94 protein-coding genes (1 of these 94 running past the window's edge) are annotated in these 115,343 nt (G+C 59.7%); 43 read left to right on the forward strand and 51 right to left on the reverse strand.

The window, feature by feature from the left end; all coding sequences use genetic code 11:
* The first annotated feature begins 261 nt into the window (after positions 1–261).
* A complete protein-coding gene (locus CQ009_RS01670; RefSeq protein WP_003229628.1) occupies positions 262–666 on the forward strand; it encodes an acyl-CoA thioesterase in 405 nt (134 codons plus the stop codon).
* 58 nt (positions 667–724) lie between these two features.
* Positions 725–1,624, forward strand: a complete 900-nt coding sequence (locus CQ009_RS01675; protein WP_105704694.1) for a D-hexose-6-phosphate mutarotase — start codon at positions 725–727, stop codon at positions 1,622–1,624.
* Between the two features lie 83 nt (positions 1,625–1,707).
* Here the strand turns inward: CQ009_RS01675 and CQ009_RS01680 are convergent, their stop codons facing one another.
* The 5 genes from CQ009_RS01680 to CQ009_RS01700 all read right to left on the reverse strand — a co-directional run bounded on the left by CQ009_RS01680 (position 1,708) and on the right by CQ009_RS01700 (position 5,516).
* Positions 1,708–2,244 (reverse strand): DUF3299 domain-containing protein, encoded by a 537-nt coding sequence (locus tag CQ009_RS01680; RefSeq protein ID WP_007920225.1) that lies wholly within the window; start codon positions 2,242–2,244, stop codon positions 1,708–1,710.
* A 93-nt stretch (positions 2,245–2,337) separates the two neighbouring features.
* A complete protein-coding gene (locus tag CQ009_RS01685) occupies positions 2,338–2,583 on the reverse strand; it encodes a GlsB/YeaQ/YmgE family stress response membrane protein (protein WP_007920223.1) in 246 nt (81 codons plus the stop codon).
* A gap of 109 nt (positions 2,584–2,692) precedes the next feature.
* Entirely contained in the window at positions 2,693–3,775 is a 1,083-nt protein-coding gene (locus CQ009_RS01690; protein WP_064389609.1) for a 5-(carboxyamino)imidazole ribonucleotide synthase, read from the reverse strand.
* Between the two features lie 10 nt (positions 3,776–3,785).
* On the reverse strand, positions 3,786–4,277 hold the full coding sequence (gene purE / locus CQ009_RS01695; protein WP_007954291.1) for a 5-(carboxyamino)imidazole ribonucleotide mutase: 492 nt from the start codon (positions 4,275–4,277) through the stop codon (positions 3,786–3,788).
* A 330-nt stretch (positions 4,278–4,607) separates the two neighbouring features.
* Entirely contained in the window at positions 4,608–5,516 is a 909-nt protein-coding gene (locus CQ009_RS01700) for a LysR substrate-binding domain-containing protein (protein ID WP_064116481.1), read from the reverse strand.
* A gap of 180 nt (positions 5,517–5,696) precedes the next feature.
* Here CQ009_RS01700 and CQ009_RS01705 point away from each other — a divergent pair, with 180 nt between their 5' ends.
* The 9 genes from CQ009_RS01705 to CQ009_RS01745 all read left to right on the forward strand — a co-directional run bounded on the left by CQ009_RS01705 (position 5,697) and on the right by CQ009_RS01745 (position 27,929).
* A complete protein-coding gene (locus CQ009_RS01705) occupies positions 5,697–7,121 on the forward strand; it encodes an aspartate ammonia-lyase (protein ID WP_105704695.1) in 1,425 nt (474 codons plus the stop codon).
* A gap of 531 nt (positions 7,122–7,652) precedes the next feature.
* Entirely contained in the window at positions 7,653–9,101 is a 1,449-nt protein-coding gene (locus tag CQ009_RS01710) for a sodium:alanine symporter family protein (protein WP_064389611.1), read from the forward strand.
* A 170-nt stretch (positions 9,102–9,271) separates the two neighbouring features.
* Entirely contained in the window at positions 9,272–10,276 is a 1,005-nt protein-coding gene (locus tag CQ009_RS01715; RefSeq protein ID WP_105704696.1) for an asparaginase, read from the forward strand.
* Positions 10,277–10,407: 131 nt separating this feature from the next.
* Positions 10,408–15,048, forward strand: coding sequence for a hypothetical protein (locus CQ009_RS01720; protein ID WP_105704697.1), 4,641 nt, complete (start codon positions 10,408–10,410; stop codon positions 15,046–15,048).
* 95 nt (positions 15,049–15,143) lie between these two features.
* Positions 15,144–16,136 carry an AraC family transcriptional regulator gene (locus tag CQ009_RS01725; RefSeq protein WP_064389613.1) on the forward strand — a complete coding sequence of 331 codons (993 nt, stop codon included), beginning with the start codon at positions 15,144–15,146 and terminating at the stop codon, positions 16,134–16,136.
* A gap of 205 nt (positions 16,137–16,341) precedes the next feature.
* Positions 16,342–17,367 carry a histone deacetylase family protein gene (locus tag CQ009_RS01730; RefSeq protein WP_064389614.1) on the forward strand — a complete coding sequence of 342 codons (1,026 nt, stop codon included), beginning with the start codon at positions 16,342–16,344 and terminating at the stop codon, positions 17,365–17,367.
* Entirely contained in the window at positions 17,364–18,464 is a 1,101-nt protein-coding gene (locus tag CQ009_RS01735) for a polyamine ABC transporter substrate-binding protein (protein ID WP_105704698.1), read from the forward strand. Before CQ009_RS01730 ends, CQ009_RS01735 begins: the two co-directional genes overlap by 4 nt.
* Positions 18,465–18,613: 149 nt before the next feature.
* A complete protein-coding gene (locus CQ009_RS01740) occupies positions 18,614–23,185 on the forward strand; it encodes a dermonecrotic toxin domain-containing protein (protein WP_105704699.1) in 4,572 nt (1,523 codons plus the stop codon).
* Between the two features lie 145 nt (positions 23,186–23,330).
* Complete coding sequence (locus tag CQ009_RS01745) at positions 23,331–27,929, forward strand: dermonecrotic toxin domain-containing protein (RefSeq protein ID WP_105704700.1); 4,599 nt, start codon at positions 23,331–23,333, stop codon at positions 27,927–27,929.
* A gap of 13 nt (positions 27,930–27,942) precedes the next feature.
* On the opposite strand, the gene CQ009_RS01750 is transcribed toward CQ009_RS01745, so the two are convergent.
* Positions 27,943–29,496 (reverse strand): PLP-dependent aminotransferase family protein, encoded by a 1,554-nt coding sequence (locus CQ009_RS01750; RefSeq protein WP_105704701.1) that lies wholly within the window; start codon positions 29,494–29,496, stop codon positions 27,943–27,945.
* Between the two features lie 92 nt (positions 29,497–29,588).
* Here CQ009_RS01750 and CQ009_RS01755 point away from each other — a divergent pair, with 92 nt between their 5' ends.
* Genes CQ009_RS01755 through CQ009_RS01765 form a run of 3 tightly spaced genes read left to right on the forward strand, consistent with a single transcriptional unit; the run spans position 29,589 to position 31,353 of the window.
* Positions 29,589–30,212 (forward strand): FMN-binding negative transcriptional regulator, encoded by a 624-nt coding sequence (locus tag CQ009_RS01755; protein WP_105704702.1) that lies wholly within the window; start codon positions 29,589–29,591, stop codon positions 30,210–30,212.
* 10 nt (positions 30,213–30,222) lie between these two features.
* Positions 30,223–30,669, forward strand: coding sequence for a GNAT family N-acetyltransferase (locus CQ009_RS01760; protein WP_105704703.1), 447 nt, complete (start codon positions 30,223–30,225; stop codon positions 30,667–30,669).
* A 12-nt stretch (positions 30,670–30,681) separates the two neighbouring features.
* Complete coding sequence (locus CQ009_RS01765) at positions 30,682–31,353, forward strand: GNAT family N-acetyltransferase (RefSeq protein WP_064389621.1); 672 nt, start codon at positions 30,682–30,684, stop codon at positions 31,351–31,353.
* Between the two features lie 113 nt (positions 31,354–31,466).
* Here the strand turns inward: CQ009_RS01765 and CQ009_RS01770 are convergent, their stop codons facing one another.
* Positions 31,467–32,366 (reverse strand): homocysteine S-methyltransferase family protein, encoded by a 900-nt coding sequence (locus tag CQ009_RS01770; protein WP_105704704.1) that lies wholly within the window; start codon positions 32,364–32,366, stop codon positions 31,467–31,469.
* Between the two features lie 113 nt (positions 32,367–32,479).
* On the opposite strand from CQ009_RS01770, the gene CQ009_RS01775 reads away from it, so the two are divergent.
* A complete protein-coding gene (locus CQ009_RS01775) occupies positions 32,480–33,301 on the forward strand; it encodes an ABC transporter substrate-binding protein (protein WP_064389623.1) in 822 nt (273 codons plus the stop codon).
* The gene (locus CQ009_RS01780) at positions 33,298–34,134 is read left to right on the forward strand and encodes an amino acid ABC transporter permease (RefSeq protein WP_105704705.1); all 837 of its coding nucleotides are present in this window, start codon (positions 33,298–33,300) and stop codon (positions 34,132–34,134) included. Before CQ009_RS01775 ends, CQ009_RS01780 begins: the two co-directional genes overlap by 4 nt.
* A gap of 32 nt (positions 34,135–34,166) precedes the next feature.
* Here CQ009_RS01780 and CQ009_RS01785 read toward each other — a convergent pair whose 3' ends face one another.
* Positions 34,167–34,445, reverse strand: coding sequence for a helix-turn-helix transcriptional regulator (locus CQ009_RS01785; protein ID WP_105704706.1), 279 nt, complete (start codon positions 34,443–34,445; stop codon positions 34,167–34,169).
* 263 nt (positions 34,446–34,708) lie between these two features.
* Between CQ009_RS01785 and CQ009_RS01790 the strand changes: the two genes are divergently transcribed.
* On the forward strand, positions 34,709–37,666 hold the full coding sequence (locus CQ009_RS01790; protein ID WP_105704707.1) for an autotransporter domain-containing protein: 2,958 nt from the start codon (positions 34,709–34,711) through the stop codon (positions 37,664–37,666).
* 486 nt (positions 37,667–38,152) lie between these two features.
* Positions 38,153–39,325 carry an autotransporter domain-containing protein gene (locus CQ009_RS01795; RefSeq protein ID WP_371920121.1) on the forward strand — a complete coding sequence of 391 codons (1,173 nt, stop codon included), beginning with the start codon at positions 38,153–38,155 and terminating at the stop codon, positions 39,323–39,325.
* Between the two features lie 183 nt (positions 39,326–39,508).
* On the opposite strand, the gene oadA is transcribed toward CQ009_RS01795, so the two are convergent.
* Positions 39,509–41,317: a sodium-extruding oxaloacetate decarboxylase subunit alpha gene (oadA, locus tag CQ009_RS01800; RefSeq protein WP_105704709.1), complete on the reverse strand. Its 1,809-nt coding sequence runs from the start codon at positions 41,315–41,317 to the stop codon at positions 39,509–39,511.
* 11 nt (positions 41,318–41,328) lie between these two features.
* The gene (locus CQ009_RS01805) at positions 41,329–42,744 is read right to left on the reverse strand and encodes an acetyl-CoA carboxylase biotin carboxylase subunit (RefSeq protein WP_025112637.1); all 1,416 of its coding nucleotides are present in this window, start codon (positions 42,742–42,744) and stop codon (positions 41,329–41,331) included.
* 190 nt (positions 42,745–42,934) lie between these two features.
* Between CQ009_RS01805 and CQ009_RS01810 the strand changes: the two genes are divergently transcribed.
* On the forward strand, positions 42,935–43,897 hold the full coding sequence (locus tag CQ009_RS01810; RefSeq protein ID WP_016984010.1) for a LysR family transcriptional regulator: 963 nt from the start codon (positions 42,935–42,937) through the stop codon (positions 43,895–43,897).
* Here CQ009_RS01810 and CQ009_RS01815 read toward each other — a convergent pair.
* The 3 genes from CQ009_RS01815 to CQ009_RS01825 all read right to left on the reverse strand — a co-directional run bounded on the left by CQ009_RS01815 (position 43,839) and on the right by CQ009_RS01825 (position 48,061).
* Complete coding sequence (locus CQ009_RS01815) at positions 43,839–44,042, reverse strand: PA3496 family putative envelope integrity protein (RefSeq protein WP_077575111.1); 204 nt, start codon at positions 44,040–44,042, stop codon at positions 43,839–43,841. The genes CQ009_RS01810 and CQ009_RS01815 overlap by 59 nt on opposite strands.
* A gap of 154 nt (positions 44,043–44,196) precedes the next feature.
* Positions 44,197–45,063, reverse strand: coding sequence for a transcriptional regulator HexR (gene hexR / locus CQ009_RS01820; protein ID WP_008078846.1), 867 nt, complete (start codon positions 45,061–45,063; stop codon positions 44,197–44,199).
* Between the two features lie 127 nt (positions 45,064–45,190).
* On the reverse strand, positions 45,191–48,061 hold the full coding sequence (locus CQ009_RS01825) for a bifunctional diguanylate cyclase/phosphodiesterase (protein WP_064389630.1): 2,871 nt from the start codon (positions 48,059–48,061) through the stop codon (positions 45,191–45,193).
* A 257-nt stretch (positions 48,062–48,318) separates the two neighbouring features.
* Between CQ009_RS01825 and uvrD the strand changes: the two genes are divergently transcribed.
* The 3 genes from uvrD (at position 48,319) to CQ009_RS01840 (ending at position 52,224) form a co-directional block, all read left to right on the forward strand.
* A complete protein-coding gene (uvrD, locus tag CQ009_RS01830; protein WP_064389631.1) occupies positions 48,319–50,502 on the forward strand; it encodes a DNA helicase II in 2,184 nt (727 codons plus the stop codon).
* A gap of 299 nt (positions 50,503–50,801) precedes the next feature.
* Positions 50,802–51,677 (forward strand): Tim44 domain-containing protein, encoded by an 876-nt coding sequence (locus CQ009_RS01835; RefSeq protein WP_064389632.1) that lies wholly within the window; start codon positions 50,802–50,804, stop codon positions 51,675–51,677.
* Positions 51,678–51,816: 139 nt separating this feature from the next.
* Positions 51,817–52,224 (forward strand): SMI1/KNR4 family protein, encoded by a 408-nt coding sequence (locus tag CQ009_RS01840; protein WP_008078852.1) that lies wholly within the window; start codon positions 51,817–51,819, stop codon positions 52,222–52,224.
* Between the two features lie 21 nt (positions 52,225–52,245).
* On the opposite strand, the gene CQ009_RS01845 is transcribed toward CQ009_RS01840, so the two are convergent.
* On the reverse strand, positions 52,246–54,009 hold the full coding sequence (locus tag CQ009_RS01845) for a cation:proton antiporter (RefSeq protein WP_105704710.1): 1,764 nt from the start codon (positions 54,007–54,009) through the stop codon (positions 52,246–52,248).
* A 279-nt stretch (positions 54,010–54,288) separates the two neighbouring features.
* Here CQ009_RS01845 and CQ009_RS01850 point away from each other — a divergent pair, with 279 nt between their 5' ends.
* The gene (locus tag CQ009_RS01850) at positions 54,289–54,771 is read left to right on the forward strand and encodes an acyl-CoA thioesterase (RefSeq protein ID WP_041073853.1); all 483 of its coding nucleotides are present in this window, start codon (positions 54,289–54,291) and stop codon (positions 54,769–54,771) included.
* A gap of 104 nt (positions 54,772–54,875) precedes the next feature.
* On the opposite strand, the gene pdxY is transcribed toward CQ009_RS01850, so the two are convergent.
* Positions 54,876–55,748, reverse strand: a complete 873-nt coding sequence (gene pdxY, locus CQ009_RS01855; protein ID WP_064389634.1) for a pyridoxal kinase PdxY — start codon at positions 55,746–55,748, stop codon at positions 54,876–54,878.
* A 117-nt stretch (positions 55,749–55,865) separates the two neighbouring features.
* On the opposite strand from pdxY, the gene CQ009_RS01860 reads away from it, so the two are divergent.
* Positions 55,866–56,279 (forward strand): DUF3301 domain-containing protein, encoded by a 414-nt coding sequence (locus CQ009_RS01860; protein ID WP_064389782.1) that lies wholly within the window; start codon positions 55,866–55,868, stop codon positions 56,277–56,279.
* A gap of 34 nt (positions 56,280–56,313) precedes the next feature.
* Here CQ009_RS01860 and CQ009_RS01865 read toward each other — a convergent pair whose 3' ends face one another.
* Positions 56,314–57,279, reverse strand: coding sequence for a GTP-binding protein (locus CQ009_RS01865; RefSeq protein WP_105704711.1), 966 nt, complete (start codon positions 57,277–57,279; stop codon positions 56,314–56,316).
* 29 nt (positions 57,280–57,308) lie between these two features.
* On the opposite strand from CQ009_RS01865, the gene CQ009_RS01870 reads away from it, so the two are divergent.
* Positions 57,309–57,665: a hypothetical protein gene (locus CQ009_RS01870; RefSeq protein WP_064389636.1), complete on the forward strand. Its 357-nt coding sequence runs from the start codon at positions 57,309–57,311 to the stop codon at positions 57,663–57,665.
* Positions 57,666–57,669: 4 nt separating this feature from the next.
* Here the strand turns inward: CQ009_RS01870 and CQ009_RS01875 are convergent, their stop codons facing one another.
* Both CQ009_RS01875 and zigA read right to left on the reverse strand, forming a co-directional pair.
* On the reverse strand, positions 57,670–58,314 hold the full coding sequence (locus CQ009_RS01875; RefSeq protein ID WP_105704712.1) for a DUF1826 domain-containing protein: 645 nt from the start codon (positions 58,312–58,314) through the stop codon (positions 57,670–57,672).
* Complete coding sequence (zigA, locus tag CQ009_RS01880) at positions 58,314–59,519, reverse strand: zinc metallochaperone GTPase ZigA (protein ID WP_105704713.1); 1,206 nt, start codon at positions 59,517–59,519, stop codon at positions 58,314–58,316. Before zigA ends, CQ009_RS01875 begins: the two co-directional genes overlap by 1 nt.
* Before the next feature lie 220 nt (positions 59,520–59,739).
* On the opposite strand from zigA, the gene CQ009_RS01885 reads away from it, so the two are divergent.
* Positions 59,740–60,117 carry a glutamine synthetase gene (locus CQ009_RS01885; RefSeq protein ID WP_105704714.1) on the forward strand — a complete coding sequence of 126 codons (378 nt, stop codon included), beginning with the start codon at positions 59,740–59,742 and terminating at the stop codon, positions 60,115–60,117.
* On the opposite strand, the gene CQ009_RS01890 is transcribed toward CQ009_RS01885, so the two are convergent.
* Positions 60,114–61,316, reverse strand: coding sequence for an N-acetylmuramoyl-L-alanine amidase (locus CQ009_RS01890; protein WP_105704715.1), 1,203 nt, complete (start codon positions 61,314–61,316; stop codon positions 60,114–60,116). The genes CQ009_RS01885 and CQ009_RS01890 overlap by 4 nt on opposite strands.
* A gap of 84 nt (positions 61,317–61,400) precedes the next feature.
* Between CQ009_RS01890 and folE2 the strand changes: the two genes are divergently transcribed.
* The 6 genes from folE2 to CQ009_RS01920 are packed head-to-tail and all read left to right on the forward strand — an operon-like array spanning position 61,401 to position 66,607.
* Positions 61,401–62,297: a GTP cyclohydrolase FolE2 gene (folE2, locus tag CQ009_RS01895; RefSeq protein ID WP_105704716.1), complete on the forward strand. Its 897-nt coding sequence runs from the start codon at positions 61,401–61,403 to the stop codon at positions 62,295–62,297.
* On the forward strand, positions 62,294–62,962 hold the full coding sequence (locus CQ009_RS01900) for a metal ABC transporter ATP-binding protein (protein WP_105704717.1): 669 nt from the start codon (positions 62,294–62,296) through the stop codon (positions 62,960–62,962). Before folE2 ends, CQ009_RS01900 begins: the two co-directional genes overlap by 4 nt.
* Complete coding sequence (locus CQ009_RS01905; protein ID WP_064389643.1) at positions 62,962–63,828, forward strand: metal ABC transporter permease; 867 nt, start codon at positions 62,962–62,964, stop codon at positions 63,826–63,828. The genes CQ009_RS01900 and CQ009_RS01905 overlap by 1 nt, the downstream gene beginning before the upstream one ends.
* A gap of 11 nt (positions 63,829–63,839) precedes the next feature.
* The gene (locus tag CQ009_RS01910) at positions 63,840–64,715 is read left to right on the forward strand and encodes a metal ABC transporter substrate-binding protein (protein WP_064389644.1); all 876 of its coding nucleotides are present in this window, start codon (positions 63,840–63,842) and stop codon (positions 64,713–64,715) included.
* Entirely contained in the window at positions 64,712–65,272 is a 561-nt protein-coding gene (locus CQ009_RS01915; protein ID WP_105704718.1) for a DapH/DapD/GlmU-related protein, read from the forward strand. The genes CQ009_RS01910 and CQ009_RS01915 overlap by 4 nt, the downstream gene beginning before the upstream one ends.
* A 3-nt stretch (positions 65,273–65,275) precedes the next feature.
* Complete coding sequence (locus tag CQ009_RS01920) at positions 65,276–66,607, forward strand: dihydroorotase (RefSeq protein WP_105704719.1); 1,332 nt, start codon at positions 65,276–65,278, stop codon at positions 66,605–66,607.
* A gap of 112 nt (positions 66,608–66,719) precedes the next feature.
* On the opposite strand, the gene CQ009_RS01925 is transcribed toward CQ009_RS01920, so the two are convergent.
* On the reverse strand, positions 66,720–67,238 hold the full coding sequence (locus CQ009_RS01925; protein ID WP_034152149.1) for a DUF3617 domain-containing protein: 519 nt from the start codon (positions 67,236–67,238) through the stop codon (positions 66,720–66,722).
* A 131-nt stretch (positions 67,239–67,369) separates the two neighbouring features.
* On the opposite strand from CQ009_RS01925, the gene cls reads away from it, so the two are divergent.
* Positions 67,370–68,809: a cardiolipin synthase gene (cls, locus tag CQ009_RS01930; RefSeq protein ID WP_105704720.1), complete on the forward strand. Its 1,440-nt coding sequence runs from the start codon at positions 67,370–67,372 to the stop codon at positions 68,807–68,809.
* A gap of 31 nt (positions 68,810–68,840) precedes the next feature.
* Here cls and cfaB read toward each other — a convergent pair whose 3' ends face one another.
* From cfaB to hflK (CQ009_RS01955), 5 genes are all read right to left on the reverse strand, one after another.
* Positions 68,841–70,028, reverse strand: coding sequence for a C17 cyclopropane fatty acid synthase CfaB (cfaB, locus tag CQ009_RS01935; protein ID WP_105704721.1), 1,188 nt, complete (start codon positions 70,026–70,028; stop codon positions 68,841–68,843).
* Between the two features lie 224 nt (positions 70,029–70,252).
* Complete coding sequence (locus CQ009_RS01940) at positions 70,253–72,163, reverse strand: heavy metal translocating P-type ATPase (RefSeq protein ID WP_105704722.1); 1,911 nt, start codon at positions 72,161–72,163, stop codon at positions 70,253–70,255.
* On the reverse strand, positions 72,160–73,209 hold the full coding sequence (hflK, locus tag CQ009_RS01945) for a protease modulator HflK (RefSeq protein WP_105704723.1): 1,050 nt from the start codon (positions 73,207–73,209) through the stop codon (positions 72,160–72,162). The genes CQ009_RS01940 and hflK (CQ009_RS01945) overlap by 4 nt, the downstream gene beginning before the upstream one ends.
* Complete coding sequence (gene hflC, locus CQ009_RS01950) at positions 73,206–74,246, reverse strand: protease modulator HflC (protein ID WP_105704724.1); 1,041 nt, start codon at positions 74,244–74,246, stop codon at positions 73,206–73,208. The genes hflK (CQ009_RS01945) and hflC overlap by 4 nt, the downstream gene beginning before the upstream one ends.
* Positions 74,243–76,204, reverse strand: a complete 1,962-nt coding sequence (gene hflK / locus CQ009_RS01955; RefSeq protein WP_105704725.1) for a protease modulator HflK — start codon at positions 76,202–76,204, stop codon at positions 74,243–74,245. The genes hflC and hflK (CQ009_RS01955) overlap by 4 nt, the downstream gene beginning before the upstream one ends.
* A 211-nt stretch (positions 76,205–76,415) precedes the next feature.
* On the opposite strand from hflK (CQ009_RS01955), the gene lpdA reads away from it, so the two are divergent.
* Positions 76,416–77,816: a dihydrolipoyl dehydrogenase gene (gene lpdA, locus CQ009_RS01960; RefSeq protein WP_064389652.1), complete on the forward strand. Its 1,401-nt coding sequence runs from the start codon at positions 76,416–76,418 to the stop codon at positions 77,814–77,816.
* Between the two features lie 85 nt (positions 77,817–77,901).
* Here the strand turns inward: lpdA and CQ009_RS01965 are convergent, their stop codons facing one another.
* Complete coding sequence (locus CQ009_RS01965) at positions 77,902–78,375, reverse strand: Lrp/AsnC family transcriptional regulator (protein WP_053125245.1); 474 nt, start codon at positions 78,373–78,375, stop codon at positions 77,902–77,904.
* 143 nt (positions 78,376–78,518) lie between these two features.
* Here CQ009_RS01965 and CQ009_RS01970 point away from each other — a divergent pair, with 143 nt between their 5' ends.
* Complete coding sequence (locus CQ009_RS01970) at positions 78,519–79,148, forward strand: LysE family translocator (RefSeq protein ID WP_105704726.1); 630 nt, start codon at positions 78,519–78,521, stop codon at positions 79,146–79,148.
* Here CQ009_RS01970 and CQ009_RS01975 read toward each other — a convergent pair.
* From CQ009_RS01975 to CQ009_RS02000, 6 genes are all read right to left on the reverse strand, one after another.
* Positions 79,145–81,283, reverse strand: a complete 2,139-nt coding sequence (locus CQ009_RS01975; protein WP_105704727.1) for a hypothetical protein — start codon at positions 81,281–81,283, stop codon at positions 79,145–79,147. The genes CQ009_RS01970 and CQ009_RS01975 overlap by 4 nt on opposite strands.
* The gene (locus CQ009_RS01980) at positions 81,270–82,454 is read right to left on the reverse strand and encodes a DUF3142 domain-containing protein (RefSeq protein WP_105704728.1); all 1,185 of its coding nucleotides are present in this window, start codon (positions 82,452–82,454) and stop codon (positions 81,270–81,272) included. The genes CQ009_RS01975 and CQ009_RS01980 overlap by 14 nt, the downstream gene beginning before the upstream one ends.
* Positions 82,455–82,589: 135 nt before the next feature.
* Positions 82,590–83,426, reverse strand: a complete 837-nt coding sequence (locus CQ009_RS01985) for a class I SAM-dependent methyltransferase (RefSeq protein ID WP_064389656.1) — start codon at positions 83,424–83,426, stop codon at positions 82,590–82,592.
* Positions 83,420–84,574, reverse strand: coding sequence for an acyltransferase (locus CQ009_RS01990; protein WP_105704729.1), 1,155 nt, complete (start codon positions 84,572–84,574; stop codon positions 83,420–83,422). Before CQ009_RS01990 ends, CQ009_RS01985 begins: the two co-directional genes overlap by 7 nt.
* Complete coding sequence (locus tag CQ009_RS01995; RefSeq protein ID WP_105704730.1) at positions 84,571–85,872, reverse strand: glycosyltransferase; 1,302 nt, start codon at positions 85,870–85,872, stop codon at positions 84,571–84,573. The genes CQ009_RS01990 and CQ009_RS01995 overlap by 4 nt, the downstream gene beginning before the upstream one ends.
* Entirely contained in the window at positions 85,866–87,443 is a 1,578-nt protein-coding gene (locus tag CQ009_RS02000; RefSeq protein ID WP_064389659.1) for a glycosyltransferase, read from the reverse strand. The genes CQ009_RS01995 and CQ009_RS02000 overlap by 7 nt, the downstream gene beginning before the upstream one ends.
* A 426-nt stretch (positions 87,444–87,869) precedes the next feature.
* On the opposite strand from CQ009_RS02000, the gene CQ009_RS02005 reads away from it, so the two are divergent.
* The 8 genes from CQ009_RS02005 to CQ009_RS02040 are packed head-to-tail and all read left to right on the forward strand — an operon-like array spanning position 87,870 to position 96,858.
* Positions 87,870–88,784, forward strand: coding sequence for a GDP-mannose 4,6-dehydratase (locus CQ009_RS02005; protein ID WP_105704731.1), 915 nt, complete (start codon positions 87,870–87,872; stop codon positions 88,782–88,784).
* Complete coding sequence (gmd, locus tag CQ009_RS02010; RefSeq protein ID WP_105704732.1) at positions 88,781–89,752, forward strand: GDP-mannose 4,6-dehydratase; 972 nt, start codon at positions 88,781–88,783, stop codon at positions 89,750–89,752. Before CQ009_RS02005 ends, gmd begins: the two co-directional genes overlap by 4 nt.
* A 3-nt stretch (positions 89,753–89,755) precedes the next feature.
* The gene (locus CQ009_RS02015; protein WP_064389662.1) at positions 89,756–91,198 is read left to right on the forward strand and encodes a mannose-1-phosphate guanylyltransferase/mannose-6-phosphate isomerase; all 1,443 of its coding nucleotides are present in this window, start codon (positions 89,756–89,758) and stop codon (positions 91,196–91,198) included.
* Positions 91,199–91,996 (forward strand): ABC transporter permease, encoded by a 798-nt coding sequence (locus tag CQ009_RS02020; RefSeq protein ID WP_105704733.1) that lies wholly within the window; start codon positions 91,199–91,201, stop codon positions 91,994–91,996.
* Complete coding sequence (locus CQ009_RS02025) at positions 91,996–93,249, forward strand: ABC transporter ATP-binding protein (protein ID WP_105704734.1); 1,254 nt, start codon at positions 91,996–91,998, stop codon at positions 93,247–93,249. Before CQ009_RS02020 ends, CQ009_RS02025 begins: the two co-directional genes overlap by 1 nt.
* On the forward strand, positions 93,246–94,613 hold the full coding sequence (locus CQ009_RS02030) for a glycosyltransferase family 1 protein (protein ID WP_105704735.1): 1,368 nt from the start codon (positions 93,246–93,248) through the stop codon (positions 94,611–94,613). Before CQ009_RS02025 ends, CQ009_RS02030 begins: the two co-directional genes overlap by 4 nt.
* Positions 94,597–95,727 carry a glycosyltransferase family 1 protein gene (locus CQ009_RS02035; RefSeq protein ID WP_105704736.1) on the forward strand — a complete coding sequence of 377 codons (1,131 nt, stop codon included), beginning with the start codon at positions 94,597–94,599 and terminating at the stop codon, positions 95,725–95,727. Before CQ009_RS02030 ends, CQ009_RS02035 begins: the two co-directional genes overlap by 17 nt.
* Complete coding sequence (locus CQ009_RS02040) at positions 95,728–96,858, forward strand: glycosyltransferase family 4 protein (RefSeq protein WP_105704737.1); 1,131 nt, start codon at positions 95,728–95,730, stop codon at positions 96,856–96,858.
* A gap of 126 nt (positions 96,859–96,984) precedes the next feature.
* Here the strand turns inward: CQ009_RS02040 and CQ009_RS02045 are convergent, their stop codons facing one another.
* The 19 genes from CQ009_RS02045 to mnmG all read right to left on the reverse strand — a co-directional run.
* On the reverse strand, positions 96,985–99,015 hold the full coding sequence (locus tag CQ009_RS02045; protein WP_105704738.1) for a pyridoxamine 5'-phosphate oxidase family protein: 2,031 nt from the start codon (positions 99,013–99,015) through the stop codon (positions 96,985–96,987).
* A gap of 45 nt (positions 99,016–99,060) precedes the next feature.
* A complete protein-coding gene (locus CQ009_RS02050) occupies positions 99,061–99,687 on the reverse strand; it encodes a glutathione S-transferase family protein (protein WP_105704739.1) in 627 nt (208 codons plus the stop codon).
* 105 nt (positions 99,688–99,792) lie between these two features.
* Complete coding sequence (locus CQ009_RS02055; protein ID WP_105704740.1) at positions 99,793–100,719, reverse strand: LysR family transcriptional regulator; 927 nt, start codon at positions 100,717–100,719, stop codon at positions 99,793–99,795.
* 126 nt (positions 100,720–100,845) lie between these two features.
* Entirely contained in the window at positions 100,846–102,678 is a 1,833-nt protein-coding gene (gene glmS / locus CQ009_RS02060) for a glutamine--fructose-6-phosphate transaminase (isomerizing) (RefSeq protein WP_105704741.1), read from the reverse strand.
* Between the two features lie 2 nt (positions 102,679–102,680).
* Positions 102,681–103,457: a DeoR/GlpR family DNA-binding transcription regulator gene (locus tag CQ009_RS02065; RefSeq protein WP_064389672.1), complete on the reverse strand. Its 777-nt coding sequence runs from the start codon at positions 103,455–103,457 to the stop codon at positions 102,681–102,683.
* 229 nt (positions 103,458–103,686) lie between these two features.
* Positions 103,687–105,054 carry a bifunctional UDP-N-acetylglucosamine diphosphorylase/glucosamine-1-phosphate N-acetyltransferase GlmU gene (gene glmU, locus CQ009_RS02070; RefSeq protein ID WP_105704742.1) on the reverse strand — a complete coding sequence of 456 codons (1,368 nt, stop codon included), beginning with the start codon at positions 105,052–105,054 and terminating at the stop codon, positions 103,687–103,689.
* Between the two features lie 118 nt (positions 105,055–105,172).
* Positions 105,173–105,598, reverse strand: coding sequence for a F0F1 ATP synthase subunit epsilon (locus tag CQ009_RS02075; protein ID WP_007954164.1), 426 nt, complete (start codon positions 105,596–105,598; stop codon positions 105,173–105,175).
* A 45-nt stretch (positions 105,599–105,643) separates the two neighbouring features.
* On the reverse strand, positions 105,644–107,023 hold the full coding sequence (gene atpD / locus CQ009_RS02080) for a F0F1 ATP synthase subunit beta (protein WP_016984062.1): 1,380 nt from the start codon (positions 107,021–107,023) through the stop codon (positions 105,644–105,646).
* A gap of 27 nt (positions 107,024–107,050) precedes the next feature.
* A complete protein-coding gene (atpG, locus tag CQ009_RS02085) occupies positions 107,051–107,911 on the reverse strand; it encodes a F0F1 ATP synthase subunit gamma (RefSeq protein ID WP_007911960.1) in 861 nt (286 codons plus the stop codon).
* Positions 107,912–107,961: 50 nt separating this feature from the next.
* Positions 107,962–109,506: a F0F1 ATP synthase subunit alpha gene (gene atpA / locus CQ009_RS02090; RefSeq protein ID WP_016984064.1), complete on the reverse strand. Its 1,545-nt coding sequence runs from the start codon at positions 109,504–109,506 to the stop codon at positions 107,962–107,964.
* 21 nt (positions 109,507–109,527) lie between these two features.
* Positions 109,528–110,064, reverse strand: a complete 537-nt coding sequence (locus CQ009_RS02095; protein WP_007911956.1) for a F0F1 ATP synthase subunit delta — start codon at positions 110,062–110,064, stop codon at positions 109,528–109,530.
* 12 nt (positions 110,065–110,076) lie between these two features.
* Positions 110,077–110,547 carry a F0F1 ATP synthase subunit B gene (locus tag CQ009_RS02100; RefSeq protein ID WP_003229781.1) on the reverse strand — a complete coding sequence of 157 codons (471 nt, stop codon included), beginning with the start codon at positions 110,545–110,547 and terminating at the stop codon, positions 110,077–110,079.
* Positions 110,548–110,605: 58 nt separating this feature from the next.
* A complete protein-coding gene (gene atpE / locus CQ009_RS02105) occupies positions 110,606–110,863 on the reverse strand; it encodes a F0F1 ATP synthase subunit C (protein WP_003097235.1) in 258 nt (85 codons plus the stop codon).
* A 133-nt stretch (positions 110,864–110,996) separates the two neighbouring features.
* Complete coding sequence (gene atpB / locus CQ009_RS02110; RefSeq protein WP_008084413.1) at positions 110,997–111,866, reverse strand: F0F1 ATP synthase subunit A; 870 nt, start codon at positions 111,864–111,866, stop codon at positions 110,997–110,999.
* A 16-nt stretch (positions 111,867–111,882) separates the two neighbouring features.
* Positions 111,883–112,290, reverse strand: a complete 408-nt coding sequence (locus tag CQ009_RS02115) for a F0F1 ATP synthase subunit I (protein ID WP_008084411.1) — start codon at positions 112,288–112,290, stop codon at positions 111,883–111,885.
* A 148-nt stretch (positions 112,291–112,438) separates the two neighbouring features.
* Positions 112,439–113,311, reverse strand: a complete 873-nt coding sequence (locus CQ009_RS02120; protein ID WP_034152184.1) for a ParB/RepB/Spo0J family partition protein — start codon at positions 113,309–113,311, stop codon at positions 112,439–112,441.
* 9 nt (positions 113,312–113,320) lie between these two features.
* Positions 113,321–114,118: a ParA family protein gene (locus tag CQ009_RS02125; protein ID WP_064389674.1), complete on the reverse strand. Its 798-nt coding sequence runs from the start codon at positions 114,116–114,118 to the stop codon at positions 113,321–113,323.
* An 18-nt stretch (positions 114,119–114,136) separates the two neighbouring features.
* Positions 114,137–114,781 carry a 16S rRNA (guanine(527)-N(7))-methyltransferase RsmG gene (gene rsmG, locus CQ009_RS02130; protein WP_105704743.1) on the reverse strand — a complete coding sequence of 215 codons (645 nt, stop codon included), beginning with the start codon at positions 114,779–114,781 and terminating at the stop codon, positions 114,137–114,139.
* Positions 114,778–115,343: the 3' end of a tRNA uridine-5-carboxymethylaminomethyl(34) synthesis enzyme MnmG gene (gene mnmG, locus CQ009_RS02135; RefSeq protein ID WP_053125290.1), read on the reverse strand. The gene runs 1,333 nt beyond the window's last position; only the last 566 of its 1,899 coding nucleotides appear in the window; its start codon lies off the right edge, out of view; it ends in the stop codon at positions 114,778–114,780. Before mnmG ends, rsmG begins: the two co-directional genes overlap by 4 nt.

Genomic DNA, 115,343 nt, shown 5'->3' on the forward strand with positions numbered 1-115,343 from the left:
GGTCGAAATGAGAACCGGATGGTCGTCGCGGAGTCTACCGACCGATATACTCGCAACCTGCTCCGGTTTGTAAGGGGTTGCTGTGCGAAAACGTCGTTGGCCCGGCCTTTGCTCGGGATTAGCCGGTTTCGCAGAGTTTCTCCTTCAGGCGCCTTATGGAAAACGTGACGAACGTAGTATGTTCGGTGCTGAATCGTTTTTCCTGAAGACGGCTACCACCAGCAATACCAACAAGAGTCACGGGTCAGAGGCACCCCCGGCATGATAGAGCTCGAACAAGAAGATCCGATCCCGCAAGGCGACCTGGCCTTGCAAATCACCGCACTCCCGCGCGAAACCAACGGCTTTGGCGATATTTTCGGCGGCTGGCTGGTAGCGCAGATGGATTTGGCCGGCACCGCAATGGCCAGCCGTGTCGCCGGTGGCCGCGTCGCCACCGTGGCCATCGATCGCATGGCGTTCCTTGTGCCTGTGGCAGTCGGCGCGCAATTGTCCTTTTATACCCAGACCCTGGAAATCGGCCGCAGCTCGATCCAGATGATGGTCGAAGTGTGGAGCGACGACCCGCTGTCCAGCGAGTGGCGTAAAGTGACCGAAGCCGTGTTTGTCTTCGTCGCCATCGACGGCAGCGGCCGCACTCGCTCGGTTCCGCCACGCGCGCGTTAAACCTGGCGGCCGTTTTACGGTCGATAATCGTCCCAAGTGTCTGATCGAGAGCTGTCCCATGAACACGCCCAACGTTGAAGCGGTGAAACTGGATGAACTGAACTGCTGGCGCATCCGCCACGGTCAGGCCGAAGTGCTGGTGGCCCAGCAAGGCGCGCACATCCTCAGTTATCAGATCGATGGGCAACCACCGATCATCTGGCTCAACGACAAGGCCGACTTCAAGACTGGCAAAAGCATTCGCGCCGGTGTGCCGGTGTGCTGGCCGTGGTTCGGCAAGTTCGAACGCAACCCGCAGAGCGTGCAGGCCATGTACACCGGTGCGCAACCGGCGCCCGCGCACGGTCTGGTGCGGGCGATGGATTGGCAACTGGGCGGCATCGAATCAGAGGCTGACGGCATCAAGGTCGAGTTCAAACTGCCCTACCCCGAGGGTGGCCTGCCGGGCTGGCCGCATCAGGTCGATCTGACCCTGACCCTGCATTTGTCCGAGCAACTGAGCTTCAGCCTCACCAGCCACAACCGCGGCAGTGAAACCGTCAGCCTGAGTCAGGCGCTGCACACTTATTTCGCGGTCAGTGATGTGCGCCATGTGCACGTCGACGGTGTCGATGGTTTGAATTACATCGAAACGCTGGATGACTGGAAAACCAACAGTCAGCAAGGCGATCTGCATTTTGCCGGTGAGACCGACCGCATCTACCTCGATGCGCCGCCACAGCTGAGCATTGTCGATCCAACGTGGGAACGACGCATTGTGCTGACGGCTACCGGCTCACGCACGGCGGTGATCTGGAACCCGTGGATCGATCGCGCGGCGGCATTGGCCGACATGGACAACGATGGCTGGCAGCGCATGTTGTGCATCGAGACGGCGAACGTGATGGATGACATCGTCACGCTCGCACCAGGGGCGAGCCATACCATGGGTGTTAGCGTCGGCAGCAAAGCGCTTTAAGATCAAAAGATCGCAGCCTGCGGCAGCTCCTGCATTGGAATGCATTTCCCTGTAGGAGCTGCCGCAGGCTGCGATCTTTTGCTTTAGAGATCAGACTCCTGCACCACCCGCACTTTATCCGCTTCCAGCGCATACGCCGCGTCCGCCAGGTCATTGCTGACCTTCTCGACTTTCAGCGTGCCGGTCACCCACAGCGGCGTGTAGATGTCGTCCAGTTTCAAACCCTTCGGATACCGCACCAGCACCAGTTGATTTGGCGGCGGTGGCGGCACGTGGATGCACGCGCCCGGATACGGCACGAGGAAGAACAGCGTGCTGCGGCCCTTGGCGTCGGATTCCAGCGGCACCGGATAACCACCAATGCGGATGTGTTTGTCGTTCATCGACGCCACGGTTTTGGTCGAATACATCACCGCCGGCAGACCTTTGGCCTGTTTCATCCCGCCCTTCTCGGTGAAGGTGCCGGTCGCTTCCGGGGAGTTGTGGTCGATTTCAGGCATGGCCTCGAGGGCCTTTTGGTCCGACTTGGGCATCAGTTCGAGCCAGTCGGTTTCCGGCAGTTCGCCGGCGTGGGCCAAACCGCTGCCCAGGAAGAGGAGAGTCAACAGAAGACGGCGCATGAAAGTGCTCGGTATAGAAAGGAAGGAACAGTGAATCGCCGAGCATTCTAGCCCTCCCGGCCACTTTGGCAGAGAGGGCTTTGTCGCTTTGGATCAGTTCTTTTTGATCAAGCCGTAGATCACCAGCAACACGATTGCGCCAACCAGTGCGCCGATGAAACCTGCGCCCTCGCCCGCGTGGTAGATGCCCAGAGCCTGGCCGCCGTAAGTGGCCGCCAGCGAACCGCCGATACCGAGCAGGATGGTCATGATCCAGCCCATGCTGTCATCGCCCGGTTTCAGGAACCGTGCCAGCAGGCCGACGATCAAGCCGATAAAGATGGTTCCGATAATTCCCATGGCAATTCCCTCTCAAAGATAGATATGCGAAGCCTAGTCAGACTTTGGCATCCTGCCATGAGAGAACGGCGGCCCCTGAATGGTTCCGCCGCTGCCACATGAAACTGTTTTACTCGGCGATCAGCGCTTCGACCTTGACGATCTGCGCCTGCAGCGTGGCCATGTCGGCGCAGCGCAGATTGGCGTGACCGACCTTGCGCCCGGCCTTGAAGGCTTTGCCGTAGTGATGCAGGTGGCAATCGTCGATGGCGATGACCTTCTCAACCGGCGGAACGACGCCGATGAAGTTGAGCATTGCGCTCTCGCCAACCTTGGCCGTCGAACCCAACGGCAGGCCGGCAACGGCGCGCAGGTGGTTTTCGAACTGGCTGCACTCGGCGCCTTCGGTGGTCCAGTGCCCGGAGTTGTGCACACGTGGGGCGATTTCGTTGGCCTTGAGGCCACCGTCGACTTCAAAGAACTCGAACGCCATGACGCCGACGTAGTCGAGTTGCTTGAGCACACGGCTCGAGTAGTCTTCGGCCAACGCCTGCAACGGGTGATCGGTGCTGGCCACCGACAGCTTGAGGATGCCGCTGTCGTGGGTGTTGTGTACCAACGGATAGAACCTGGTTTCGCCATCGCGGGCACGCACGGCGATCAGCGAGACCTCACCGGTGAACGGCACAAAGCCTTCCAGCAGGCAGGACACGCTGCCCAGTTCGGCGAAAGTACCTACCACGTCTTCCGGCTTGCGCAGGACTTTCTGGCCCTTGCCGTCATAACCCAGGGTGCGGGTTTTCAGCACAGCCGGCAGACCGATCGAAGCCACGGCAGCATCCAGATCGGCTTGCGATTGAATGTCGGCGAAGGCCGGGGTCGGGATGCCCAGATCCTTGAACATGCTCTTTTCGAACCAGCGATCACGAGCGATGCGCAGGGCTTCGGCGCTCGGGTAGACCGGGACGAATTGCGAAAGAAATGCCACGGTTTCGGCCGGGACGCTTTCGAACTCGAAGGTCACCAGATCGACTTCATCGGCCAGTTGGCGCAAATGATCCTGATCGCCGTAATCGGCCCGCAGGTGTTCGCCCAGCGCGGCCGCACAGGCGTCCGGCGCAGGGTCGAGGAAAGCGAAGTTCATGCCCAGCGGAGTGCCCGCCAGGGCCAACATGCGACCCAACTGGCCGCCACCGATTACACCGATCTTCATCTCAACAACCTCAGGCAATACGTGGGTCTGGATTGTCCAGGACGCTGTCTGTCTGCTCGGCACGGAAGGTTTTCAGTACCGCGTGGAACTGCGGATGCTTGGCGCCGAGGATGCTCGCCGAGAGCAGCGCGGCGTTGATCGCACCGGCCTTGCCGATGGCCAGGGTGGCGACCGGAATGCCCGCTGGCATCTGCACGATCGACAGCAGCGAGTCGACGCCCGAGAGCATGGCCGACTGCACTGGCACGCCCAGCACCGGCAGGTGGGTCTTGGCCGCACACATGCCTGGCAAGTGGGCTGCGCCACCGGCACCGGCGATAATCACCTCGATGCCGCGGCCTTCAGCCTCTTCGGCGTACTGGAACAGCAGATCCGGGGTGCGATGGGCAGAGACCACCTTGACCTCGTACGGGATGCCGAGCTTTTCCAGCATATCGGCGGTGTGGCTAAGGGTGGACCAATCGGACTTGGAGCCCATGATCACGCCAACCAGTGCACTCATCGTCGCGCCTCTTCTCTCTGGAGCGCCCGCAGGCGCGTCATAAAACAACAAGCCACGCAGGTTGCGTGGCTTGATTGTACGAAAAATGGCCGGACGTGCCGGCCGAAGGCCGCGCAGTATACCGCAAAGAAAGCAATAAACAGCCCCCGAAACGACCATCTGTCAAATGAGCGAAAGGCCCGGTTTTATTGACCTGAAGGTCAGCGCCGCAACACAACAAATCCCTGTAGGAGTGAGCCTGCTCGCGATGGCGGTGTGTCAGTCACATCATCGTTGAATGTGAAGACGCTATCGCGAGCAGGCTCACTCCTACAAGGGGTCCGCGTAGGGTCAGGAAGCTTGCGCGGCGCCGCCTTCAAGCTTGCGCCACAACAATCGCACGTTGGCTTTGCGTACCAAGGCGCAGCGGTAGAGGCGAATCTCCAGCGGCACATGCCATTGCGGGCCGCCGCAGACCACCAGTTCGCCACGCGCCAGCTCGGCCCGCACGCTCAGTTGCGGCACCCAGGCAATGCCGAGTCCTTCCAGCGCCATGCTCTTCAAGCTGTCAGCCATCGCGGTTTCGTAAATAGTGGTGAAGCGCAACTGACGCTGACGCAGCAAGCCATTCACCGAACGCCCGAGAAACGCCCCGGCGCTATAAGCCAGCAACGGCACGCTCGCTTCTCCTTCCAGATCGAACAGCGGCTTGCCCTCCGCATCCGCCGCACACACCGGCAGCATCTCGGTCTGGCCCAAATGCAGCGAGGGGAAAATCTCCGGGTCCATCTGCATCGCCGCGTCCGGGTCATAGAACGCCAGCATCAGATCGCAGCCGCCTTCACGCAACGCATGCACCGCGTCACCCACGTTAGTTGCGACCAGCCGAGTGGCGATGTTCAAGCCTTCATTACGCAGTTGCGCGATCCAGCGCGGGAAGAAACCCAGCGCCAGCGAGTGAGCGGCAGCGACTTGCATCACTTCGCCCTGCCCGCCTTCCAGATGATGCAAATGACGCAGCACTTCACCGAGCTGTTCGACCACGGTGCGTGCGGTCACCAGAAACAGCTGCCCCGCCGCCGTCAGCTCGATCGGCGTGCGCGAGCGGTTGACCAGGGTCAGCCCCAATGCGGCTTCCAGACTGCGGATCCGCCGACTGAACGCCGGCTGAGTCACGAAGCGCCGTTCGGCTGCCTGCGAGAAGCTGCGGGTGGCGGCCAGAGCACTGAAGTCCTCGAGCCATTTGCTTTCCAGATTCATCACGTCCTCCCGGACACGCACCAAAACAGGTCACACGTCTGCCGCGCAGGCGGCGTCACATGGGCATTATGCCGAATGTGCATAGGGCAGTGCTTAACAGCATTGGCCCAAAATTTCCCACAAGCCTAGCATTCGCAGCGTTCCGGCACAGACCGGGTCCATATCGAGATGATTTCTATCATGTCCTCCGCTGCATCTTTCCGCACAGAAAACGACCTGCTTGGCGCCCTCGAAGTACCGGCTCAAGCGTATTACGGCATCCAGACCCTGCGAGCGGTGAACAACTTCCGCCTCTCTGGCGTTCCGATTTCGCATTACCCGAAACTGGTTGTCGGCCTGGCAATGGTCAAACAGGCCGCTGCTGACGCCAACCGCGAGTTGGGTCACCTGAGCGAAGCCAAGCACGCTGCCATCAGCGAAGCCTGTGCCCGATTGATCCGCGGTGATTTCCACGAAGAGTTCGTGGTCGACATGATTCAAGGTGGCGCCGGTACTTCCACCAACATGAACGCCAACGAAGTGATCGCCAACGTTGCTCTGGAAGCAATGGGTCATCAGAAAGGCGAGTACCAGTACCTGCACCCGAACGACGACGTCAACATGGCGCAGTCGACCAACGACGCTTACCCGACGGCAATCCGCCTGGGTCTGTTGCTCGGTCACGACACCTTGCTGGCCAGTCTCGACAGCCTGATTCAGGCATTCGCGGCCAAGGGCAAAGAATTCGATCACGTCCTGAAAATGGGCCGTACCCAGCTGCAAGACGCCGTGCCGATGACCCTCGGCCAGGAATTCCGTGCCTTCGCCACCACCATGGGCGAAGACTTGGCCCGTCTGAAGACGCTGGCTCCGGAACTGCTGACTGAAGTGAACCTGGGCGGCACCGCGATCGGTACCGGCATCAACGCCGACCCGCGTTATCAAGCGCTGGCGGTACAGCGTCTGGCCCTGATCAGCGGTCAACCGCTGGTACCGGCGGCCGACCTGATCGAAGCGACTTCCGACATGGGCGCCTTCGTGCTGTTCTCCGGCATGCTCAAGCGTACTGCGGTGAAGCTGTCGAAGATCTGCAACGACTTGCGCCTGCTGTCCAGCGGCCCACGCACCGGCATCAACGAAATCAACCTGCCAGCGCGTCAGCCAGGCAGCTCGATCATGCCTGGCAAGGTCAACCCGGTCATCCCGGAAGCCGTTAACCAAGTAGCGTTCCAAGTGATCGGTAACGATCTGGCGCTGACCATGGCAGCCGAAGGCGGCCAACTGCAACTGAACGTGATGGAACCGCTGATCGCTTTCAAGATCTTCGACTCGATCCGCCTGCTGCAACGCGCCATGGACATGCTGCGCGAGCACTGCATCGTCGGCATCACCGCCAACGAAGCGCGCTGCCGCGAACTGGTCGAGCACTCGATCGGTCTGGTCACCGCACTGAACCCGTACATCGGCTACAAAAACGCCACCCGTATCGCCGGCCTCGCCCTTGAAAGCGGCCGCGGCGTGCTGGAACTGGTGCGCGAAGAAGGTCTGCTCGACGAAGCCATGCTCGCCGACATCCTGCGCCCGGAAAACATGATTGCTCCGCGTCTGGTTCCGCTCAAAGGCTGAACCGACACGTTACTTGTAGCACCGCTCACCAGGTCGAGGGACTAGACACCTCTCACCTTTTGAGGGCTTGGGGATTTAGTCCCCAAGCCCTTTTTTTTAACTTTCTGACCCTGAGACCCGTATGTCTGGGGATTGCTTTATGTGGGAGCGAGCCTGCTCGCGAAGACGGCGGCACATTCAAAAACGATGTGTCTGCAATACCGCTTTCGCGAGCAGGCTCGCTCCCACACAGAGCAGTTCCTGCACAAGCCCGGCGCCGGTAACGCCGGGTGTTTCAAAGCTTCGTTTCGTCGCTTGCACCACTACCGTGCAGACGGGCGCGCCACTGATCGGTATAGTGCCGCCCCTCTTCGCGTGAGCGGTCGTCGGTAACGAGGCCATAACCCATGCGAAACCCGAACTAATAACAAACCCGCGAAATGGACCGGGACGAAACCTTCGCCTCACCCGTCGTGCCGCGCGCACACCGGTGTAACACGATGTTTCTTCCATCCAGCATTTGCTTACACAATAAACAGCGAGGAAAAATCCATGCTCGAAGTCATTAACGACTTCCTCTCAGGGAAAGTACTGATCGTGCTCATTGTCGGGCTCGGTAGCTACTTCACGATTCGCTCGCGTTTCGTTCAATTGCGTCATTTCTTCCACATGTTCGCGGTGTTCCGCGACAGCCTCAAAGGCAGCGCCGGGCAACTCAGCTCGTTCCAGGCCCTGATGCTCAGCCTTGCCGGCCGTGTCGGTGCAGGCAACATCGCCGGTGTCGGCATCGCCGTGACCCTCGGTGGTCCAGGTGCAGTGTTCTGGATGTGGGTGACCGCTCTGGTCGGCATGTCTAGCAGCTTCTTTGAGTGCACCCTGGCCCAAGTCTACAAGCGCGCCGATGGCGACGGCTTGTACCGTGGCGGCCCGGCCTACTACATCCAGCACGGCCTGAAGCTAAAAGGCATGGCTGTAGTGTTCTCCGTCCTGCTGCTGGTCACCTACGGCTTCGCCTTCATTGGCCTGCAGTCCTACACCGTGACCCACTCGCTGCAGAACGCCTTTGAGTTCAACCCACAACACACCGGTATCGTTCTGGCAGTGCTGCTGGCCATCACCTTCATCGGCGGCATCAAGCGTATCGCCTCGGTGTCCGACCTGCTGGTACCGGTCAAGACCCTGGCCTATATCGGCGTGACCTTGTACGTGATCGGTACTCAGATCGAACACGTGCCGGCCATGCTGGAAACCATCTTCAAGAGCGCCTTCGGCCTCGACCCGGCCTTTGGTGGCCTGCTCGGCAGCGCCATCGTCATGGGCGTGAAGCGTGGCGTGTTCGCCAACGAAGCGGGTCTGGGCAGTGCGCCGAACGTCGCCGCCGTGGCCGCTGTGAAGCACCCGGGCGCGCAAGGCGTGGTTCAGGCCTTCAGCGTGTTCCTCGATACCTTCGTGATCTGCACCTGCACCGCGCTGCTGATCCTGTTGTCGGGCTTCTACACCCCGGGCTTCGAAGGTGACGGCATCGTCCTCACCCAGAACTCGCTGGCCGCTGTGGTTGGTGACTGGGGCCGTATGTTCGTCAGCGTCGCGCTGTCGCTGTTCGTCTTCACCTGCATCCTCTACAACTACTACCTGGGCGAAAACAGCCTGCAGTTCCTTACCCGCAATCGCGCTGCGCTGATGATTTTCCGCGGTCTGGTGCTGGCGCTGGTGGTATGGGGTTCGATGCAGGACCTGTCGACCGTGTTCGCCTTCGCCGACATCACCATGACCTGCCTGGCCTTCGTCAACCTGGTGGCCCTGGCCATGCTGTTCAAGGTCGGCATGCGCGTGATGCGCGACTACGACGCGCAGCGCCGCGCCGGCGTCAAACAGCCGGTGTTCGACTCGAGCAAATTTGCCGATCTGGATCTGGACCTGAAGGCCTGGCCGACCAACCCGTCTGCCGCTGCCGGCCAGACCGATGCCGAGCCGCAAGGCGTGCCTGCAGCGCAACGCTGACAGGTAAATGACGGGCGCATCCCCTGCGCCCGTCAGTTATTGTGATGCAATAACCTGTAGGAGTGAGCCTGCTCGCGATAGCGGTTCATCATTCAACATTTATGTTGGCTGAAAGACCGCTATCGCGAGCAGGCTCACTCCTACAGGAACTCATCGTTTCGGAGAATCCTATGAACCCTTCGACTTATCCCGCCGCCCAACACGTCATGGTGCTCTACACCGGTGGCACCATCGGCATGCAGGCCAGCGCCAACGGTCTGGCCCCGGCGTCCGGTTTCGAGGCGCGGATGCGCGACTACCTGCACAGCCAGCCTGAACTCGTCGTGCCGCAGTGGCGCTTCCGTGAGATGTCGCCGCTGATTGACAGCGCCAACATGACTCCGGCCTATTGGCAGCAACTGCGTGAAGCGGTGGTCGATGCCGTTGACGTGCAAGGCTGCGACAGCGTGCTGATCCTGCATGGCACCGACACGCTGGCGTATAGCGCCGCAGCCATGAGTTTCCAGTTGCTCGGTCTGCACGCGCGCGTATGCTTCACCGGCTCCATGCTGCCGGCTGGCGTGACCGATAGTGATGCCTGGGAAAACCTCGGCGGCGCACTGGTCGCGCTCGGTCAAGGCCTGGCGCCAGGCGTGCATCTGTACTTCCATGGTGAACTGCTGGACCCGACCCGTTGCGCGAAAGTGCGCAGCTTTGGCCGTCATCCGTTCAAGCGGCTGGAGCGTCAGGGCGGCGGCGTGAAAGCCACCTCGATTCCTGCGTCATTGAACTACAACCAGCCGAAACAACTGGCCAAGGTTGGCGTGCTGCCACTGTTCCCGGGCATAGGCGCCGAGGTTGTCGATGGCCTGCTCGACAGCGGCATTCAAGGTCTGGTGCTGGAGTGCTACGGCAGTGGCACCGGACCGAGTGATAACGCCGAATTTCTCGCCAGCCTCGGCCGCGCGCGCGACAACGGCGTGGTGGTGGTGGCGGTGACGCAGTGCCATGAAGGCGGCGTCGAGCTGGATGTGTATGAAGCCGGCAGTCGGCTGCGTAGCGTCGGCGTGCTGTCGGGCGGCGGCATGACCCGTGAAGCGGCGTTCGGCAAATTGCATGGTTTGCTCGGCGCCGGCCTGGAAAACGCCGAAATACGTCGCCTGATCGAACTCGACCTGTGTGGCGAACTGAGCTGATCGCTCCGACTATCAGGATTAAAACCGCACAGCATATATATCTACCACCATCGCTCGATTGTGCCCCCCTAGCATGAAGCAACCCCGAGGCCTGGCCTCGGGAAGCTCCATCACCAATGCAGGGATGCACGATGATTTCATCCAGCTCAAGCTCCACTCCACAAGCCGTCAGCGACGCCAACCCCATTGAAACGCTGATCACTCAACTCAGTGTCGGACCCAACTTGCGCGATGTCGCGGCCGTCCTGCTGCGCCAGCATTTGCGCGAAATGTATCCCGCGCTGGATCTGGACCCCGGCAGCACAATGGTCGGCAGCCCGGCCTGGGCGCTGAACGACGACCAGATAGTGGCCGGACCTACGGCTTATCAGGCACTCACTGAAATTCTCGCCAACCAGGTCGTGCACGGCATCCCGGCCCTGTATATCGAAGGCGAGCACTTCCTTGCGCAACAACCGATCAGCGAACCTGCGGTACATTTGCCAGTGCGAATCGACGAAATCGCCAACCTGCTCAATTTGCTGGCGCCGATAATGCTCACGGCCTTCCAGGAACAGCAGCTGGCGTTCTGGAACAGCACCGGCGACAGCTCCGGGCCACGCTGGCAGGCGTTGTCCGACACCCTGCGCAAGCTCTGGAACGTCAATCAGATAAAAGGCTGGAGTGATGCTGACTGCGCGATGGCACGCGCGCTTTATCAAACACCGGCGCAAGTCGACAGAAAACCCGACGATCTCTACCAGCTCAACGCATACCTGATCGCCATCAACCTGATCGATGGCGACAACGTCAAGCATCTGAACGAAGTTTCGATGGTCGTGTTGATCGGCAAACAGAAGACCGAGACGGTCATCCTTGCCCATTCATTACTTAACGGTTACCAGAAATTCGACTCTCTGGAAAAGCTCGGAGCAACCTTGCCCGAGCATATCAGTGCCGCCGAAACCTACCGAGATGTGCAATGGCGGTTGCTCGAACCCCCGGGCAGCATTTTCGACTACCAGGCCTGTGCGTTGGTCTCCGTTCAAATCGATGTGATCGGTTCACTGGACTTCTCCGACAGTGTTCCAACTGAGGGCGAGAAACCGTTATCCACGTCGACACCTGAAGTGCATGAGTCCGCGAAGAACAAAAGCCCGGGCCTGGACTGGTTCAGAGACGCCCTCCCCGACTGGCTGAATGACGCTTCCCTGCCGGACCTGAACAACTACTCTCGCCACCTGAAAGATCTGGCCGCGCTTAACAGTCAAAACACGGGAAAGTCCTATCTGGATGGCATCCTGCCGATCAGCGAATACGCGCTGGCCGAACTGAATGCCCTGCATGCAAAAAACCTGCTCGAGCACGCGGAACAATTGCGCACCGCACCGGAACTGGAAACGGCGCTGGAGTCACTCCAGTTGCAGGTAAAAAGTCCGGTGATCTGGGGCACGTTCACCGTTCCGGGAAAGATCGACACCTACAACTTCAGCGTCGTCGATCTGGCATTGCAGAATCTGATCGCGGTTCCTCCTCTGGGCGACAAGACCCTTGTTTCAACGCGTGGCAAGACACTGCCTGCATGGCTGACCGTGGATTATCTGGAAGGTCTCGTCACTCGCGCGGACATCGGTACGACTTACCCGGCCCTGATCAAAAAACAACTGCTCGACAGCACGCCGGCGTCGGCAGCCCGGCAGGCTCTGTTTGCCCGACACTTGCGCATCCAGCTACCGTTGCTGGCCCTGCAGTGCAAGATCCGCAGTGAGGCGGGCATTGATGCGCGTGGATACCGTTACGTCATGGCCGTGCTGGAACCCGACAGTAAAAAACGTCTAGTCGAGAACCAGACCATCGTCATGCGTCCGCTGGCCTTTATCCCCAAACGCAGGACTGACGGCAGCAAGGACGAGGTCGCCAACATGTTCGTGATCGGCCCCGAGGATCCTAGCGCCGGGCCATGCCTGTTGTACCGCCCGATGCTCGACCAACCCCTGAGCCAATATCCGTCAACCAGCAATTTGCTTTACGCCATCCAGCAATCGTTCAGCCTGCGCGACTCGGTGCTGGCCTGGTTGCCGGACAACGCCCGTAGCGACTACGCCAACTATGTTTTCCCCGGCACCTTGCCGTCGCCCTGGACGGTCACCGAGTTTCTGATCGATTCCAGCAAGTTCACTGTCATGAGCGGACCGATCGGTTTGAGCTCGACAAAGCTCGACGGCGACCTCCCCAACGCGCTGTTCAAAGCCAACGCGCAGGCAATGGTCACGCTTGCCGACCGCCAGTCGGTATCCAACAGCGAAAATCGCTGGGCCAGCTTCAAGCGGGCGGGCTGGATACTGTTCAACGGCATCCTGCCGTTTCTCGGGCGCGTCGCCGGCGCTGCCACGTGGATCTGGCAAATCATGGATCAATTGCAGGCACTGAAAGAGGCCCATGAGCAAGACGACAAACCCGCGCAATGGGCAGCGCTCACCGATACGATGCTCAATCTGGCCATGGCGATCACTCTGCATATCGCCGCCCGCAGTCCAAAAAACCCACGACCCCGCCAGGAATCAGCCACTTCAAAACCGACAATAGATCCGCTGCCTTCAGTGCCGACCCGCACCCTCAAGCAACTCGCCAAGGGCGCCCCTCACGAAGTGACAGACTTGCAGCAAACACTGAACATCAGCGGAGCGGTGAATCACAAACCGACAAGCCTGAGCGTGGTGCTGAACCACTTCAAGATCGAGCGTCCGCAAGGACTGGGGGCCGCCAGTACGGAAGCAGGTCTCTATCTTCATCTCTATCGCCAGGGTAAAAAATACTACGCACCCGTAGGCAAGGACTGGTACGAAGTCACCGTAGACGATAACGGCACCGTGATCATCATCGATGCGCAAACAGCCGCACGCTCAGGTCCGGCGCTTATCAGCAATCTGCGCGGAGACTGGTTCGTCGATACCCGTTTACGCTTGCTTGGCGGCGGTTCAACAAGCCTGACGCGGGCGGCTGAGGCGGAAGGGCAACGGCAGGCAGACAAACTGCGCACCCGTCTGACAGCCTTCGAAAATCGCAAGGCAACTGCGCAACAAGAACTGGAACAAGCCCATCAGGCGATGAGTACGGCCACCACCGAAACGGCGGCGGCTCAGCGCGAGCAATTTCTCAAGACGCTGGAAACACAACGAGCCGCCTATGGCCAGGCCTTGAGTGATCTCCGGGCATTGCATGTGTTTTCGCCAACAGCCGACTATCAGCAAAGATCTCTCGGCTACCTCAAGGCTCAACTTGAACTCACGCATGCCGGTATTCGTGAAGCACTGACCGTGTTCACACCCAAATTGCGCAGCATCCTCGATCATCTCGAGCGTCAGGCCGAAGTCCGCGAGGATCGGCAAATTGCCGAAGCGCAACAGATGGTCGTGCTCAATCAGGACATGATTGCGCGACTCGAGAACATCCAAGCGCGGATGCAAGAACTGAAAACATTCAAAAGGGATGGCTTGCGCCTGATGCAACACACGCGCAGAACACTTCCTGCGTATTCGATCGACGACCTCAAAGCATTGCAGGTGACGCTGGCGCGCAACACGTGCCTGGCCGAGCACTCAGTGAACAGCGCCGCCGATGCCTGGCGTAACCTCGACCATATCGTCGACACCGCCGACATTGCCGTGCAGGCCTTGCGCGACACACTGGGGGAGCGCAGCGTCGCACGGCTCGACGAGCGTATCGACAGCCTCAACGACCTCATCGAGCAATTCAACGTACTCGATGAACGCCTTGCCGACTTGCATACCACCTACGCCGAACAAGTGCTCGAAGCGCCCTTTGCAAGGTTGCGCGGCCAACTCGACCAGTTCAACCGCCACGCCCAACGCAATCTGGTGCTGGTGCTTGAAGAGCGGGACACCTTGAGAACTCAGCCGGTACCACACCCACAACCGCCACGACCGAAGAAGAAGTTTATCCACACACGCTATAACGGCGTGCTGATCGGCGAGCCACGCCTGACGGAACAGGGGCTGGAAACCGATCTGGTCGACATCAAGTCGCCTCTCACCAACAAGGTGATCGCCACATTCCATCAGAAGCCACCGGGAACCTGGGTTGAACGTTTGAGCAGCGAATCACCCAAGATCCCGAACCCGGCACTTGAAACCAGTCTGAATAACGGGCAAACCTTGCTCGATACGCTGGCAGCGTTTACTACGCGCATGAATGAGCTCATCAAACAGCCAGGGCGCTCGCCAGTCGGCGTCGAGTTTCTGTTTCATCAACAGGCCCTGCAACTGGAACACATCAGCAGCGCCATTGAGCAGGCACTGACGGACAGCAACGCCACCGAGAGCACCCAGCGTTCGGCTGCAGTTATCAATAAAAAGCTCAGCGATGCCGTCGCAGATCTTTACCAACAGGCCAGCACGGCCTTGCTGAAAATGACCAAGGAGCAACCACCCACGCCAGCGGCTGTTCTCCGACTGCAGGAAAACAACGCGATCAATATCGCGAAGACCGTCAGCCGGCGGCGTCTCAAGGGTAGCAAGACACTCTATCTGGACGAATACACCATCACCGACCGGACTACGCGCAAAGTGCTCTGGTATGCACATTTCCTTTATTCCACCGCATGGGTGCCAAACAAAGCGTTCCTTTATGCGCGCCTCAAGACACCGCAGGAGCAGCAACTGGGGCAGGAAGCCAATAGTATTCGCGGACTGAACGGTGCACAGCGACTGGCCTACTATCGCAGCATGATCGGCCTGGATAAGGCGCAAACGTTGTTTTTCAACAGCGACTGAGTAGCCCGACCAGCCTTGCGAACGCCTGCCAACAAGCGGGCGTCTCGCGCGGCACGCTACTTGCTCGCTTCCTGCAAACCCGAACGGAGGCCCCCATGCTGCACTCCCACCTCACGACTCTCAACGCCGTTTCGCTGATACTCAACACCTTCAAGGCCGAAGGCTTGTCGAGCGACGCGCTACTGGCCGGCAGCGGCATCAGTGCGGCAGATTTGCACCGGGCCGACACACGCATCACCACCAATCAGGAGATGCAGGTCTGCGCCAATGCGGTCGCGCTCAAGCACGATATCGGCCTTGAACTGGGCCGGCGCATGCACGTTTCCTGCTACGGCATTCTCGGTTACGCGCTGCTGACCTGTGCCACCTTCGGTGACGCTTTGCGCCTGGCGATCCGATATCCGGCGTTGCTGGGAACACTTTTCGAACTGAGCCTGGAAGACGATGGCGAGCGCGTCTGGTTCGTTGCGGCGGATTATCGCGAGAGCCCGGCGATGGCGGTGTTCAATGCCGAGTTCTGTCTGGTCTCACTGAAAGTGATTTGCGACGATTTGCTTGGTCATCCCCTGCCGCTACTGGCCACACGATTCGAACACACCGCCCCCGATTACCGCGACAGCTATGCCGAACACTTCGACAGCCCTCTGCACTTCGCGACCAAGGACAACGCGTTCGCCTTCGACCGACGCTGGCTCGATCAGCCGTTGCCGCTGGCCGATGCCATCACTCACCAGGCCATGGAAGAGCGCTGCCGCAAGCAGAATCTGGAGTTCACCGGGCGTCAGGCCTGGCTCGGACGCATCCGTCGGTTACTCAGTGCGCAGTTGAACGCTGCGCCGGGCCTGGAGGGTCTGGCGCAGCAGATGAACTGTTCGCCGCGCACGTTGCGCCGTCACCTCAAGGACATGGGCAGCAGTTACCAGGAACTGCTCGATGAACTGCGCTTTGAACGGGCCAAGCAGATGCTGTGTGAGGATCAACTGCCGATTTACCGTATCGCCGAAACCCTTGGCTTCAGCGAAACCGCGAGTTTTCGCCACGCCTTCGTGCGCTGGAGCGGTGTCGCCCCCAGCCAATTCAGGGCTTGAAAGTCAAAAGATCGCAGCTTTCGGCAGCTCCTACAGGGATCGGTGTAAGAGCTGCCGAAGGCTGCGATCTTTTGATCCTCAGGGGGCGAATTGTGGTCAGTATTTTTGGCCATATCGATCCCATTTTGGCCTTTCCTGCCGTTCTCCGATTCGCTGTGCGCCGCAACACTGGGGGCAACCGAATCAGCCCTGCGGAGAACAACAAATGCTGACGATCTACTCAGACGATCACCACCTGCACCATGGCCGCTGCGAACTCATCGATGGCCAGCTCAAACCGTGCTTCGAAATGCCGTCGCGCGCCGACCACGTCTTGCAGCGCGTACAAAACCAGAACCTCGGCGCGGTCGAGGCGCCGAAGGACTTCGGACTGGAGCCCATCGCGCGCATCCACAGCCGCGACTATCTCGACTTCTTCAAGGGGGCATGGGATCGCTGGACCGAATTCAACACCGACGGTGATCTGCTGCCCTACACCTGGCCGGCACGAACCCTTCGCGCAATCAAACCGACCAGCCTGCATGGCCAGCTCGGCTATTACAGCTTCGATGGCGGCGCACCGATCACCGCCGGCACCTGGCAAGCGGCCTACAGCGCGGCGCAAGTGGCCCTCACCGCCCAGGCGGAAATCCAGCGCGGCGCACGCAGCGCTTTCGCCCTGTGCCGTCCACCGGGACACCACGCCGCCAGCGACTTGATGGGTGGTTATTGCTACCTCAACAACGCCGCCATCGCCGCACAAGCGTTCCTCGATCAGGGCCACAAAAAGGTCGCGATCCTCGACGTCGACTATCACCACGGTAACGGCACGCAGTCGATTTTCTACGAGCGCAGCGACGTGCTGTTCACCTCGATCCACGGTCACCCGGAAGCGGAATTCCCGTTCTTCCTCGGCTATGACGACGAACGCGGAGAAGGCGCCGGTGAAGGCTTCAATTTCAACTACCCGCTGCCGGCCGGTTCTGGCTGGGACGTGTGGAGCGCAGCGCTGGATCAAGCCTGCGAGGAGATCGACCGCTACGGCGCCGACATCATTGTCGTGTCGCTCGGCGTCGACACCTTCAAGGACGATCCAATCTCGCAATTCAAACTCGACAGCCCGGATTATCTGGCGATGGGCAAGCGTATTGCCGCCCTCGGCAAACCGACCCTGTTCGTCATGGAAGGCGGTTACGCCGTGGAAGAAATCGGCATCAACGCGGTAAACGTGCTGGAAGGTTTTGAGCAATGAAAACCCTCACACACCTCATCGCGCCAGCCCTGTGCGCCGCACTCATGAGCACGACCGCCCACGCTGAAGAACGCACGTTGCGCGTCTACAACTGGTTCGACTACATCACGCCCAAGGCGCTCGAAGACTTCAAAGCGCAGAACACCCAGACCAAACTGGTCTACGACATCTTCGACACCAACGAAGCGCTGGAGGCCAAGCTGCTCACCGGCAACTCCGGCTACGACGTGGTGGTACCGTCCAACGTGTTTCTCGCCAAGCAGATCGAGGCCGGGGTATTCCAGCCGCTGGATCGCAGCAAGCTGCCGAACTGGAACCACCTCGATCCGAAACTGATGAAGCTGATCGAAGCCAACGATGCGGGCAACAAATTCGCCGTGCCGTACATGTACGGCACCATCCTGATCGGTTTCAATCCGGCGAAAGTCAAGGCGGCGCTGGGCGACAATGCGCCGGTGGACAGTTGGGACCTGATCTTCAAGGAAGAGAACATCAGCAAGCTCAAGCAGTGCGGTGTCGCCCTGCTCGACTCGCCGTCGGAAATTCTGCCACTGGCCCTGCAACACTTGGGTCTCGATCCGAACAGCAAGAACCCGGCGGATTACGCCAAGGCTGAAGCGCTGTTGATGAAGATCCGTCCGTACGTGACTTATTTCCATTCGTCCAAGTACATGGCCGATATCGCCAACGGCGACATCTGCGTGGCGGTCGGCTATTCCGGCAGCTTCTCGCAAGCCGCCAACCGCGCCAGGGAAGCCAAGAACGGTGTGGTGGTCGATATGCGCCTGCCCAAGGAAGGTGCTCCGATCTGGTTCGACATGCTCGCGATTCCCAAGGGCGCGAAGAACACCGAGGACGCCTACACCTTCATCAACTACCTCCTGCAGCCGGCGGTGATTGCACCGGTCAGCGACTTTGTCGGTTATCCGAATCCGAACAAGGACGCCACGGAACTTGTCGACCCGGCGATCCGCAACAATCCCAACCTGTACCCGACGGATGCGGCGATGGGCACGCTGTACACCCTGCAACCGTTGCCCCGTGATGCCGAGCGGGCACGCACCCGGGCCTGGACCAAAATCAAATCAGGGACTTGAGAGCTCTGCCAGAAAAGACCCGCGCACCTGCGGGTCTTTTTTTGCCTGCGATAACTATGTACCACCTGCCGCCACGGCCACTGACCTAACGTGCTGTCGTCCGGCGCTGCGCATCGCAGCGGCCGCAAACGTCAGCCAAGGATATGGTCATGTCAGAGAAACCGGCGCCCAGCGCCATCGATGTACTCAGCCAACTGGTGAGTGGCCCGTCGCTCAGTGAAGTGGCGGCGAACGCCTTGCTTCCTGCCCTAGTAAAGTTATACCCGCAACAGGTCATCGATCCGACATTGGCCATTGTTGCCACGCCGTCCTGGCACTCCGATGGCCGGCAAATCGTCGCGGGGCCCTACCATTTCGAGTCGCTCACCGATGCACTGGTACGGCTGGCTCTGTCAGGCACCGCGATCACGCTCATTGACGGCGAACATTTTCTTACCGAACAACCGGACGTCATGCCTTGTGTCCAGTTACCCGTAGACATCGAAGCGGTTGGCGCCTTGCTCAACGAACTCGCCCCGCTGCTGCTCACGGCGCTGGAAGAACAGCAGATCGACTACTGGAACGAAACCATCAGCCCTTCCGTACCGCGCTGGCACCAACTTTCAGAGACCTTGCAGCAGGTCTGGAACGTCAGCGCCGACAACGGTTGGGATGCCGATCAACGGGCAATGGCGCTAGGCGTTTTCAAGAACCCGGACAAAACCGAACGAGCGCTCGAGGACACCTATCAGACTCGTACCTGTCTGATCGATCTTGATCTGGGCGATACCACCGACCGTAGCCATCTCAATGTCCTCGACACGGCTGTTCTGCTCGGCAGCAAAGGCGAACGGACCATCATCCTCACGCATTCGGTTCCTCAGGGATTCCAGTGCTTCGACAGCTTCACCGACCTGGAAAAGTCCTTGCAGTGGCCTCTGCAGCCCGGCGCCGATGCGCTTCAAGTGCAATGGCGGCTATTCGAGCCAACAGGCAATTTTTTCGATCAGCAAGCCTGCGCGCTGATTGCGCTGGAAGCCCAGGCGATCGGCGAGGTCGACTTTTTCAAAAGTCGAAATGACTCGATTGCTCTCGCCCATCTGGGCAGCGGTGCCAGCCCGGCCGCCGAGTCAAACCTGTCCCGTCGCTTCACCCACACCGAACACGCCCTGCCGTCCTGGCTGGACAATGCCTCGCCCGCAGACCAGACCCGGTATAGCCGGCACCTGCTGGATCTGGTGGCCGTGCAGCAGCAGAATTCGGGCAAGAGTTTTCAGAGCGAAATCCCCGATATCCAGGCCTTTACCCTCGACAAGCTGAAAAAGGCGATCGATCGCACACCGACCCAGGACTTCAAGCTGCAAGACGTGGAAATAACCGATACCAGCGTTGTGGTCTGGGGCACGTTTGTCGCACCGGAGCAACCGCAGACCCTGACCTTGTCCCTGGTTGATCTGGCGCTGCAGAATCTCGCCGGCCTGCCACTGGGCGACCTGTCGGTGCGCTACCGCAACAGTTCGACACCGGTGCCGACATGGATGACCGCCACCTACCTGAAAAACCTGGTCACGTCGGTCGATATCGGCAAGACCTATCCGCAGTTGCTCGAGCAGCGCCTGGTCGAAGACAAAACCCAGGCTGCACGCCTGCAGCAGCTCTACAGTCGTCAATTGCCCGTTGAATTGTCGTTGCTGGCGCTGCAACACAAGATCCGCGGCGAAGCAGGTATCGATGAACAAGGTTATCGCTACGTCGTGGCGGCGCTGGCTGTGGAACCAACGGACAGGCGTGTCGATGGCGAGGATATCGTCGTGCGCCCGCTGGCGTTCGTCAAAAGTGATAAGGCCAGCGATAGCGCAGACGAAGTGCTCAACATGTTCGTGATCGGCCCACGCGATGCGGACAAGGGGCCCTGTCTGCTCTATCGTCCGCTGTTCGATGTACCGCTGCTGCAATACCCGTCAAGGACAAATCTGCTGTATGCGATCAAGCATTCGACCACACTGCGCCAGTCGGTACTGGCCTGGTTGCCGGACAAGGTACGCTTCGATTATTCGCAATACGTTTTTCCCGGAACCCTGCCTTCCGTGTGGACCATTCCGCAACTGTTGATCGATCCAGGCTCGGCAGATGACCGTGCAAACGTGACTATGTCTGGCCAGGTGATCGAGCCGGAAGTATTGGCAAGCCTGTTCAAAACCAACGCCGAGGCACTGATCACTTTGGCCGATCGCGTGTCGGTGTCGAATGTCGAAGCCCGCTGGGCCACACTCAAGCGCGGTGGCTGGGCACTGTTCAATGCGGCGTTGCCGTTTCTGGGGCGTAGCGTCGGTACTGCGGCGTGGATCTGGCAAATAATGGACGACCTGCAAGAGGTCACCGATGCACAAAACCAGCAGCAACCCGTGCCCTGGACCGCGCTGACCGACATCCTGCTGTCGCTGGGCATGGCGCTCGCGCATCGAGCGGCGACACGCAAGCAACCGCAGCGAGCGCCATCCGGCGTTCTCCCCGAGAAAACCCCTCCAGCCAGCAAACCCGCAGCGCCCGCGAGCATTCGCTTCAATCGTCTTGCGGACATCAGTGGCGCTGAACTGCCGGGCAATCACGAGCTGTCGCTGCACGTGCTCGGAGCCCTGGAACAATCGTCTTCGAACCTGGGCACGGTACTCGACAGCCTGAAGGTGAACCGACCGGAACCACTGGCAACAGCCGCGACCAAAGGCCCGTACCGCCATCTTCGCAGCGCCGGGCAAAAGTGGTACGCCAAGGTCGGCGAACGCTGGTTCGAAGTCGGTCTCAATGACAATGAAGATGTGCAGATCATCGACACGCGCCAGCAACCCATGCGCACCGGTCCGCTGTTGCTCGCCAATGCGCGTGGGCAATGGTTTGTCGATTTACGCCTGCGCCTGCGCGCCGGCGGCCTCAACAGTCAACGCCAAAAATTGTTGAAACAGAATGCGAAGAAGTTAGAGCAGAAAAAACGCGACATTGCTGTATTCGACGCCGGCCTGGCTGGCAAGCGCAGCGAGTTGGTCAACGTTCGACGCGCCATGCTGGAGGCCACCGAACAAAATGCTGAAAGTGCCCGGCAGACGTTTCTCGATACGCTCGACGCTCAAGCAAAGGAATACAGCGCTAACATCGACAGCCTGAAAGCGCTGAATCTGCTTGAGGCGATACCCAACTACCGCAGCGCAATGCTCGAACGCCTTTCCCTGCAATTGTTCCTCATGCAAGGCTGGATCGACGAGACCTACACGGCATTTCGCGAAAGCCTTGCGCAGACACTCGTGCTGCTTGACGAGGACGCCAGCGAGGCTGCTGCAGACCGCTCCGAACCTTTCGCAAAGATGGCTGAGCTGACGCAGGGCATCATCGACAAAATAGAATTTGCCCACAGCCGTTTCGCCGAGTTGAACCTGCTCGGCAAAGAAGCCGTCGATGTCGCCCGTCAGTACAAAGCCAGGCTGCCCAGTTTCTCGCTGGAAGATTTGAAGATGCTGCAAATCACGTTGGGCCAGGAACTGTGTCTGTCGGCCGAAGCGGGAGAGTTTCGCGAGGGTGCACGTGCCGCCCTGGAAAGCCTCGTCGAGGATGCCTCTCTGAACATTCAGAGCGTAATCGACCTGAGCGCCGAAGAAAGTTTCAACCAGCTCGGTGAGCGCGTTGAGGCGATGAACAATCTGGTGGAACAGTTCGACGTCATCGATCAGAGGTTCGGCGATCTGGTCAGTGAATATCCACAGTACGTGATCAGCGAACGACTGGAACAAGTGAAGCGCCACGTCGGCGAATTCCATCAGAATGCCGTACAGCACCTGTCCAATCTGTTGCGCGAGCAACGTTTGGTGGAGCCGGTCGCCGGACCATCGAAATCGTCACAGCCCCCCGCGCGTAAAATCATCAAGACCCGCTACAAAGGCACACTGGTCGGTCAGCCAAGGCGCAGTGACGGCGGGCAGGACGGCGATCTGGTCGATGTGGTGGCGCCATTGACCGGTAAAGTGATTGCCACTTTTCACGAAAAAACCCCGGGCAACTGGGTCGAGAGAGTACCTGCCAAACCGGTCGGATTGCCAAGGCCAGGCCCCGGGCTTTCGAAGAGCCTGCAGAGCGCCAGGGAATTGCTCGACGAACTGCCAGCCTTCAGGCAGCGCACCCAGTCACACATGGCACGGGCGCAACGCAATCCCACGGAGATAGAGGAGATCTATTATCTGCACGCCACGCGCCTGCGCGATGCCATGGACAAGATCGACAAAGCACTCACCTCTGGCAATCACGTCGAAAGCAAAACCGCTTCCGCTACCGAAGTGCGCCAGCAACTCGAAAGCGAAGCCACAGCCCTTTATGCCACGGGTCGAACCGCAAGGATTGAACTTACCAAACAGCAGCCCCCGACTGCGGCGCGAGTCGAATGGTTGTACAGCAAGCAAGAAGTGACGATTACTCGATCCACCGAACGCCGCCGGCTCAAAGGCCCACGCAAAGACTATCTGCTCGAATACCCGATTCTCGACAAGCAGGGCGGTAAAGTCCTGTGGTACGCCCACTTCCACTACGCAAACCTTGACGACCCGTTGCCGTCATTCACCGCCGCGCATTTGAAAACCGTCGAGCAGCGTCGGCTGGGCGGTGCCTATGTCGAGCGTGAGGGCCGCAGTAATCAGGAACTGATCGCCATCCACCGCAGCGTCATAAGCCATGCCCAGGCCGCTTCATTGTTCTTTTCCTGATCACTCAACCGGATCAATTGCCCGCCATGTGCGGGCTTTTTTTTCATCCTATATATATCTACCACCCGTGCTGTTGGACGCCTCGCTAATGTCCGTGGCAGGCGGCATTTGCCGCACCGTCCACCTTCTAACCGGTGTCTACCCAATGAGTGAATCTACCCGAACGATCATCGCCCCGCCGCTGCTCAAAAAAAGCCGACTGGTGGAACAGACCAGCGGCGGACCGACCTTGCAAGAGGCTGCTGTAGAGATGCTGCGCAAAGCCCTGAAGAAAAACTTTGCGCAATTGCAGGTCGCTCCGGACGACATCATGTTAATGACTCCTGTCTGGCACCAGCAAGGGCAGAAAATGCTCAGTCACAGCAGCCGATTCGAATCCCTGCCCCACGTATTGGCGCGCTTGGCGTTTACCGGCGAGACTGCCAACTACATAGAAGGTGAACACTTTCTGACGTTGGCGCCCGAGATGGAAGACCCGGTCCATTTACCCGTCGGTATGGATGCGATCAGTGAAATGCTCAACGAAAATGCGCCGGCATTGTTTCTTGCTTTCGCCCAAAACCAGTTGGATTACTGGAACGCCACCGAAGAAGAAATACCGCGCTGGCAACAGCTGGCTGACACCCTGAAAGAAACCCTTGATGTGCAGTCGATCAAAGGCTGGGATACCAACGAATGCAGCCTGGCACGCCATGTCTCGGCATTTCCGGAAAAAGCCTCGCGCGCAACAACCCACGCAGGCCTGTCTGATGTGCGTGCCAGCCTGATCGATCTCGACCTCGCCTTCGAACTCGCGGAGGCCAATCGGACCCGGCATCTGATGGTCGCCGGCGCGCTGGTGTTGACGGCGAAGCTGGGCAGCCGGGAGCTGGTCACGATGTACACCATCGATGAAGGCTTTGAATCGTTCAGCTCGCTGGCGGAGCTGGGCGCCACCCTGCCTGAGCGAATCGACATGGAGCTGAGCGGTCAGACCTTGAAATGGCGACTGTATGAACCCGATGGCAATATCTTTGATGCCTTGGTTCGGGCACTGGTGAGCTGCCAGATCGATTCGATCGATGCGCTTGACCCGATGAGCCGCTCGCCGCTGATCAGGTTCATTTCGCCTCAAGAGCACAGTGGCCGTGAGGAGATAGCCGGCGATGGACGCGTTGGACTTCTCGACGAGGCCATCCCCGACTGGCTGATTGCCGGATCACTGGACGATATCCAGACCTACAGCGGATACCTGACGGAATTGGGCAGGCTCAGAGACGCCGACAGCGATGCATTCGACGTCAACAAGATTGCACTTATCGCCGACTATGCCCAACAGCAGATGCGCGAAGCCATTACTGCCGCCAGGCCCGCCAAAGAAACAGCACTACTGCGTCCGGATCAAGTACGGATCACCGTCACCCAGAGCTTTGAGGCCGGTGGATTGACCCTGCCCGATCCCTTCAGCACTCGCGTGCAGACACTTGGCGAATTCGCTCTGCATAACATCCGGCCCTACCTCGCCAAGATCGCCTACGCTGATGCGACGCCCACACCGGGCTGGCTGACCGTGGATCTGCTGGTGCGTCTGGCAGACAAGGTCAACATCGGCGAAAATTATCCGAAACTGATCAAAACCAGTTTGATCGACGATGCGCCACAGGCGCGTCTTTACCAGACCCGCTACTGCCGGCAGTTACCACTGCTGCTGCCGCTGCTGGCGCTGGAATGCAAACTCAAGCGCCAGGGCGATATCGACGAGCGGGGTTACCGCCAGGTTCGCCAGTTGGTCAAATCGATTGCCGATAACAGCGCCGTCGCTGACTGGCCCGTGCAGATCCGCCCCTTGGCGTTCATGCCGCGCTTTCGTTTGGGCAGCACCCCCGACACCGTCGCGAACATGTATATCATCGGCCCACCTGCGGGTAAGGACGGCCCTTGCCTGCTCTATCGGCCACTGCTGGATCAACCGTTGCGGCAGTTCCCCTCTGCGCAGAACATGCTGTATGCGCTCTACCAACCCGGCGAACTGCGCGACTCGGTACTGGCCTGGCTGCCCAACCGATCCTTGAGTTTCGACTACGCCCAATACGTTTTTTCGAGCGGCCTGCCCTCGCCGTGGACCATTACCGAGCTGGCTTTCGAACCCTTCATCCACCTCGATCTGACGGCCGCCGTAAACCTCGCGGACACGCCGCTGAGCGCTGACATTTACACAACCCTGTTCACCAGCCACAGCCAGGCGCTGGCTGATCTTGCCGATCGCCAGTCTACCTCCAATGCCGAGCGCCGCTGGGCGATCCTGGCAGACAGCAGTTGGGCGATTTTTAGCGTCGCTGCCAATTTTCTCAGCGGCCCGGCAGGCACCGCTGTCTGGGTCTGGCAAACCATCGCCCAGATCCAGCAGGCGCAGGATGCCCACGAGCAGGGTGATACGTATGCTCAATGGTCATCGATCGGTGATGTTCTGCTGACGCTGGGCATTCTGCTTGGGCAACGCATCGCTGTTCGCCGGCTTCGGCTTTCCAGCCCGCGGAGTGAAAAAACAGCGCTCAAGCATGCGTCGGGCACAGAATTGCCCCCTCCTGCGCCGCTGCTACGCAAGGAACCGAAGATTACGCATGACAACACGCCCATCACGACTCCACTGCCCGAGGCTCATCTTTCCCTGTTGGCGCCGGCGAAACTGACGCGCATCGACTCGCAAAGCGCCTTTTTGAAAACCATCGATCATATGAAGGTGACCAAACCCTCCCTCCCCGAAGGAGCGCGTCCCAACGCCGATCATCTCTATGCATCCGAAGGCAAGCTCTATGCCCAGGTTGGCGAGCGCTGGTTTCAAGTCAGCGCACAAGTCGACGAGCCTGTATTCGCCCTTGATCCCGCCGACCCTGCTCATCCGGGTTTGAGCATCCGTTTCGACACGCAAGCTGCTCGCTGGCACTGGGAACTGAGGTTGCGCTTGCGCGGCGGTGGACCGACCGGGAGGATCGAGGCGCTACGCCGCGAAAAGGCCAAGCGCAAGGCTGACACGTGGCAGGTACTGCATCGGTTCATCGAACAGGAAGCCGGACGCAAGGCCGACCTGAGCGAAGCCTTGGAGCCCCTGAACGAGGCTGACGAGCAAGCACCGCTGTCCGAGGCTGAAATCACGCTCTACATCACCAAGGCCGATGAGCTCGCCAGCTCCTACACCGGGGCGCTGGCGACACTGGAGCAGTGGCGTGAAGCCGGCGGTGCCGGGGTGTTTTATCAATCGCAACTGATGCGCATGACCGTCGAACAGCATCGCTTCCTCAGCGGCTGGATGCGCATGAAGCTGCGCGAATACGCAAAAATCGTCTTGCCACAGATCAACCCGGCAGAGCCAGCGCAAACCCGTTCACGCCAGACCCAGATGACCGCGGGGCGCAACGCCATTGCCGTGAGCGACGAAATGGTCGAACGCCTCGATCAACTGCACGCTTCGCTCGAAAGGCTCAACTATCACTCCGGCGCAACCCAGAACGTCGCGGGTGACCTCAGGAGGCTGCTGCCTTCATTCTCGCGTCGAGACCTGCACGCCAATGAAATCGGTATGTCCATCGAGCTGTCATTGCGCGATGCACCGGACAGCACTCTGGATCCGCTACGGCAACTGATTGTGCCGATTTTCGAGGGCGCCGCCGACGCCGGGCATGGTTTGGCCGAGCGCCGCAACAGGGCACAACCTGCCGAGACACAAGCCGTGGCGGTCGTGAGGCTCAGTGCGCTGGTCGACCGTCTGGCCGATGCCAAACGGCGCCTGCAAGAAGTGTTCGACAGCTCCGCCGCGCAACTGCAAACCGAACGCTTCCTGCGGGTTCAGCAGTTGGTGGAAGGGTTTCATGAGATGGCACGTGAGGCCCTGCTCAAGGCATTGCCGGAACCTGAAGAGCTTCCGCTTGCGGCGATGGCCAGACTCGAACCGGCCCCCGCGGCTTCGCGCGCGGTCGGGCGGGTCAACCGGGCACGGCCACAGGTCATCGAACCTCGCAGGGCTGCTCCAGAACCCGCGCCGGTAGTCGAGCAAATGCCTATCGTGCGCGCTCCGGCCAGGCGCATGTTACCTGTAACGGCTCTGGGCGACGAACCGCTGGTGGACAACGCCATGTCGATGATCGCCGGACTCGAAGCGTTCATCAAACGCCTGCGCATCGATGCGCAACGACCCTCGCGAATTCCGGCAGACATGAAAGATCTGTTCGATCAACAGGCCACTCGCCTCGATCAGGCGGCGGTGAGTGTCGATGAAATATTTGCGCGCAGAAGTGCCGATTTTCCGATTGCAACTTTGGCTAGCGAACTGCGCACGGCCGCGACACGTTTGCGCGGCGAAGGCATCAGTATCTACGGCAGTATGCTTACCGGCCGCAGGCCGCGAGAAAGCTATCTGCAGTGGTTACACGAGCACAATCTGGTGCAGATCGTCAAAGACGAGCGTGGCCGCATTCGCACGAAACAACGCAAAGATTTTTTTCAGGAATATCGGATCCTCGATATCAGCCGCCAGAACAAAACCCTTTGGGTCGCACACTTCCATTACGACAAACTGGCTGATCCGGATGAGCACTTCACTGCCGCGCACCTGAAGTTTGCCGACAGTTATCTGCAAAATCTGCCGAGCAAATCACGCCAGGAGCTGGAGCACTTCGATGCGGTGGATAATCTGCTGCGCCGGATCGTCACTCCAGCGGTACGGGATCTGTTTCTTCATCCTCAACAGGTGCGCCCCGCCGAAGCGTAAAACCCTGATGCGGTCACTCACACCAGACACTGCGCAAGCGTGCCAGAGCCGCTTCAATTTGCGGCTCCGGCACCGCGGCGAAGCCCAGTACCAACCCGGCGCCCTGCTGCGCCGGTCGAGGTGAGTCGGGTAACCAATAGCTACTCAGGCCATTGACCTCGACACCCACTTGTTCGGCCAGGGCAATCAACTCACCTTCGCGGGCGACGTTCGCCACCGGTACCGTCAGGTGCAAGCCTGCGGCTACCGCCGGCAAGCTGCCAACGTCGGCAATATCTCCCGGCCAATGCGCCAGCAAGCAGTCGCGCCGGCTCAGGGCAGCACGACGCATGCGCCGGATGTGCCGTTGAAAGTGCCCAGCGGCCATGAACTCAGCCATCACCGCCTGAGTGCTCACCTCGGAATGGCGCACATCCACCGCTCGCCGCCTGGCGAAAGCTTCGACCAGCCCAACCGGCAACACCAGATACCCCAGGCGCAATGCCGGAAATGCCACCTTGCCGAATGTCCCGACGTAAATCACACGGCCCTGACGATCCAGCGCCGCCAGCGGGGCCAGTGGTGCGCCGCTGTAACGATACTCGCCGTCGTAGTCGTCTTCGATGATCCAGCCTTGGCTGCGCTCAGCCCAGGCGAGCAGCTCCAGCCTGCGCGCCAGGCTCATCACAACTCCGGTCGGGTACTGGTGGGAGGGGGTGACATAGGCCAGCCGACAATCGGCAACTTCAGCCAATGCGCGACAATTGATGCCCTCTTCATCCACCGGCACGCCATGCAAGCGACCGCCCGCTACCGCAAAGGCGTGACCGGCGGCCCGGTACCCCGGATTTTCGATCCCGACCACATCGCCGGGTTGCACCAGCAGCTGTGCACAAAGGCTAATGCCCTGTTGCGCACCACTGGTGATCAGAATTTGCTCAGCAGAACACTGCATGCCGCGCGAACTGCGCAAATAGGCGGCGATCATGCCGCGCAATCGCGCATCGCCTGCCGGATCGCCGTAACACAGTTGCTGTAAATCCGGTTTACGCCAGAAAGCCGCGTTGAGCTTGGCCCATACCTCAAAAGGAAACAGATCAAACGCGGGCACACCGACGCGAAAAGCACGTGGCGGACCACTCGGAGGGAGGGCCAAATGGTTCTTTTCTATACGTGCGAACGTATCGCTGTGGATAACTTTACTGGATGAAACAACAGGTAAATCCAGCCAATTTGTGGATAAGGCTGTGGGTAAGCCTGTTGAAAACCCTGTGGATACTTTTGTGGATAGTTTTTTCGGCGAGCTTGGCGCTTGGGGTAATTGCGCAACGTAAGTGCCGTCCCCTACTCGCCCCTCGATGAACCCCTCGGCATACAACTGATCGTAGGCGCGCACAACGCTATTGCGAGAGATGGCCAATGCCTTCGCCAGATCGCGACTGGCCGGCAAACGCGTACCGCTGACCAGACGTCCATCCAGCACGCGCAGGCGCAAAGCCTGATAGAGCTGACGACTCAAGCCCTGACGGCGATCGAGCTCGATTCCGGCCGGATTGAATGGCATCGAAAGGGCAGTTTGCTCAGGCATGGCAATGGACCTATGAAATTGGTCATCAATGGCTCTTACAACAGACCAATAGCCTGCCTAGGATGCAGGCATTCGCCAAGGAAAATCTGTCCATGTACACGCCACGCGCCTTTGCCATCGAAGAACTGCCCCAACTGCACGAACTGATCCTCGCCACTCGCCTCGCGATTCTGGTCACCCACGGCGAAAACGGTCTGCAAGCCAGCCATGTGCCGGTGCTGCTGCATTGCGAGCAAGGCGAGTACGGCACGTTGTACGGGCACCTGGCCCGCGCCAACCCACAGTGGAAAGACCTGCGCGACGGCGCCGAAGCCATGCTGATTTTTGCGGGCGCCGACGCTTACGTCAGCCCGGGCTTTTACCCGAGCAAAGCCGAACACGGCAAAGTCGTGCCGACCTGGAACTACATCGCCGTGCATGCTTATGGCCACGCCGAAACCTTCAGCGATGGCGGGCGTTTGCTCGACATCGTCAGCACCCTCACCGACCGTCACGAGGCCGGCCGCGCCCAGCCGTGGTCAGTCGACGACGCGCCTGCCGATTACATCGACGGCATGCTCAAAGCCATTGTCGGATTCGCCATTCCTATCGACCGTCTCGAGGGCAAGCGCAAACTCAGCCAGAACCGCAGCGCCGAGGACATTGCCGGCGTGCGCGAAGGCCTCGCTGCCAGCCCCGAAATCAACGACCAAACCCTCGCCCGCTTGATGCGCTAAGGAAATCACCATGAGTCAGATCGACATTCGCCAGGTCAGCGCCGCCGACCGCGCCGCTTGGTTGCCGCTGTGGCAGGCCTACCTGCGTTTCTACAACACCGAACTGCCGGACGCGGTCACCGACAGCACCTGGCAACGCTTTCTCGACCCGAGCGAACCGACCCACGCGGCATTGGCCTGGGCCGATGGCAAAGCCGTGGGCATGGTGCATTACATCTATCATCGCTCGAACTGGAGCATCGAAAACTCCTGCTACCTGCAAGATTTGCTGGTCGCTCCAGAAACTCGAGGCACCGGCGTAGGCCGTCTGCTGATCGAACATGTTTACGCCACCGCCAAGGCTGACGGCTGCGGCAAAGTGCACTGGCTGACCCACGAAACCAACGCTACCGCGATCCAGCTCTACGAGCGTATCGCCGAACGCCCGGGTTTCATCCAGTTTCGCAAAGCCATTTAAGGAGACGCACGCATGAGCATTTCACCGGCCGACTGGAAAGGCGTCCCCGCCCCCACCGCCCCCCTGCTTGAAGGACGCTTCATCCGTCTGGAACGACTCGACCCGGCGCGTCACGCCGACGAGTTGTTTGCCGCACTCGAAGGCCCCGGTGCCGATCCGAAGCTGTGGGATTATTTGCCCTATGGCCCCTTCCCGGAACGCAACGTTTTCAACACTTGGCTCAACAACCACGCGGCTGCCAGCGACCCGTATTTTTTCGCTGTCATCGACCGCGCCAGCGCTCAGGTGCAAGGCATCCTCAGCCTGATGTCGATCGTCCCGGCCCAAGGTCGCATCGAGATCGGCCACGTCACCTTCGGCGCGCCGATGCAGCGCTCACCGAAAAGCACGGAGGCGGTTTACCTGCTGGCCAAGCACTCCTTCGACCTTGGCTACCGCCGCCTCGAATGGAAATGCAACAACGGCAACGCCCGCTCCAAGTACGCCGCCGAGCGCTTGGGTTTCAGCTTTGAGGGGGTGTTCCGCCAGCACATGGTGGTCAAGGGCCAGAACCGTGATACCGCGTGGTACTCGATTCTGGATGGCGAGTGGCCGGCGATTGCGGCAGGGTTCGAGCAGTGGTTGTCCGACGAAAATCAGACACCCGACGGGCAGGTGAAAGGCTTGGTTGAGTGCCGTTCCTGATTATCTGAAAGCAAAAGATCGTCCGAACGCGGCCCGAGCCTGCGGCAGCTCCTACACGGGATTGACGTTCACCCTGTAGGAGCTGCCGCAGGCTGAGATCTTTTGATCTGTTTTCAGCCCAGCTTTTGTGCGAGCACCGAAATATGTTCCGGCCCGATCCCGCAGCAACCGCCCAAATGGCTGGCACCGCGCTGTTGCCAATCAATCGCCCAGTGCAAGTAACCCGGTGGATCGAGGTCTTCGCGCAACGGATCGAGTCCGTCATTGGCAGTGGCCTCTTTGGGCTGCGGCGGAAATGCATTGGCGTAAGCGCCAATATGAATGTTCACCCCCAGACGCTCGAAGGTTTCACGTGCCGCGTCGATCGCTGCGCCAATCACTTCCGGCTGACTGCAATTGAACAACAACGTCTCGACGCCCAACTCAGTCGCCACCGCCGCCGCTTCGGCGACCGGCTCACCAGAGCGCAGGCGCGGCACTTCATCGGTGTCTTCATCCTTCAAAGTGAACGACAACCAGAACGGTTTGCCATCCTTCGGCAACCCGGCGTGTATGGCTCGCGCCTCGATGATCGAACTCTGGGTTTCCGCCAGCCACAGATCAACATGCGGAGCCAGGCCATTGACCAAGGGCGCCAGCAACTCGGTCACTCGGTCGGCGTTGAACAGATCCGGACGATAGGAGCCAAACAGCGGCGGCAATGAGCCGGCCACCCGCACGGACTTTCCCGATGTCTGCACCGCACGCCGCGCCAGCTCACCGGCCAACGCTGCCAGCGCCTGCCCTTCAGCGGCGAAACGCTCTTCACCAATATGGAACGGCACCACGGCATAACTGTTGGTGGTAATCACATTGGCGCCACTGGCGATATAAGCCGCGTGTACCGCCTCGACCGCTTGCGGTGCTTCGCTCAATGCCAGCGCCGACCACTCCGGCTGACGAAATGGCGCTCCGGCGCGCTGCAACTCACGGCCCATGCCGCCATCGAGAATAATCGTGCTGCCTGCGCCCATATGCTTTTCACTCATATGCTTATGAAAATAACTCACTATCAGAGTCGTTCTTATAACTATTTAATACGCACCATTCCGTTAAAAACAACCTCTTTTTTACCCAGGGATCGACTGTGAAATTTCAACCGCTATTGGCCCTGGGCCTGACGATTCTGGCCGCCTCCACGCAAGCCTTTGGTGGCACGACGCTGGACCGTATCGAGCAAAAGAAAGAACTGGTCGGGGTGCTGATGGAAAGCTATCCACCGTTCTCGTTTCTCAATGACCAGAATCAACTGGATGGCTTCGACGTGGATGTCGCCAAAGCCGTGGCTGACAAGTTAGGTGTCAAGCTGCGACTGGAAACGCCGTCCTGGGACGTCATTGCGGCCGGCCGCTGGAGCGGACGCTACGACATCTGCATCTGCTCGATGACGCCGAGCAAGGCCCGCGCCGAGGTATTCGACTTCCCGGTCGAGTACTACGCTTCGCCGGCAGTGATCGTGGTCAATGCCAAGGATGAGCGGATCCACGCTGCCAAGGATTTGAGTGGCAAAAAAGTCGGCCTCACCAGCGCGTCCAGTTACGAAAGCTATCTGAACAAGAACCTGGTCATCGAAGGCGCTGAAGACACGCAGTTGCAGTACCCGTTCGACGATGTGCAGATCGCTCCGTACGATACTGACAACGTCGCCTTCCAGGATCTGGGCCTGGGGGCTGGCGTGCGCCTGGATGCCATCCTCACTAACCTCGTCACCGCGCAGCCACGCCTGAACGAAGACAAGCGCTTCAAACTGGCCGGCGCGCCGCTGTATTCGGAGCCGAACTCGGTGGCCATCGAAAAGGGCGATGCGCAATGGGACGCCAAGGTGCGTGAAGTCTTCGCGCAACTGAAACAGGACGGCACCCTGAGCAAGCTGTCGCAAAAATGGATCGGCGCTGATATCAGCCAATGACTTCTTTCCCGACACCGCCACAGCCGCCGCAACCGGTGGCTGAATCACGCCTGCAACGCTTGTTTGGTTTTCGTACGCGGCTGTACCTGACCTGGGCAGCGTTGGTCTGCCTGTTCGCCGGGTTCTTCCTGAGCTTCGACCTGAAGTTCTCGATCATCCTCGACAAGCTGCCCAATCTGGTCGGCTTGCATCTGGCGCCCAACGGCTTTCTGCAGGGTGCGGCGCTGACGCTTTTCCTGTGTCTGTGCTCGATTGTTGCCTCGTCCCTGCTCGGCTTCATCACGGCATTGGCACGCCTGTCGAAAAGCGCGGTGGCATTCGGCATTGCCAGTTTTTACACCTCGTTCTTTCGCGGTACGCCACTGCTCATCCAGATCTTGCTCATCTACTTGGGTTTGCCGCAATTGGGCATCGTGCCCGGCGCCATCGTCGCCGGCATAATCGCCTTGTCATTGAACTACGGCGCCTATCTCAGTGAAATCTTTCGCGCCGGCATCCTCGGGGTCGACTACGGCCAACGCGAAGCATCGCTGGCATTGGGGATGCGCGAGACGGTGATTTTCTGGCGCATCACCCTGCCGCAAGCCATGCGCACGATCATCCCACCCACCACCAACCAGTTCATTTCGATGCTCAAGGACTCGTCGCTGATTTCGGTGATGGGCGTCTGGGAAGTGATGTTTCTCGCGCAGTCATACGGGCGCTCAAGCTACCGCTACATCGAAATGCTGACGACGGCGGCGATCATCTACTGGCTGATGTCGATCGGGCTGGAGTTGATTCAGGCGCGAATGGAGCGGCATTACGGCAAGGCTTACGTGCGGCGGAGCTAGGGCGATTGGCACCTTGCGGGCTGCGTCGGGTTTTAATTGGTCTCTCGGCGTACCCGCACCATGCCCATTTTCATCCCAAACAATCGGAATATCGAGTCCAACGACCTCAACGTCTGATTACCCTCAGCGTGCTCTATGTGTATCAACGTGCGGACCGAAATTTTGCACATCTTAGCGAATTGGATTTGATGCAGCCCTGTCACCTCCACTCGTAAACGGCGGACGGCTTCGCTGATTTCCAATGTCCCGTCGGCTAGCGCCTCTTGAATGCTTTCGATGAGCGCCATGCGTTCGAGAACTGTCATTACCATTTTCCTCTCCAATCTTCGAGCGCCGCAAAAGGCTCAATAAACATTAATGGGGTGGGGATTCATTGATGTGAGTGCTTCGGCGTTTGAATCAAAACTTACTGCACCTAATGAGAGGAACAGGCAAAAAAACTGCAACAAAATGCAGAAATTAATATGTTTCAGCGCTGAAGATGCAAAACAATGCAGATCAACCACCGACATCATTCTGTAAAAACCCTTCGCTATACAGGACGGCCCGCTTATAACAAAAAGGCCGTCGACCCATGCCGTTCCCGCCCCAGCGTCTGTCCCTCGCCATTGCCCTGTTGGTCACCGCCACGGCAGCCCACGGCAAAACCGTGCAAATCGACACCGCCACCACGGCAGCGCAAGCACTGGGTGGCAGCGACACGCTAACGATTTCGGCGCCGGGCAGTATCACCAACAGCGGCAAGGCCGTGAGCCTGAAAGACAAGACCAGCGATGCGGGTGTGGTGATCGATAACGCCGGCAAAATCGTTTCCACCGGCGGCCGGGCCATCGACAGCAGCGGCGACCTGACCCAGCCGCGCAACTACACGATTTACAACCGCAGTGGCGGTCAGATTCTCGGCGCCAACGATGCTTTGCGCATCGACAGCAATTTTGTCAGCGGCAGTCTGTTGATCGACAACAGCGGTGTGATTCGCTCCACCACCGGCCAGGGACTGGACCTCGATGCGCTGCGCAGTGACGGCGTGAAGACCACCATTATCAACCGCGTCGGCGGGCTGATTCGCGGCGACGCCAGCGACGGCATGAAGACCGGCGCGAATGCGACGATCAGCAACTATGGCGAGATTTCGACCGGCGATTCGCACAATGCCGACGAGAAATTCGACGGCATCGATATCGATTCCGCGAGCGGCGTCAGTGTGACCAACTACGGGGTGATTTCCGGTGGCCGTCACGGCATCACCACCGACCTCGGCGCGACCCTGGTCAACTATGGGCAGATCACCGGGCGCAACGGCTCCGGTTTCGGCTCCGATGGCGACGGCACGGTGATCAACCACGGCACCATCACCGGGGCTTACTCAGGTTTGCAGGCGAACGGTGACGGCGACGGCGTGGACATCGACAAGATCGCCCACATCGAAAACTACGGCACCATTCAAGGCGTCGGTGCAGGCGGTGTCGACAAGGGCGGTTTCGCCAATGGCAGTGAAGGGATTGCGCTCGGCGGTGGTTACATCCTCAACGCCAGCGGCGCGCTGATCAGCGGCGCCGACAGCGCCATTCTGGTCGATGATGGCAGCGGCGGCTCGGGGCTCGCGGCGACCACACTGGAGAACTTCGGCACCATTCAAGGCCTCAACGGCTTCGGCGTGAAATTCGTCGGTGAGTTCGTCGACAGCGTGATCAACGGCGGCACCATCAGCGGCAGCAACGGCTTGGCGCTGGACCTGGGTGGCGGCAACGACAATCTGACCTTGCGCAATGGCAGCCGCTTCATCGGCGTGGTCGATGGCGGCAGCGGTTACGACCGAGTGGTGATGGACGATGTGGCCGGCGGCAGCTTCGGCGCCAGTCGCAACTTCGAATGGCTGGAGGTCAAGCAAGGTGCGTGGACACTCACAGGCAGCGGCGATTTCAGCGACGGCGGCGCGGTGCGCAACGGCGCGACACTGATCAACCAGGGCGGCATCGCCGGCAGCCTGACCGTGGACGCGGGCGGCGTATATGCCGGTGGCGGTTCGGTGGGCAGCCTTAACGTCAACGGCACCTTGCGCACCGATACCGGCCTTGGCCGCGCGACCATCATTCACGACTTGAACATGGGCAGCGCGTCCACCCTCGCCTACGGCGTCAATGCCGATGGCAGCAGCGCGCCGCTGCAGGTCGGCGGCATCGCCAATCTGAACGGTGCGACCCTCGCGGTAAATCCCGGCGCCGGTACTTATCCGTGGCAGGGCCAATACACCGTGTTGCAGGCCGCGCAGGTCAACGGCACGTTCGGCCGGGTGACCAGCGACTATGCGTTTCTCACGCCGACCCTCGCCTACACGCCGACCCAGGTTGATCTGACATACACCCGCAACGACGTCGCCTTCAATCAATTCGCGGTCACCGGCAACGGCAGCAACGCCGCCAACAGCCTCGCCTCCATGGGTAAAAACAATGCGCTGTACAACGCGTTGCTCAACACCACTCAAAGCAGCGCCGGCGCGGCCATCGAGCAACTGGCCGGCGCCAGCAACGCCAGCCTGACCAGCGCCACCCTCGGCGCCAGTAGCCAGGTCGGCAGCAGCATGCTCTCGGCCATGCAACAAATGGGCGGCAGTCCGGGTTTGCTGGTCGGTCTCGATCAACGCGAGACGCCCGTGTTGGCAGCCAATGGCGTGCCCTCGGAAGCGCGCAACCTGAACGACCCGAATGCGCGCGGTCGCCTCTGGCTGCAAGGCATCGGCGGCTACGGCAAGCTCGATGGCGAACACGGCAGCAGCGGTCTCGAACAACGCACCAAGGGCAGTGTGCTCGGTGCTGACTGGGCACTGGATTCGGCATGGCGTCTGGGCGTGCTCGGCGGCTATTCGAAAACCGAGCTCGACGCGACCGGCGTCGATGGCAACGTCGAGAGCTGGCATGCCGGTGTTTACGCACTGCATCAGAACGGCCCGATTTCCCTGCGTCTGGGCGCGGCGTACAGCGGCCATCAAGGTGAAAGCAAACGGACCATCGCCTTCAATGGTTTCAGCGACCGACCGAAAGGCGATTACGACGCCGACAGCCAGCAAGCCTTCGCCGAACTGGGTTACGCCATGGGCAGCGGCCGCTTCAGCGCCGAGCCCTTCGCCAGCCTCGGCTACCAGCGCTACCACCGCAACAGCTACCAGGAAAAGGGAGGCGCCGCCGCCCTGCAGGTCGACAGTCAGACGCAAGACAACTTCAGCAGCACCTTCGGCCTGCGACTGGCGCGCCTGAGCAGCCTCGACAATGGTATGAGCGTGACGCCGCGCATGGCCGCCGGATGGAAACACACCTATGGCGATGTCAGCAGTTCGACGCGACAGGCGTTTGTGGTCGGTGGCACGGCGTTCAGTGTCGATGGCAGCTCGCTGGATCGGGACAGTCTGGTGCTGGAGGCTGGACTGGATGTGGGCATTTCCGCGCGGCATACGCTGGGGGTCGGGTACAGCGGCGAGATTGGCAGCGACAGCCGTAACCACGGCTTGATTGGTAAATGGCAGATGAGTTTCTGATGATGAATAGTCGGCGCTGTCTTGGTTGGTTGTAAGAAAAGTCACCGAGCAAACCATGTAAAAACATCCCTTGCGTTTCTGGTGGGAGATTTCTACAAAACCATCCGAAGCTGCCCGCGGAGCTGCGGGAAGTAGCTGACATCGTTTTTTTTGCCAGGCTCCTAGAGTCGAGTCTTCTGTCTAAAGAGGCTCGACTCGATGTTCGCTCAACATACATTCCGCCCTCACCATCTTGCATGGGCAATTGCACTAACCATGGCATGGACCGAAATTTCCATCGCACAACAGCAAGATACTCAGGTCGTCGAAAGCATTATTGAAGACTCACCCAAAAAGCCTCGCAAGAGAACGCCAAAACCTGCCACCGATACATCGGCAGCTCCCACAGTGGTGGAGGCGATCGATCAGAAAACGACACCGGCCAGCCCTCCACCACCCGGCACGCCAACGCCAACGCCGGACCGTGTATCGCTTACAGAAGCGCAGATGAGCCAAACGGGTCAGGCGCTCCTCAACAGCATCGAGCAAAAACATTCACCATTGTCAGAACCTCAACCAGGTCAGAATCCTCAGGCACCTGCCCAACTGGAAAAACCCACTCTTCCTGCCACGCCCTCAAACGCCGCGATCACTGCCCTGCTCGACGCCAACCACGCAACGTCCGGTGTGGCCCTCGAACAACTCGCCGCCGGCAGCAATGCCAACCTCGCCAAAGCCACATTGAGCAGCGTCACCCCGGTGAGCGCGAGCATGCTGTCGGCCATGCGCCAATTGGATAACCGCAGCGGCGCCGCTTACAACTACGGCAACTCACCACGCCAGGCCAGCAAAGGTGCGCAAAGCGGGCGGGTGTGGATTCAGGCGCTCGGGCATGGCGGCAGTGTCGACCGCGAGTTCGACAGCACCTTGAAACACGCCACCCAAGGTTTGGTGATGGGCGCCGACTGGCGTCTGAACGAGCAATGGCACTTCGGCTTGCTTGGCGGAAAATCCCAGACCCGCCTCGACGCCCGTCAATACGACGGCGACCTCGACAGCTGGCACCTCGGGGCCTACGCCGTACGTCAGGACGGGCCGCTGGCACTGCGCTTCGGCGCCACCTATGGCAGCCACGACGGCAGCAGCAAACGCCGGGTCGCATTCAACGGCTTCAGTGACCGCCTCAAGGGCAGCTACGACGCGAATACCCAACAAGCCTTTGCCGAAATCGGTTTCAACCTCGGTCGCCAGAACCTGACCTTCGAACCCTTCGCCAGTCTTGGGTATCAACGCTATCAACGCGACAGCTACACGGAAAAAGGTGGCGATGCGGCACTGAAAGTATTCGGGCAAACCCGGGACAACCTCAGCACCACGCTGGGCTTTCGCGCAGCGAAAACCGGCCAGTTGAATAACGGCATGAGCCTGACCCCAAGATTCAGTGCGGGCTGGAAACACCTGTACGGCGAGCTCGAGGGTGACACGAGTCAGCAACTGGTCAAAGGTGGCAAGCGCTTCGCGGTGACGGGGGCGGAACTGGATCGCAACAGTCTGGCCGTGGACGCAGGATTGGATCTTGGCCTATCGTCCAACCACACCCTCGGCGTGGGCGTGACCGGTGACTTCGGCACCGAGAGCCGCTCTCACGGCGTGATGGGCCAATGGCGCATGGCGTTCTAACAGACACAACGCTCACTGTAGGAGCTGTCGAAGACTGCGATCTTTTGATGTTGTTTTGGATTAATAAAAACCTAGATCAAGAGATCACAGCCTGCGGCAGCTCCCATAGGGCAAAAATCCAGGCAAAAAAAAGGGGAGCACATGCCCCCCCGAGGTTTAAAGCGTTGGATCGCGGCCGTTATCTCAGCCTTCGATCTCGATCAGAATTTCGCCCGGATTGACTCGATCGCCCTTGGCCACATGAATCGCGGTGACCTTGCCGGCAATCGCCGCCTGGACTTCGGTTTCCATCTTCATCGCTTCGGTGATCAGCACAGCCTGGCCGGCCTTGACGGTGTCGCCCTCCTTGACCAGCACATCGACGATGTTGCCCGGCATGGTGGTGCTGACGTGGCCCGGTGCCGAAGCTTGCTTGCGCTTGCTGCTGCCACCGCCGACGAATTCGTTGAGCGGTTCGAACACCACTTCTTCCGGCATGCCGTCGATGGACAGGTAGAAGTGACGCTTGCCTTCGGCCTTGACGCCGACACCGGTGATGTCGACGCGGTAGGTTTCACCGTGCACGTCGATGACGAACTCGGTCGGCACGCCTTCGCCACCCGCCGACGCAACGCTGCCAGCCTCCGGGATCGGCAGCAGCACTTCCGGCGTGAGGGTGCCGGCGGCACGCTCTTCGAGGAACTTGCGGCCGATGTCCGGGAACATGGCGAAGGTCAGCACGTCTTCTTCCGACTTGGCCAATGCGCCGATATCGGCACGCAGCTTGGTCATTTCCGGCTTGAGCAGGTCGGCCGGACGCACATCGATGACTTCTTCGCTGCCGATCGCCTGACGACGCAGTTTCTCGTTGACCACGCCCGGCGCCTTGCCGTAACCGCCCTGCAGGTACAGCTTCACTTCGTTGGTGATGGTCTTGTAACGCTCGCCGGCCAAGACGTTGAAGAACGCCTGGGTGCCGACGATCTGCGAAGTCGGGGTCACCAGCGGCGGGAAGCCGAGGTCCTCACGCACGCGCGGGATTTCCGCCAGCACTTCGGCCATGCGGTTCAGGGCGCCCTGCTCTTTCAACTGGTTGGCAAGGTTGGAAATCATCCCGCCCGGCACCTGGTTGACTTGCACACGGGTATCGACGGCGGTGAATTCGCTTTCAAACTGGTGGTACTTCTTGCGCACGGCGTAGAAGTACAGGCCGATCTCTTGCAGCAGTTCGAGGTTCAGACCGGTGTCGTACTCGGTGCCCTTGAGCGCCGCGACCATCGATTCGGTGCCTGGGTGACTGGTGCCCGAGGCGAAACTGGAGATCGCGGTGTCGATGTGATCAGCGCCGTTTTCGATAGCCTTGAGCTGGCACATGGTCGCCAGACCAGCCGTATCGTGGGAGTGGATGAACACCGGCAGCGATTGCTCGGCTTTCAACGCGCGAACCAGTTCACCGGTAGCGTAAGGGGTCAGCAGACCGGCCATGTCCTTGATCGCCACCGAGTCGCACCCCATGGCTTCCATCTGCTTGGCTTGCGCCACGAACGCATCGATGGTGTGCACCGGGCTGGTGGTGTAGGCGATGGTGCCTTGGGCATGTTTGCCAGCCGCTTTCACCGCTTCGATGGCCACGCGCAGGTTACGCACGTCGTTCATCGCGTCGAAGATACGGAACACGTCGATGCCATTCACCGCAGCCTTGGCGACGAAGGCTTTGACCACGTCGTCGCTGTAGTGGCGGTAGCCGAGCAGGTTCTGCCCGCGCAGGAGCATTTGCAGGCGGGTGTTAGGCAGCGCCGCGCGCAGTTGGCGCAGACGCTCCCACGGGTCTTCTTTCAGAAAGCGTACACAGGCGTCGAAGGTCGCGCCGCCCCAGCATTCCAGCGACCAGTAGCCGACTTTGTCGAGCTTGTCGCAGATCGGCAGCATGTCTTCGGTGCGCATGCGGGTGGCGAGCAGCGATTGGTGAGCGTCGCGCAGGATGGTATCGGTTACGAAGATCTTCTTGGACATTGTTGTATTCCTCACAGGCCTGCGTGGGCGGCGATGGCGGCGGCGATGGCCAGGGCCAGCTCTTCGGGTTTGCGCTTGATCGAGTAGTTGGTCAGTTCAGGGTGGCTTTCAACGAAGCTGGTATTGAACTGGCCGCTACGGAATTCCGGGTTGCGCAGGATTTCCTGGTAGTACGCGGCGGTGGTCTTCACGCCTTGCAGACGCATGTCGTCCAGCGCGCGCAGGCCACGGTCCATCGCCTCTTCCCAGGTCAGCGCCCAGACCACCAGTTTCAGGCACATCGAGTCGTAGAACGGCGGAATGGTGTAGCCGGTGTAGATTGCCGTGTCGGTGCGCACGCCCGGGCCACCGGGGGCGTAATAACGGGTGATCTTGCCGAAGCTCGGCAGAAAGTTGTTCTTCGGGTCTTCGGCGTTGATGCGGAACTGCAACGCGAAACCCCGGTGCTGAATGTCTTCCTGCTTCACCGACAGCGGCAGGCCGGAGGCGATGCGGATCTGCTCGCGGACGATGTCGATCCCGGTGATTTCTTCGGTGATGGTGTGTTCCACCTGCACCCGGGTGTTCATCTCCATGAAGTACACCTCGCCCTCGGCGAGCAGGAACTCCACGGTACCGGCGTTCTCGTAACCCACCGCCTTGGCCGCACGCACCGACAGGTCGCCGATGTAGGCACGCTGTTCTGGAGTCAGTTGCGGGCTCGGGGCGATTTCGATGAGCTTCTGGTTGCGACGCTGGATCGAGCAGTCGCGCTCGAACAGGTGCACGACGTTGCCGAAGCTGTCGCCGAGAATCTGCGCTTCGATGTGCTTGGGGTTAACGATGCATTTTTCCAGGAACACTTCGGCAGAACCGAAGGCCTTGGTCGCTTCGGAAATCACCCGAGGGAAATTCTGTTCGAGCTCTTCGCGACTGTTGCAGCGACGGATGCCGCGCCCGCCACCACCGGAGGTGGCTTTGAGCATGACCGGGTAACCAATGCGGTCGCCCTCGGCCAAGGCTTCTTCGATGTCGGCGACATTGCCTTCGGTGCCCGGCGTGACCGGCACACCGGCCTTGATCATGCTGCGGCGCGCTTCGGTCTTGTCGCCCATGCGGCGAATGACTTCTGCCGACGGGCCGATGAATTTGATTCCGCGTTCAGCGCAGATGTCTGCCAGTTCGGCGTTCTCCGAGAGGAAACCGTAACCCGGGTGCAGTGCATCACAGCCGGTTTCAACCGCCAGGTTCACCAGCTTGCGCGGGTTCAGGTAACCGGCCAGTGGCTCGGCACCGATGCTGTGGGCCTCGTCCGCACGCTTCACATGCAAGGCATGGCGGTCGGCGTCGGAAAAAATCGCAACCGAGCGAATGCCCATTTCGGCGCAGGCTCGCACGATTCGTACGGCAATCTCACCACGGTTGGCGATCAGGATCTTTGTTATCACTTGGAGGTTCCCTTGAGCCGGTGGCACCACGACCTGCTAGACCCAGGTCGACGCGTGACCAAATGTTTCAATTTAGTCGCAGGTCCACACTAGCGCTCATGAGGGATTAACAAAAATGAATAAAAATTGGGTCATGCATAAGTAAAGACTTATAGTTGAAACATTCGCCAGCCGTCAGAGCCGATAAAAAATGCGTAAGTCCTTGATGCGTATGACATTGCGTCAATTGCAGATCTTCAATGAAGTGTGTGATTTACGCTCTTACAGCCGCGCAGCCGAGGAAATGTCCCTCACGCAACCTGCCGTGAGCCTGCAGATTCGTCAGCTGGAAGAGCTGATCGGCCAGCCATTATTCGATTATGTCGGCAAAAAACTCTACATGACCGAAGCCGCTGAAGCACTTCAGCGCGCCAGCCGGGACATTTTCGGGCGCCTGGAAAACCTCGATATGCAGCTCTCGGACATGCAGGGATCGCTGCAAGGTCAGCTGAAACTGGCGGTGGAGTCCAGCGCCAAATATTTCGTCCCGCACCTGTTCGCCGCGTTCAAACGCCAGCATCCGGAAGTGAATCTGCAACTGACCGTGGTCAACCGTGGCCAAGTGATCCGCCGACTTTCCGATAACCGCGATGACTTGGTAATCATGTCGATGGTGCCCCAGGACATGGGCCTGGAATTTCTGCCGTTTCTCAACAATCCGATTGTTGCCGTGGCGCGCCCGGATCACCCGTTGGCGCACATGGGCCCGCTGCGCTTGCAGGACCTTGAGCCTTACACGCTGCTGATCCGCGAACCCGGCTCGGGCACACGCCTGGCCTGCGAAGAGTATTTCAAAGAGAAGCGCGTGCACTTCACTCAGACTCAGGAAGTCGCTTCGGCCGAAGCACAGCGCGAATGCGTGCAGGCGGGTCTGGGCCTGGCGCTGTTGACGCGCCACGCCCTGAACCTGGAGCTGGCGACCGGCGGACTCGTCGAGTTGCCGGTCGAGGAACTGCCGCTGCTGCGTAGCTGGTGCCTGGTGCAAGCGAAAGCCAAACGCTTGTCACCGGTGGCGCACGCCTTCCTGGCGTTCATCCGCAGCGAACGCGTGCAGATCAGCGCGCTGGTTGAGCGCTTCGACGGGAAGCTGCGGGTGCTGCCTGCCAGTGAGTGATGTCGGGAAAGTCGCCGATTTCAGCTTGAAGCTGGCGCAGCTCGAAGCGATCTTCGATAGCGCGGCGAAATTCCATGCGGCGCTGGTCTTCCTGCTGACGACGGGTTTTCGCGGCGCTGTTGCGTTCTTCGTAAGGCTGAGCCATTTCGAGTCTCCCAAGGCGATTACGGGAGTTTCACGATAGGCGGGAGGGATGACGGTTTGATGAAAGCTGCCGTCAAAAAAGCAAAAGATCGCAGCCTCCGGCAGCTCCTACATTGATCCGTGTAGGAGCTGCCGAAGGCTGCGATCTTTTGATCTTAATCATCCAGGGCTTTGGCGGCTTTTGGCGACAAGCGCAGGCTGCGCAGACTGCGCTTGACGCTCTTGAGGTGATTGACCAGGCTCGGCCCGCGCGCCATGGCCACGCCCATCGCCAGCACATCGATCACCACCAGGTGGGCGATACGCGAAGTCAGCGGCGTATAGATTTCGGTGTCTTCATGCACATCGATCGCCAGATTGACGGTCGACAATTCGGCCAACGGCGTCTGGCTCGGGCACAGGGTGATCAGCGACGCACCGCTCTCACGAACAAGGTTGGCGGTGATCAGCAAATCCTTGGAACGCCCGGACTGCGAAATACAAATCGCCACATCGGTCGGCTTCAGGGTTACCGCCGACATCGCCTGCATGTGCGGATCGGAATACGCCGCTGCGGTCAGCAGCAATCGGAAAAACTTGTGCTGCGCGTCCGCCGCTACTGCGCCGGAAGCACCAAAGCCGTAGAACTCGACCCGCTGCGCCTGCGACATCAGCGTCACCGCGCGCTGCAACTCAATCGGATCGAGCTTCTCGCGAACTTCCATCAGCGTGTGCAACGTGGTGTCGAAAATCTTCAGGCTGTAGTCGGCGACCGAGTCGTCTTCGTGGATCGCGAACTGGCCGAAGCTGGCACCGGCGGCCAGGCTTTGCGCCAGTTTGAGTTTCAGATCCTGGAAGCCGGAGCAACCGATGGCGCGACAGAAGCGCACAATGGTCGGCTCACTGATGCCGACGCTGTGGGCCAGATCGGCCATGGAACTGTGCATCACCGCCGCAGGGTCAAGCAGCACGTGGTCGGCGACCTTGAGCTCCGACTTGCGTAACAGGTGACGTGACTGGGCAATGTGTTGCAGCAGATTCAAGGGGCTGGACTCTTCTTATGGGCAAGGATGTAGCACGCTTGTAGTTATACTACATGAATTGGCTTTTTGCCTGCTCAATGCGTAACTCCATGTCCCCATATCAGGCGCGATGAGCTGCATGTAGCCCTTAAAACGGTTTTTCCTGCTCGCGCAAAAGCCCGGCCAGCGCGGCAGCCTCCACCGGACGGCTGATCAGATAGCCTTGTACTTCATCGCAACGCTCGACGCGTAAAAACTCCAGCTGATCCTGGCGCTCGACACCTTCCGCCACCACCTTCAGCGACAAGCCATGGGCCATGGCGATGATCGCCCGGGTAATCGCCGCATCCTCGCTGCCCTCGCCCAATCCACGAATGAACGCCTGATCGATCTTCACGTAATCCACCGGAATGCGCTTGAGGTAACTCAGCGACGAATAGCCGGTGCCGAAGTCGTCGATGGCCAGTTTCACCCCCAGATCACGCAACTGCTGGAAAGTGGCGATGATGTGTTCAACGCTGTCGAGCAACTGGCTTTCGGTCAGTTCCAGCTCAAGGTAGTGCGGCGCCAGCCCGGTTTCCTCCAACACCTGGCGCACCAGACTGACCAGTTTGCCCTGACGCAGCTGATGCACCGACAGATTCACCGAAACGCGGATCGGCGCAAGCCCCTGACGTTGCCATTCGCACGCCTGCCAACACGCCTGGCGCAGGACAAACTCGCCGATCGGCCCGATCAGTCCGGTTTCCTCGGCCAGCCCGATGAAATCTCCCGGTGGTACTCGGCCCATGGTCGGATGATCCCAACGCACCAGCGCTTCGGCGGCATTCAGCCGTCCCGATTCCAGACACAGTTTGGGCTGATAGAACACCTTCAGCTGCTTTTCCTCGATGGCTTTGCGCAACTGATTTTCCAGCTGCAAGCGCTCAAGGGTGCTGGCCTGCAAGCTGTCGGTGTAAAACTGGAAGTTGTTACCGCCCAAGTGTTTGGCGTGTTGCATGGCCATGTTCGACTGGCTGACCAGCGCGGAAATTTCTCGGGCATTGTCCGGCAGCATGCTGATGCCCATTGAGGCGCTGACCACCAACTCATGCCCTTCGACCGTCAGTGGCAGGCGCAACTTGCTCGACAACCGCGTGGCGACCCGGGCCAGACTCGACAGGTTGCCGTAGGCATCGAACAGCACCGCAAACTCATCACCGGACAATCGGGCAATGGTGTCGGCTTCCGGTAAAGCGTTGACCAGCCGTCGCGCCATTTTCTGCAGCAACTGGTCGGCAATCTCATGGCCGAGGCTGTCGTTGAGCAGTTTGAAGCGATCCAGATTGATGTGCAGCAGCGCCAGACTGCGACGGCCCTGACGCGAACGCTGATGCGCTTCATGCAAGCGTTCGCGGAACAGTGAGCGGTTGGCCAGACCGGTGAGTTCGTCGTAATGGGTCAGATAGCGCATGCGCTCTTCGGATTCGCGTCGTGCCGACAGATCGGCGAAGAAGCCAACGATATGACTGACATTTCCCCGACCGTCACGCACCGCGTTCAACTGCAGCAATTGCGGATACAGTTCGCCGTTCTTGCGCGTTTCCACCAACTCGCCCTGCCAACTGCCGTGCTGCTCCAAGGCATGACGGATTGCCACGTAATGGCGGCGGGCATCGCGACTGCACGGCAATTCGACGACGTTGCGCCCGAGCATGTCTTCGATGTCATAACCGGTGACACGACTGAAGGCCTGGTTGATCGCGATCAGCGCATAGTTCGGATCGAGGATCACGATGCCTTCGCTGGCCGCCTCGAACACCGTCGCCGCCAGGCGCTGCTGTTCTTCCAGGCTTTTGTTGGCGCTGATGTCGCGCCGGGTACCAACCATGCGGATCACTCGACCGCTGTCGCTGCGCTCAACCGCACGGCCACGGTCTTCGATCCACACCCAATGGCCATCGCTGTGACGCACACGGTATTCGATCTGATAGTCCTCGGTACGCCCTTTCAAATGTTCTATCAGCGCGTATTTCAGCGTCGGGACATCGTCGGGATGCAGACGTGGCTTGAGGTCGCGCAACAGCGCCGTGACGTATTCCGGAGCGAGGCCGAACAGTTCCTGAATCTGCGTGTGGTGGACTTCGTCGGTTTGCAGGTTCCAGTCCCACAGCCCCAACTCACTGGCCTTCAACGCCAGCGCCAGCCGCGCTTCGCTTTTACTCAGGGCCTGATTGGCTGCGTCCAGTTCACGGCTGCGCTGGGCGACGCGGTCTTCGAGCTCTACCTGAGCTTCACGCAGCTTGCCCTCGGCACAGCGTCGATGTTCGATTTCCCTGGCGAGTTCCTGGTTGAGTTGCTCGCTGCGTGACTGGGTCTGCTGCAAGTGTTCGATCAGGTGCTGGTTCTGGAAACGTCGCAGTAAACCGCGATCGATCAGCCGATTGACCTGCCATGCGACCACGCTCAGCGAGCCGAGCAGGATCAAGCCGAGCCAGCCCCAACCGCGTGCCTGTTCGTCGCCACCCCAGAACAGGTAGCCGATCGCCGGCAACAGACAGGGCAAGGTAAAGGAGAGAAACGCTGGCAGGCTCACCGCGTAGGCAACGCTGGCCGACAGGGTTGCGGCGCCAATCAGGCCGAACACCCAAGCCTGTTGGATGAAGTTGTCGGCCGGCACCAAGGCGATGCCGGCACCGGCCAGGGTCAGGCCGGTCATGGTCGAACCCAGCAGAAACATCCGCCGCCAGATCGGTTGTGCCTGCCGGTCAGGGATTGCCGAGTCGAATGCCGCCACCTGAATCACCCGCAACGCCACCAGCGACAGCAACCACACCAGCCAGACGCTGACCACGAAGTAGCGCTGCGGGCTCCAGAGCAAAGCGGCGCAGACCAGACCATTGATCAACATGAACAGAGTGGGCAACAACGAGCCTTGATACAGCAGGCGCGTGCGCTCGACCGCGATTTCGACGGCATAGTGCTTGCGGATAACCCGGGGTTCCACAGAGGGGCCCGACAGTTCGGCGCTGAGGGTCATGGGCAACGTTCTTGTTCTTATAAGGAGGGCGTGCGCCCGAAACGTGGACGGAGCATACACAAGCCGATCCCGTTGCCAAACTGCTCCTGATCATAATTTCAGCGAAACTTTTCCGCCCTTTACCACCTGCGAAACCCTTGGAGCGCGGCGGGCCGATGCCTGTAGGCAGTGACCGACCGGTCGTCATCGACAGGAGTTTCATCGGCTAATGCAAAGCTCGGTTTGCCCGGGCCTGCGGCGCACCCTAGAATGCCCCGATGCGCGATGATCTCTCCCTTCTGCTGAACTCCCTCAACGATGCCCAACGCCAGGCCGTAGCGGCCCCCGTTGGCCGTCAGTTGGTCCTGGCCGGTGCTGGCTCCGGTAAAACCCGAGTGCTGGTGCACCGTATCGCCTGGTTGATCCAGGTCGAAAACGCCTCGCCCCACTCCATCCTGTCGGTGACCTTCACCAACAAGGCCGCTGCCGAGATGCGTCACCGCATCGAGCAGTTGCTGGGCATCAACCCGGCTGGCATGTGGGTCGGCACCTTCCACGGCCTCGCGCACCGCTTGCTGCGGGCGCACTGGCAGGAAGCGGGCCTGAGCCAGACTTTCCAGATTCTCGACAGCGACGATCAGCAACGGCTGGTCAAGCGGGTGATCCGCGAACTGGGCCTGGACGAGCAACGCTGGCCAGCCCGTCAGGCACAGTGGTTCATCAACGGCCAGAAAGACGAAGGCCTGCGTCCACAACACATTCAGGCCAGCGGTGATTTGTACCTGGCGACCATGCGCGGCATTTACGAAGCCTACGAGGCAGCGTGTCTGCGTGCCGGCGTGATCGATTTCTCCGAACTGCTGCTGCGCGCCCTCGACTTGTGGCGCGACCATCCGGGCCTGTTGGCGCACTACCAGAAGCGCTTCCGCCATATTCTGGTGGACGAGTTCCAGGACACCAACGCCGTGCAGTACGCCTGGTTGCGCCTGCTCGGCAAGGGCGGCGACAGTCTGATGGTGGTCGGCGACGACGACCAGTCGATTTACGGCTGGCGTGGTGCGAAGATCGAAAACATTCATCAGTATTCTTCCGACTTCGCCGATTCGGTGACCATTCGTCTGGAGCAGAATTACCGCTCCACCGCTGGCATCCTCAAGGCTGCCAACGCCCTGATTGCCAACAACACCGGCCGCCTCGGTAAAGAGCTGTGGACCGACGGCGGCGACGGCGAAGCAATCAATCTGTACGCCGCGTTCAACGAACACGACGAAGCACGCTACGTTGTCGAAACCATCGAAAGCGCGCTGAAAACCGGCTTGGCGCGCAGCGATATCGCGATTCTGTACCGTTCCAACGCCCAATCACGCGTTCTGGAAGAAGCGTTGCTGCGTGAGCGTATTCCGTATCGAATCTATGGTGGTCAGCGCTTCTTCGAGCGTGCGGAAATCAAGAACGCCATGGCCTACCTGCGTTTGCTCGAAGGTCGCGGCAACGATGCAGCGCTGGAACGGGTGATCAACGTGCCGGCCCGTGGCATCGGCGAGAAAACTGTCGAAGCGATCCGCGATCACGCCCGCCACAGCGATGTGTCGATGTGGGAAGCGATGCGCCAACTGGTCGCCAACAAAGGCCTGACCGGTCGCGCGGCCGGTGCGTTGGGTGCGTTTATCGAACTGATCGAAAACCTCGCCGCCAAGTGCATGGAAATGCCGCTGCATTTGATGACGCAAACCGTCATTGAGCAGTCGGGCCTCATTGCCTACCACGAAGCGGAAAAAGGCGAGAAAGGCCAGGCCCGGGTGGAAAACCTTGAGGAACTGGTCAGCGCCGCGCGCAACTTCGAGAACACCGAAGAAGACGAAGAGCTGACGCCACTGGCGGCGTTCCTCGGCCACGCTTCGCTGGAGGCTGGTGACACTCAGGCCGACGAGCACGAAGACAGCATTCAGCTGATGACCCTGCACAGCGCCAAAGGCCTGGAATTCCCTTACGTGTTCCTTGTGGGCATGGAAGAAGGCCTGTTCCCGCACAAGATGAGCCTGGAAGAACCGGGGCGTCTTGAGGAAGAACGCCGTCTGGCTTACGTCGGCATCACCCGGGCGATGCAGAATCTGGTGATGACCTATGCGGAAACCCGTCGCCTTTATGGCAGCGAAACCTACAACAAGGTCTCGCGTTTCGTACGCGAGGTACCGAAAGGCCTGATTCAGGAAGTGCGTTTGTCGAACAGCGTCAGCCGTCCGTTCGGCGGTAACCAGTCGATGAGCGGCAGCAACCTGTTCAGCGGCAGCGAAATTCCGGAAACGGGTTTCAGTCTTGGTCAGGCGGTACGCCATTCGATCTTTGGTGATGGCGTGATTCTCAACTTCGAAGGTGCCGGTGCGCAGGCGCGGGTGCAGGTGAACTTCAGCGAAGGCAGCAAGTGGCTGATGCTCGGCTACGCCAAGCTGGAAGCGATCTAAAGCCGATTTCGCTTTTTTGTAGGAGTGAGCCTGCTCGCGATATCGGTTGGTCATTCAATAGATTGGTTGAATGACACTCCGTCATCGCGAGCAGGCTCACTCCTACAGGGTTCGTGGCTCTGCGCTACGAATCTCTCTGAACCAATCCCCTTTTCCTACAGACAAAAGTACATAGGCTGATTGCCTCGCGAAGCTGAACGCAACCTGTCAGGCAAAAGCCCGAAACACTCTCTCGCTAGCCAGTAACACTTCAGCTGTGCAACATGGCGCGCGTGTCTCCACAAACGGGAATTCCCTTTATGAAACGTTTTCTTAGCATCGCCATGGCGTTGTGCATCGGCCTGACGATGAGCCTCGACGCCAACGCCAAGCGCTTTGGTGGTGGCAAAAGCGCCGGCGCTGCGCCGACGCACCAGACCAGCCAGATGGCTCCTTCTTCTCCAGGCGTGGGCGGCGCCGCTGCAACCGCGGGTGCTGCCGGTGCCGCAGGCGCTGCAGCCAAGGCCGGCGGTGCTTCGAAATGGCTCGGCCCTCTGGCCGGTATCGCTGCGGGTGGCCTGCTCGCATCCATGTTCATGGGCGGCGGCTTCCAGGGCATGCAGATCTTCGACATCCTGATCATGGCTGTGATCGCGTTCGTGATCTTCCGCTTCATCGCCGCACGTCGACGCAAGCAGCAGGAGCAATTCGCTCCGGCCGGCGCGCCGATGCAGCGTGAAGTGTTCGAGCAGAAGCCTGCTGCCATGGGTTCGATCTTCGGCGGTTCGGCTGCGCCTGCTGCCGCTCGTCCGGTGATCAACGCGCCGGCCTGGTTCAACGAGCAGAGCTTCCTAGAAGCTGCGCGTAGCCACTTCCAGTCGCTGCAGCAGCACTGGGACGCCAACGAGATGGACAAGATCGCCGAGTTCGTGACCCCGCAAATGCTCGAGTTCCTCAAGCGTGAGCGTGCGGATCTGGGCGACGCGTTCCAGTCGACCTACATCGACAACCTCCAGGTGCAACTGGATGGCGTGGATGACCGTGCCGACAAGACCATCGCCACCCTGACCTTCAACGGTGTGTCGAAGTCTTCGCGCTTCGACCAGGGCGAAGTGTTCAGCGAAAGCTGGAACATGGAACGTCCGCAGGGCGAGAACCAGCCTTGGCTGGTCGCCGGTATCCGCCAGAACGGCTGATCCCCTCGCACGCTTTACTTGCTGTCATAAAAAACCCCAGCTTCGGCTGGGGTTTTCTATTTCGCGGTTGCATCTATAGCGAGCTACTGTATAAACCGGCCCATATAAACCGCGCCATTCAAGCAAGAGGATCCCGGACGTGGAAGAAATCATCGAACAACTGCGTGAAGCCAACGAACCCGTGCCGGTTCCTTTGGAACTGCCTGACGAAGACCAATTGGTGGAAGTCGAAGAAGAACTCTTCATCAACATTCCCTTCGTCTTCAAAGAGTTTTTGCTGACCGTCAGCGACGTGGTGTACGGCAGCCTGGAGCCGGTGACCGTCACAGACCCGCAATCGCACACCTATCTGCCGGACGTTGCGGCCAATGCGTGGGACATCGGCGTACCGCGTGACCTGATCCCGATCTGCCAGGACGGTGAAAACTACTACTGCGTCGAAGAAGACGGCACCGTGGTGCTGTGGTCCGGCGAAGAAGAGCTGATCACCGAAGAATCCTGGGAATCGGTATGGCACTGGGCGCGGGACGTCTGGCTGGAAAGCTGATCGGCCAAACGCCCCGGCGGGTCAATGCCCCGACGACTCCTTGTGGTTGTCGAGGGTTTCCAGCAGCGCCACCTGCATCCGCGTGTGCACGCGGATAAACCAGCGCCAGAGCAGCGCCGCCACGGCGGCCGCCACCACGGCGATCAGCATCAGCAACTTGTTGGTCGGCAAGATACTGGCCGACAGGGCTGCCAACAGCAGGAAAATCACCAGCAGCGAGAGAATCGGGATCACCTCGGAGATCACCCGGCGCACTCGCTGCGTGTGCCGCCCCGCCATCTCCGGCTTTACGCCCATCTCTGCCAGAAGCATCGACAGCGCCTTGAGCTTGCGATATGCCGCTATCAAAAACGGCAACGACAGCAGCAACGCTCCACCCCAGATCAACGCCTTCTGCCAGCTCGGATCGCTGATCCAGTCCTGCAGCCACAGTGAAATGCGCTCGGCGAAATACGCCCCGGCGAAGAAGATCGCAATCACCAGCGCCAGATTCACCCCGACCTGCAGCAGGATCTTGCGGATAATCGACGCCAGCATCGCGCCCTCACCTTGCGGCTGAATGCTGCGCAGCCATTCGCCGTACATGCCGAGGACTCGACCGAGAGGCTTGGGCACTGCCGCCGACAGCTTGATCGACAGCGGATCCGCCGCACGGATCAGGTACGGCGTCAGCAGCGTGGTGATCACCGAAACGGCCACAGCCACCGGATAGAGGAAGTTGCTGGTGACCTGCAAGGTCATGCCCAGCGCGGCGATGATGAAGGAAAATTCGCCAATCTGTGACAGCCCCATCCCCACGCGCAGTGAGGTGCGTCCGTCGTTGCCGGCGATAAACGCCCCAAGGCCGCAGGACAACATCTTGCCGAGTACCACGGCGACGGTGATCACCGCAATAGGCCACGCGTATTCGAGAAGGATCAACGGGTCGAGCATCAGGCCGATGGCAACGAAGAAGATCGCGCTGAACAAGTCGCGAACCGGCTCGATCAGACGTTCGATCTTCAGCAGTTGCCGCGACTCGGCCATGATTGCACCGATCAGGAACGCGCCGAGCACCATGCTGTATTCAAGCTTGACCACCAGCAGGCAAAAGCCGAAACACAGGCCCAGCACAGTGATCAGCAACATCTCGTTGCTTTCGAATTTGGCCACGTAAGCCAGCAGACGCGGCACCAGCAGGATGCCGATGACCAACGCAACGATCATGAACAGCGACAGCTTGCCGACCGTGGAGAACACCTCGCCGGAGCTGACCGTACCGCTGACGGCGATGCTTGAGAGCAGCGCGATGATGCCGATGCCGAGGATGTCTTCGACGATCAGCACGCCGAAAATCAGCTGCGCAAAACGCTCGTTCTTCATCTTCAGGTCATTGAGTGCCTTGACGATGATGGTGGTCGAGGAAATCGCCAGAATCGCGCCGAGGAACAGCGAGTCCATGGTGTTCCAGTCGAACCAACGGCCTATTTCGTAGCCGATCCAGATCATCAGGACGATCTCGAGGAACGCCGCGATAAACGCCGTCGCGCCGACCTTGAACAGCTTGCGCAGGCTGAACTCCAGCCCCAGACAGAACATCAGGAAAATCACCCCCAGCTCGGCGAGGGTCTTGATGGTTTCTTCGTCGTGGATCAGGCCGAACGGCGGCGTGTGCGGACCGATAATGAAACCGGCGACGATATAGCCAAGCACCACCGGCTGTTTGAAACGGTGGAACAACACGGTCACCACACCCGCGACCAACATGATCACTGCCAGATCCTGAATAAAACTGATGGCATGCATGGCGTGGGCTCCTTGAATGACGAGGCTCGCAGTCAGACGTCAGAAAAGTCTGAGCGAGCGAAGTAAAAATCCGCTTTTCGTGTGGGAATTGCCCTTGAGAGGGGCTTTTGCAGGTTAACACCGCGACTTCCGCCTGGAAGGCGGTGCAATATATGGAAACAGATCGATTCCGGCGTGACGGCGGCCAGTCGCCCGGCGTCCCGATAACGGTGCTTTCGAAAAGCGACCAGGCACCCGTAGAGGTGCTTCCAGAAATCAGCCTTGATCCGTGAGAACGTTATGGAACCCGGAAACGCCCAGCTGTCGATGACGGTACTGATGACCCCCGACATGGCCAACTTCTCTGGCAATGTCCACGGCGGCACCCTGCTCAAATACCTCGACGAAGTGGCCTACGCCTGTGCGAGCCGTTACGCCGGCCGCTATGTGGTGACCCTGTCGGTGGATCAGGTGATTTTCCGCGAGCCGATTCATGTCGGCGAACTGGTGACCTTCCTCGCTTCGGTCAACTACACCGGCAACACGTCGATGGAAGTCGGCATCAAAGTGGTGACCGAGAACATCCGTGAGCGCTCGGTGCGCCACACCAACAGCTGCTTCTTCACCATGGTCGCGGTGGATGACCAGCGCAAGCCGGCCCCCGTACCGCCGCTGCAACCGCAGAACAGCGAAGACAAGCGTCGTTATATGCAGGCGCAGCAGCGTCGGCAGATTCGTCAGGAGCTGGAGAAGCGGTATCAGGAGATCAAGGGCGACGCCTGAGATTTGTAGCGTTAAGAAATCGCTATCGCGAGCAGGCTCACTCCTACATTGGAATGCGTTTCCCTGTAGGAGTGAGCCTGCTCGCGATTGGATTCAACGCGGTATTACAAACTGATTGCAGTAGCTTCGAACTTCACCCGCGGATGCGCAATCCGATCCTGCGCTCGCACCAGCTGCAGCTCATAACTGGCACAGGCCTGAGTCTCCAGCAACACCTCGTGCACCGCCGCCGCCGTGAATTCGAACGCCGCCACCAGACTGTCGCCCAGCAGCACCCGCGCCAGAAACAGGCCAGAGGTCAGATCGCCTACACCCACCGGCTGACGCGGAAAAGCCAGCAGCGGACGGCGCAGATGCCAGCTGCCTTCAGCCGTTACCAACAACATCTCGAAACCATCTGCCGGTTTACCCGGGTAATCCAGATGCTTGACCAGCACCGCTTTCGGCCCACGCGCCAGCAGCGCCCGCGCCATCGCCAGGCAATCGAACAGCGACTGCGGTTTGCGCCCGGAGAAGCTGTCCAGCTCCAACTGGTTCGGGCACATGATGTCCGCCACGGCCGCCGCTTCTTCCAGCAGGAAATCACTGACTTCGGTCGGTACGCTGCAGCCTTTCTCCGGGTGGCCCATCACCGGATCGCACAGATAAAGTGCTTTGGGATTGACCGACTTGATGCGCTGCACGCCACTGAGAATCGCCCGGCCCTGAGCCGCGCTGCCGAGGTAACCGGACAGCACCGCATCGCAGTTGCCCAGCTCGCCAATTGCCGCGATGCCTTCGACCAGTTCGGGAATCTGCTGCGGTGCCAGAACTTCGCCAGCCCACTGGCCGTATTGGGTGTGGTTGGAAAACTGCACGGTATTGAGCGGCCAGACATTGACCCCGACCCGCTGCATCGGAAAAACCGCCGCGCTGTTGCCGGCGTGGCCGAACACGACGTGGGACTGAATGGCGAGCAGATGAGGCGTACGTTTCATTCGGGGCATTCCGTAAAACGATTGAAATTCAAGCCGCGCAGTATGCGACGAAACGCAGCCTGTACGACAGACCGGCGACGCAGTTAAGCTGACGTTATCTTTTGGAGTTTGATGTTGATGCTGACCCTCGAAAACATCTTTGTGCTGATGCTGTTCGCCGCTGCCGGCGCGTGGCTATGGCACAACCACGGCTTGCGCGAGCGGGCGCTGGAGCGGGTCAAACAGCATTGTCTGAACGTGCGCGTGGAGTTACTCGACGGCAACGTTGCACTGAAGAAGATCGGTTTCATCAAGGACGCCAATGGCCGCCGGCGACTGGCGCGGGTGTACAACTTCGAATTCACCGTGACCGGCGAAACCCGACATAACGGCACCATCACCCAGTTTGGCGCGCACAGTGCGCAGATCGAACTGGCGCCCTACCCGGCTCCGTTTGACGATACGCCGCCGGTGGTTGAAGTGCACAAGCCGCGCGCCGAAGTCATTGAGCTGAGTCAGTGGCGGCAGGAACATACCAAGTGGAAGCCTTGAAGGATCAAAAGATCGCAGGCTGCGATCTTTTGCTCTAACTTTCCCGACACCCCGGCAAACCCCGCTGCAGCTCATCGATGTTTTGCGGATCGACGAAGATAAGCTCAATCCGCGAATCCTTTCGCCATTCGCTCGCCTGCCAACTCAATTCGGCATTATCCAGGGCATTCGCAGACACCCAGCCCTTCGCGCTGTGGATAACCAGTTTCGCCCGCTGCCAATTGAGGCTGGTCAGCCAGTCAGCAATGCATTGCTTGTCGAATATCTGCTCCGGATGCCAACGCCAACCAATGCTCCAGCCACCCTCCTGCGCCTGACTCAGGCAGATCGGCAACGTCGGATCGCTCCAGACAGCGGGCGTTTGTCCTAAGCCCCTGGGCACGGCCAGGTTATCCACACCGCTGACCGCTTTTGCGGCGAGGCCCGGCAGTTCGCTGAGCGATAGCTGCGCCTGTTGCGTCCAGATCAGCGGGACTGCCGGCAACAGGCTGGCGATTCTTGCCCGGGCCGTGTCATCCAGGTTTTCAGCCTTGTTCAACAGCAACAGGCCTGCGCCTTCCAACGCTTCCCGCTGTGCTGCCGGCAGCGCTTTCCCCGCCTGAAGCGCCTGAGCATCCAGCACCAGCACACACGGCTGCGCTGCCAGTACACCCAGCCATGGCGCCTCATTCAACTGTTTGAGCAATTGCGCCGGATGCCCCAGTCCGGACGGTTCGATGAACAGCCGATCGGGTCTCGCCTTGCGCAGCAAACGCCCGAGGCCGATCTGAAACGGCGCGCCATTGACGCAACACAGGCAGCCCCCGGCCACTTCGCCCAGTGCGATACCATCGGCGTCACTGGTCAGCAGTGCGGCGTCGAGGCCGATCTGGCCGAACTCGTTGATCAGCACCGCCCAGCGCTCACCTTCTGGCCGCTGGGCCATGAGCTGGCGAATCAGGCTGGTCTTGCCGGCGCCCAAAGGGCCAGCAATGACATGGGTAGGAATGTTCTGCAACATGGCGGGAAGCTTTCTTGGGAGATGCAAAGATGCGTTGGATGGGATGGTCGTTGCTGTTGACGCTGCTGTCGAGTGAAGCGTGGGCACAGGCTTGCGTGGTGCACAGTCAGGGCGAGCGGCTCGACGTCAAAGTCTGTCAGCAGAACCGCAATATTCCGCAGAAACTGTTCAACGACGGCTTCTGCCAGCCAACGCTGGCCGGGCAGAAAGTCGAGGTGCAATACGTCGATAAGTGCCCCAGCGGTGCGTTTGGCGTGTGCAGCAACGCGCAAGTCGCCAATATGCCTTATCGCCAGGACATCCACTACTACGGCGTCGCCACCGATGCGGCGTATTTGCAGCCGTATTGTGAAGGCCAGAGTCAGGGTTCGTGGCTCAAGCCTTGAGACGCTAGCCAAGCCAGTCGAGGGTCAGTATCAAACGACGTTGGCCCGCAGCCGGTTGTGGCGAACGGTGGATCAGACCGAAACCCTCATTTCCGTGCCATTTTTCGCCTTTCAACAGCGCGACATCGCCACTGCCGAGTTGCTGAATTTGCGCGTGGGGCTCAGCGTTGGCCTGCCCCAGTTGCTGGCGATCCATCACGCCCTCCTTGAGCCATTGGCTGCCGACGCCGGCGTACGTGGTGATCAGCCGAACGGGCACGTGATCGACATGGAAACGCGGACACATGGCTTTATCGAGCACCCGCAGGCGCAGGCCGATCCGCTTGGCTCCCAGCAAACAGGCAAAGGCGCTGACCAGCCATTTCAGGTCGGCAATAAAGCCTTCATAGCCTTCCAGATCACGGAAGCCTGAAGCCAACCCGGTCAGGTCCGGTTCGGCGTCCTCGCTCACCAACTCCAGACATACCGATTCCGCCAAGGGTTCGTTGAGCGACAGCAATAACTGAGCGAATTCGCTGATGTGCAACGGCAGTTGCCGCTGCCACACGGCAAGGTTGGTGTCGTCGTCCAGAATTCGCGTCAGCGTCTTTGGCGTCGGCCCTTGATGCTGATGGCGGGTACGGTCTTGCTGCAGTTTCAGGGCTAGCATCAGGCAGCCTCTTCATGCCAAGGGCCGAACGGATCCACCAGCAATCGCCAACCCTCTACGCCGAGCGCCATTTCTTCATCGGTGAGCAGGCAGTCATCCAGTTCGTCGGAGAGCTGTAGGAAATCGATGTTTTGCCCGATGAAAATCAGCTCCTGACGGCAGTCTCCTACGCTCGGCGTCCAGTTCTCCATGATCGCAGCAGTGCTTTCCTGATCCTGAGGCCACTGGTTCTTCGGCACGAAACGCCACCAGCGCCCTGCAAAACCGTGGCGCATCAAGCCGCCGGCCTGCGACCAGCTACCAGCGTCGCTAGGTTTGCTCGCCAGCCAGAAGAAACCTTTGGAGCGCAGCAGCTTGCCGTTCAGCCATGGGCGATCGATGAAGTTGAAGAAACGTTGCGGATGAAACGGGCGGCGCGCACGGTAGGCCGTCGAGGCGATGCCGTATTCGTCGGTTTCCGGTACGTGCTCACCGCGCAACTCCTGCAGCCAGCCCGGTGCTTGCGCGGCTTTCTCGAAGTTGAAACGACCGGTATTGAGGATCTTCTCCAGCGGCACCTCGCCCATCACCATCGGAATGATTTCGGCTTGAGCGTTGAGGCGTTTGAGGATGGCGATCAACTCTTCACGCTCGGGCTGGCTGATCAGGTCGATCTTGCTGATCAACAGCACGTCGGCGAACTCGATCTGTTCGATCAACAGGTCGGTGATGGAGCGCTCGTCTTCCTCGCCAAGCATCTCGCCTCGGGAGGCAAGGCTTTCCGCCGCCTGGTAGTCCGGCAGGAAGTTCACACCGTCGACTACAGTAACCATGGTGTCGAGACGTGCGATGTCAGAGAGGCTTTGGCCGTGTTCATCGCGGAAGGTAAAGGTTTCTGCAACGGGCAGCGGTTCGGAAATCCCGGTGGATTCGATGAGCAAATAGTCGAAACGACCTTCACGGGCGAGTTTGCTGACTTCTTCGAGTAAGTCTTCACGTAACGTACAGCAGATACAGCCGTTGCTCATCTCGACGATTTTTTCTTCTGCGCGGTTCAAGCTGACATCGCGCTGAACTTCGCGGCTATCGATGTTGATCTCACTCATATCATTAACGATGACCGCTACACGAAGACCTTGGCGATTACGTAGTACGTAATTCAAAAGTGTACTTTTTCCGGCGCCCAAAAATCCTGAAAGTACGGTCACAGGCAATTCGGCTGACATTGGATAATCCTCTTGGAAGGGCAGCCGATTGGCGCTTTTACTAGCGCTTGGCGTTTATGCGCTTCTCACGAGGCTTCGCTGAAGGAAAACGCTGAAAATCGGCCCGCTCAGGCTTGGTTAAGTTTTATGTTATAATATAACAGCATAAATAAACCAGCCCTTCCCTTGTCCTGAGCGACAAACCGCAGGAGGCTGAGCCAACTCCACCTCGGAAATCGTGATGAAAACTGCGCTGAAATGCTCCCTGCTGGGCCTCGGCATGTTGATGTTCGGCAACGCATGGGCGCAGCTACCGCCACTCGCGACCTGCACCCGCAGCGCCAACCTGCTCGCGTGTGTGGATGCCGATGGCAATGCATACAGCGTCAACACCGTCGGCACCACCCTTTACCTGCGTGGATTTGAAAAGAATGGTCAGCGTTATTGGGCGCAAACCAACAGCCGTTTCGGTCAACTGACGTTTTTCACGGGCATCGCTTCGGACGGTGAAGCGTGGGTTGGCTATACCCGACGCGTGGGCTGGACGACCATCAACCGCTTTTCCAGCTCGGGCGGCAGCAGCGCGAAGTTCACTTGTAGCCGCCTGAACGGATGCTAGACCCGCGCCATCTGCTGCTCCTGCTGCCAAGCCAGATAGCTGTCGATCGGTGGATTTTTTTCGAAATAACGCTGCAAACCTTCGAATAAGCCGTTTGCCACGGCTTGTTGATGTCGAGCAGTAACTAGTCGCTGACTGTCGCGCACGTTGGAAATGAAGCCGGTTTCCACCAGAATCGACGGTACGTCTGGCGACTTCAACACTGCAAATCCAGCTTGTTCCACGCGTTTCTGGTGCAGGGTGGTGATGCCAGCCAGACTTCCCAATACCGTGTTACCAAGCTGCAAACTCGCAGCAATTGTCGCGCTCATCGACATATCGAGGATCACCCCGGCAAGCATCGGATCCTTATCCTTGAGATTGAGCAGACTGGTAGCACCGAGCAGATCCGCGCCGTTTTCTCGTTGAGCCATAAAACGCGCCGTGGCCGATGTCGCGCCACCTTCAGACAGGCAATACACCGAGGCTCCCGAAGCCGTCAGCCGTGGCGCCGCGTCGGCATGCACCGAGATGAACATGTCCGCCTTGTGCTGACGGGCAATCTCCACACGCTTGCGCAGAGGGACAAAAAAGTCGTCATTGCGCACCAGTTTCACGTCGAATCCTTTCTCTTTTTTCAGGCGCTTGGCGAGTAGCTGAGCGATGGCGAGCACCACATCCTTTTCTCGTTCGCCCTTGGCGCCGACTGCGCCAGGATCCTTTCCTCCATGCCCTGGGTCGACGACAACGATGATGTCGCGCTTCGGATGAATGCCGATTGTGGGTGTTTCACGTGGAACCATTGGCGCAGTCGGTGCAGATTTTTCGTTGACCAGATCCAGAACCAAACGATGACTTTGGCCATCCTGCGGCGCCAAAAGGAAGCTGTTCGGCAGTACCGGATTGCTCAGATCGAGCACAATCCGCGTATCTCCTTGACCAAAGGGCCCGGATCGAATTGAGCGAATGACTGTGCCATTAAGCGCCAAGTGACTGAAATCACCGTTCAAGCTTGCACCTGACACATCAATGATCAGCCGCTCTGGAGCGCTGAGGGTGAAGATTTTGTAGTGCACGGGCTCAGTCAAATCGAAGACCAGTCGTAGCTTTTTATCTGAGCGCCAAAGTCGTGCGCTGCGAATTTGCGTGGCGCAAGCACTGAAGGGAAGAGTAAAAGCCGCGCTGGCCAGAATCAGGTTGAGCAAATGACGTCTGTGCATATGAAAGCCTGTTCATGAAAAAGGCATCGTGGTTTGAATTGTTATAATGTAACATCCAATTCAATTAACACGATGGTCCTGAACATGAATTCGCTGACACTCCCGGATATCGCCGCGCAGTCCGCTCGCCAAGCCCTACCACTCGAATGGGTGGGCATGCATGGCATCGCATTGCCTGTTTTGTTGGAAGGCCAACGTTTGACTGCCAAGGCTGATGCGGGGGTTAGTCTTGATAACGGTGAGGCACGGGGCATTCATATGTCGCGACTTTATCTGGCATTGGAAGCGCTTGAACAACAGAGCCTTTCCCCTGCTCTACTGCACCAGGTCCTCAAGCGTTTTCTGGACAGCCATGAAGATCTATCCAACTGTGCCTATCTGAATATTCACACCGATCTGCTGCTCAAAAGACCTGCATTGATCAGTCCATTGGCGGGTTGGAAGTCCTACCCCACGACCATTTCGGCCAGCCTGAAAAACAAGATGTTCCACGTGGAACTCAAAATCGAAGTGCCCTATTCCTCAACTTGCCCCTGCTCCGCTGCCTTGGCGCGACAGTTGATCCAGCAACAATTCATCGACGACTTCGCCAACAAAGACCTTCAACATGCGGACGTTCTGGCTTGGCTCGGCTCCACTCAAGGCATCGTCGCTACGCCTCACAGCCAACGCAGCACCGCTGAGCTGCATCTACACCTCGACGAGTTCGTCGACGAGTTACCACTGAGCGTAATCATCAATGACGCCGAAGCGGCACTCGGCACCGCCGTTCAAACCGCCGTGAAACGTGCGGATGAGCAAGCCTTCGCCCTCGCCAACGGGCAAAACCTGATGTTCTGCGAAGATGCCGCCCGCCGGTTAAATCTCGCACTTCGCCGCACACCCGGAGTTAATCAATTCCACCTGCGAGTTATCCACGCCGAAAGTCTGCACGCCCACGACGCCGTCGCCGAAAGCCATTGGCAGCGTGAGCAAGCATGATCCGCTGCCAATCCCTGAGCTGGGGCGCCCCGGGCCAACCGCTCACTGCCACCCTGAATCTTGAGTTAGAAAGCGGCAGCCTCACGGCCATCATCGGCGCCAACGGCTGCGGCAAGAGCAGTCTTTTGAAAGTCATTGCAGGGCTGCAAAAACCTTTGGCGGGCAGAGTCAGTCTGAGTGTTCCACGCCAAAGCGGATTGTCATTCCTCCCCCAGCAACAGCATCTCGACCGCCAATTCCCCATCAGCCTTGAAGAGTTGATCGCTGCCGGTTTCTGGGGACGCCGACTCTCAACTCAACTGCGCGCACAACGCCTCAAAGACGCACTGGATAATTGGCACCTGAGCGGCCTCGAACGACGCCCACTCATAGCCCTCTCAGGCGGCGAGTTACAGCGCGCCTTGCTCGCTCGCTTGAGTCTGACCGACGCCCCCGTCCTGCTTCTCGACGAACCCCACGCCGCCCTCGACGAACTTGGCCAGCAACTGCTCTGGCAACACCTCCACGCCTGGCACAACGAAGGCCGAACACTCGTCGTCGTCTGCCACGACCTCGCTGCCGTGCGCCAACACATTCCACAAACCTTGCTGATCAAAAACCGCGAATGCGTGTACGGCGCCAGCGTTGAATTGATCCAGCAAACCTCACACACAAAGGTCGCCTGATGCTCGCCGCCGTCCACTTATGGCAACCGTTCAACGAGTTCGTGTTCATGCGCCGCGCCCTGCTGGGTGGTTTGGTATTGGCCTGCAGCACGGCGCCATTGGGTGTGTTTTTAATCCTGCGACGGATGAGCCTGATTGGAGACGCAGTGGCCCACGGCATCCTCCCGGGCGCCGCATTGGGATTCTGGTTTGCTGGTCTGAGTCTCCCCGCATTGACATTCGGCGGTCTCGGCGCCGGCCTGAGCATGGCTGGTCTTGCTGCCTGGATTACCCGCCGCACCGGTCTGCGCGAAGACGCGAGCCTCGCTGCGATCTACCCGATCTCCCTCGCCAGCGGCGTGCTGATTCTGGGTATCGCCGGCAAACGCCTCGACCTTCTCCATCTGCTATTTGGCTCGGCATTGGCTGTCGACGGCCCGACGCTCACCGGCATGTTGTGGGTTTCGGGATTCAGTCTGATCGCCATGACGCTGATCTACAAACCACTGTTACTGGACACTCTCGACCCGCTGTTCCTGCGAACCGTCAGCCGCCTCGGCCCAATTGCCCACGGCGTATTCCTGACTTTGGTGGTGCTCAATCTGGTGATCGGTTTCCAGGCCATCGGCGCGCTGATGGTGGTTGGACTGATGATGCTCCCCGCTGCCGCTTCGCGATTCTGGAGCCGTCGTCTGCCGATGCTGATCGCGATTTCCACGGTCATCGGTTCTCTCTCGGTCTGGTTCGGCTTGCTGCTGTCGTTCTATTACTCGCTGCCAAGCGGCCCGGCCATCGTGCTGGTCGCGGGCGTGGGTTATCTGCTGTCGGTGGTGTTCGGGCCGGTTCACGGTTTGTTACGCCGCCCGCCTTTGCTCACATCCCAATGAGGTGTTTCCCGATGCGCGCTCTACTCGTGTTGTTCAGCTTGATGCTGTCGATGTCATTGTCGGCGGCGGAAAAATTACCGGTGGTGACCAGCTTCAGCATCCTCGCCGACATGGTGCATCAAGTCGGCGGTGAGCATATTCAGATCACCAACATGGTCGGCCCGGACGCTGACGCTCACACCTACGAGCCGACACCGGACGATGCCAAAGCGTTGCTTGGCGCAAAATTGATCATCAAGAACGGTCTCGGTTTCGAGCCCTGGCTGGATCGACTGGTGACCAGCACCGAGACCAAAGCCACCGTCATCAGTGCCAGCCATGGCGTGATTCCCCGATCACTGGATGAGGACGGCGAAACCGTTCCCGACCCGCACGCCTGGCACAACCTGGCGAATGCCGAGTTGTACGTCGCCAACATCACCAAGGCACTGACCGCTGCCGACCCGGCGAACAAGGCCGACTACGAACGTAACAGCAAAGCCTATCTGAAGCAGATCTACGCCTTGCTCGCCGAAGCCAAAACCAAACTCGGTTCGTTGCCACCGGGCAACCGCAAGATCGTCACCAGCCATGATGCGTTTGGTTACCTCGGTCAGGCCTATGGCATTGACTTCATGGCGCCCCAAGGTTTGTCCACCGAGCGCGAACCCTCGGCCGCCGAAGTCGCTGCGCTGATCACGCAGATTCGCCAGGCCAAGGTCAAAGCGGTGTTCATGGAAAACATCAAGGATGCGCGTCTGCTCAAACAGATTGCCGATGAAAGCGGCGCACACATCGGCGGTACGCTGTACTCGGATGCCCTCGCCACGAATGGTCCGGCCAGTACTTTCACTGGCCTGTTCGAATACAACCTCGACACCCTATACGACGCGCTGAGCCGACCATGATCCGCAAGAATCCTTCAGGCGATTTACCGCAAATCGCCGAGTCGGCCTACGTCGATAAAACCGCAATCATCTGCGGCAAAGTGGTGATTGGCGAGAACGTCTTCGTCGGCCCCTACGCAGTCATTCGCGCAGACGAAGTGGACGCCACGGGTGAAATGGAGCCAATCACCATTGGTGCCAATTCGAACATCCAGGACGGCGTGGTGATTCACTCCAAATCCGGCGCGGCAGTCACCATCGGCGAATTCACATCCATCGCGCACCGCTCGATCGTGCATGGCCCGTGCGTGGTCGGCGATCGCGTGTTCATCGGTTTCAACAGCGTGTTGTTCAACTGCGTGGTCGGTGACGGCTGTGTAGTGCGGCACAACTCGGTGGTCGATGGCCGGGATTTGCCCGACGCGTTTTACGTGCCCTCCACCACCCGCATCGGCCCGAACACCGACCTCTCGCAATTCCCGCCAGTGAGCGTCAGCGCCTCGGAGTTTTCCGAAGACGTGGCGCGCACCAATGTCGATCTGGTGCGTGGCTACAAAGCCTTGCAGAACGAGTTCTGAACCATGAGCAGCGTGCTGATTCGCAACGCCAGGCTGATCAACGAAGGGTGCGAATTCGACGCTGATCTATTGGTCAGCAACGGGCGCATCGTCAAGATCGCGCGCAGTATCGAAGGCGAAAACGCCACGGTGGAAATCGACGCGAAAGGCCAATGGCTGCTGCCGGGGATGATTGATGACCAGGTGCATTTTCGTGAGCCGGGTGCCCCGGCCAAGGGCAGCATTCACACCGAGTCGCGCGCGGCAGTTGCCGGCGGCATTACCAGTTTCATGGACATGCCCAACACCAACCCGGCCACTCTCACCCTCGAAGCATTGGCCGATAAAAAGCGCCGGGCGGCGATCAACTCAGTGGCCAATTACGGCTTTCACTTTGGCGTAAGTCGAGACAACCTCGACACGGTAGCCGCACTCAATCCGTGCGAAGTGGCCGGCGTGAAAGTGTTCATGGGCGCCTCGACCGGCAACATGCTGGTGGATGATCCGCAGATCCTTGAGCGACTGTTTGCCGGGGTGCCGACCATTCTGTTGGCTCACTGCGAACACACACCGAGCATCGACGCCAACGCGGCCAATCTGCGCGAGCTGTTCGGTGAGCGCATCCCGCCAGCCGCTCACCCGATGATCCGCAATGCCGAGGCGTGTTATCGCTCCTCTTCATTGGCAGTGGAACTCGCCAAACGTCACGGCACGCGCCTGCATGTGTTGCACCTCACCACTGAGCGCGAATTGGCATTGTTCGAGGACAAACCGTTGGCGCAAAAACGCATTACCGCTGAAGTCTGCCTGCACCATTTGCTGTTCGATGATCGCGACTATCCAAGCCTCGGCAACCTGATCAAATGCAATCCGGCGATCAAGACCCAAGCTGATCGCGATGCCCTGCGTGAAGCATTGAACAGCAACCGGCTGGATGTCATCGGCAGCGATCACGCGCCGCATACCCGGGAAGAAAAGCAGCGCCCTTATTCGCAGGCGCCTTCTGGGTTGCCACTGGTGCAGCATGCTTTGCCGGCATTAATGGAGCTGGTCGCAGACGGTGTTCTGCCAATCACGACGCTGGTGGCAAAGACCAGCCATCGCGTCGCGGATCTGTTTGCAATTCCGGATCGGGGTTATTTGCGCGAAGGGTATTGGGCGGATCTGGTGTTGGTCGAGCCGCAGACAATGAAAGTTGATCGGCAACCGATTCTGTCGCAGTGCGGATGGACGCCGTTTGCCGGGCGCAGCTTTCGGCATCGGGTGAGTGTGACAATTGTGTCGGGGCAGATTGCCTGGCGGGAGGGTCGGGTGAACGAGGGGTGTCGCGGGCTGGCGCTAAGATTTATGCGCTGATTCAAAAACCCTGTAGGAGCTGACGAGTGCAACGAGGCTGCGATCTTTTGATCCTGTTTTTATCATCAAGATCAAAGGATCGCAGCGTGCCGCAGCTCCTACAGGGGATGTTTTAGGCGCGGGGTTTAACGGCGCCGCAATCCTGGCCCAGCCAGACAGCACGGGTTTCCAGGCTGCCCTTCTGATTGATCCCGATCGCGTTGAACGTGCCGTTGGCCACGGTGGTGAACTCGCGATCACTGAGGAACGTCGCCACCCCGGTGCCCTGCGCTTTCGGGCAACTGAAGCGGAATTTCCACTGGTTGCCGGTGCGGTCGGTGATCTGCTGTTTGCAGCCCGATTGCGGATCGGCCAGCGGGATATCGTTGGTCGCCACCTGTTCGGGCGTCAGACACGCGCGAATACCTTTGCCGCCGATATTGATCCCGTTCTTCTCCAGCGCCGCGCGCTGTTGCGGGGTCATCTGGCCTTGCAGTTGGCCGAGGATCGATTGCACATCCATCGGCTGGTCATCGACCTTGACGTTGCTCGATGTCATTTCCCACAGCCCCGGCTGCAGCATCTGCGCCTGCGCAACCACCGGCAATGCCAAACCCAGGCCCAGCGCCAAACCCAGCAGACGAACGTTCATCGAAAAACTCCTGATCAGTAGTGGCCGTTAGACGTCGGCCGGTTGCTTCGGTTCATGCACCAATTAAATAGCGACATTCGCGACAGAACATGGTCTGTTAAGCATTGAATCTTCCGGAGCAAGGCTGCCCCATGGATTATTTTGGACCGCACATTTTCGGTTATCTGATCGCCCTGATACATACCCTCGGCTTGATCGCCGCCGTTCATGCGGTGCTCACCGTGCGCACAGCTCAAGGCTCGATCGCTTGGGCATTGTCGCTGATCTTCATTCCCTACCTCACGCTAATTCCGTACCTGGTGTTCGGTCGCAGCACCTTCGATGGTTATATCAAGGCACGGCGCCAGGCCAACGAACAAATGCGTCAGGCGATCTCCGAACTGAACTGGCGCCCATGGGTGGAAGAAGCCCTCACCGCGCGCGCCTCCAGTGCCTACGCCTCGTTACGCGCAATGCCCAAACTGGGGCGGATGCCGTGCCTGGCCAACAATGAAGTGCAGCTATTGGTGAACGGCACCGCCACGTTCGATGCGATTTTTCAGGCAATCGATCAGGCGAAAGAAGCCGTGCTGATCCAGTTTTTCATCATCCACGACGATCGACTTGGCCAACGCCTGCGCGATTTGCTGCTGAAGAAAGCCGCCGCAGGCGTCTCGATTCACTTGCTCTACGACGGCATCGGCAGCCACGCCCTGCCCCATAGTTATGTGCAGACACTGCGCGATGGCGGCGTCGAAGTGAAAGCCTTCGCTACACGCAGCGGCTGGCTCAATCGCTTTCAGGTCAATTTCCGTAATCACCGCAAAATCGTCGTGGTCGATGGCGTGGTGGGATTTGTCGGCGGGCATAACGTCGGCGACGAATACCTGGGCGAGAAACCACCGCTGGCACCGTGGCGCGATACCCACGTCAAAGTCCGTGGCCCGGTGGTGGCGTGCATGCAGGAGTCGTTCGCCGAAGACTGGTTCTGGGCCGCACGCACCCTGCCGCCGCTGATCCTGCCTGATGAATACCCTGACGACGGCGTGCTCTGCCAACTGCTTGCCAGCGGCCCGGCAGACGCCTACGAAACCTGCTCGCTGTTCTTCGTCGAGGCGATCCATGCGGCGACCGAACGGGTGTGGATCACCAGCCCGTATTTCATCCCCGATGAAGCGGTGTTCGCCGCGCTGAGACTGGCGGTACTGCGCGGCGTCGATGTGCGGTTGCTGCTGCCATCGCGCCCCGATCACCGCATCGTCTATGCCGCCTCCAGCCTTTATGCCTTTGAAGCGGTGCGTGCAGGCGTGCGCGTGTTCCGCTATGAACCCGGGTTCCTGCATCAGAAAGTGGTGTTGATCGACAGCGAAATCAGCGCCATCGGCAGTGCCAATCTGGACAACCGCTCGTTCCGCCTGAACTTCGAAGTGATGCTGCTGACGGTCGACAGCGACTTCGCTGCCAGCGTGGAACAGATGCTCAATCAGGATTTCGAGCAAGCCTATGAAGTCGCCAAAGAAGAAAGCCGGGAGATCCACCGCCTGCAACAACTCGGCATGCGGATCGCCCGGCTGATTTCACCGATTCTCTGAAAGCCCTCTCCCACATGGAGAGGGAAGCCGCTTATGGGTTATAGATGTCGTCCCGCGTCCATGGCAGTTCATGGCTGCCATCCGCGTGCGCCTTGACCGCGAGGATCTGGTGCAGATTGATCCAGCCGCGCGCAAACGCGTAGGCGCAACCAGCCAGGTACAAACGCCAGATGCGCAGGGCCTGATCCGGCACCAGTTTGCCCGCGGCTTCAAGGTTGTCCTCCAGCCGCTCGCTCCAGTGATCCAGCGTGCGCGCGTAGTGCAGGCGCAGACTTTCGACGTCGACAATCTCCAGCCCCGCTTCGCTGATCTCCGCTGAAATCATCGACAGGTGCGGCAACTCGCCGTTGGGGAACACATACTTCTCGATGAATTCCCCGGCACCGCGTCCCACCGGACGGCCATCGGTGTGCTTGGCGGTGATGCCGTGGTTCATCACCAGCCCGCCCTCCTTCACCGCGCCGAACAGGGTCTTGCAGTACTCGGCCAGATTGGCGTGACCGACGTGTTCGAACATGCCGACGCTAACCACCTTGTCGAAGCGCCCGTCTTGGGGCAGATCACGATAGTCGAGCAGTTGCAGTTCGATCTGGTCTTCCAGGCCCTCGGCTTTGACTCGCTCGCGCGCCAGTTCCAGTTGTTCCTTGCTCAGGGTGATGCCGAAGACTTTCGCCCCGAACTCTCGCGCGGCATACCGCGCCAGCCCGCCCCAACCGCAACCGACATCCAGCAGATAGTCGCCCGGCTGCAAACGGAGCTTGCGGCATAAATGACGGAATTTGGCTTGTTGCGCCTGCTCGAGGGATTCGCTGCCCGTTTCGAAATACGCGCAGGAATACGCCATGTCGCTGTCCAGCCAGAGCTGGTAGAACGCGTTGGACAGGTCGTAGTGGTAGGAAATGGCTTTGGCGTCGGTTTCCTTGTCGTGCAAGGCCCGCACCGGCTGATTGTCGTCATCGTCGCCGAGCAATGCATTACTCAATTCGTCGCAGACCCGGATGACTTCGCTGATCGAGCCCTCCAGTTCAAGCTTGCCTTCGACGAATGCCGCTCCCAGCGCATCAAGGCTTGGGTGGGTGAACTGGGTGACCATCTGCGGGTCCTTGACCACGATGGTGACGCTGGGCGTCGGCCCCAGATTGAACTCATGGCCGTCCCAGAGTCGCAGGCGAAGCGGCAGCTGCAGATTCTGTAAGGCCGGTGGAAGTTGCGCGAGCATGGAAAATCCCCCTTGTTTCAGACCGTCAGATCTGAGGGTAGACCATCCTGGAAAAATAGCAGGCTATCGATTTAATTAGCCAAAACTATCGTTGCAGACGCTCCAGCAAGCCTTCCTGAAACTACTGTTTCAACCCGCTAACAGCTTGCAGCGGCGCGCCCTCACCCTAAATGACTGCTAACGCGGCGCACAGTTCAGCCAATGCAGCGTGGGGGTCGAAGAGTTCAAACGATTTCCTCCTTGAGCTTGAGCAGCGGCTCCTGAAAACGCAGCAATCGCCCGGCGTTGCCGAGTACCAGCAACGTACTGAGGTTATGCAACAACGCAGCGATCATCGCCCCGGCAGCACCGAGCCAGCCAAATGCCGCAAACACGACGATCACCAGCGTCCAGCCCAGACCGATGATGACGTTGACCTGCAGCGTCCTCCGGCATTGACGGCTGAGGCGTACGCAGGTGCCGAGGCGGCGCAGGTCGCTGCCGATCAGCACAATGTCCGCCGAGGCCAGTGCGATGTCCGCCCCGCCCGCGCCCATTGCCACGCCGACCACGCCTGCCTTTAACGCCAGCGAGTCATTGATGCCGTCACCGACCACTATCGGCCGGAAGCCGTTGTCGATTTCCTTGAGCACCCGATTGAGTTTGTCTTCCGGCAAGGCTTGCGCTTCGACCTCGTGCAAACCGACGTCCCGTGCCAGCGTCTGAGCCACACTGTGCCGATCCCCCGTCAGCAACAGTTGTCGACCCAGCCCCAGTTCACGCAACTCAGCAAGGGCAAAGCGGGCTTCCGGTTTGACGCTATCGGCCAGCAGCAGCCAGGCCAGAAACTCACCGTTCAGGGCCAGTCCGGCAATCGGCCCGTCGTGTTCGGGCACCGTTGTGGTGGTGACGCCAAGTTGCGCGAACAGTTCCGGTCGCCCGAGCGCCGCTTCGCCCTGCCCGGTCATGGCAACGACACCGAGGCCCTGGCGCTCGTGAATGTCGGCTAAAGGCACACAGTGCTCCGGGCTGACCAACCCGACCAATGCGCGACTGACCGGATGACTGCTGGCCGCGCCGAGGCTGGCGGCCAGCGCCATCACGGTAGCGTTGTCCGCTTGAGCACTGTTGATCGATTGCAGGCGCAAAGTGCCGTAAGTCAGCGTGCCAGTCTTGTCGACCACCAGCGACGTGAGGTCAGCCAGTTCCTCAAGAAACGCCGAGCTGCGGATCAGAATCCCATGCCGCGCCGCGACCGCCACACCGGCAATCGCCGTGGCCGGTGCCGACAACACCAGCGCACACGGGCACGCCGCGACCAACACCGCGAGCATCGCTTGTGCGTCGTTGGTGACGAACCAGGTCACCGCAGCGAGCAGCAACACCAGCACCATGTAGCTACCGGCATAACGTTCGAGCAAACGGGTGATCGGCGGTTTCGAGCGTTCGGCGTTTTGCATCAGCGCGATGACTTTGCCCAAGGTCGATTCATCACCCGTGCGGGTCACTTCGATGCGCAGCAGGCCATCAAGGTTGATCGCACCGCCGAACACCGTCATGCCGACGCTCGCCTCGACGGGCACTGATTCGCCGGTAATCGAAGCCGTGTCGAGACTCGCCTGACCGGACAACACCCGCCCATCAGCCGGCACCCGATCACCTGCGCGCACCTCGACGCAATCGCCGGACTTCAGTGTGCCGTTGTCTACTTCGATGATCGAACCATCCGCCTGAACTCTGCGCGCGTGGCTGCGCGTCAGTTGGCCGAGCGCATGAATCGCCTCCTGCGAACCGATGACGCTGCGCTCCTCCAGCACGTGGCCGAAGATCATGATGATCGGCAACAACGCCGCCGTCAGCAGATCGCCGGTCGCCCAGGCACCAAGCATGGCCAAGGCAATCAGTTGGTCGGTGATGCCGTGCAGGCTCGGATAGCGCAGGCTGTACCACGCCGAGCGCATTACCGGCACGGCGACTAATAAAGAAGCAAAACCCAGCAGCAATTGGCTGACACCGGTTTGCTCCGGCACCAGCCAACGCCAGATCAAACCCAGACCCAACAGGCCCAACGCAAGCATGGCGAGTGTCAGTTGCCGAGCGGCGCGGCGTTGTTCGGCCGAGGACAACAGGCTCGGTGCGGCGGTGGTCGCAGTCATTGACTGGCTCCCTGAATGATCAAACGGGAATCGTCTTTCGGATCGACCGTGGTCACTGATCCGGCCTGGCCGAGAATCTTCGGCATGCGCTCGCGATAAAGGCGCAGGAGCATTTGCGCATCGGTGCTGCCGGCCAGACTCGACACCGTGGCCGTATCAGCCGAGGCTTTGGCCAAGCGTTCACCGGCTTGCGCGTGAGCCACCTGCAGCGTGCGGTCGGCTTGTTCATTCGCCGTCTGAGTGAGTTTCTCGGCGTCGGTGCGCGCGTTGGCCACGGCTTTGTCGGCTTGCTGGCTGGCGGTCAACACTGCGTTGAACGCGCTTACGGCAGGGTCAGGCAGACTCGATTGCACATCGACCCGCGCCACTTCGATGCCGATGCCCTGCCCGCTCGCCTTCAACTCGGCGAGGCGTTTGTTGATGCCTTGCACCAGATCACCGCGCAACCATTCACGGCGTTCCGCCGCTTGATTGTCTGCGCCGATCAATTCCGGGCGAGCGACCAGAATGGTGTCCAGATCCCGTGCCGCCGTCAGTGCCACGGCGCTGCGGGTGACCAATCGATCCAGTGCTGGCAGCACATGATCGGCCTGCAGGACGAAGTCGTAAGGGTCGGTGACTTTGTAAAAGACCCGCACATCCAGTTGCACCACGCCGGCATCACCGGTCAATAAATAACCAGACCCGGCCAGCGCATCGCTCAACGGTGTGGCGAACGAAGCGACGCGATCAGCCTTCAGCGCCTCATCGCTGCGCAACAGGTTTTCCACTCGGCGTTCTATCACTCGATCCGCTGCTGGGAGCAAAACCACCTGTTCAAAGGGCTGCGGCCACGCCAACAGCAGACCGGCGTTTTGCACGCGATCGAGTGCGCCAAAGTGCAAAACCACGGCGCGATTTTGCGGGTCGATCTGCCGCACATTGGAGAATGCCCACGCGAGCGCGGCCAGCACCGTCACTGCGTACAGGGCAAAAAACGCTAAACGACCAGCCTGAATCCACGGACTGTTCAGCGCATGTGTTCCACGTGGAACTTCTTCACTCATGGCTGCGATCCGGGTTTGCTGTCGAGTGTCGGCGGGCCGTCGACCAGCACGCGGAATGGCGCGGCGTCGGTGCGCAGAATTAGTTTGGTGTCTGGCGTGACAATGGTGCCGAGGGTGTCCAGCGAGCGCAGCAAGTTGTACAGCTGCGGAGAACTGGCGTAGGCACGGCCGTAAATCTGCGCGGCTTCAACGCGAGATTGCGCTTCGATTTCGGCAGCTTTCACCGTGGCATCGGCTTGCACAATTCGCGCATCGCGTTCGGCAGCGGAACGGATTTGTGCCGCCTCACGTTTGCCGATCGCCGTGCGTTCGGTGGCGATGGTTTCACGCTCGGCGCGCATGCGATCGACCGTGGCTGTGAGCGTCACTGACGGCAAGGTCAACCGTTCGATACCGACTTGCACAACACGTACGCCATAGGTCGCGAGCAATTGCTGATTGATCTGTTGGCGCAACTGCGCTTCGAAATCAGCGATGCGCACCTGGCTGGCATCGGTATTGACCAGGTTCGCCAAATCGAAACTGCTCGCCGTGGTTTCCAGTGCCGAGCCGACAAAGGTGCGAATCTGCCGTGCCGCTTCGTCAGGCTGGTTCTGCACCGCGCGCATAAAACGCTGCACGTTGTCCGGATCCCCCTGCACCTGCCACGCCACGTAAGCCTGAACGATGATGCGCAAACCGTCGCGGGTGCCGACATCCTGCAAGCCGCTGGACGTCGTACGCAGACGCAAATCGACCGGGATCGCCGCCTCGAACGGCGCCGGCCAGCGCCAGCTCAAACCCGGATCAAGCAGGACCCGCGACGGATTACCGAAGCGGGTAATGACCGTGGCCTCGCCGGAACGCACTTGCACCAGGCTCGCCGCTGCGATGGCGAACACCACCAGCAACACCGCCCAGCCCATGCGCCGCCACGGGAAAGGCCCCGCCTCTTCCGGCGCGCCGTGGTGATGGTGCCCATGATGGTGATGATGTCCGCCGTGGCCATGATCGTGGCCGCTGTGATCATGCGATTCGTGTGTATGCGACTGGCTCAATGGGCGACTCCTGGTTGAGCGGTGGTGCGCGCGGGCGTCGGGTCAGCCGGCAGCGTGAAGGTCCGCAGGTCGATGGTCGGCGCATTGCTGCTGCCGCCGAGACGATGATCGAGTACCAGCAATTTGGCTTTGCTCAGGCCTTGGCTGAGCTGACCGAGGTATTGCTCCAGCACGAAGGCCTGACCGGCACTGGCGTAGGCTTTTTGTTCGGCGCTGAATTTCAGATCCGCCGCCTGCGCCGTGGCACTGGTTTCACGGGCGTTGGCGCTGGCCTGATCGCGAGCGAGGCTCGCCTGCAATTGCGCCTGATTACTGGCTTCGGCCGCTGCGCCACGCTCGCGGGAGATCAACGCCTGCGCGCCGATCTGCGCCGCCTGCACCGCGTGATAAGCATTGGCGGCACCGGCCGGCGGGTGAATGGCTTCGACGACCGTGGCGAGAATTTCCACGCCACTGTTGAGTTGCTGCAGATCACGTTGCACCGCACGACCAATCTCCTCGCCCAACCCTACCCGGTCTTCACCGAGCAAACCGTCGAGCGTGCGCGAAGCAAAGTCGTGCACCAGAATCCGGCTGGCGGTGCTGCGGATTAGTGTTGGTACATCGGCACTGTTGTAGGTTGCGGCCAGCGCCGCCTGATCAGTCAGGCCGATGCGATAGACGAAGCGCACGTCCATGTTGACGATCTGAAAGCTCTGCTGATCGCCACGGCTGCTGGCGATGACTTGCGACTTGTCATTGACGTGACTGGCATCCCACAAGCGATTAGCGGTGAACGGCGCCGGGCCTTCAGCAGGATCGACTTGTGGCGGTACTGGTTTTTCGCCGACGCTGGTTGCCAGTTCATGCACCACGCCGTTTTCGACGATCAACACGCGGCCCAGCGGCCACGGCAAACCCGTATGCAACCCGGGGCCGAACACCTGCACCGGTTTGCCGAATCGCTCATAAATGCCGCGACCCTGCAGGGGGATTTCATGGATGCCGGTGAGCAACCAGCCCACCGCTGCGACAAACGCCAGCACCGGCAGAAACGCTCGGCGCATGTAACTGAACGCCCAGATCTGCCGCAAATCGATGCCAAAGCGGTTGTGCAATTCATGCTGCAACGCGAGCAAAGGTTGTGGCGGCCAGCGCAGCGTATCGGCAACAAAACTGCGCGCCAGCAGGGTCGGTTCAAGCTGTTCGCGGCGCGGACTGAAGATAGAAAGAACGGCGCGCAATAGCAGCTCGATCGCTACCAGTCCCGGCAAGATACCCATCAAAACAGCGACACGAACCGGCCACACGGCGTTCTCACCGGCGAACAACAAACACAACGCACCGAGCACCAGACTGATGATCGCCACGCGCGTCAGTTGCGCCAATGCACCCGCTTCCGGCCATTGCGCAGGATTTTCCTGAGCGAGTTGGCGCTCCAGCACCAGCAAGCCGAACGCCAGCAGTAATGCCAGCGCCGCCCCCACCGTGGCGGACAATCCAACCGCAGCGGCAGGCAATGACAGGTTCCACACCTGTTCAATACTCAGCGACACCAGTACGGCCCAACCGCCCAACCACAGCGTCGCAGCACCGATCTGGCCGAGCACGTGCAAACTGCGCTGACTGAGACGATCCAAGAGCCGCTCGTACCAACCTTCAGGCGCAGACTGTTGATCTTCGCCAATCGGTGTCAGCCCGACAGGATTTATCACCCGCGCACGCCACTGCGTCACCCACCACGCCGATTGCAGCCCGGCGACCAGCACCAGCAACGCCGCGCTCTGATTGACCAACAGCGGCAGCCACAATGATTGCGGCGCAAACAACCCGACAAAAAACGCCAACATCCAGCCCGCCCCGGCCAATCCACCAAGGGCAAACGCCCAGCGCCGTAGTCGTCTGCCCTGCGTGGCCGCCTGCTGAAAGCGCGGCAGTCCGGTCACTTGCGTGCCTTCTACCTCCAGATCAACTTGCATATCACCCCAATGTCTTTAGCTCGCTGTGCATAGCGTTACGATATAACGAAAAGCGTGAAATATTCGTACACAATTACGCGTATTCAAAGACGCGCAACCTGTCGCTTGTCTGAAGCCTTGACCGAAATGTCCGGGAGCGCACATATTACGTTCGTAATTTTTATCGACAGCTACTTTTAGCGATCCGCATCCATCAATCAGGAGCAAGCGCATGAGCAACTATGACGTAGTGATTCTGGGCGGCGGTCCCGGTGGTTATAACGCGGCGATTCGCGCCGGCCAGTTGGGCCTCAAGGCCGCCTGCGTGGAAGGCCGGGCGACCCTCGGCGGCACCTGCCTGAACGTCGGTTGCATGCCGTCCAAAGCCCTGTTGCATGCGTCAGAGCTGTACGACGCGGCCATGGGTGCAGAGTTCGCCAACCTCGGCATCGAGGTCAAACCGACGCTGAACCTCGCGCAAATGATGAAACAGAAAGACGAGAGCGTGAGCGGCCTGACCAAAGGCATCGAGTTTCTCTTTCGCAAGAACAAGGTCGACTGGATCAAGGGCTGGGGCCACATCGATGGGCCGGGCAAAGTCACGGTCACTGACGCTCAAGGCAGCAAAGTCGAGCTGACCGCCAAAGACATCATCATCGCCACTGGCTCCGAGCCCACTCCTCTGCCCGGCGTCGAGATCGACAACCAACGCATCCTCGACTCCACCGGCGCGCTGTCGCTGAGTGAAGTGCCCAAGCATCTGGTGGTGATCGGTGCCGGCGTGATCGGCCTGGAGTTGGGTTCGGTATGGCGCCGCCTCGGCGCGCAGGTGACCGTGGTCGAATACCTTGACCGCATCTGCCCCGGCGTCGATGGCGAGGCAGGCAAAACCCTGCAACGCTCGCTGAGCAAACAGGGCATCGCCTTCAGGTTGAGTTCGAAAGTCACCAGCGCAACAGCTTCGGCCAACGGCGTGCAGCTCAGCGTCGAGCCCGCAGCAGGCGGAACTGCTGAACTGATCGAAGCGGATTACGTGCTGGTGGCCATCGGTCGTCGCCCGTACACCCAAGGCTTGGGCCTGGAGAACGTCGGCTTGAGCACCGACAAGCGCGGGATGCTTGCCAACAAACAGCATCGCACCGAAGCCGCTGGCGTCTGGGTGATCGGCGATGTGACGTCCGGGCCAATGCTTGCGCACAAGGCGGAAGATGAAGCGATGGCCTGCGTCGAGCAGATCCACGGCAAGGCCGGCGAGGTCAATTACGACCTGATCCCCAACGTCATCTATACCAAACCGGAATTGGCCAGCGTTGGTAAAACCGAAGAGCAGCTCAAGGCCGAGGGCCGCGCGTATAAGGTCGGCAAATTTCCGTTCACCGCCAACAGCCGGGCGAAGATCAACCATGAAACCGAGGGCTTTGCCAAAGTCCTCGCCGACGAGCGCACGGATGAAGTACTCGGCGTGCATCTTGTGGGACCGAGCGTGAGTGAAATGATTGGCGAATATTGTGTGGCGATGGAGTTCAGTGCGTCGGCGGAGGACATTGCGCTGACGTGCCACCCGCATCCGACACGCTCGGAAGCGTTGCGCCAGGCGGCGATGAATGTCGAGGGGATGGCGACGCAGATGTAGAAAATCAAAAGATTGCAGCCTTCGGCGGCTCCTACATGAAATGCGCCCCCCTGTAGGAGCTGCCGAAGGCTGCGATCTTTGCTTGTCAGGCCGGAAGATGTCCGAGCGGCAACGCCCCCGGCGTCTTCACCGTATGAATCGCAAAGTTGCTGCGAATGTCGCTCACCCCCGGCAACTTCAACAGGCAGCCACTGAGAAAGCGGTCATACGCGCGCAAATCCGGCACCACCACTTGCAGCAGAAAATCCGATTCACCCGACACCAGAAACGCTGAAATCACCTCCGGCAATGCCGTCACCGCTGCGTAAAAAGCCTCGGCCTGTTCATCGTTGTGGCGCTCGACCTTGACCCCGACAAACACCGTCAGCCCCAAACCGACTTCGTCACGATCCAGATTGGCCTGATAGCCGCGAATCACCCCCGCCTCTTCCAGCATCCGCACCCGGCGCAAACACGGTGAAGCCGACAAGCCGATTTCATCCGCCAGTTCGACGTTGCTCAGGCGCCCGTCCCGTTGCAGGGCGGCGAGGATTTTGCGGTCGAAGGCGTCCAGTTTCATGGTTGGCAGATCTCGATAGTATCGTGCGGAAAACCAGCAGGTTATGCCAAATCCAACAGCTTTTGAAGCCGACTACGCAAGCACCTGCCCTACCCTTCAGCCCTAGACTGGCCCTACCGAATCGACAACGAAAGGACTGACCCGTGGCGAGTCTCTGGCTGTTTTTCCTGGCATTGGCGGTGGTTTTTCTGCTGCCCGGCCCAGACATGATCCTGCTCCTGCAAACCGGTGCGCGTCAGGGCCGCGGTGCGGCATTGGCCACCGCGATAGGGCTGGCGGTTGCCCGGGGTTGTCATGTGGCGTTAGCGGCGTTGGGGTTGGCGGCGTTGTTCAAAGCAGCGCCGTGGACATTCGAAGTGGTGCGGCTGGCAGGGGCGGCGTACCTACTGTGGATCGGCATTCAATGCCTGCGCAGCACACTGCTGCCGAACCTGACCACAGCCGATGTCGCCGATACCCATGACCAATGGCGCGAAGCGATCCGTCGCGGTTTGCTGACCAACCTTCTCAACCCCAAAGCCCTGCTGTTCTGCTCGGTGCTGCTGCCACAGTTCATCGTCGCCAACGGCGCACCGGTGCTGAGCCAGTTTGCCATGCTCGGCGCACTGCTGGTCGGCATCGGTCTGTTGTTCGATTGCGCTTACGCCTTGACCGGGGCAGCGCTGGGCCGTTGGCTGCAACACAGTCCAACGGCGCAACGGGTTCAACAATGGCTGTTCGGCAGCCTGTTGATCGGCTTTGCGGTGCGCCTGACCTTCGTCCAGCAGGCTTAGCCTTTACGGGCCTTGCGCTGGCGACGCGTGATCAATAGCAACGTAGCAGCGCTGACCAACACCATCGCGCCGATCTGCACTGGCCACTTGTACGGCCGTAGCGAGGAGCGCGCGGCATCGGTGACCTGGGTGACGTAGCGCTTATCGGCGTTTTCGAAATCCGGATACGGGCATTGATTACCGAAATCCACCGCCCACGGCACGAACGGGCCTTCCTTGACGTAACGCTGATACAGCGCACTTTGATCTTCCAGGCTGCTGTTCCAGCCCGCTGCGTTGCACAGCACGGCGGCAAACGCCTGACTGGTGTGCGGCAGATTGTCGGCGGCGCGACTGGCGAGTTCGGTGGCGACAAAACGATAGTGATAACGCTGATCCGGTTTCGCTTCGCTGGCCTGCTGACGTTTTACTTCGGACTCAGAAACCAGCGGGCCGACTTTCAGCTCGGCGCCTTCCAGTGAATAGTTGCCACCAAACGTGGCGTAGTCCGGCGCCATCTCGTAACCGAGAATGTCCATGCCCCACTCCCGCGCCGTCCACGCCGCGTTATACAGCGCACCGGCGCGTTTGGTCGGCCACCACGCCGAGTCGGCTTTCAAGCGTTGCTGACCGTAAAGCCGAGCCTTGTTTTGCAGGTCTGGATTATCGAAATAGCCGACCGCATCGGCGTAATGCCCTTCGCGCAGCAAGCGCCGACCGAGCAAATTGCGCAAGCTGGCAGCGACGGGCAACGGTACGTAGTTATCGCGCTCCTGCTGAGTCAGCGCAGGTGGCGCCGGCACGTTATCGTCGACGTATTTTTTCAGCTCATCGACGGTCAACACGCGCTCGGCCACCGTCGCTGCATCGAACCAGTAAGTGCTGTTGCTGCGATACAGCTGCACGAACGCTTGCAGGTATTCGCCGCGCTGCAGGGCGAGAATCGCGCTTTCACCTTCGACCCGGCATTTCGGCTGCAGGCTCTCGTAGGCCCAGTCCGGAGTGCGGCGATAACCCCAATCTTCTTTCTGCGGGAAGGCTTGCGCGGCTTTCGAGTAGGCAGCAGCAGCGCCATTTTTATCGCCGTCACGCACCGCCAGTTTCGCTCGCAGCCACCACGCGAGTCCGCCGTCACCGGCGTTTTCGAGGAAGGCCTTGGCGCCCATGTAATCGCCCTGTTGATAACTCATCGCCGCCAGACGATCAGCATTTTCCAGGCTGCCACGGGTGCTGTTTTGCAGCAGCTTCACCAGTTTCTTTTCGTTCGGCGGTTCGTCGCCAAACGACCAGCCTTGGCGACTGACCAAGGACGCCGTGACCAGTTGCTGCACCGATGTGTGCTGAAGCAATTCGGCCAGTTCGGCCTCGGGCAATTCCGCCAGTTCATTCATCAATTGCTTGAGCGAGGTGTAACCCACGGCGGAACCGTGCAGATTCTGCGCTTCATACAATTCGATGGCGCCGTTCCAGTCGCCCGCAGCGCGCACCACCCGCGCTTCTTCGCCGAGACTGGCGACGCCCAATTCCAGCGGATCGCTGAAACCGTCAATGCTCAGTTGCCGGGCCTGTCGGAACGCATCACGCGATCGCTCCAGCGCAACCACCTTATCTCCGGCCTCGCTGCTCATGGCGAACAACGTACGCCCGAGAGAATACGCAGCCCAAGTGCTGCGAAGCGGACGCTGATCAGCCGGCAGCGCCAGCAGCTTGTTGAAATATTCGACGGCGAGTTGATGATCGCCCGTGGCAAACGCGACTGCGCCGGCCACGTACAAACGGATTTCCGCCGGCAGGCTCGCGCCCTGCACCTCGACCTGATGCGCATCGGTCAGCCCGCGCAGTTGCTTGACCAGCACTTGCTGCTCGGCGCTCAAACCCAGCTGTTCGGCTTTCTCCCGCGCCTCGGCAGCTTCGTTTTCTTCGCCGTACATATCGTTGGGATTGTGCGTCGCAGCCGTGACGTTCTTCAGCCCGGCAATGGCTTTGCCGAGACGACTGAGTTCGAAATTGAAGTTGCCCTCCGGCAGATCGGCCAGGGTTTGCCCGCGATTGTCGAGCAGGCGCATCGGGAAGTCCGGGCCGCAGGCCAGCGCCGACCCCAGCGGCACGCAGAGGCTCAGACAGAGCAGATGGCGAGGCCAGTTACGGGTCAACATGCGAACCTCCTTGATCAATATGTGCACAGCGCGCCCAACCGATGGCGCGTTGTCCGCCCGCCGGCAAGCGGCCGTCGCGCAGGCGGGTGAAGGTAAGCAGATCCGGGCCTTGTTGCAATGCATAACCGGCGAGCGCATCGGCGCCTTCACAGCTTTTCGCCTTCAACGTTATTTTCGCCGGCCAGGCACTGTCGAGGTTACCGGGGTTGTCGAGTTTGATGTCGTAGAGACCGTTGTGTTCGCTGAATGTCACGCCGAGCCGGCTGACCAATTGTTCGCCCCGTGCCACGGCGCGCAACGTGGTCAGGCTCCAGGCGCGACGATCATTGGCCAGCGGCAGGCGAAACCAGATCAACCCGGCCAGATGCGCTGGCGGCTCGTTTCGCAAGGTCTTGCCCAGTTGTCGCAATTGCAGGGGATCGGCGAGCAGCTCCCGACGCTCGCCACCGCGCTCGAGCTGCACTTCGCTTTCCACCAGCGGCGCCCCCCCGTCATCCGGCAACAGCGCCACACCGTAGGCCGGCAGCGCAAGATAAAAAGGTTTGTCGCTGATCCGCGCCCAGGCCTTGGCCCACTTCAACGCCTGATCAGGATCAAACAGGCCCCGGCGCGGATCGCTGACGGCGTGGACTTGCAGCACGCTGCTGTCGACGGTTTGCAGAAGTGCAGGCAGTTGCGCACTGTCGAGCCAGGCCGGCAGTGCAGTGATGCTCAGTGGCAGGGTCGTCGGCAATGCCGAGCGCAGATGTTTGAGGAATTCGGCGTAATCCGGCAAACGGGCGTTACCGGCATCGTGATCGATTTCGACGCCACTCAGCGTCAGACCCAGGGCCTGCCAATCGGCGAGCAGTTGAAGGATGTGCGTGGTGAGTTGATCCTGATCCAGCGACTTGAGCTGGCCGTCGAGACGGATCACCGCAATCAGCGGACGGCCATCGGCTTTCAATAGCGGTGCGTCTATCAGCGCCCTGCTCCATCCGGCATTCGGGAAGGCTTGCAGCGCGAGCACGCGCAGTGTCGAGAAGTCAGCATGGCTGTCGCGCAATGCGGCCTCATGGGCCGGCATCCATTGGCGTTGCCAGATGTAGAGTTGTTGGTCGAGGGGTGGCGCGTCGTGTCGTTCGCAACCCGAAAGCAACAATCCCAAAAGCAGACCGACAATAAAGCGCATACCTTCCCAACCCCTGACACCACCAGGCTGCAAGGTTACACAAAAACCCCGTAGGAGCTGTTGAGTGAAACGAGGCTGCGATCGTTTGATCTTGTTTATAGAATCAAGCCAAAAGATCGCAGCGTGCCGCAGCTCCTACAGAGCTGTCGCAGGTTTACGCGCGATGATCACCTGGCTTTTCGCAACCACCGCATCCAGCGCCTGCTTGATCTGCGCGCCACGCGGCGAGTTCAGCACCGCTTGCCAGGTGTCGGCCCAGTGATTGAGCAAAGGATGATCCGGGTTGCTGAAATCGACCTTGGCTTCCCAGAACAGCAACATCCACATCGACCAGTAAAAACCGTATTGGCTGTGGCTGATGATCTCCAGCCCCGCCTCGCTGACCATCGCCTTGAACTGCTCTTCGCTGATGATGCGAATGTGGTTGGGTTTCTGGAAATACTCGGCGGCGGCGATGTCTTTCTGCAGGTCTTCGGAACTTGGGTGCGGCACGCTCAGTAAATACAGCGCGCCGGGTTTGCCCACGCGCACCAGCTCCGCGAGAAACTGCGCCGGATCGTCGACGTGCTCGATGACCTCGGTGGAGACCACACGCGTGGCTGTGGCATCGGCAATCGGCAGCGGATTACAGTCGGTGACATGGCATTCGACATCCCGCGCCGGCGTGTCACTGAGCCGCTGGCGGGTCGCTTCGACCTTGGCTGCATCGATGTCAGCGATGATGATCTTCGCCCCGCGCATGCCGCAGAAATGCACGTTGCCGCCGTCGCCACAGCCGACGTCGAGCAGCGTGTCATCGGCAGTCACCGGGAAGCCTTTGAACAGCTCGCCGGTTTCCTGATTGAACCAGCCGCTGAGCATCGCATCGTGCAGGCCGAGCATGTACGGATCGGTCTTCTCGGCAGTCGCGACAGGCTGCGCGGGGGCCGGTGCAGGCGTGCCCGCCGTGAGTTTCTTCAAAAGGCTCAGCATGAGGTGGCTCCAGAGGATGGGACGGCGGTTCGCGAAGTACCGAGGCGTTTGACCAGCGCGGCGCCGCGATTGCGCATGGGCATTTCGATGAAGCGGTAATTCAGTTCACTGAGCAGCACGATCAGACCGAACGCCAGCAACAGCGTGATGATCGGGTGCCCGGCCGGGCTCGGCAGACCGGCGGTTTGCAGGCGGAAGATCAGTTCGCGTACCAGTTGATAGGCCGGAATATGGATCAGGTAGATGCCGTAGGAACGGCTGCCAATCCAGGCCAGTACACGCTGAACGCCAGCGACGGGCATCAGATAATCGCGGTTGTATGACGCGATCCATACCAACAGCGCGCTGAGGACAGCGATCGAACCGATGCGGTAGTTAGCGAAGGTGAAACGGTCAGTGGCCATGAAGCTCAACAACGCTGCGATCACGATCAACGCCGAAATCCCGGCCCACGGTCGACGCAAGAACGTCGGTTGCCAGCGCTGATAGCTCGGCTGTGCGCTCCACATGGCAAGCAAGACGCCAAGCGCCAGTGCATCGGTGCGCACCACCATCAACAGCGGCGTGCGCACGGTGAACAACTGCACCGCGACCAGCGCCAGCAACGCCCAGACCAGATGCTTGCGGCACAGCACGATCAGCAGCGGGAACAGCAGGTAAAACTGCTCCTCCAGCGACAGACTCCAATAGACGAAACTGCTGCCATATTCGTAGTGAAAGAAGCTGTCGGCAAAGCGGAAGTTGGCGTACTGAAAGACCCCCGCCAGTGTCGCTTGCAGGTTGGCGGACAGCGTACCGAACGCCCCGGAACGATTGACGAACAGGCACGCCAGCAACATCAGCGCCAGCCATAACCAGGCGGACGGCAACAGACGAAAGGCCCGGCGCAGCCAGAAATTGCGCGTCTGTTGCCAATACTCCTGGCGCGTAGTGCAACCTTGCAGCGCCGGAATCAGGCTGCGGGCAATGACAAACCCGGAGATAGCGAAAAACAGATCGACGCCCCACCACGGCTGCGCCCAGCCGTGGATTTTTTCCAGCAAGGGCACCGGATCGGTGAACAGGCTGCCCTGCAGGTGATGGAACAGCACGCCCAGCACCGCAATGGCGCGCAGGACTTCGATGTCCATGATCCGTTTGCTGTTCATGCTCGCGGGGTTTCCACGAGGGTCGCGTTGAGTTCGAACATCTGCGCGAAGAACGCCTGCAAACGCTGCTCGGCCACCGCCTGACTGCAGAATCCTTGCAGGCTGCTGACCGCTTGCGCCGACATCTGTGCATAACGCGCCGGGTGATTTTTCGCCACCTCGTAACTGGCCTGATAGGCCTGGCACAACGACGCCCAGTTGGTCACATAACGCAAGGTACGGAAGGCTTTGCGCGGGTCGTGCGGCCAGGCTGTGAGTTCGTCGGTGGATTCGATCAGGAACGCATTATCGGCGCTCAGGTAATCGATCATCGCCGTAGTACGTGGCGCCACCGCCGGTTTGCCGCAGGACATGAACTCCATCAACGGCAGGCACTGGCCTTCGCCATAGGAGGTGTTCACCACGTAGCGGGTCGCTTGCACCAGGCGCTCGTAATCGGGGTCGGCGAGATAGCCGTAGATCAGCACGATGCGGCAGCGATAGGACTGGTTCTTGTACAAGTGATGGAGGATGTCGCCGAGGGCTTCTTCGGCATCGTGATGGGTGAGCTTGAGCACCAGCGTGGCGTCTTCGACATCGCGAAAACTCACGCAGAAAGCACTGAGCATGTCTTCCCAGTTCTTGCGCCCATCGCCGGGGTTGAACACCGAGGTGTACACCACGCCGTCGAGCAGCAGCTCCTGTTCGGTGATCGGCGCGGCGAAATCGATACCTTTGCCACGGCGTAAATGCTTGGGTCCGAATGCATTCAGGTCGAGGGTCCGACTGTCAGCAACCAGCCCCTTGATCTTCAGGCGAAACGACTCGCTCGGCACTTGCCCCTGCAACTGCGCCCCCCGTGCGGCGAAGCGATCCCACACCGGCGCAGGTACGGCGACGATCGGGTAGTCGGCGTCCATCGCCTCACGCACCGCGTTGACCGTGTAGCTGGAATGGGTGATCGCCGCGCCACAGGCGCGCAGCACGGCACGCCAGTCATTGCGCGGTTCACCGGCAAACGCTTCGTTAGGGATGGTGCTGAATTCCCAGGCAAACACCGGCAACGTCGGACACGCCAGATGCACCGGAGTGCGATGCGGTGGCGAGAACGACAGGAACACACAAGGCTCGCCCCGGCTCAGGCATTCCAGGTACAGCGCATCGACCTCGCGCTGTGGATCAACAACCTCCACCACCCGCCCGAGGCGCTCGAGCACCGGCCGGTATTCCTTGAGCACGAAGTAATAGCTGTACTCTGAACGCCCGAGATTCTGCACGATGGTGTGCTGGTTGGTTTCCGAATGAATGATGATCAGCATGAGGCGTTGTCCGTCACTGGCGCGGCGTCTGTAGTGTTCGGTGCCAGCCCGAAAAAATCCGCCATGCGCTTTTGCACCGGAGCAAAGGCGCAGTAATCGTGCATTCGCTGTACGGCGGCGGCCGACATCCGCTGGTAATCCTGCGGCTGTGCCTTGGCCACCCGGTAGCTCTGCTCGTAGGCGTTTTTCAGCGAACCCCAGTCCGGGCGGTAACGCAGGGTGCGGTAAATGATCCGCGTGTCCTGCGGCCAGATGGTCAGCTCCTCGCTGGAGCCGACCACGAACGCCACCGCATCATCGATGTAATCTTCCATCGCCGTGTGATCTGGTGCGATCACCGGTTTGCCGCTGGACATGAATTCCATCAACGGCAGACACAACCCTTCACAGCGCGAAGCATTCACGTAGAAACTCGCGGCCTGGTAGAGCCCGGCGTACTGCGCATCGTCGAGGTAACCGTGCATGACCACCACACGGCAGGCGAACGGCGTGAGTTGCGCGAGCAAGGTCATCAATTCGCTGTAGTAGGACGCCAGATCGTTCTGGGTGATTTTCAGCACCAGTGTCGCATCGGGCGTTTCACGAAACGCCCAGCAGAACGCGGTGATCAGTTGGTGCCAGTTCTTGCGGCCATCCTTGGGATTGAACACGGTGACGTAGACAACACCGTCGACCCGGGTTTCGACCACCGACGTGGTGTCCGGCAGATCCAGCGGTGACGGCTCGATGATTGGCAGCGGTTGTGGACCGCAAATGGCCGGCAGACGTTGTTCGAGCCAGCCGTGAAGATTGTCTGGAAACAGATCGCGAAGGCCTTCCCAGTACCAGTTTTGCAGAAACTTTACTCGCGGTACCGGCTCTGCCTGCTCACGGCCCAGGTCCAGCGCCCACAGGCGCAGGTAATGCCGGGCAATCACCAGACGTCGCTTGAACGTCAGCGGTGGCGGGCGCGCGGCTTCGAGTTCGGCGGCCAGCGCGGCCTCTTCTTCAGCGGTCAGCGGCGTCGGGATCAGCGCATCGGCTGACAGGCCCAGCGTGCGTGTATCGAAAATGCAGCCCTTGATGGCCAGCGTGGCGCCCGGATTGACCGGCACAGGCACATGCTGCCGACGGATTGCCGCGAAGTTTTCCCACAGCGGCGTCGGTAGCACCAACACCGGAAAGTCTTCGCCCATGGCCCGGCGAATGGCGCGCGCGGTGTGGCTGGACAGGGTGATCACCCGGCCTTGGCGCGCAAGCATCTGCGTCCAGTCCTGACGCGGATCGTTGTCCCACTGCTCATTGGGGATCGAATCGAACTCCCACGCCACCACGCAAATCGTCGGGCACTGCAGATCGACCGGGGTTTTCTGCGGCGGGGTGAACGACAGGAAGACACTGTCTTCGCCGGCGGCGAGCAGTTGTTGATAGAGCGTATCGACTTCGGCGGTGGACGCCACCACATGCACGCGCCCAAGGCTTTCCAGCACCGGACGATACGCCTTGAGCACGAAGTAATAGCTGTATTCCGGACGCCCCAGGCTTTGGCTGATGGAGCTGTCGTTAATGTCCGAGTAGAGAATGAAATTCATGGCATCCCACGATGAAACTGCCGTCCTGGCACCTTCATGCTATGACGGCCAAGCCTCGGATCAAGTCGGCAGTGCCGCTCTCGCCCTAGGTCATGGAGCACGTCTTCGTTCTTGTTTTAGTGGTCGGTTTCACCCTGCATCACGCCCCCGGAATCAACCCCGGGATTGTCGCGACGAGGGGCATTCTAAACACATCCGTTGAGGATTCGTGAACCATCCGGCGAGAATAAATCGGGCTACGCTGACGAGAACTGACCGGTCACGGTTGGACCTGTTGAAATTGCCGCGCAATTGGCACAGATTGGCAACCAAACAACTACAACAATGACTTCGCCCGTCGTCCCATCGGTTTTTCTACCGGTCTGACAGACATCCCCTTAAAGCCTGTGGGAAAGTGGCGCAAGTTCAAGACCAAGGGGTCGCTGTTTGAAAAAGCGTCTGTTCGTCACGGGTCTCAGTGGATTCGTGGGACAACATATTCAGTCTCGTCTGGCATTGCCTGATTCGTCGTGGGAGCTGCTGCCTGCCGCTGCGCCCTACGACCTGACGGATCCGGACAGCCTCATCGACCTGTGGCCGCAACTGCCCGACGCCGTCATTCATCTGGCCGGGCAAACATTTGTCCCGCAAGCCTTTCGTGACCCGGCGGGCACTCTCGAAATCAATCTGCTCGGCACCCTCAATCTGCTGCAGGCGCTCAAGGCTCGCGGCTTTCAGGGCACCTTCCTGTACGTCAGCTCCGGCGATGTCTACGGTCAGGTCGGCGAAAACGCCTTGCCGATCACCGAACAACAACCGCCCTGCCCGCGCAACCCTTACGCGGTGAGCAAACTGTCCGCGGAGTTTCTCAGCCTGCAATGGGGCCTGAGCGAAGGCTGGCCAGTGCTGGTCGCGCGGCCGTTCAATCACATCGGTACCGGGCAGAAAGACAGTTTTGTCATTGCCAGCGCTGCCCGCCAGATCAGCCGGATCAAGCAAGATCTGCAAGCGCCGCAACTGGAAGTCGGCGACATCGACGTGACACGCGACTTCCTCGATGTTGGCGATGTCGTGTCGGCGTACTTCGCGCTGCTGGAAAAAGGCACGCCGGGGCAGGTCTACAACATTTGCTCGGGGCGCGAGCAAAGCATCCGCAGCCTGATCGAACAGCTGGGCGATCTGGCCGAGGTCGAGATGCAACTGGTTCAGGATCCAGCGCGCATGCGTCGCGCCGATCAGCGCCGCGTTTGCGGCAGCCACGCAAGACTGGCGAAAACCACAGGATGGGCGCCAGAAATCACCACACAACAATCCCTGCGGGCGATCCTGTCCGACTGGGAGATGCGAGTACGACAAGAATGACAAAAAGTGCACTGATCACAGGGATCACCGGCCAGGACGGCGCGTATCTGGCCAAGTTGCTGCTCGACAAGGGCTACAAGGTTCATGGTCTGGTCGCACGGCGCAGCAGCGATTCGCGCTGGCGCCTGCGCGAGATGGGCGTCGAAGCCGACATCGTCTACCTCGACGGTGACATGGCCGATGCCTGCTCGGTGCAGCGCGCGGTCATCAAGTCGGCGCCGGACGAGGTGTATAACCTCGCCGCGCAAAGTTTCGTCGCAGCTTCCTGGGATCAACCGGTGACCACCGGCATCGTCGACGGTCTGGGGGTTACCCATCTGCTCGAAGCGATCCGTCAGTTCAGCCCGCACACACGCTTCTATCAGGCCTCGACCAGCGAAATGTTTGGCCTGATCCAGGCCGAGCAACAGGACGAGAACACGCCGTTCTATCCGCGCAGCCCCTATGGCGTGGCCAAGCTGTACGGCCACTGGATCACCGTCAACTACCGCGAAAGCTTCAACCTGCACGCCAGCAGCGGCATTCTTTTCAACCACGAATCGCCACTGCGCGGCATCGAATTCGTCACCCGCAAGGTCACCGACGCCGCCGCCCGCATCAAGCAGGGCAAACAGCACGAACTGGCCTTGGGCAACATCGACGCCAAGCGCGACTGGGGCTTTGCCGGCGATTACGTCGAGGCCATGTGGCTGATGCTGCAGCAGGACAAGCCTGACGATTTTGTCGTCGCTACCGGTGTCACCACCACGGTGCGCGAAATGTGTCGCATCGCCTTTGATCACGTCGGCCTGAACTACCGCGACTACGTGAAGATCGACCCGGCGTTTTTCCGCCCGGCCGAAGTCGAAGTGCTGCTCGGCAATCCGGCCAAGGCACAACGCGTGCTGGGCTGGAAGCCGAAAACCGACCTGGATACCTTGATCCGCATGATGATGGATGCGGACATGAAACGCGTCGCCAAGGAGTAGGCCATGCTGATCCCCGTGATTCTGTCCGGCGGTGCCGGCACCCGTTTGTGGCCGGTGTCCCGCGAGGGCCATCCCAAGCCGTTCATGACCCTGCCCGACGGTGAGTCGCTGCTCGGCAAGACCTACCAGCGTGCCGCCGCGTTGCTGGACGGCCGGGGCGACATTGTCACGGTGACCAACCGCGAATATTACTTCCAGAGCAAGGATCACTATTGCGCCGCCCACGTGTCGCGCCATCGCGGACACTTCCTGCTGGAGCCGACCGGGCGCAACACCGCCCCGGCCATCGCCGCCGCGGCGCTTTCGTTGCAAGCGCTGCACGGTGATGACGCGATCATGGTGGTGATGCCCGCCGACCATTTGATCGTCAATCAGGACGCACTGAAAACCGCGGTCGAGCACGCAGTCAATCTGGCCAAGGACGGTTACCTGGTGACCTTCGGGGTGATCCCGACCGCACCGGAAACTGGCTTCGGCTACATCGAGACCGGCGCACCGCTGGACGCCAAAGGCGCAGCGAAAGTACAGCGCTTCGTCGAGAAACCCGATCTGCAGACCGCCACGCATTATCTGGAGAGCGGCAACTTTCTGTGGAATTCGGGCATGTTCTGCTTCACCACCGCGACCGTGATTGCCGAACTGCAATTACACGCGCCCGAACTGCTGGAGCAGACCCGCGCCTGTATGCAAGCCAGCGCTGCGGTGGAAACCGTCGGCTGCCTGCAACAGGAACTGTCGCCGGCGCTGTTCGCTGAAATCACCGACATCTCCATCGATTACGCCTTGATGGAGCGCTCGGAAAAAGTCGTCGTGGTGCCCGCCGGTTTCGACTGGAGCGACATCGGTTCGTGGGGCGCCGTCGCGGCGCTGGTGCCGGCCGATGCCGACAACAACCGCGCCAGCGGCGAAGCGATCTTCATCGACAGTCACAACAACTTCGTCCAGAGCGAAGGTCGTCTGGTGGCCACGGTGGGAGTGGATAACCTGATCGTGGTCGACACCGCCGACGCCGTGCTGGTGGCCCACGCCGACCGCGCCCAGGATGTGCGCCGGGTGGCCAAGCAACTCAAGGACAAATCCCACGAAGCCTATCGCCTGCATCGCACAGTCAGCCGCCCGTGGGGTACTTACACTGTTCTCGAAGAAGGCCCGCGCTTCAAGATCAAACGCATCGTGGTCAAACCCGGCGGCAAGCTGTCCCTGCAAATGCACCATCACCGCAACGAACACTGGGTGGTGGTCGAAGGCATGGCCAAGGTCACCAACAACGGCACCGGCACGCACCTGGTGGCGAAGAACGAATCGACGTTCATTGCCGCCGGCCACAAGCATCGCCTGGAAAACCCCGGCGTGATCGATCTGGTGATCATCGAAGTGCAAAGCGGCGAATACCTGGGAGAGGACGACATCGTCCGCTTCGAAGACCATTACGGCAGGACGGTTTGAATGCTGCTTTCCCTGTATCGCTCGCTGCGCAGCTACCGTGGCTTCATCCTCGGTAGCGTGCAACGAGAGTTTCAAGCGCGTTACCGCAATTCGCTGTTCGGCGCCCTTTGGCCGATCTTCAATCCGCTGTCGATGATCGTCGTCTATACGGTGATTTTCTCGCACATCATGCGCGCGCGCCTGCCGGGTGTGGACGACAGCATGGCCTACAGCGTTTACCTTTGCGCCGGTTTGCTGGCCTGGGGACTGTTCTCCGAAATCACCTTGCGCAGCCAGACGATGTTTCTCGACAACGCGAATCTGCTGAAGAAAATCAGCTTCCCGCGGATTTGTCTGCCGGTGATCGTGTTGATCAACTCCGGGATCAACTTCGCGATCATCATCGCGCTGTTTTTGGGCTTTCTGCTGGTAACGGGACGCTGGCCGGGCATGGTCTTGCTGGCGTTGCTGCCGCTGGTGGCGCTGCAAATGATGTTTTGCGCCGGATTGGGCATGATCCTCGGTGTGCTGAATGTATTCTTCCGCGATGTCGGCCAGCTCTTTGCGATCTGCCTGCAGTTCTGGTTCTGGCTGACGCCGATCGTTTACCCGATCACGATCCTGCCGGAATGGGTACAACGCCTGTTGCAACTCAATCCATTGACCAACCTGTTCAGCAGTTATCAGAACCTGTTCCTCTATGGTCAGTGGCCGGTCTGGAGTTCGCTGCTGCCGATCTTCGTCACCGGCAGCGTTTTCTGTCTGTTCGGGCTGCGCCTGTTTCGTCAACGCGTCGGCGAAATGGTGGATGAACTCTGATGGGACATATTCGTGTCACCGGCCTGAGCAAGGCCTATAAACAATACCCCAACCGCTGGGCCCGCCTGGCCGAGTGGCTGATTCCCTTTTCGCCCATTCGTCATCACCAGCACTGGGTGCTGCGCGATGTCGATTTCGAGATCGCTCCCGGTGAAGCGGTGGGCATCGTCGGCGCCAACGGGGCCGGCAAAAGCACCTTGTTGAAGATGATCACCGGCACCACCCAGCCCACTGGCGGCACGATCGAACTCCAAGGTCGGGTCGCGGCGCTGCTGGAGCTGGGCATGGGTTTTCACGCCGACTTCACCGGGCGCCAGAACGCAATCATGGCCGGGCAGTTGCTGGGCATGCAGCTTGAAGAAATCGAAGCGCTGATGCCCGAGATCGAACACTTCGCCGAAATCGGTGAAGCCATCGATCACCCGGTGCGCACCTATTCCAGCGGCATGCAGATGCGCCTGGCGTTCAGCGTGGCCACCGCCCGGCGCCCGGATATTCTGATCGTCGACGAAGCGTTGTCGGTGGGCGATGCCTACTTCCAGCACAAGAGCTTCGAGCGCATCCGCAGCTTCCGCAAGGCCGGCACCACCCTGTTGATCGTGTCGCACGACCGCTCGGCGATTCAGTCGATCTGCGATTCTGCGATCCTGCTCAAGGACGGACGCATGGCCATGTACGGCAAACCCGAAGCCGTTCTCGATTATTACAACGCCCTGATGGCCGAACGCGAAGGCCAGGTCGTGCGCCAGGAAATGCTCGCCGGGGGTGAAGTGCAGACCGTCTCTGGCACCGGTGAGGCGGCGATCCTCGGCGTGCGCATGCTCGACGAAAACGAGCGCAGCATCGACGCCGCCGAAGTCGGGCAAGCGGTGGTGCTGGAAGTCCAGGTTGAAGTGCGCAAGGACATCGAGCGCCTGGTGCTGGGCTTTATCCTCAAGGATCGCTTGGGGCAGATGATGTATGGCATCAATACCCACCGACAGGGCAAAGCCCTCACCGATCTGCGCGCCGGCGAACGCTTTACCTATCGCTTCGCCTTCATCATGGGCCTGGGCAAAGGCAATTATTCGGTGTCGCTGAGCCTGTCGCGTCTGGACTCGCACCTGGATCGCAACTTCGAGTGGCGCGACTACGGCCTGGTGTTCCACGTGATCAACAATCGCCGCGAAGATTTCGTCGGCTGCTCCTGGCTCAACGCCCAGACCACGATCACTCGGCAAACCGAAGCCACGCCTGTCGAGCGCACGTCATGACCCGCTTGCTGGTGGAATGCACGCACGTGTTCAAGCACCCGAAGGTCAACTCGGGCATCCAGCGCGTGGTGCGCAACGTCATCAAGCAATTGCCTGCGAGTGCCGACGGCGTCGAATGCATGCCGGTGATCCTGCTCAATGGCCAACTCTATCGCGTGCAGCGGCTGGCACCGTTGAACACCCCTGTGTTCAACGCCCTGGCGACGTTCGGCGAACGCCTGCAACGCCTGGCGCATCGCTTCTGGCAATGGCACCAGCGCCTCGACAGCCAGTGCAGCGCGAAATCGGTGCGGCGTGTGTTGTATGTCGCCTATCGCCTGACGTCGTTCGGCGTATTCGGTTTACCGCTGCGCTTGATTGGCGCCATCAACCACACGCAACTGCTCAAACGCTGCTCGCCGCTGCAACATCAGCCCGGCGATCAACTGGTGCTGCTGGATTCGTCCTGGCACTCGGATTTTTTTGCCCACGCCGAACAACTCAAACGCGACGGCGTCGGCATGATCGCGGTGATCTACGACCTGATTCCGCTGACCCATCCGCAGTTCTACGACACACGGCTGGTGCAGGTTTTCAGCGAATGGTTCGACTGGATCAGCCACACCGCTGACGGTTACATGGCGATCTCCGCCACGGTGCGTGATCAGGTGCGCGAGGAACTGCAGCGCCGCATCGGTCCCGCACAGGCTGACAAGCGCTGGTTCGACTTCTTTCATCTCGGCTCCGAACTCGACCTGCGCAGCAGCGAAGAAACGGTCGAGCCCCGCCTGAGCAAAATATTCGCGACATCCGAGCCGGTGTTCCTGATGGTCAGCACCATCGAACCGCGCAAGAATCACGGTTATCTGCTCGACGCCTTTGAACGCGCCTGGGCCGCCGGCTCGAACGCCCGGTTGTGCATCGCCGGGCGCATCGGCTGGAAGTGCGACGCCTTGCTTGAGCGCGTGCGCAAGCATCCCGAGCTGAATCAACGCTTGTTCATGTTCAATGATCTGAGCGACACCAGCCTCGAACATGCCTATGCCCATGCCAGTGCGCTGGTGTTTCCGTCGTTCGTCGAGGGCTTCGGCTTGCCACTGGTCGAAGCCATGCAGCGCGGTCTGCCGGCGATGGGCAGCGACATCGCGGTGTTCCGCGAGATCGGCGGCGAGTTCATGGCGTATTTCGATCTGCAAGACCCACAAAGCCTTGCTGATCTGATCAGCGCTTTCGAAAGCAGCGACCAGTTCCCCGCCGCCCGCGATGTGGCTGACTGGGCCTGGATCGATTGGCGCGAGGCCAGCGAGCAATTGGCCGAACGCAGTGTGCGCCATGTCCTTGAAGCGCCAGCGGCGCAAGCGAGGCAGCATGCGCATTGCCCTTAACGCACGGATTCTGCAGGCACCGCGCACCGGCATCGGCCACTACGTCGCCGAACTGGTCAACGCGTTGCGCAGCGAGACCGATGTCGAGGTCATGCTGTTCCACGGCTGGGGCTGGAGTTCGGCGCTGCCGGAAGCGGCCATGCCCGGTTATTCGCGCCTGACCCCGTTGCTGCGGCAGATTCCCGGGGCTTATCAGGCACGGCGCTGGCTGGAGCAGAAACGTTTCGACCAAGGCTGTGCCCAGGACATCGATCTTTATCACGAGCCGAGTCTGTGGCCGCTGGCCTTCAACGGCCCGACCGTAATCACCCTGCACGACCTGACACATCTGCATTTCCCCGACACCCAGCCGCCGGCGCGGCTCAAGGAAATCGAGCGGCGCCTGGCCGCCGGTGTAGAGCAGGCGCGGCTGATCCTGACCGACTCGCAGGCCATTGCCGACGAGGCGCAAGCCTGGTTCGGTTTGCCCGCCGAGCGCTTTGTCGTGGCGCCGCTGGGCGTGGCGGAGCGCTTCCATCCGCGTGAACCGCAGACCATCGACGCGGTACTCAAGGCGCATGCCGTTGAGTACCGTGAGTACTTTCTGTGTGTCGGCACCCTCGAACCGCGCAAAAACCTCGGCTTGGCCCTGCGCGCGCACGCCTTGCTGCCAGACGCCGTGCGCCAGCGCTTTCCGTTGCTGATCGTCGGCATGGCGGGCTGGGAGCGCGAACAGTTCAGCGAACCGTTGCGCCAGGCCTTGGCGAGCGGGCATGTATGCCTGCTCGGTTACCTGCCGGACGAACAGGTGGCACAACTGCTGGCCGGGGCCCGGGCGCTGATTTTCCCCTCGTTGTATGAAGGTTTTGGCCTGCCGGTACTGGAGGCGATGGCCAGCGGCACGCCAGTGGTCATTACCCGCTCTTCAGCCATGCCGGAAGTGGCGGGGCCAGCGGGCAACTATATTGAAGCTGAAGATGCAGACGGCTTGCGTGACGCAATGAGCCGACTGATCGACGATCAAGCACATTGGCAGGCATGCCGAGAAGCCGGATTGCAGCAGGCACGGCTTTTTTCCTGGGAGCGTTGTGCACAGGCCACGGCCAGTGCCTACCGCCAGGCCATGGGAGGTTGAATGCGCGTACTTCATTTCTTCAAGACTTACCTGCCTGACTCGGTCGGCGGCATCGAACAAGTGATCTACCAACTGTGCGAGAGCGGCGCCAAACATGGCATCGACGGCCAGGTCCTGACCCTCAGCGCCGACCCGACCCCGCCTGTGGTGCAACTCGGTCACCACGAAGTGCACCGCGCCAAACTGGATATTCAGTTCGCCTCCACCGGATTTTCCTGGAGCGTGTTCAAGCAGTTTCGCGAGATGGCCGCCGAAGCCGACGTGGTCAACTACCACTTTCCCTGGCCGTTCATGGATCTGGTGCATTTCGCCAGCGCCATGGACAAACCGAGCGTGGTTACCTACCACTCGGACATCATTCGCCAGAAGCACCTGCTCAAACTCTATCGTCCGCTGATGAACCGCTTCCTCGCCAGCGCCGACCGCATTGTCGCGGCATCGCCCAACTACCTGCACACCAGCGATGTGCTGCAGCAGTTTCAGGACAAGACCCGGGTAATTCCGTATGGATTGAACAAGACAGGTTATCCACAGGCCGATACTGAGCGCATGAACCGTTGGCGGCAGCAGCTTGGGGATAAGTTTTTCCTGTTTGTCGGGGTGATGCGTTATTACAAGGGCCTGCATATTCTGCTCGATGCCTTGAAGGACGTGGATTACCCGGTGGTGATCGTTGGCGCCGGACCGCTCGAGCTGGAACTGCATGCCCAGGCTACAGCGCTGGGGCTGCGCAACATCCACTTCCTCGGGCGTTTGGGCGATGAAGACAAAGTCGCGCTGCTGCAACTGAGCTATGCGATTGTCTTCCCTTCGCACCTGCGTTCCGAAGCCTTCGGTATTTCGCTGCTTGAGGGCGCGATGTACGGCAAACCAATGATCTCCAGCGAAATCGGCACCGGCACCAGTTACATCAATATCCACAACGAAACCGGTCTGGTCGTGCCGCCGAGTAATCCACAGGCGTTTCGCGAGGCGATGCGCACCCTTTGGGACGATCCGGTGCGCGCTGCGGCGATGGGCGTGAAGGCTGAGGCTCGATATCGGCAGTTATTCACAGCTGACGAAATGGGCCGCAAGTGGATGGAGTTGTATCAGGAGTTGCTGGAAGAAAAATCCCTGTCCTACGCCTGATTTCAGACCCAACCACATTGCCAATGTGGGAGCGAGCCTGCTCGCGAAAGCGTCGGGTCAGCCAACATCATCGTTGCTGACAGACTGCATTCGCGAGCAGGCTCGCTCCCACAAGGTTGTTTTCGGTTACAGATCCAAAACCAATGGTTGGCTACTCTGCGCCGGCACCGCGCAACAGATCAGCACATGCCCGGCTTCCGGAATATCCGCTGGCGGCTGTGGATAATTCACCGCACCGCTGACCAGTCGGGTCTTGCAGGTGCCGCACGACCCTCCCCGGCAACTGAACTCCGGACGTAGTCCACGACTTTCCGCCAGCTCCAGCAAACTGCCGCCGTCCGGCTGCCAGCGCGCCTCTTTCGCCGAGCGCTCGAACACCACCGGCACCGACGTGGTGGCGGCGGGCGGTTGCTCGATGACGATGGCGTCCGGGTCGGCCTGACGTTTAAGCGTCGAAGGGCCAAAGGTTTCCGCATGAATCTGCGCATCACGCACATCCAGTTCGCGCAGGATGTCGTACAGCCCCTGGGTAAAACCACCAGGGCCGCAGAGAACAAAATCGAGCTGGTCGAAATCCTCGGCATCCAGCAGGTTCCTCAGCACCGTGCCGTCAATTCGGCCCGGCAGATCAAAATCCTCGCCCTCTCGTAGCTCGGCTTCCGGCTGGCTGAGCAAACGCAAGACGCGTACTGAGTCGCCAGCCGTTTCAAGCAGACGATCCAGTTCCTTGCGAAACGGCTGATCCGCCAGATTGCGCGAACTCTGCAGCAATAGCGTCGGACGAATTCCCCGCGTGCGTAAGCCTTGGTACACCACCTCGCGCAGCATCGACAGCAACGGCGTGATTCCCACACCGGCCGCCAACAGCACCAAAGCTCGGTGCTCCAGCGGTGCCACGGTGAAATGCCCTTGCGGCGCCCGCGCTTCCAGCACATCGCCAACGCGAATCTGCTCATGCAGGTGCGACGAAATCAGGCCTTCGCGCTTGACGCTGATCCGGTAGAAACCATCCGATGGCGCGCTCGACAGGCTGTAAGTGCGGATATGCACCTCACCATCGATCGTGAAGCGCAGCGGCAAATGCTGGCCGGCGAGAAACACCGGCAAACCGGCACCATCGGTGGGCTCGAGATAGATGGAACGGATGCTGCGGCTTTCTGCTTCAATCCTCGCCACGCGCAGTGGTCGCCATTGGTTGCCCAATGCCTGCGCCTGCAACCGCGCGTCCGCCTCGGCCCAGTTGCCAGTCAACAGACTGGTCGGCGACATGCCGTCGAAGCGCCAGCGCAACGCCAACGCTGCCGGGCGCCGCACCAGTTTTTCCACCTCGAAAGTCCACAGGCGCTCAGCCCCTTGAAACGCTTCGATCTGCGGGTCTTCCAGAAGGATCTCGGTTCGCCCGCTGAGTTGCAGCACATCGCCTGTGGCAAAGTCGATGAACAACAGACCAGCCTTGGGATTGAGCAGCAGATTGCCGAGGGTGTTGAAGTGCAGATTGCCGGCGAAGTCGGGGATGGTCAGACGATTGCCGTCCACCCGTACGAAACCGGCCTGGCCGCCCCGGTGTGAAACATCCACCGCACGCTCGCCGGCGGTATCTACATAGCTGGCGACAAAGAACGTGTCGGCCCCGCTGATCAGCGCCGTGGCCGCGTCATCGAGCGCGTTCAAGTGCTCAGCCGGACGAGTCTGCGGATCCGTCAGCGGCACCCGCTGAAACTGTCGCAATTGGATATATTGCGGGCAATTGCCAAACGCCTGATCCACGCTCACCTGAAAACCCTGCGCGCTCAGCTTGCCAACATGGCCGTTGAGGCGATTGCGCCGGCGGGTGTGCAACTCAATGCCGAGCAAACCGATCGGCTCGCCATTGCGCAATTGCGCCGGGTCATCCGCCGCGACCTGACTGGCGAAGTGCAGATGCTCAGGATCCGGCGAATGGGCAAACCCCGGTGCGCCTTCGAGCACACTGGCCCAGGGCCGCCCATCGGCATCAACGGCGCCGTACAGCAGGAAGGGCAATTGCTGATAGAACTCACGGTGCTGGTCCGGCATCCAGGTGCGAATCACCTTACGCCCGAAAGCTTCCATGCGTTCGGCGACGCCGACATGGGCCTGTAACTGTTGCTCGCCAGCGTGCCACGGTGAACGTTCCATCACGACCTCTCCCCTGCACCGGCGGCGCAGTGTGGATTGCGAAAATCAGGCAGTGGTTTGCAGCCCGGCGACAGTGCGCGGCATGCCAACAAAACCGGGCAAGGCTTCGACCCGGGCCAGCCAGGCGCGAACGTTGCCGTAGTCAGCCAACGACACGTTGCCTTCCGGCGCGTGGGCGATGTAACTGTAGGCGGAGACGTCGGCAATGGTCGGTTCGTCGCCGGCCAGAAACGCGGTTCTGCCCAATTCGACGTCCATCACCTTGAGCAGGTTGTGCGCTCGGGTGATCGCCTCTTCGGCATTCAGTTGCGCGCCAAACACTGTGACCAAGCGTGCTGCTGCAGGCCCGAAAGCAATCGGCCCGGCGGCGGCGGACAACCAGCGCTGCACGCGTGCTGCACCAACCGGGTCGGTTGGCAGCCAAAGACCGTTACCGTATTTCTGCGCCAGGTACACCAGAATTGCGTTGGAATCGGCCAGCACCACGCCGCCGTCATCGATTGCCGGTACCTGACCAAAACTGTTGATCGCCAGATACGCGGGCTGCTTGTGCTCACCCTTGGCCAGATCGACGAAGATCAGCTCGGTCGGCAATTGCAGCAGGGACAGCATCAACTCGACGCGATGTGCGTGGCCGGAACGCGGGAAGTTGTAGAGTTTGATCGCTTGCATGGTCGACTCCGCTGAACAGGGGCGCCGCTGCGGGGATGAGAGCGCCGATGCAGGCCATCATCTACCCACTTCGAAAAGAACAGAATCACCAGCAAACGCAATCGATTATTTCATCTCATGCAATAACGCCGCATTTTTCAACGCGGGATGTTCGCGCAGAGCCGTTACCGTGAAATCAACGAAACTGCGGATCCGCGCCGGGGCCTTGCGCCCCCCCTGATACACCACATGGATCGGCAGTGGCGGCAGTTCGAATTCAGCGAGGACGATTTCCAGTTCACCGGAGGCTATCTTGCTCGCTACTTGATAGGACAACACGCGGGTCAAACCAAGGCCCATACAAGCGGCGGTAATCGCTGCCTGATTGGCGGTCACGATCAGCCGCGGCTCAGGTCGCACGTTGAGCGGTTCGCCCGCGTCGAGAAACGGCCAACTGCGTTGCTGGCCAATCGCGGAGGTGGCCACCACCGGCGCTCCCGCCAGTTCCAGGGGATGAACCGGCCGACCGCGCTCGGCGAAATATTTCGGCGAACCGCAGATGACCCGTCGAACCTCACCAACCCGAATCGCGTGCTGATTACTGTCCGGCAGGTCACCGATGCGCACCGCCACATCAATGCCCTCTTCAACCATGTTGACGATGCGATCAACCAGCACCGCATTGATCGTGACATCCGGGTACTGCGCCAGATAACCCGCCATCACCGGCGTCACAAATAAATCACCGAACAACACCGGCGCCGTCACCGTCAACTGTCCACGCGGCTGCGCATGACTGCCCGCAGCCGAATCCTCGGCTTCCTGTACCTCAGCGAGGATCCTGCGACAATCCTCCAGATAACGCTGCCCCGCTTCGCTCAAATGCACGCTGCGCGTGGTCCGGATCAGCAACTGCGTGCCGATGCGCAACTCTAACGCCGCCACCGCCCGGGTGACGCTGGCTGCCGACAAGCCCAAACGCCGAGCGGCGGCGGAGAAGCCTTGCTCTTGGGCGACGGTGGTGAAGATGTGCATTTCCTGGAAGCGGTCCATGGGGTCGACCCTCACATCAAAAATCAAAAGATCGCAGCCTGAGGCAGCTCCTACAGGTGAAATACGATTCCCGTGTAGAGCTGCCGCAGGCTGCGATCTTTTGCGTTTAATTCAATTGTGGATAACTTATTCCACCGTCACCGACTTCGCCAGGTTACGCGGCTGATCGACGTCCGTGCCCTTGAGCACAGCCACGTAGTACGACAGCAATTGCAGCGGAATCGTGTAAAGGATTGGCGAGAGGATGTCGTGAATGTGCGGCATCTGCACCACGTGGGTGCCTTCGCCGTTGGTCATCCCGGCTTTCTCGTCAGCAAACACGATCAGTTCGCCGCCACGGGCACGGACTTCCTGCAGGTTGGATTTGAGTTTTTCCAGCAGTTCGTTGTTCGGTGCAACGGTAACCACCGGCATGTCGTTATCCACCAGCGCCAGCGGGCCGTGTTTCAGTTCGCCGGCCGGGTAGGCTTCAGCGTGGATGTAGGAGATTTCCTTGAGTTTCAAGGCGCCTTCCATCGCTACCGGGAATTGCGCACCACGACCGAGGAACAAGGTGTGGTTCTTTTCGGCGAACAGTTCGGCGATTTTTTCCACAGTGCCGTCCATGGCCAGGGCCTCGCCGAGGCGGGTTGGCAGGCGACGCAATTCTTCGACCAGACGCGCTTCAACACCGTCGGCCAGAGTGCCGCGCACTTGGCCCAACGACAGAGTCAGCAGCAACAGACCGACCAGTTGTGTGGTGAACGCTTTGGTCGAGGCCACGCCAATTTCGCGGCCCGCCTGGGTTAACAGGGTCAGGTCCGATTCCCGTACCAGCGAGCTGATGCCGACGTTGCAGATCGCCAGACTGGCGAGGAACCCCAGCTCCTTGGCGTTGCGCAGGGCAGCGAGGGTGTCGGCGGTTTCACCGGACTGCGAAATGGTCACGAACAAGGTGTCCGGCTGCACCACGACTTTGCGGTAGCGGAATTCGCTGGCGACTTCGACCTGGCACGGAATGCCGGCCAGTTCTTCCAGCCAGTAACGGGCAACCATGCCGGCGTGATAACTGGTGCCACAGGCGACGATCTGTACGTTACGGACCTTGGCGAACAGCTCGGCGGCTTGTGGGCCGAAGGCTTGAACCAATACTTGATCGTTGCTCAGGCGACCTTCGAGGGTGCGCTGTACAACCGCCGGTTGCTCGTGGATTTCCTTGAGCATGTAGTGACGGAACTCGCCTTTATCGGCGGCTTCGGCACCGTCGGTGTACTGCACGGTCTGGCGCTCGACGGCTTTGCCATCGACATCCCAGATCTGCACGTTGTCGCGGCGAATTTCGGCGATATCGCCTTCTTCCAGGTACATGAAGCGGTCGGTCACCTGACGCAGGGCCAGTTGGTCGGAAGCGAGGAAGTTCTCGCCCAGACCCAGACCGATGACCAGCGGGCTGCCACTGCGGGCGGCGACCAGACGATCCGGCTGCTTGGCGTTGATCACGGCCAGACCGTAAGCACCGTGCAATTCCTTGACGGTCGCTTTGAGGGCGACGGTCAGATCTGGCTGATCCTTGAGTTTGTGGTTGAGCAGGTGAGCGATGACCTCGGTGTCAGTGTCCGAGGTGAACACATAACCCAGCGTTTTCAGTTGCTCACGCAGGGCTTCGTGGTTCTCGATGATGCCGTTGTGCACCACAGCGATCTCGCCGGAGAAATGCGGATGGGCGTTACGCTCGCAGGGTGCGCCGTGGGTGGCCCAACGGGTGTGGGCAATACCGAGACGACCCACCAGCGGGTGCTCGGCCAACGCGGCTTCGAGCTCGCTGACCTTGCCCGGGCGGCGCATGCGCTCAAGGGTTTCGTCGTTGGTGAAGACCGCGACACCGGCACTGTCGTAGCCGCGATATTCGAGACGCTTGAGGCCTTCGAGCAGGATGGCCGTGATGTTACGTTCTGCAACTGCGCCGACAATTCCACACATGCTTATTTCTCCTGACTGACAGCCGCGCAAATCACGTTGATACCGCGGGCTTGTATCTGATCGCGTGCGTCATCGGGCAGGCGATCATCGGTAATTAGGGTATGGACACTGCTCCATGGCAGCTCCAGGTTGGGAATCTTGCGACCGATCTTGTCGGCCTCGACCATGACGATGACTTCCCGCGCCACGTCAGCCATGACCCGGCTCAAACCGAGCAGCTCATTGAAGGTCGTGGTGCCGCGTACCAGATCGATGCCATCGGCGCCGATGAACAACTGGTCGAAGTCGTAAGAGCGTAGTACTTGCTCGGCGACCTGGCCCTGAAAGGATTCCGAATGTGGATCCCAGGTGCCGCCGGTCATCAACAGCACCGGCTCGTGTTCCAGTTCGCTCAGGGCGTTGGCGACGTGAAGGGAGTTGGTCATCACCACCAAGCCTGGCTGTTGGCCAAGTTCCGGGATCATTGCAGCGGTGGTACTGCCGCTGTCGATGATGATTCGCGCGTGCTCGCGGATGCGTTTCACCGCCGCGCGGGCAATTGCCTGCTTGTACTTGGAAACGCTCTGCGCAGTTTCCGCGACCAGTTCCTGCGGCATGGTGATCGCCCCACCGTAGCGGCGCAGCAGCAGGCCATGGCTTTCAAGCGCAGCAAGATCCTTGCGAATCGTAACTTCGGAGGTTTCGAAGCGCTTGGCCAGTTCATCCACACTGACTTCACCCTGCTCGTTGAGCAAGGCGAGAATGTTGTGACGGCGTTGTGGCGTGTTGCGTTTCGACATGGCGACCTAAGTTTCGATTCGAAAGATAACGGAAGCAATCAAAACCTATCGGCCCAAAATGGTCAAGCGGAAGTCAGACTTTTTTGAATACGACGCAAACAAAAATGTGGGAGCGAGCTTGCTCGCGAAGGCATCGTGTCAGCCAACATCAATGTTGAATGATCTACCGCATTCGCGAGCAAGCTCGCTCCCACATTGAATTTCGTCGCTAAAAGAAACTGTGGATAACTCAGCTCTTCTTGATCTTCTCCGGCCGCTTCCAGCCATCGATATTCTTCTGCCGCGCGCGACCAACCGCGAGTTGGGCGTTATCCACATTCTGCGTAATGGTTGAACCCGCTGCCGTGGTTGCACCGTTGGAGATATCCACAGGAGCGACCAACGAGTTGTTCGAGCCGATGAACACGTCCGCACCCAACACGGTTTTCCACTTGTTGGCGCCATCGTAGTTGCAGGTGATGGTGCCGGCGCCGATGTTGGTGCGTGCACCGATTTCGGCGTCGCCCAAGTAGGTCAAATGACCGGCCTTGGCGCCCTCGCCCATGTGCGCGTTCTTCAACTCGACAAAGTTACCCACATGCGCGCGCGCTTCGAGCACGGTGCCCGGACGCAGACGCGCGAACGGACCGGCATCGCTGCCCTCGCCCAGAACAGCGCCTTCAATATGACTGTTGGCCTTGATCACCACGCCTTTGCGCAGGGTACTGTCCTTGATCACGCAGTTCGGGCCGATCACCACATCGTCTTCGATAACCACCTTGCCTTCGAGGATCACGTTGATGTCGATCAGCACGTCGCGACCGACGGTCACTTCACCACGCACATCGAAGCGCGCCGGATCACGCAGGGTTACGCCTTGTGCCATCAAACGGCGGCCGGCGCGCAACTGGTAATGACGCTCCAGTTCGGATAGCTGCTTGCGATCGTTGGCGCCCTGCACTTCCATCGCATCGTGCGGTTGCTCGGTAGCTACGACCAGACCATCGTTGACTGCCATTTCAATCACGTCAGTCAGGTAGTACTCGCCCTGAGCGTTATTGTTCGACAGGCGGCTCATCCAATCGGCCAGACGATCGGCCGGGACGGCAAGAATGCCGGTGTTGCCTTCGGTGATAGCGCGCTGTGCTTCGCTGGCATCTTTATGCTCAACGATGGCCGTGACCTTGCCATCGGCATCGCGAACAATGCGGCCATAGCCGGTCGGGTCATCCAGCTCAACGGTGAGCAAGCCCATTTTCCCGGGCACCACTTGTTTGAGCAGACGTTGCAGGGTTTCGACTTCGATCAGCGGTACGTCACCGTAAAGGATCAACACGGTGTCGGCGGTAATGAACGGAACAGCCTGAGCGGTGGCGTGACCGGTGCCGAGCTGCTTGTCCTGCAGGACGAAATTCAGGTCATCAGCGGCCAGACGCTCACGCACCACATCGGCACCATGGCCGATGACGACATGAATACGTTGCGGATCCAGTTGGCGGGCGCTGTGGATAACATGACCCAGCATGGAGTCGCCGGCAATCGGGTGCAGCACCTTCGGCAGGGCCGAACGCATACGAGTGCCTTGACCGGCCGCGAGGATAACGATTTCAAGAGACATGACTGGCTACCAATCCTGGGTGGTCAGCAACTGCGACCGGGTTTCGGGAATTCGGAAAAGAAAAAAGGGTAGCCGAGGCTACCCTTTTTTATCAATCGCACAACAAGCGGCTGACGGATTAACCGCCAAACTTCTTGCGGATCTGCTGGACGGTGCGCAGCTGAGCTGCAGCCTCGGCCAGACGTGCGGACGCAGCTCCGTAGTCGAAATCTGCGCTCTTCTCGTGCAGAGCAGCCTCGGCAGCCTTGAGAGCTGCTTGAGCCTGAGCTTCATCCAGGTCGGCGGCACGTTGCACGGTATCGGCAAGCACCTTGACCATGTTCGGCTGAACCTCGAGGAAACCACCGGAGATGTAGAACACCTCGGCTTCCCCGCCTTGCTTGATCAGGCGGATCGGACCTGGCTTCAGATTAGTGATCAGCGGCGCGTGACCCAGAGCGATACCAAGATCACCCAGTGCACCGTGCGCAATCACCATCTCGACCAGGCCGGAAAAGATTTCCCCTTCCGCGCTGACGATATCGCAATGGACTGTCATAGCCATCTGATTGCCTCAACCTAAATGAGCGCCCGTTGCCGGGCGCCGGGATTACAGTTTCTTGGCTTTCTCGATCGCTTCTTCGATGCCGCCAACCATGTAGAACGCTTGTTCTGGCAGGTGGTCGTAGTCACCGTTGAGGATGCCTTTGAAGCCAGCAATGGTGTCTTTCAGGGAAACGTATTTACCCGAAGCACCGGTGAAGACTTCAGCCACGAAGAACGGCTGCGACAAGAAGCGCTGGATCTTACGAGCACGGTTTACCAACTGCTTGTCGGCTTCCGACAGCTCGTCCATACCCAGGATCGCGATGATGTCCTTCAGCTCTTTGTAACGTTGCAGAACGTACTGAACGCCGCGAGCGGTGTCGTAGTGGTCCTGGCCGATTACGTTCGGGTCCAGCTGGCGCGAAGTCGAATCCAGTGGATCTACCGCTGGGTAGATACCCAGGGAAGCGATGTCACGGGACAGAACGACGGTGGCGTCCAAGTGGGCGAAGGTGGTCGCTGGCGACGGGTCGGTCAAGTCATCCGCAGGTACGTATACCGCTTGGATCGAAGTGATCGAACCTTCCTTGGTCGAAGTGATACGTTCTTGCAGAACGCCCATCTCTTCAGCCAGGGTCGGCTGGTAACCTACTGCCGAAGGCATACGGCCCAGCAGTGCGGATACTTCAGTACCGGCCAGGGTGTAACGATAGATGTTGTCGACGAACAGCAGAACGTCGTTACCTTCGTCACGGAACTTCTCGGCCATGGTCAGGCCGGTCAGTGCTACGCGCAGACGGTTACCCGGCGGCTCGTTCATCTGACCGTAAACCAGTGCCACTTTGTCCAGAACGTTGGAATCCTTCATCTCGTGGTAGAAGTCGTTACCCTCACGAGTACGCTCACCCACACCGGCGAACACGGAATAACCGCTGTGCTCGATGGCGATGTTACGGATCAGTTCCATCATGTTTACGGTTTTGCCTACACCGGCACCACCGAACAGACCGACTTTACCGCCTTTGGCAAACGGGCAAACCAGGTCGATAACCTTGATGCCGGTTTCCAGCAGGTCGTTGCCGCCTGCCTGTTCAGCGAACGAAGGCGCTGGACGGTGAATGCCCCAACGCTCTTCGGTGTCGATCGGGCCAGCTTCGTCGATCGGGTTACCGAGGACGTCCATGATCCGGCCCAGGGTCGCTTTACCGACCGGTACGGAGATGGCTGCGCCAGAGTCGGTAACTTCCAGACCGCGCTTCAAGCCCTCGGTGGAACCCATCGCAATGGTACGAACCACGCCGTCGCCCAGCTGCTGCTGAACTTCCAGAGTGGTGCCGGCATCGCTTTTGACTTTCAAAGCGTTGTAGATGCTCGGTACGCTGTCGCGTGGAAATTCCACGTCGATAACGGCGCCGATGATTTGAACGATACGTCCGCTACTCATAGCTGGATCCTCTGAATATTTGAACCGTTAAACCGCGGCAGCGCCGCCGACGATTTCCGAGATCTCTTGGGTGATCGCAGCCTGACGCGCCTTGTTGTAGATCAGCTGCAAATCGCTGATCAAATCACCGGCGTTGTCGGTAGCGTTCTTCATCGCGATCATCCGCGCAGCTTGTTCAGCCGCGTTGTTCTCGACCACCGCCTGGTAGACCTGCGACTCAACGTAGCGGACCATCAAGCCGTCAAGCAGCTCTTTGGCATCCGGTTCGTAGAGATAGTCCCAGTGGTGCTTGAGATCCTGATCCGGGGTGGCCACCAGTGGAATCAATTGCTCCACGGTAGGCTGTTGCGTCATGGTGTTGATGAACTTGTTGGACACCACGGACAGGCGGTCAATACGGCCGTCCAGGTAGGCATCCAGCATCACCTTGACGCTGCCGATCAAGTCATTGATCGACGGCTCTTCACCCAGGTGGCTGATAGCTGCAACGACGTTACCGCCGAAGTTGCGGAAAAAGGCCGCACCCTTGCTACCCACGACACACAGATCAATCTCGACGCCGTTTTCGCGGTTTACCGCCATGTCCTTGACCAGGGCCTTGAACAGGTTGGTATTCAAGCCGCCGCACAGACCACGGTCACTGCTCACCACAACATAACCAACGCGCTTGATTTCGCGATCGATCATGAACGGGTGGCGGTATTCCGGGTTGGCGTTGGCCAGATGCCCAATAACCTGGCGGATACGCTCCGCATAAGGACGGCTAGCAGCCATGCGCATTTGTGCCTTGCGCATTTTGCTGACCGCCACTTTTTCCATGGCGCTGGTAATCTTTTGCGTGCTTTTGATGCTCGCAATCTTACTGCGAATCTCTTTTGCGCCTGCCATGTAACACCTATCAGGTTAGCAAGCGGGAGCCTCGCGGCTCCCGCTGCGGCTTACCAGGTTTGGGTGGCCTTGAACTTCTCGATACCGGCTTTCATGCCAGCGTCGATTTCGTCATTGAAGTCACCTTTAACGTTGATCTTGGCCATCAAATCGGCGTGATCGCGGTTGAAGAAAGCAATCAGCGCTTGTTCGAAGCTGCCGATCTTGGCGATTTCAATGTCAGTCAGGAACCCACGCTCAGCGGCATACAGCGACAGCGCCATGTCAGCGATCGACATTGGTGCGTATTGCTTCTGCTTCATCAGCTCGGTAACGCGCTGACCATGCTCAAGTTGCTTACGGGTCGCTTCGTCCAGGTCAGAAGCGAACTGGGCGAATGCCGCCAGTTCACGGTACTGAGCCAGAGCGGTACGGATACCACCGGACAGCTTCTTGATGATCTTGGTCTGAGCGGCACCACCCACACGGGATACCGAAACACCGGCGTTCACTGCAGGGCGGATGCCCGAGTTGAACATGGCCGATTCCAGGAAGATCTGACCGTCGGTGATCGAAATCACGTTGGTCGGAACGAACGCGGAAACGTCGCCAGCCTGGGTTTCGATGATCGGCAGTGCGGTCAGGGAACCGGTTTTGCCGGTCACTGCGCCGTTGGTGAACTTCTCTACGTATTCTTCCGAAACGCGGGATGCGCGCTCCAGCAGACGGGAGTGGAGATAGAACACGTCGCCTGGGTAAGCTTCACGGCCTGGTGGACGGCGCAGCAGCAGGGAAATCTGGCGGTAAGCCACTGCTTGCTTGGACAGATCGTCATAAACGATCAGCGCGTCTTCACCGCGGTCGCGGAAGAATTCACCCATGGTGCAACCGGAGTACGGTGCCAGGAATTGCAGCGCAGGAGATTCCGAAGCACTGGCAGCCACGATGATCGTGTTGGCCAGGGCGCCGTTTTCTTCCAGCTTGCGAACCACGTTGGCGATGGTCGATTGCTTCTGACCAATAGCTACGTAGACGCAGAAAATGCCGCTGTCTTTCTGGTTGATGATCGCGTCGATCGCCAGAGCGGTTTTACCGATCTGACGGTCACCGATGATCAGCTCACGCTGGCCACGGCCGACAGGGATCATGGCATCGACAGCCTTGTAGCCAGTCTGTACAGGCTGGTCTACCGACTTACGCCAGATCACGCCCGGAGCAACTTTCTCGACCGCGTCGGTCTCGGTGTTGCCCAGTGGACCTTTGCCGTCAACAGGGTTACCCAGTGCGTCGACTACGCGACCCAGCAGTTCCTTACCAACCGGAACTTCGAGGATGCGGCCGGTGCACTTGGCGCTCATGCCTTCAGCCAGAGACTGGTAAGCGCCCAGTACAACGGCACCTACGGAGTCTTGCTCCAGGTTGAGGGCCATACCGTAGACGCCGCCCGGAAACTCGATCATCTCGCCGTACATAACGTCGGCCAGACCGTGAATCCGCACGATGCCGTCAGATACGCTGACGACAGTGCCTTCGTTACGGGCTTGGGAGGTCACATCGAGCTTGTCGATGCGGCCCTTGATAATTTCACTTATTTCGGAAGGATTGAGTTGCTGCATTGCTCTGCTGCCCCTTCAAACTCAAGATTTCAATGCTTCGGCAAGTTTCGCGATTTTGCCGCGAATCGAGCCATCGATAACCAGGTCGCCGGCGCGGATGACGACACCACCTATAAGGGCAGCATCCTCCGCAACTTGCAGGCGCACTTCCCGGTTGAGTCGTGCACTGAGAACCTTGGCGAGTTTGTCTTGCTGTTCTTGGTTCAATGCAAAAGCACTGGTCACTTCAACGTCTACCGACTTCTCTTGTTCGGCCTTGTACAGGTCGAAAAGAGCGGCAATCTCCGGCAGAAGCGGGAGACGGTCGTTTTCGGCAACGACATTGATGAAGTTCTGTGCCTTGGCATCAAACTTGTCGCCGCACACGTCAATAAACGTGGCGGCCTTTTCTGCGCTCGTCAGTCGCGGGGCCTTGAGCACGCGCTGCATGGTGTCATCTTGTGACACCGCTGCAGCCAGGCCGAGCATGGCTGACCAATTGGCCAGTTGCTGGTGGGCCTGAGCGTGCTCGAAGGCCGCCTTAGCGTAAGGTCGGGCCAACGTGGTCAGTTCTGCCATGATCGCCCTCGCTTAGATTTCAGCAGCCAGTTGGTTAACCAGCTCTGCGTGCGCGTTTTGATCGATTGTGGCACCCAGGATCTTCTCGGCGCCGCCGACAGCCAGCAAGCCCACTTGGGCACGCAGCTTGTCTTTGACACTGTTCAGTTCCTGTTCGATCTCGGCTTGAGCCTGAACCTTCACACGGTCAGCGTCGACACGGGCCTTTTCAACGGCCTCTTCGACAATCTGGTTACCGCGTTTCTTGGCTTGCTCGATGATTTCAGCTGCCTGAGCTTTCGCTTCGCGCAGTTGCTGACCCGCTTTTTCTTGGGCCAACTCCAGGTCGCGAGCTGCACGGCTGGCAGCGTCCAGACCATCAGCGATCTTCTTTTGACGTTCGTGCAGAGCAGCGATGACCGGAGGCCATACATACTTCATGCAGAACAGTACAAAAATCAGGAACGCAACGGACTGGCCAATCAGGGTCGCATTAATGTTCACGCCAACACCTCGCAGTTACGTTGTCCATCACACCAAATTACCCGGAATATCCGAGTAATTAGCCAGCGATCTGACCAACGAACGGGTTCGCGAAGGTGAAGAACAGCGCGATACCAACACCGATCATGGTTACGGCGTCGAGCAGACCGGCAACGATGAACATTTTAACTTGCAGCATTGGAACCATTTCTGGCTGACGCGCTGCGCCTTCCAGGAACTTGCCGCCCAGCAGGCCGAAACCAATTGCGGTACCCAGTGCGCCCAGGCCGATCAACAGTGCAACAGCGATAGCGGTTAGACCAACTACAGTTTCCATCTTTCCTCCCGACTTTTACGTCGTATGGTTTAGGTTTTTTAGATTAAAGCGGTAAAACAAATCGTTTCAGGTGCCCTGTGAAGAGCCCCTTCCCGTTTGACCGGGAAGGACATCAGACTAGTCGAGACTGGCCTTAATGGTTTTCTTCGTGCGCCATCGACAGGTAGACGATGGTCAGCATCATGAAGATGAACGCCTGCAGCGTGATGATCAGGATGTGGAACACAGCCCACGCCCACTGCAGAACAACGCCCAGGCCGCTCAGCCAGAGCAGACCGCTGCCGAACATCACAGCGATCAGAATGAACACCAGCTCACCGGCATACATGTTGCCGAACAGACGCAGAGCCAGAGAGATCGGCTTGGCGATCAGGGTCACGAATTCCAGCAGGAAGTTCACCGGGATCAGCAGGGCTTGAACGAAGATGTTCTTGCTGCCGAACGGGTGCAGGGTCAGTTCGCCGATGAAGCCGCCGATGCCCTTGACCTTGATGCTGTAGAAAATGATCAGTGCGAAAACCGACAACGCCATGCCCAAGGTCGCGTTCGGGTCGGTGGTCGACACGGCGCGGAACGGGATGTGGTGATCACCGGTGATCAGGATGGCCAGCTGAGGAATCCAGTCGACCGGGATCAGGTCGACGGCGTTCATCAGGAACACCCAGACGAAGATGGTCAGTGCCAGCGGTGCAATCACCGGGCTACGGCCATGGAAGCTGTCTTTCACGCTGCCATCGACGAATTCGACCAATACTTCAACGAAGTTCTGCAAAGCACCCGGCTGACCCGAAGTCGCTTTCTTTGCCGCCATGCGGAAAAGAAAAACGAAGATCAGACCCAACGCGACCGACCAGCCGAGAGTATCGACGTGGAAAGCCCAGAAGCCCATTTCCTTGGCTTCTGCTGCGGTGTGGGCAAAGCCCCAGCCGCCGTTAGGTAGCTGACCGAAGGTCAGGTTCTGCAAGTGGTGCTGGATATAGCCCGAAGCGGTTGTTTCTGCCATGGTTGCCTCAAACGCCCTAAGGTCTCGAAAGTCTTGTTCTCATCAGCAGGGGAGCGAACCAGCTGACCGACTGAGTCAGCACGAACACGCCGAATACAGCTATCGGCGCCAGTGGCTTCACACCTGCAAACACCAGTGCAAAGAGCACTGCCGTCAAAATCAGTTTGCCTGCCTCGCCGGCATAAAATGACCGGACGATGGACTGGGCTGCTCGGGCGCCGGAAAACCGAAATGCCTTGTGAGCGAAATAAACATTGGGCAGCAAGGCTATCAGGCCTCCGCAAAGTCCCGAGTATCCGGCAACGACTCCGTGCCATTGCCAGAGCGCCAAAGCGGCAATAAGCAAAATGACAAATTGAGCCATTAACACCGGAAAAACCGCCAGGCGATGGAACGGCAGGCGGTTTGGCTTGCGGGTTTCCATCACTATTGCTCTCCAATGGTCGGCTGCCAGAATTCAATAACTTGGCATAATTTGTGCCGACAAAATGCGCGCAGAGTATAGGGGCGGTTCTGCCCCTATTCAACTGTCAGGTAGTGATTTCCGACTGCGCGCTACATGAGGAAATGTTTCAGCGGATGTGTGCGAGCACACCTTGAAGCTCATCGAGAGAGTTGTAACCGATCACCAACTGACCCTTTCCCTTCTTGCCGTGGCGAATCTGCACCGCAGAGCCTAGGCGCTCGGCCAGACGCTGTTCGAGACGGGCGATATCCGGGTCGGGTTTGGTCGCTTCCACAGGCTCCGGTTTGCCACTCAACCATTGACGAACCAGTGCCTCAGTTTGGCGCACGGTAAGGCCGCGTGCGACAACATGTCGCGCCCCTTCCACCTGCTGATTGTCCGGCAGACCGAGCAAAGCACGGGCATGACCCATTTCCAGGTCACCGTGGGACAGCATGGTCTTGATGACTTCCGGCAGTGCAATAAGCCGCAACAGGTTAGCCACAGTGACGCGGGACTTACCCACAGCCTCGGCGACCTGCTGCTGAGTCAGCTGAAATTCCTGCTGCAAACGCTGCAGGGCCACCGCTTCCTCGATCGGGTTGAGATCTTCACGCTGGATGTTCTCGATCAGCGCGATGGCGATCGCGGTTTCATCCGGGACATCACGAACCATGGCAGGGATGGTTTCCTGCCCGGCTTGCTGGCTCGCGCGCCAGCGGCGCTCACCGGCGATGATTTCAAAGCGGCCACCGCCAATCGGGCGTACCACGATCGGCTGCATTACGCCTTGAGCCTTGATCGACGCTGCCAGTTCTTCCAGCGCCTGCGGATCCATGTCCCGGCGCGGTTGATATTTGCCACGCTGCAGCAGGTCCAGTGGCAAGTGCTGCAATTCACGGGTGTCAGCTTGCGCCGCTTGTTCTTCCAGCGCGCTGACGGTCGGACCACTCAGCAGTGCATCCAGTCCACGTCCGAGACCTCGTTTCTTGACGGCCATGGGGATTCCTTAATTTGCCTGAGCGGCGGCGATGCGTGAGTTTTTGCGCTGACGACGAACCATCTCGCCGGCCAGGGCCAGATAAGCCAGGGCGCCACGCGATTGCTTGTCGTAGGCCAGCGCCGGCATGCCATAGCTCGGCGCTTCAGCCAGACGGATGTTGCGCGGGATCACCGTGTCGTAGAGCTGCTCGCCAAAGTGTTCCTTGAGCTGCGCCGAAACGTCGTTCATCAGGCTCAGACGCGGGTCGTACATCGTCCGCAACAGACCTTCGACTTTCAGGTTAGGGTTCAGCAATTCCGCGATGCGCTTGATGTTATCCACAAGATCACTCAAGCCTTCGAGCGCAAAGTACTCGCACTGCATGGGGATGATTACCCCATCGGCGGCGACCAGTGCGTTCAGCGTGAGCATCGACAGCGACGGCGGGCAGTCGATCAGAATGTAATCGTAATTTTCACGTATCGGCGCCAGCGCGCTGCGCAGACGGCTTTCCTTCATCTGCATTTCCAGCAGCACTACTTCCGCAGCCGTCAGGTCGCGGTTGGCCGGCAGCAGTTGGTAACCGCCGTGCTCGGAATAGTGCATGGCCTGGGCCAGATCGCATTCGCCGATCAGCAGGTCGTAGACCGAGTTTTCCAGGCCGTGTTTATCCACACCGCTACCCATGGTGGCGTTGCCCTGTGGATCGAGATCGATCAACAGCACCCGGCGCTTGGTCGCGACCAGGGATGCTGCGAGGTTGATGCAGGTGGTGGTCTTGCCCACACCACCCTTTTGGTTCGCTATCGCGAATACCTTAGCCATTCTTGCTTGTGTTCCCAATCATGCCGTGCGGCGCAGTATCAGCAGATGGCGTTGGCCTTGGCAACCGGGTACGGCCAGGGCGTGTTCGCTATCGAGTTTGAAGTCTGCCGGCAATGCTACCAGCTCATCGGCCGGATGAACGCCCTTCATTGCCAGCCAGCGTGTATCGGCGTCGCCTAAGTGGCGAGTCCAGTTGGTGAAGTTTTCCATGCTGCTGAACGCCCGGGAAATGATCCCGTTGAACGGCTGCGCAGGCTGGAAGGCTTCGACACGACTGTGGATAACTTGCAGGTTATCCAGTTTGAGTTCGAGTTTGACCTGGGTGAGGAAGCGGGTTTTCTTGCCGTTGCTGTCCAGACAGGTCACTTGCGAATCCGGATACAGGATCGCCAACGGGATCCCGGGCATGCCGCCGCCGCTGCCGACGTCGAGCCAGCGACCGTTTTCGATGAACGACATCACGCTGAGACTATCGAGCAAGTGCCGCGACACCATTTCGTCCGGATCGCGCACGGCTGTCAGGTTGTAGGCCTGGTTCCATTTGATCAACAGGGCCAGATAACCCAGCAGCAAATCGTGCTGGGTTTCAGTGAGATTGACACCGAGCTCGCGGGCTCCTGTGGATAACTCTTCGGCGTGTTGCGAAGTGACCTTAGAACTCAAGCGCTTTGCTCCAACTGACGGCCCGCGCCGCGTTTTTTCAAATGAATCATCAACAGCGAAATCGCTGCCGGGGTCACACCCGGGATCCGCGAAGCCTGGCCTAGCGTCTCTGGTCGAGTCGCGCCGAGCTTGCTCTGGATCTCCTTGGAGAGACCGGAAATGTTGGTGTAATCGATATCCACAGGCAATTTCGTGTCTTCACTGGCGCGCAGACGGGCGATTTCGTCCTGTTGACGGTCGATGTAACCGGCGTATTTGGTCTTGATTTCAACCTGCTCGGCGACCTGTGGATCTTCGGCGCCGTTGCCGGTCACTTCGACCAGACCAGCGTAGTCGATTTCCGGACGGCTCAAGAGGTTGAGCAAGTTGTATTCGTGGGTCAGCGGTGTGCCGAATTTCTCGGCAATCGCATCGCCCTGCTGCGTGTTCGGGCGAACCCAAGTGCTTTTCAGGCGCTGCTCTTCGAGTTCGATGCTTTCGCGTTTCTTGCAGAAGGCCGCCCAGCGCGCGTCATCGACCAGACCGAGCTCGCGACCTTTTTCGGTCAAACGCAGGTCGGCGT

Origin of the sequence: Pseudomonas sp. MYb2 (assembly GCF_002979955.1) — a bacterium.
Taxonomy (GTDB): domain Bacteria; phylum Pseudomonadota; class Gammaproteobacteria; order Pseudomonadales; family Pseudomonadaceae; genus Aquipseudomonas.

Excerpts from the sequence above, each read along its gene's own strand:
- CQ009_RS01670 (WP_003229628.1), top strand. The coding sequence starts at position 262 with ATGATAGAGCTCGAACAAGAAGATCCGATCCCGCAAGGCGACCTGGCC.
- CQ009_RS01675 (WP_105704694.1), top strand. The coding sequence starts at position 725 with ATGAACACGCCCAACGTTGAAGCGGTGAAACTGGATGAACTGAACTGC.
- CQ009_RS01680 (WP_007920225.1), bottom strand. The coding sequence starts at position 2,244 with ATGCGCCGTCTTCTGTTGACTCTCCTCTTCCTGGGCAGCGGTTTGGCC.
- CQ009_RS01685 (WP_007920223.1), bottom strand. The coding sequence starts at position 2,583 with ATGGGAATTATCGGAACCATCTTTATCGGCTTGATCGTCGGCCTGCTG.
- CQ009_RS01690 (WP_064389609.1), bottom strand. The coding sequence starts at position 3,775 with ATGAAGATCGGTGTAATCGGTGGCGGCCAGTTGGGTCGCATGTTGGCC.
- purE (WP_007954291.1), bottom strand. The coding sequence starts at position 4,277 with ATGAGTGCACTGGTTGGCGTGATCATGGGCTCCAAGTCCGATTGGTCC.
- CQ009_RS01700 (WP_064116481.1), bottom strand. The coding sequence starts at position 5,516 with ATGAATCTGGAAAGCAAATGGCTCGAGGACTTCAGTGCTCTGGCCGCC.
- CQ009_RS01705 (WP_105704695.1), top strand. The coding sequence starts at position 5,697 with ATGTCCTCCGCTGCATCTTTCCGCACAGAAAACGACCTGCTTGGCGCC.
- CQ009_RS01710 (WP_064389611.1), top strand. The coding sequence starts at position 7,653 with ATGCTCGAAGTCATTAACGACTTCCTCTCAGGGAAAGTACTGATCGTG.
- CQ009_RS01715 (WP_105704696.1), top strand. The coding sequence starts at position 9,272 with ATGAACCCTTCGACTTATCCCGCCGCCCAACACGTCATGGTGCTCTAC.
- CQ009_RS01720 (WP_105704697.1), top strand. The coding sequence starts at position 10,408 with ATGATTTCATCCAGCTCAAGCTCCACTCCACAAGCCGTCAGCGACGCC.
- CQ009_RS01725 (WP_064389613.1), top strand. The coding sequence starts at position 15,144 with ATGCTGCACTCCCACCTCACGACTCTCAACGCCGTTTCGCTGATACTC.
- CQ009_RS01730 (WP_064389614.1), top strand. The coding sequence starts at position 16,342 with ATGCTGACGATCTACTCAGACGATCACCACCTGCACCATGGCCGCTGC.
- CQ009_RS01735 (WP_105704698.1), top strand. The coding sequence starts at position 17,364 with ATGAAAACCCTCACACACCTCATCGCGCCAGCCCTGTGCGCCGCACTC.
- CQ009_RS01740 (WP_105704699.1), top strand. The coding sequence starts at position 18,614 with ATGTCAGAGAAACCGGCGCCCAGCGCCATCGATGTACTCAGCCAACTG.
- CQ009_RS01745 (WP_105704700.1), top strand. The coding sequence starts at position 23,331 with ATGAGTGAATCTACCCGAACGATCATCGCCCCGCCGCTGCTCAAAAAA.
- CQ009_RS01750 (WP_105704701.1), bottom strand. The coding sequence starts at position 29,496 with ATGCCTGAGCAAACTGCCCTTTCGATGCCATTCAATCCGGCCGGAATC.
- CQ009_RS01755 (WP_105704702.1), top strand. The coding sequence starts at position 29,589 with ATGTACACGCCACGCGCCTTTGCCATCGAAGAACTGCCCCAACTGCAC.
- CQ009_RS01760 (WP_105704703.1), top strand. The coding sequence starts at position 30,223 with ATGAGTCAGATCGACATTCGCCAGGTCAGCGCCGCCGACCGCGCCGCT.
- CQ009_RS01765 (WP_064389621.1), top strand. The coding sequence starts at position 30,682 with ATGAGCATTTCACCGGCCGACTGGAAAGGCGTCCCCGCCCCCACCGCC.
- CQ009_RS01770 (WP_105704704.1), bottom strand. The coding sequence starts at position 32,366 with ATGGGCGCAGGCAGCACGATTATTCTCGATGGCGGCATGGGCCGTGAG.
- CQ009_RS01780 (WP_105704705.1), top strand. The coding sequence starts at position 33,298 with ATGACTTCTTTCCCGACACCGCCACAGCCGCCGCAACCGGTGGCTGAA.
- CQ009_RS01785 (WP_105704706.1), bottom strand. The coding sequence starts at position 34,445 with ATGGTAATGACAGTTCTCGAACGCATGGCGCTCATCGAAAGCATTCAA.
- CQ009_RS01790 (WP_105704707.1), top strand. The coding sequence starts at position 34,709 with ATGCCGTTCCCGCCCCAGCGTCTGTCCCTCGCCATTGCCCTGTTGGTC.
- CQ009_RS01795 (WP_371920121.1), top strand. The coding sequence starts at position 38,153 with ATGAGCCAAACGGGTCAGGCGCTCCTCAACAGCATCGAGCAAAAACAT.
- oadA (WP_105704709.1), bottom strand. The coding sequence starts at position 41,317 with ATGTCCAAGAAGATCTTCGTAACCGATACCATCCTGCGCGACGCTCAC.
- CQ009_RS01810 (WP_016984010.1), top strand. The coding sequence starts at position 42,935 with ATGCGTAAGTCCTTGATGCGTATGACATTGCGTCAATTGCAGATCTTC.
- CQ009_RS01815 (WP_077575111.1), bottom strand. The coding sequence starts at position 44,042 with ATGGCTCAGCCTTACGAAGAACGCAACAGCGCCGCGAAAACCCGTCGT.
- CQ009_RS01825 (WP_064389630.1), bottom strand. The coding sequence starts at position 48,061 with ATGACCCTCAGCGCCGAACTGTCGGGCCCCTCTGTGGAACCCCGGGTT.
- uvrD (WP_064389631.1), top strand. The coding sequence starts at position 48,319 with ATGCGCGATGATCTCTCCCTTCTGCTGAACTCCCTCAACGATGCCCAA.
- CQ009_RS01835 (WP_064389632.1), top strand. The coding sequence starts at position 50,802 with ATGAAACGTTTTCTTAGCATCGCCATGGCGTTGTGCATCGGCCTGACG.
- CQ009_RS01845 (WP_105704710.1), bottom strand. The coding sequence starts at position 54,009 with ATGCATGCCATCAGTTTTATTCAGGATCTGGCAGTGATCATGTTGGTC.
- CQ009_RS01850 (WP_041073853.1), top strand. The coding sequence starts at position 54,289 with ATGGAACCCGGAAACGCCCAGCTGTCGATGACGGTACTGATGACCCCC.
- pdxY (WP_064389634.1), bottom strand. The coding sequence starts at position 55,748 with ATGAAACGTACGCCTCATCTGCTCGCCATTCAGTCCCACGTCGTGTTC.
- CQ009_RS01860 (WP_064389782.1), top strand. The coding sequence starts at position 55,866 with ATGCTGACCCTCGAAAACATCTTTGTGCTGATGCTGTTCGCCGCTGCC.
- CQ009_RS01865 (WP_105704711.1), bottom strand. The coding sequence starts at position 57,279 with ATGTTGCAGAACATTCCTACCCATGTCATTGCTGGCCCTTTGGGCGCC.
- CQ009_RS01870 (WP_064389636.1), top strand. The coding sequence starts at position 57,309 with ATGCGTTGGATGGGATGGTCGTTGCTGTTGACGCTGCTGTCGAGTGAA.
- CQ009_RS01875 (WP_105704712.1), bottom strand. The coding sequence starts at position 58,314 with ATGCTAGCCCTGAAACTGCAGCAAGACCGTACCCGCCATCAGCATCAA.
- zigA (WP_105704713.1), bottom strand. The coding sequence starts at position 59,519 with ATGTCAGCCGAATTGCCTGTGACCGTACTTTCAGGATTTTTGGGCGCC.
- CQ009_RS01885 (WP_105704714.1), top strand. The coding sequence starts at position 59,740 with ATGAAAACTGCGCTGAAATGCTCCCTGCTGGGCCTCGGCATGTTGATG.
- CQ009_RS01890 (WP_105704715.1), bottom strand. The coding sequence starts at position 61,316 with ATGCACAGACGTCATTTGCTCAACCTGATTCTGGCCAGCGCGGCTTTT.
- folE2 (WP_105704716.1), top strand. The coding sequence starts at position 61,401 with ATGAATTCGCTGACACTCCCGGATATCGCCGCGCAGTCCGCTCGCCAA.
- CQ009_RS01900 (WP_105704717.1), top strand. The coding sequence starts at position 62,294 with ATGATCCGCTGCCAATCCCTGAGCTGGGGCGCCCCGGGCCAACCGCTC.
- CQ009_RS01905 (WP_064389643.1), top strand. The coding sequence starts at position 62,962 with ATGCTCGCCGCCGTCCACTTATGGCAACCGTTCAACGAGTTCGTGTTC.
- CQ009_RS01910 (WP_064389644.1), top strand. The coding sequence starts at position 63,840 with ATGCGCGCTCTACTCGTGTTGTTCAGCTTGATGCTGTCGATGTCATTG.
- CQ009_RS01915 (WP_105704718.1), top strand. The coding sequence starts at position 64,712 with ATGATCCGCAAGAATCCTTCAGGCGATTTACCGCAAATCGCCGAGTCG.
- CQ009_RS01920 (WP_105704719.1), top strand. The coding sequence starts at position 65,276 with ATGAGCAGCGTGCTGATTCGCAACGCCAGGCTGATCAACGAAGGGTGC.
- CQ009_RS01925 (WP_034152149.1), bottom strand. The coding sequence starts at position 67,238 with ATGAACGTTCGTCTGCTGGGTTTGGCGCTGGGCCTGGGTTTGGCATTG.
- cls (WP_105704720.1), top strand. The coding sequence starts at position 67,370 with ATGGATTATTTTGGACCGCACATTTTCGGTTATCTGATCGCCCTGATA.
- cfaB (WP_105704721.1), bottom strand. The coding sequence starts at position 70,028 with ATGCTCGCGCAACTTCCACCGGCCTTACAGAATCTGCAGCTGCCGCTT.
- CQ009_RS01940 (WP_105704722.1), bottom strand. The coding sequence starts at position 72,163 with ATGACTGCGACCACCGCCGCACCGAGCCTGTTGTCCTCGGCCGAACAA.
- hflK (WP_105704723.1), bottom strand. The coding sequence starts at position 73,209 with ATGAGTGAAGAAGTTCCACGTGGAACACATGCGCTGAACAGTCCGTGG.
- hflK (WP_105704725.1), bottom strand. The coding sequence starts at position 76,204 with ATGCAAGTTGATCTGGAGGTAGAAGGCACGCAAGTGACCGGACTGCCG.
- lpdA (WP_064389652.1), top strand. The coding sequence starts at position 76,416 with ATGAGCAACTATGACGTAGTGATTCTGGGCGGCGGTCCCGGTGGTTAT.
- CQ009_RS01965 (WP_053125245.1), bottom strand. The coding sequence starts at position 78,375 with ATGAAACTGGACGCCTTCGACCGCAAAATCCTCGCCGCCCTGCAACGG.
- CQ009_RS01975 (WP_105704727.1), bottom strand. The coding sequence starts at position 81,283 with ATGTTGACCCGTAACTGGCCTCGCCATCTGCTCTGTCTGAGCCTCTGC.
- CQ009_RS01980 (WP_105704728.1), bottom strand. The coding sequence starts at position 82,454 with ATGCGCTTTATTGTCGGTCTGCTTTTGGGATTGTTGCTTTCGGGTTGC.
- CQ009_RS01985 (WP_064389656.1), bottom strand. The coding sequence starts at position 83,426 with ATGCTGAGCCTTTTGAAGAAACTCACGGCGGGCACGCCTGCACCGGCC.
- CQ009_RS01990 (WP_105704729.1), bottom strand. The coding sequence starts at position 84,574 with ATGAACAGCAAACGGATCATGGACATCGAAGTCCTGCGCGCCATTGCG.
- CQ009_RS01995 (WP_105704730.1), bottom strand. The coding sequence starts at position 85,872 with ATGCTGATCATCATTCATTCGGAAACCAACCAGCACACCATCGTGCAG.
- CQ009_RS02000 (WP_064389659.1), bottom strand. The coding sequence starts at position 87,443 with ATGAATTTCATTCTCTACTCGGACATTAACGACAGCTCCATCAGCCAA.
- gmd (WP_105704732.1), top strand. The coding sequence starts at position 88,781 with ATGACAAAAAGTGCACTGATCACAGGGATCACCGGCCAGGACGGCGCG.
- CQ009_RS02015 (WP_064389662.1), top strand. The coding sequence starts at position 89,756 with ATGCTGATCCCCGTGATTCTGTCCGGCGGTGCCGGCACCCGTTTGTGG.
- CQ009_RS02020 (WP_105704733.1), top strand. The coding sequence starts at position 91,199 with ATGCTGCTTTCCCTGTATCGCTCGCTGCGCAGCTACCGTGGCTTCATC.
- CQ009_RS02025 (WP_105704734.1), top strand. The coding sequence starts at position 91,996 with ATGGGACATATTCGTGTCACCGGCCTGAGCAAGGCCTATAAACAATAC.
- CQ009_RS02030 (WP_105704735.1), top strand. The coding sequence starts at position 93,246 with ATGACCCGCTTGCTGGTGGAATGCACGCACGTGTTCAAGCACCCGAAG.
- CQ009_RS02035 (WP_105704736.1), top strand. The coding sequence starts at position 94,597 with ATGCGCATTGCCCTTAACGCACGGATTCTGCAGGCACCGCGCACCGGC.
- CQ009_RS02040 (WP_105704737.1), top strand. The coding sequence starts at position 95,728 with ATGCGCGTACTTCATTTCTTCAAGACTTACCTGCCTGACTCGGTCGGC.
- CQ009_RS02045 (WP_105704738.1), bottom strand. The coding sequence starts at position 99,015 with ATGGAACGTTCACCGTGGCACGCTGGCGAGCAACAGTTACAGGCCCAT.
- CQ009_RS02050 (WP_105704739.1), bottom strand. The coding sequence starts at position 99,687 with ATGCAAGCGATCAAACTCTACAACTTCCCGCGTTCCGGCCACGCACAT.
- CQ009_RS02055 (WP_105704740.1), bottom strand. The coding sequence starts at position 100,719 with ATGGACCGCTTCCAGGAAATGCACATCTTCACCACCGTCGCCCAAGAG.
- glmS (WP_105704741.1), bottom strand. The coding sequence starts at position 102,678 with ATGTGTGGAATTGTCGGCGCAGTTGCAGAACGTAACATCACGGCCATC.
- CQ009_RS02065 (WP_064389672.1), bottom strand. The coding sequence starts at position 103,457 with ATGTCGAAACGCAACACGCCACAACGCCGTCACAACATTCTCGCCTTG.
- glmU (WP_105704742.1), bottom strand. The coding sequence starts at position 105,054 with ATGTCTCTTGAAATCGTTATCCTCGCGGCCGGTCAAGGCACTCGTATG.
- CQ009_RS02075 (WP_007954164.1), bottom strand. The coding sequence starts at position 105,598 with ATGGCTATGACAGTCCATTGCGATATCGTCAGCGCGGAAGGGGAAATC.
- atpD (WP_016984062.1), bottom strand. The coding sequence starts at position 107,023 with ATGAGTAGCGGACGTATCGTTCAAATCATCGGCGCCGTTATCGACGTG.
- atpG (WP_007911960.1), bottom strand. The coding sequence starts at position 107,911 with ATGGCAGGCGCAAAAGAGATTCGCAGTAAGATTGCGAGCATCAAAAGC.
- atpA (WP_016984064.1), bottom strand. The coding sequence starts at position 109,506 with ATGCAGCAACTCAATCCTTCCGAAATAAGTGAAATTATCAAGGGCCGC.
- CQ009_RS02095 (WP_007911956.1), bottom strand. The coding sequence starts at position 110,064 with ATGGCAGAACTGACCACGTTGGCCCGACCTTACGCTAAGGCGGCCTTC.
- atpE (WP_003097235.1), bottom strand. The coding sequence starts at position 110,863 with ATGGAAACTGTAGTTGGTCTAACCGCTATCGCTGTTGCACTGTTGATC.
- atpB (WP_008084413.1), bottom strand. The coding sequence starts at position 111,866 with ATGGCAGAAACAACCGCTTCGGGCTATATCCAGCACCACTTGCAGAAC.
- CQ009_RS02115 (WP_008084411.1), bottom strand. The coding sequence starts at position 112,290 with ATGGAAACCCGCAAGCCAAACCGCCTGCCGTTCCATCGCCTGGCGGTT.
- CQ009_RS02120 (WP_034152184.1), bottom strand. The coding sequence starts at position 113,311 with ATGGCCGTCAAGAAACGAGGTCTCGGACGTGGACTGGATGCACTGCTG.
- CQ009_RS02125 (WP_064389674.1), bottom strand. The coding sequence starts at position 114,118 with ATGGCTAAGGTATTCGCGATAGCGAACCAAAAGGGTGGTGTGGGCAAG.